Source organism: Streptomyces sp. NPDC054757, from assembly GCF_053612185.1.
Genome location: NZ_JBSHBW010000010.1, coordinates 113,723 through 217,444, shown reverse-complemented (window position 1 = coordinate 217,444; position 103,722 = coordinate 113,723). Strand labels below are relative to the sequence as shown.

General features: G+C 70.1%; 74 protein-coding genes and 1 pseudogene (1 of these 75 running past the window's edge). 41 read left to right on the top strand and 34 right to left on the bottom strand.

Translation table 11 applies throughout. The features are described from left to right. Window positions 1-117: 117 nt before the first annotated feature. Genes ACWGKJ_RS15430 through ACWGKJ_RS15420 form a run of 3 tightly spaced genes read right to left on the bottom strand, consistent with a single transcriptional unit; the run spans window position 118 to window position 8,856 of the window. Window positions 118-495 carry a hypothetical protein gene (locus tag ACWGKJ_RS15430; protein ID WP_385023907.1) on the bottom strand — a complete coding sequence of 126 codons (378 nt, stop codon included), beginning with the start codon at window positions 493-495 and terminating at the stop codon, window positions 118-120. Window positions 496-518: 23 nt separating this feature from the next. Then, complete coding sequence (locus ACWGKJ_RS15425; RefSeq protein WP_385023905.1) at window positions 519-8,537, bottom strand: polymorphic toxin-type HINT domain-containing protein; 8,019 nt, start codon at window positions 8,535-8,537, stop codon at window positions 519-521. Between the two features lie 16 nt (window positions 8,538-8,553). Further along, window positions 8,554-8,856, bottom strand: a complete 303-nt coding sequence (locus ACWGKJ_RS15420; protein WP_385023903.1) for a hypothetical protein — start codon at window positions 8,854-8,856, stop codon at window positions 8,554-8,556. Between the two features lie 756 nt (window positions 8,857-9,612). Here ACWGKJ_RS15420 and ACWGKJ_RS15415 point away from each other — a divergent pair. After that, window positions 9,613-13,917, top strand: a complete 4,305-nt coding sequence (locus ACWGKJ_RS15415) for a LamG-like jellyroll fold domain-containing protein (protein WP_385023901.1) — start codon at window positions 9,613-9,615, stop codon at window positions 13,915-13,917. Between the two features lie 622 nt (window positions 13,918-14,539). Here ACWGKJ_RS15415 and ACWGKJ_RS15410 read toward each other — a convergent pair. Further along, window positions 14,540-16,069, bottom strand: a complete 1,530-nt coding sequence (locus tag ACWGKJ_RS15410) for a helix-turn-helix domain-containing protein (protein ID WP_385023899.1) — start codon at window positions 16,067-16,069, stop codon at window positions 14,540-14,542. A gap of 541 nt (window positions 16,070-16,610) precedes the next feature. On the opposite strand from ACWGKJ_RS15410, the gene acnA reads away from it, so the two are divergent. Continuing rightward, the gene (gene acnA / locus ACWGKJ_RS15405) at window positions 16,611-19,325 is read left to right on the top strand and encodes an aconitate hydratase AcnA (RefSeq protein WP_385023897.1); all 2,715 of its coding nucleotides are present in this window, start codon (window positions 16,611-16,613) and stop codon (window positions 19,323-19,325) included. A 90-nt stretch (window positions 19,326-19,415) separates the two neighbouring features. On the opposite strand, the gene xylA is transcribed toward acnA, so the two are convergent. Together xylA and ACWGKJ_RS15395 are read right to left on the bottom strand one after the other, a co-directional pair. Further along, complete coding sequence (xylA, locus tag ACWGKJ_RS15400) at window positions 19,416-20,585, bottom strand: xylose isomerase (RefSeq protein ID WP_385023895.1); 1,170 nt, start codon at window positions 20,583-20,585, stop codon at window positions 19,416-19,418. 275 nt (window positions 20,586-20,860) lie between these two features. Continuing rightward, on the bottom strand, window positions 20,861-24,685 hold the full coding sequence (locus tag ACWGKJ_RS15395; protein ID WP_385023893.1) for a GH92 family glycosyl hydrolase: 3,825 nt from the start codon (window positions 24,683-24,685) through the stop codon (window positions 20,861-20,863). Window positions 24,686-25,157: 472 nt separating this feature from the next. Here ACWGKJ_RS15395 and ngcE point away from each other — a divergent pair, with 472 nt between their 5' ends. The 10 genes from ngcE (at window position 25,158) to ACWGKJ_RS15345 (ending at window position 38,342) form a co-directional block, all read left to right on the top strand. Continuing rightward, window positions 25,158-26,603, top strand: a complete 1,446-nt coding sequence (gene ngcE, locus ACWGKJ_RS15390) for an N-acetylglucosamine/diacetylchitobiose ABC transporter substrate-binding protein (RefSeq protein ID WP_385023891.1) — start codon at window positions 25,158-25,160, stop codon at window positions 26,601-26,603. Window positions 26,604-26,651: 48 nt separating this feature from the next. After that, entirely contained in the window at window positions 26,652-27,575 is a 924-nt protein-coding gene (locus ACWGKJ_RS15385) for a carbohydrate ABC transporter permease (RefSeq protein WP_385023889.1), read from the top strand. Window position 27,576: 1 nt separating this feature from the next. Then, on the top strand, window positions 27,577-28,497 hold the full coding sequence (locus ACWGKJ_RS15380) for a carbohydrate ABC transporter permease (protein WP_385023887.1): 921 nt from the start codon (window positions 27,577-27,579) through the stop codon (window positions 28,495-28,497). A gap of 251 nt (window positions 28,498-28,748) precedes the next feature. Continuing rightward, window positions 28,749-29,948, top strand: coding sequence for an ROK family transcriptional regulator (locus ACWGKJ_RS15375; protein WP_385023885.1), 1,200 nt, complete (start codon window positions 28,749-28,751; stop codon window positions 29,946-29,948). Window positions 29,949-30,080: 132 nt separating this feature from the next. Beyond that, on the top strand, window positions 30,081-31,187 hold the full coding sequence (locus ACWGKJ_RS15370; protein WP_385023909.1) for an ABC transporter substrate-binding protein: 1,107 nt from the start codon (window positions 30,081-30,083) through the stop codon (window positions 31,185-31,187). A 174-nt stretch (window positions 31,188-31,361) separates the two neighbouring features. After that, the gene (locus ACWGKJ_RS15365) at window positions 31,362-32,150 is read left to right on the top strand and encodes an ATP-binding cassette domain-containing protein (protein WP_385023883.1); all 789 of its coding nucleotides are present in this window, start codon (window positions 31,362-31,364) and stop codon (window positions 32,148-32,150) included. Continuing rightward, window positions 32,147-33,442 carry a sugar ABC transporter permease gene (locus ACWGKJ_RS15360; RefSeq protein WP_385023881.1) on the top strand — a complete coding sequence of 432 codons (1,296 nt, stop codon included), beginning with the start codon at window positions 32,147-32,149 and terminating at the stop codon, window positions 33,440-33,442. Before ACWGKJ_RS15365 ends, ACWGKJ_RS15360 begins: the two co-directional genes overlap by 4 nt. A 179-nt stretch (window positions 33,443-33,621) precedes the next feature. After that, window positions 33,622-35,544: a 1-deoxy-D-xylulose-5-phosphate synthase gene (gene dxs / locus ACWGKJ_RS15355; protein ID WP_385023879.1), complete on the top strand. Its 1,923-nt coding sequence runs from the start codon at window positions 33,622-33,624 to the stop codon at window positions 35,542-35,544. Window positions 35,545-35,707: 163 nt separating this feature from the next. Further along, on the top strand, window positions 35,708-37,183 hold the full coding sequence (locus tag ACWGKJ_RS15350) for an amino acid permease (RefSeq protein ID WP_385023877.1): 1,476 nt from the start codon (window positions 35,708-35,710) through the stop codon (window positions 37,181-37,183). Window positions 37,184-37,295: 112 nt separating this feature from the next. After that, entirely contained in the window at window positions 37,296-38,342 is a 1,047-nt protein-coding gene (locus ACWGKJ_RS15345) for a hypothetical protein (RefSeq protein ID WP_385023876.1), read from the top strand. 76 nt (window positions 38,343-38,418) lie between these two features. Here the strand turns inward: ACWGKJ_RS15345 and ACWGKJ_RS15340 are convergent, their stop codons facing one another. Further along, window positions 38,419-39,480 carry an LCP family protein gene (locus tag ACWGKJ_RS15340; protein ID WP_385023874.1) on the bottom strand — a complete coding sequence of 354 codons (1,062 nt, stop codon included), beginning with the start codon at window positions 39,478-39,480 and terminating at the stop codon, window positions 38,419-38,421. 251 nt (window positions 39,481-39,731) lie between these two features. Here ACWGKJ_RS15340 and ACWGKJ_RS15335 point away from each other — a divergent pair, with 251 nt between their 5' ends. The 5 genes from ACWGKJ_RS15335 (at window position 39,732) to ACWGKJ_RS15315 (ending at window position 47,076) form a co-directional block, all read left to right on the top strand. Beyond that, window positions 39,732-41,303, top strand: coding sequence for a hypothetical protein (locus tag ACWGKJ_RS15335; protein WP_385023872.1), 1,572 nt, complete (start codon window positions 39,732-39,734; stop codon window positions 41,301-41,303). A 267-nt stretch (window positions 41,304-41,570) separates the two neighbouring features. Next, the gene (locus ACWGKJ_RS15330; RefSeq protein ID WP_385023870.1) at window positions 41,571-43,724 is read left to right on the top strand and encodes a hypothetical protein; all 2,154 of its coding nucleotides are present in this window, start codon (window positions 41,571-41,573) and stop codon (window positions 43,722-43,724) included. Between the two features lie 53 nt (window positions 43,725-43,777). Then, window positions 43,778-44,596 carry a rhamnogalacturonan acetylesterase gene (locus tag ACWGKJ_RS15325; protein ID WP_385023868.1) on the top strand — a complete coding sequence of 273 codons (819 nt, stop codon included), beginning with the start codon at window positions 43,778-43,780 and terminating at the stop codon, window positions 44,594-44,596. Then, entirely contained in the window at window positions 44,593-45,417 is an 825-nt protein-coding gene (locus ACWGKJ_RS15320; protein ID WP_385023866.1) for an Ig-like domain-containing protein, read from the top strand. The genes ACWGKJ_RS15325 and ACWGKJ_RS15320 overlap by 4 nt, the downstream gene beginning before the upstream one ends. Before the next feature lie 54 nt (window positions 45,418-45,471). After that, window positions 45,472-47,076 (top strand): glycosyltransferase family 2 protein, encoded by a 1,605-nt coding sequence (locus tag ACWGKJ_RS15315; RefSeq protein WP_453315746.1) that lies wholly within the window; start codon window positions 45,472-45,474, stop codon window positions 47,074-47,076. Between the two features lie 45 nt (window positions 47,077-47,121). On the opposite strand, the gene ACWGKJ_RS15310 is transcribed toward ACWGKJ_RS15315, so the two are convergent. The 6 genes from ACWGKJ_RS15310 to ACWGKJ_RS15285 form a co-directional block, all read right to left on the bottom strand. Next, complete coding sequence (locus ACWGKJ_RS15310; protein ID WP_385023862.1) at window positions 47,122-48,159, bottom strand: phage baseplate protein; 1,038 nt, start codon at window positions 48,157-48,159, stop codon at window positions 47,122-47,124. Between the two features lie 186 nt (window positions 48,160-48,345). Further along, the gene (locus tag ACWGKJ_RS15305; RefSeq protein WP_385023860.1) at window positions 48,346-50,478 is read right to left on the bottom strand and encodes a 3-hydroxyacyl-CoA dehydrogenase NAD-binding domain-containing protein; all 2,133 of its coding nucleotides are present in this window, start codon (window positions 50,476-50,478) and stop codon (window positions 48,346-48,348) included. Next, window positions 50,475-51,704 carry a thiolase family protein gene (locus ACWGKJ_RS15300; RefSeq protein ID WP_385023858.1) on the bottom strand — a complete coding sequence of 410 codons (1,230 nt, stop codon included), beginning with the start codon at window positions 51,702-51,704 and terminating at the stop codon, window positions 50,475-50,477. The genes ACWGKJ_RS15305 and ACWGKJ_RS15300 overlap by 4 nt, the downstream gene beginning before the upstream one ends. A 219-nt stretch (window positions 51,705-51,923) precedes the next feature. After that, the gene (locus ACWGKJ_RS15295) at window positions 51,924-52,496 is read right to left on the bottom strand and encodes a TetR/AcrR family transcriptional regulator (RefSeq protein ID WP_385023856.1); all 573 of its coding nucleotides are present in this window, start codon (window positions 52,494-52,496) and stop codon (window positions 51,924-51,926) included. A 64-nt stretch (window positions 52,497-52,560) separates the two neighbouring features. Continuing rightward, a complete protein-coding gene (locus tag ACWGKJ_RS15290; RefSeq protein ID WP_385023854.1) occupies window positions 52,561-53,952 on the bottom strand; it encodes an amidase in 1,392 nt (463 codons plus the stop codon). Then, the gene (locus ACWGKJ_RS15285; protein ID WP_385023852.1) at window positions 53,939-54,148 is read right to left on the bottom strand and encodes a hypothetical protein; all 210 of its coding nucleotides are present in this window, start codon (window positions 54,146-54,148) and stop codon (window positions 53,939-53,941) included. Before ACWGKJ_RS15285 ends, ACWGKJ_RS15290 begins: the two co-directional genes overlap by 14 nt. 235 nt (window positions 54,149-54,383) lie before the next feature. Here ACWGKJ_RS15285 and ACWGKJ_RS15280 point away from each other — a divergent pair, with 235 nt between their 5' ends. After that, the gene (locus ACWGKJ_RS15280; RefSeq protein ID WP_385023850.1) at window positions 54,384-55,292 is read left to right on the top strand and encodes an MBL fold metallo-hydrolase; all 909 of its coding nucleotides are present in this window, start codon (window positions 54,384-54,386) and stop codon (window positions 55,290-55,292) included. A 319-nt stretch (window positions 55,293-55,611) separates the two neighbouring features. On the opposite strand, the gene ACWGKJ_RS15275 is transcribed toward ACWGKJ_RS15280, so the two are convergent. The 3 genes from ACWGKJ_RS15275 to ACWGKJ_RS15265 form a co-directional block, all read right to left on the bottom strand. Next, window positions 55,612-56,895, bottom strand: coding sequence for an HRDC domain-containing protein (locus ACWGKJ_RS15275; RefSeq protein ID WP_385023848.1), 1,284 nt, complete (start codon window positions 56,893-56,895; stop codon window positions 55,612-55,614). 118 nt (window positions 56,896-57,013) lie between these two features. Further along, window positions 57,014-57,670 (bottom strand): response regulator transcription factor, encoded by a 657-nt coding sequence (locus ACWGKJ_RS15270; RefSeq protein ID WP_164259399.1) that lies wholly within the window; start codon window positions 57,668-57,670, stop codon window positions 57,014-57,016. 633 nt (window positions 57,671-58,303) lie between these two features. After that, window positions 58,304-58,963: a DUF3000 domain-containing protein gene (locus ACWGKJ_RS15265; protein WP_385023846.1), complete on the bottom strand. Its 660-nt coding sequence runs from the start codon at window positions 58,961-58,963 to the stop codon at window positions 58,304-58,306. Window positions 58,964-59,055: 92 nt separating this feature from the next. Here ACWGKJ_RS15265 and hemE point away from each other — a divergent pair, with 92 nt between their 5' ends. Then, window positions 59,056-60,120, top strand: coding sequence for a uroporphyrinogen decarboxylase (gene hemE, locus ACWGKJ_RS15260; RefSeq protein WP_385023844.1), 1,065 nt, complete (start codon window positions 59,056-59,058; stop codon window positions 60,118-60,120). 82 nt (window positions 60,121-60,202) lie between these two features. Here hemE and ACWGKJ_RS15255 read toward each other — a convergent pair whose 3' ends face one another. Then, on the bottom strand, window positions 60,203-61,600 hold the full coding sequence (locus tag ACWGKJ_RS15255; RefSeq protein WP_385023842.1) for an FAD-dependent oxidoreductase: 1,398 nt from the start codon (window positions 61,598-61,600) through the stop codon (window positions 60,203-60,205). 133 nt (window positions 61,601-61,733) lie between these two features. Between ACWGKJ_RS15255 and hemG the strand changes: the two genes are divergently transcribed. Together hemG and hemQ are read left to right on the top strand one after the other, a co-directional pair. Beyond that, complete coding sequence (gene hemG / locus ACWGKJ_RS15250) at window positions 61,734-63,155, top strand: protoporphyrinogen oxidase (protein WP_385023840.1); 1,422 nt, start codon at window positions 61,734-61,736, stop codon at window positions 63,153-63,155. Window positions 63,156-63,159: 4 nt separating this feature from the next. Then, entirely contained in the window at window positions 63,160-63,897 is a 738-nt protein-coding gene (hemQ, locus tag ACWGKJ_RS15245) for a hydrogen peroxide-dependent heme synthase (RefSeq protein ID WP_385023838.1), read from the top strand. A 30-nt stretch (window positions 63,898-63,927) separates the two neighbouring features. Here the strand turns inward: hemQ and ACWGKJ_RS15240 are convergent, their stop codons facing one another. From ACWGKJ_RS15240 to ACWGKJ_RS15225, 4 genes and pseudogenes are all read right to left on the bottom strand, one after another. Further along, window positions 63,928-65,583, bottom strand: a complete 1,656-nt coding sequence (locus ACWGKJ_RS15240; RefSeq protein WP_453315745.1) for an alpha/beta hydrolase — start codon at window positions 65,581-65,583, stop codon at window positions 63,928-63,930. A gap of 147 nt (window positions 65,584-65,730) precedes the next feature. Then, the gene (locus ACWGKJ_RS15235) at window positions 65,731-67,326 is read right to left on the bottom strand and encodes a multinuclear nonheme iron-dependent oxidase (RefSeq protein ID WP_385016777.1); all 1,596 of its coding nucleotides are present in this window, start codon (window positions 67,324-67,326) and stop codon (window positions 65,731-65,733) included. A gap of 92 nt (window positions 67,327-67,418) precedes the next feature. Further along, window positions 67,419-67,652, bottom strand: a pseudogene (locus ACWGKJ_RS15230) (hypothetical protein); the annotation flags it as partial. A gap of 72 nt (window positions 67,653-67,724) precedes the next feature. Continuing rightward, window positions 67,725-68,456, bottom strand: a complete 732-nt coding sequence (locus ACWGKJ_RS15225) for a peptidyl-tRNA hydrolase (protein ID WP_385016779.1) — start codon at window positions 68,454-68,456, stop codon at window positions 67,725-67,727. Between the two features lie 169 nt (window positions 68,457-68,625). Between ACWGKJ_RS15225 and ACWGKJ_RS15220 the strand changes: the two genes are divergently transcribed. Together ACWGKJ_RS15220 and ACWGKJ_RS15215 are read left to right on the top strand one after the other, a co-directional pair. Beyond that, complete coding sequence (locus tag ACWGKJ_RS15220) at window positions 68,626-69,303, top strand: AIM24 family protein (protein WP_385016782.1); 678 nt, start codon at window positions 68,626-68,628, stop codon at window positions 69,301-69,303. An 87-nt stretch (window positions 69,304-69,390) separates the two neighbouring features. Next, window positions 69,391-69,576, top strand: coding sequence for a hypothetical protein (locus ACWGKJ_RS15215; protein WP_385016785.1), 186 nt, complete (start codon window positions 69,391-69,393; stop codon window positions 69,574-69,576). A gap of 51 nt (window positions 69,577-69,627) precedes the next feature. Here ACWGKJ_RS15215 and ACWGKJ_RS15210 read toward each other — a convergent pair whose 3' ends face one another. Together ACWGKJ_RS15210 and zapE are read right to left on the bottom strand one after the other, a co-directional pair. Then, window positions 69,628-70,053: an OsmC family protein gene (locus ACWGKJ_RS15210; protein ID WP_385016788.1), complete on the bottom strand. Its 426-nt coding sequence runs from the start codon at window positions 70,051-70,053 to the stop codon at window positions 69,628-69,630. 31 nt (window positions 70,054-70,084) lie between these two features. Further along, window positions 70,085-71,182, bottom strand: coding sequence for a cell division protein ZapE (zapE, locus tag ACWGKJ_RS15205; RefSeq protein WP_385016791.1), 1,098 nt, complete (start codon window positions 71,180-71,182; stop codon window positions 70,085-70,087). 8 nt (window positions 71,183-71,190) lie between these two features. On the opposite strand from zapE, the gene ACWGKJ_RS15200 reads away from it, so the two are divergent. The 6 genes from ACWGKJ_RS15200 (at window position 71,191) to ACWGKJ_RS15175 (ending at window position 76,988) form a co-directional block, all read left to right on the top strand. Further along, a complete protein-coding gene (locus ACWGKJ_RS15200) occupies window positions 71,191-71,988 on the top strand; it encodes a pyrimidine reductase family protein (protein WP_385016794.1) in 798 nt (265 codons plus the stop codon). Window positions 71,989-72,093: 105 nt separating this feature from the next. Continuing rightward, the gene (locus tag ACWGKJ_RS15195; RefSeq protein WP_385016797.1) at window positions 72,094-72,564 is read left to right on the top strand and encodes an indole-3-glycerol phosphate synthase; all 471 of its coding nucleotides are present in this window, start codon (window positions 72,094-72,096) and stop codon (window positions 72,562-72,564) included. A gap of 47 nt (window positions 72,565-72,611) precedes the next feature. Next, a complete protein-coding gene (murC, locus tag ACWGKJ_RS15190; RefSeq protein ID WP_385016800.1) occupies window positions 72,612-74,006 on the top strand; it encodes a UDP-N-acetylmuramate--L-alanine ligase in 1,395 nt (464 codons plus the stop codon). A gap of 9 nt (window positions 74,007-74,015) precedes the next feature. Further along, a complete protein-coding gene (gene msrB / locus ACWGKJ_RS15185) occupies window positions 74,016-74,423 on the top strand; it encodes a peptide-methionine (R)-S-oxide reductase MsrB (protein ID WP_385016803.1) in 408 nt (135 codons plus the stop codon). 391 nt (window positions 74,424-74,814) lie between these two features. Further along, window positions 74,815-75,486, top strand: a complete 672-nt coding sequence (locus ACWGKJ_RS15180) for a 4'-phosphopantetheinyl transferase family protein (RefSeq protein WP_385017081.1) — start codon at window positions 74,815-74,817, stop codon at window positions 75,484-75,486. A 302-nt stretch (window positions 75,487-75,788) separates the two neighbouring features. Next, window positions 75,789-76,988 (top strand): Gfo/Idh/MocA family protein, encoded by a 1,200-nt coding sequence (locus ACWGKJ_RS15175; protein WP_385016806.1) that lies wholly within the window; start codon window positions 75,789-75,791, stop codon window positions 76,986-76,988. Here the strand turns inward: ACWGKJ_RS15175 and ACWGKJ_RS15170 are convergent. Next, a complete protein-coding gene (locus tag ACWGKJ_RS15170; RefSeq protein WP_385016809.1) occupies window positions 76,975-77,760 on the bottom strand; it encodes a DeoR/GlpR family DNA-binding transcription regulator in 786 nt (261 codons plus the stop codon). The genes ACWGKJ_RS15175 and ACWGKJ_RS15170 overlap by 14 nt on opposite strands. Before the next feature lie 124 nt (window positions 77,761-77,884). Here ACWGKJ_RS15170 and ACWGKJ_RS15165 point away from each other — a divergent pair, with 124 nt between their 5' ends. Then, window positions 77,885-78,769 carry an SIS domain-containing protein gene (locus tag ACWGKJ_RS15165; protein WP_385016812.1) on the top strand — a complete coding sequence of 295 codons (885 nt, stop codon included), beginning with the start codon at window positions 77,885-77,887 and terminating at the stop codon, window positions 78,767-78,769. Window positions 78,770-78,772: 3 nt separating this feature from the next. Next, window positions 78,773-79,630: a class II fructose-bisphosphate aldolase gene (locus ACWGKJ_RS15160; protein WP_385016814.1), complete on the top strand. Its 858-nt coding sequence runs from the start codon at window positions 78,773-78,775 to the stop codon at window positions 79,628-79,630. Between the two features lie 163 nt (window positions 79,631-79,793). Here ACWGKJ_RS15160 and ACWGKJ_RS15155 read toward each other — a convergent pair whose 3' ends face one another. Both ACWGKJ_RS15155 and ACWGKJ_RS15150 read right to left on the bottom strand, forming a co-directional pair. Continuing rightward, a complete protein-coding gene (locus ACWGKJ_RS15155) occupies window positions 79,794-81,293 on the bottom strand; it encodes a hypothetical protein (protein WP_385016817.1) in 1,500 nt (499 codons plus the stop codon). Window positions 81,294-81,327: 34 nt separating this feature from the next. Beyond that, window positions 81,328-81,717, bottom strand: a complete 390-nt coding sequence (locus ACWGKJ_RS15150; protein WP_385016820.1) for a VOC family protein — start codon at window positions 81,715-81,717, stop codon at window positions 81,328-81,330. A gap of 74 nt (window positions 81,718-81,791) precedes the next feature. Here ACWGKJ_RS15150 and ACWGKJ_RS15145 point away from each other — a divergent pair, with 74 nt between their 5' ends. Both ACWGKJ_RS15145 and ACWGKJ_RS15140 read left to right on the top strand, forming a co-directional pair. Next, window positions 81,792-82,466 carry a nucleoside/nucleotide kinase family protein gene (locus ACWGKJ_RS15145; RefSeq protein WP_385016823.1) on the top strand — a complete coding sequence of 225 codons (675 nt, stop codon included), beginning with the start codon at window positions 81,792-81,794 and terminating at the stop codon, window positions 82,464-82,466. 221 nt (window positions 82,467-82,687) lie between these two features. Next, complete coding sequence (locus tag ACWGKJ_RS15140; RefSeq protein ID WP_385016826.1) at window positions 82,688-83,812, top strand: M24 family metallopeptidase; 1,125 nt, start codon at window positions 82,688-82,690, stop codon at window positions 83,810-83,812. A 135-nt stretch (window positions 83,813-83,947) separates the two neighbouring features. On the opposite strand, the gene treZ is transcribed toward ACWGKJ_RS15140, so the two are convergent. After that, complete coding sequence (gene treZ, locus ACWGKJ_RS15135) at window positions 83,948-85,693, bottom strand: malto-oligosyltrehalose trehalohydrolase (protein ID WP_385016829.1); 1,746 nt, start codon at window positions 85,691-85,693, stop codon at window positions 83,948-83,950. 174 nt (window positions 85,694-85,867) lie between these two features. Here treZ and ACWGKJ_RS15130 point away from each other — a divergent pair, with 174 nt between their 5' ends. Both ACWGKJ_RS15130 and ACWGKJ_RS15125 read left to right on the top strand, forming a co-directional pair. Further along, entirely contained in the window at window positions 85,868-87,247 is a 1,380-nt protein-coding gene (locus tag ACWGKJ_RS15130; protein ID WP_385016832.1) for a GH1 family beta-glucosidase, read from the top strand. After that, window positions 87,244-88,359: an alpha-L-fucosidase gene (locus ACWGKJ_RS15125; protein ID WP_385016835.1), complete on the top strand. Its 1,116-nt coding sequence runs from the start codon at window positions 87,244-87,246 to the stop codon at window positions 88,357-88,359. The genes ACWGKJ_RS15130 and ACWGKJ_RS15125 overlap by 4 nt, the downstream gene beginning before the upstream one ends. Here the strand turns inward: ACWGKJ_RS15125 and ACWGKJ_RS15120 are convergent. Further along, a complete protein-coding gene (locus ACWGKJ_RS15120; protein WP_385016837.1) occupies window positions 88,340-89,302 on the bottom strand; it encodes a GNAT family N-acetyltransferase in 963 nt (320 codons plus the stop codon). The genes ACWGKJ_RS15125 and ACWGKJ_RS15120 overlap by 20 nt on opposite strands. A 169-nt stretch (window positions 89,303-89,471) precedes the next feature. Here ACWGKJ_RS15120 and ACWGKJ_RS15115 point away from each other — a divergent pair, with 169 nt between their 5' ends. Further along, window positions 89,472-89,999 (top strand): FHA domain-containing protein, encoded by a 528-nt coding sequence (locus ACWGKJ_RS15115; protein ID WP_385016840.1) that lies wholly within the window; start codon window positions 89,472-89,474, stop codon window positions 89,997-89,999. A gap of 39 nt (window positions 90,000-90,038) precedes the next feature. On the opposite strand, the gene treY is transcribed toward ACWGKJ_RS15115, so the two are convergent. Beyond that, window positions 90,039-92,378 carry a malto-oligosyltrehalose synthase gene (gene treY, locus ACWGKJ_RS15110; protein ID WP_385016843.1) on the bottom strand — a complete coding sequence of 780 codons (2,340 nt, stop codon included), beginning with the start codon at window positions 92,376-92,378 and terminating at the stop codon, window positions 90,039-90,041. A 48-nt stretch (window positions 92,379-92,426) separates the two neighbouring features. Next, the gene (glgX, locus tag ACWGKJ_RS15105; protein ID WP_385016846.1) at window positions 92,427-94,691 is read right to left on the bottom strand and encodes a glycogen debranching protein GlgX; all 2,265 of its coding nucleotides are present in this window, start codon (window positions 94,689-94,691) and stop codon (window positions 92,427-92,429) included. 218 nt (window positions 94,692-94,909) lie between these two features. On the opposite strand from glgX, the gene ACWGKJ_RS15100 reads away from it, so the two are divergent. Next, on the top strand, window positions 94,910-96,142 hold the full coding sequence (locus ACWGKJ_RS15100; protein WP_385016849.1) for an SAV2148 family HEPN domain-containing protein: 1,233 nt from the start codon (window positions 94,910-94,912) through the stop codon (window positions 96,140-96,142). Between the two features lie 147 nt (window positions 96,143-96,289). Then, a complete protein-coding gene (locus ACWGKJ_RS15095; RefSeq protein ID WP_385016852.1) occupies window positions 96,290-97,003 on the top strand; it encodes a 3'-5' exonuclease in 714 nt (237 codons plus the stop codon). Window positions 97,004-97,166: 163 nt separating this feature from the next. On the opposite strand, the gene ACWGKJ_RS15090 is transcribed toward ACWGKJ_RS15095, so the two are convergent. Continuing rightward, the gene (locus ACWGKJ_RS15090) at window positions 97,167-98,018 is read right to left on the bottom strand and encodes a phosphotransferase enzyme family protein (protein WP_385016854.1); all 852 of its coding nucleotides are present in this window, start codon (window positions 98,016-98,018) and stop codon (window positions 97,167-97,169) included. Window positions 98,019-98,153: 135 nt separating this feature from the next. On the opposite strand from ACWGKJ_RS15090, the gene mgt reads away from it, so the two are divergent. Together mgt and ACWGKJ_RS15080 are read left to right on the top strand one after the other, a co-directional pair. Continuing rightward, window positions 98,154-99,374 carry a macrolide-inactivating glycosyltransferase gene (gene mgt / locus ACWGKJ_RS15085; RefSeq protein ID WP_385016856.1) on the top strand — a complete coding sequence of 407 codons (1,221 nt, stop codon included), beginning with the start codon at window positions 98,154-98,156 and terminating at the stop codon, window positions 99,372-99,374. 86 nt (window positions 99,375-99,460) lie between these two features. Beyond that, window positions 99,461-100,009: a DUF1697 domain-containing protein gene (locus tag ACWGKJ_RS15080; protein ID WP_385016858.1), complete on the top strand. Its 549-nt coding sequence runs from the start codon at window positions 99,461-99,463 to the stop codon at window positions 100,007-100,009. A 24-nt stretch (window positions 100,010-100,033) separates the two neighbouring features. Here the strand turns inward: ACWGKJ_RS15080 and ACWGKJ_RS15075 are convergent, their stop codons facing one another. The 3 genes from ACWGKJ_RS15075 to ACWGKJ_RS15065 all read right to left on the bottom strand — a co-directional run bounded on the left by ACWGKJ_RS15075 (window position 100,034) and on the right by ACWGKJ_RS15065 (window position 102,700). After that, a complete protein-coding gene (locus ACWGKJ_RS15075) occupies window positions 100,034-100,858 on the bottom strand; it encodes an ABC transporter ATP-binding protein (RefSeq protein WP_385016861.1) in 825 nt (274 codons plus the stop codon). Between the two features lie 557 nt (window positions 100,859-101,415). After that, entirely contained in the window at window positions 101,416-102,030 is a 615-nt protein-coding gene (locus ACWGKJ_RS15070) for a class F sortase (RefSeq protein ID WP_385016863.1), read from the bottom strand. A 46-nt stretch (window positions 102,031-102,076) separates the two neighbouring features. Then, on the bottom strand, window positions 102,077-102,700 hold the full coding sequence (locus ACWGKJ_RS15065) for a hypothetical protein (RefSeq protein ID WP_385016866.1): 624 nt from the start codon (window positions 102,698-102,700) through the stop codon (window positions 102,077-102,079). Window positions 102,701-102,945: 245 nt separating this feature from the next. Between ACWGKJ_RS15065 and ACWGKJ_RS15060 the strand changes: the two genes are divergently transcribed. After that, window positions 102,946-103,722, top strand: partial view of a ketopantoate reductase family protein gene (locus ACWGKJ_RS15060; RefSeq protein ID WP_385016867.1) — the 5' portion only. The gene runs 249 nt beyond the window's last position; the window shows 777 of its 1,026 coding nt (coding positions 1-777); the start codon lies at window positions 102,946-102,948; its stop codon lies beyond the right edge, outside the window.

The window sequence follows — 103,722 nt, the reverse complement described above, 5'->3', positions numbered from 1 at the left end:
CAAGGGCCCAGACGAGAATTTCCTCGTCTGGGCCCTTGGGTCGTTTGATCGAGAGTTATTGTGGTCCCATTTCTGGAAAACGCCGGAAGCTCACATCAACTCGATGTTAGCCATGAGTCAATCCGGAATCGATTCCGCAATATCGAACGCAGAGCTTCCATCTTCGATGACCAGGTGGAACGAATAGGAGTCGTCACACATTGCAAATTCCACCGATTGCGGCATTAGGCCCCGAAACCAGGCCGCAACACTTGCCGCTCCACGAAGTTCACCGTCGATGTAGAAGCATGTTCCCTCCTTGTTGAGCCACGCCTCCACCTCACCATCGCCGATACGGCAAGTCCACCGAAGACCTCTCCCGTCGAGCCCGGCATCCGAAGGAGTGGGCTCTTGAATCTCTGCGTTCGGCCAGTCACGCAGAAGGGCTCGGGTCAGCTCTCCTTGCTCGACGTGCCACTCGGCATCCTCGTCACCTGCGAAGACAAGGTACGTCACACCGCCACCTCACCCCTTCTGCCTCACGGAACCACTGAGACTGTACCGGGCACACCATACTTGCTCATCATTCCTTCGAAGTACGGCACCGCAGAACTCGAGTTGGTTATGATCCGGAGATTCGTGTATGGATTACCACTATCGTCAATGACAGCCGCGTAGCGCCGCATCTCATTGCCGATATCGGCATCAATAAAACCTTGCACCCTAGCATTCTTGATGCCCGGAGGGATGAATGGACTTGATTTTCCGCTAACGAATTTGGCATCGAGAATGGAGTCGCCTTCAACTCCATCCGCCCAAATCCTCTCACCTCCGCCATGCAGGCGCACTTCAATCATTCCTGTGGTGGACATCTGGTAATCGCGACTTGCACCCTTGCCGACAGCAACCCTTAGATCGCTACCACCACAAGTGTTATGCACGAGTACCGGTGTCGTCCCCGCCACGACATAGTACGTGTGGAGTTGAGCGATCGTGAGGTTGTAGGTGCGGGCGTGCTTGCTGAACTGATGCTTTGCCTGCACGGCTACGGTTGAGCCGTCCCTGGCCAGCAGGGTCATGCCTGGCTTGAGGGTTCCGGCCTGTATCCAGTGGTGTGCGGAGGGGCTCCAGAAGGGGTGTGTGGAGGTGGCGGTCAGTTTTGCCTTGCCGTGCTTGGTCTTGATGGTCAGTTCGTCGAAGTGCTTGTAGCCCTCGGTAATGATGAGTGCGGTGACTTTGCGCTTCGCGGACTTCCCGGTTTCGGGGTCTGTGGCCTGGACCTTGTCCCCGACTTTGATCTTTTCGATATTTTCCTTCGAGCCGTCCGCCATCAGGACCTTGGTGCCGGCCAGGAAGCACTGGGGAGGTGCATCGGTTCCCGATGCACCTGTGGCAGGCCCGTCTGATGCGGCGGCTTCGCTGGTTGCTGCCTTGGCGTGTTCCTGGCTGTCGGCGGGCCTGGATGCGGCAGGCGCCTTCCCATCGGACTTTGCCGCGCCGGCTGCCGCTTCCTTGCCTGCACCGGCTGCACCGCCGGCATCTGCGGTCTCGCCATGCGGTCTGTCATCGCGGCCGACTTCGCCGATCGGATCGTCCTCCGCGCCTGATCCGCAGTCGCCGAACAGTGATCCGCAGACCGTTGTGAAGGCCGAGGCACCGCCTGCGGCACATGCCGGACTGGCGAGGCCGCCGGACTCCACGGCGCATCCGCCCACCGCGATCACCACGACGGAAACAACAGCGGCCGTTGCTATCGACTCCGTAGTGTCCTTGAACAAACGCTTTGCGTAACCCCAACCGTGCGAGTTCGAGGGCGGTGTGTAGTGCGGGCTACCTACACAGGCGTCGTAGACCTGAGTGCAGGGAGGCTCCCATCCGTTCCCTTCCGGCCCGCCGGTTGCTCCTACGCCGCTACCTGCGGGGGTGTACATCTGCAGCAGACCGCTGGGGTCGGAGCTGGTGGTGGGGTTGTCTCCGGAGTAGGTGTAGCCGCCCATTTGGTTGGGGTCGCCGGCTTCGAAGACGGGGTCGGGGCTGAGGAAGCGGCCAGTGGTGGCGTCGTAGTTGCGTGCGCCGAGAAGGTTGAGGCCTGTGGTGGTGTCGGTGGGCTGGCCCAGGAAGCCCCGGTTTTCGTCTGCGGAGACCCAACTGGTGGGCTGCGTGCCGCGTGCATTGCCGTACGGGTCGAAGGCCCGGCGGGTGACGGCCGAGGTGGAGGCGTTGACAGCAGTGGTGGCGGTGCCCTGAGCGTTGGCGATCTGGTAGGTCACGCTACCGGTGGAGGTGCGGGTGATGGTGGTGCTGTCCGGGCCGGTGTAGTTGCGCAGGCCGGTCCAGGTTTTGGCGGTGACGTTCAGGGTGATCTGTTCGGTACCGCCGAAGAGATACAGGACGCGGGTTTTGTCCGCGCTGCCGACTGCACTGGTCTGCTCGAGGAGCTGGCCGTTGGCGTCGTAGAGGTACTTGCTGGTGTTGGTGGTGGCGCCGGTGGGGGTGGTGACGGTGGCTGTGCGGCCTTCGGCGTCATAGGTGACGCTCTGGATCTGGCCTGCGGGTATAGCTCCGGTGGTGGCGTTGTTCCACTTCTGGCCGGCACTGCCGCAGGTCGCGAGGGTGAGCTGGGTGCGGACGTTGGCGCTGGCGCCCGGGTCGGTCAGGCACATCGCCGTGTTGGCGCTGCTGACCAGGGTTCCACCGGTGGTGACCTTCCACTTCTGGGTGGCATCCGCGCCGCAGGTGTCGAGGACGACATGGGTGCCGGCGGCCGTGGCGTTGCCTGTGGTGTCCAGGCAGGCGCCCTTCACCTTGACGGTGCCGTCAGTGCCGATGGTCCAGTTCTGCCCGATGGTGGCATTGCAGGCGTAGGTGCGGACCACGGTGCCGGGTGTGACAGCGCCTCCGGCGTCGTCCATGCAGAGTGTGCCGCCGCCGGTGAGGGCGAAGCCGGTGCGCAACGGACCGGAACTGACGTTTTTGCGGGTGATGGTGTCGCCGGCGTTGGCGTTGTTGTGGGACGGGTCGGTGTAGGTGGGGGTCTGCGTTGTGGTGCCGGTGGCGGGGTTGCTGGTAGTGGTGGCCCCGGCCTGGTTGGGCAGGGTGGCCGCGGTGGTGCTGTCGGTGCCGGTGTAGGCGACGGTCTGTGTGGTGTCGTTGAGCGCGTTGCCGGTGGTGTCGTGGTTCACCATGCCGGTGCGGTCGCCGAGCTGGTCGTAGGTGTAGCTCTGCCAGTAGGCGGCAGGACCGCCGACCGTGCTGGTCGTGACCGGGGTTGCTCCATTGGTCTGGACACGGCTGGTGGTGCAGCCGCCGACGGATCCGACCGGGGAGCTGGTGGGGCTGGTGATGCCTGCTGTGTCCGTCCATGCCTCGGTCAGGCGTTGGAAGGAGTCGTAGGCGAAGCACTGGGTGTCGTGGGTGGTGTTGTCCTGCAGGTCGTCGATCGCTGTGATGTCGCCGGCGCGGTTGTAGCGGTAGTTGACGACGTCCACTGCGTTGCTCTGGGTCTGCATCATGCTGCTGGTCTGGGTGACCGAGCCGGTGGTGTCGTCGTACTGGGCGAAGGTGGCTGTCTCCTTGCCGACTGACCCGTAGTTGGCCTGTTTGATCCGGCCGAACGGGTCGTGGACGGCAATGTCCAGGTAGGCGGGGGTGTTGGCGGCGTTGATATAGCCGCCGAAGCTGTCGAGATTGCCTTGCTGGGTGTACCCGTAGTCCACGTCCTCGGCCGGCAGGTTGCCGTCGGCTTGGTAGTGGGTGGTGGACAGCTTCCCTGTGTTGGGCGTGTATGCGGCCGTGTTCGTGTAGGTGACGTTGCCGCTGCTGGGCGCGGTGTTCTGTCCGGCGGCGGCGAATCCGTCAGCAGCCGGGACCGTAACGGTCGAACCGGTGGGCTGGTATGCGGTGTTGTAGCCGGTGACGGCCTGGGTGTATGCCTTGCCGGAGCTTCCGCTGCCGCCGACGTAGCGGGTGGAGGAGGTGGGGTATCCCTTGGCTGGAGTGTCGTAAGTCCATGCACCCAGTTGCGTGCTGGCATCGGGAGAGGACGACCAGGCGCCCGCGTATTCAGCGGTCTTTCGGTTGTCCCAGTCGTACGCATACGACAGCTTTTGCCCGCGCGGGTCGGTGCTCTGCAGCAGGTTGCCCGCCACGTCGTACTTGTCGAAGGTGGTGGTACCGGTGTTCGGGTCGCTCTGCGTGGTCTTCTGGCCCAGCAAGTTGTAGCTGTAGGACCAGGCGTTTCCCGCGTTGTCCTTGATCGTGGAGACGCCGCCGGCGGGGGTGTAGGTGTAGCTGGTGGTGGCGTCCGCTGCGGGTACGGCTCCTGACTTGCCCTTCTGCCACAAGATCGTGGTCGCGTTGGCAGCCACGATGACGAGGGTGGAAGTGGTACGGAGCCGCAGGGTGGATCCGACGGTGGGGGCGATGTTCGTGGACATGAGCACCGCACCTGCGGTGCTGTAGATGACCAGGTTTCCGTCGGTGCCGAACTTGGCATAGGCGCCCGGGTTCCCGCTGGTTGCGCTGGACCAGATCGTCGCCCCCGTTGCCAGGGCGCTGAACACCAGGTTCCCGTCGCCCTGCATGGTCAGCCGCACGCTGCTGGAGGTGAGCGAGGTACCGGAGGGGATCACCTGGCCACCGGTCAGGATCACAGTGGAGCCGGTGTTCTTCACGACGCTGCGGGTCTTCTGTCCGAGCGCGTTGGTGAAGGTGGCGGTGGAGCGGCCCCCTGCCGGAGCGGTGGTGTCGGTTTCATCGGCGCCGGGGTAGCTGGTGGTGGTGGACCACTGTTTGACGGCCTGGTGCCACAGAGTGCTCGCCAGGGAGCGGCCCTGGCCGTCGTAGGAGGTGGTGGTCTCCGACGGGATCTCGTTCTCGTTGGCCGCGAACAGGGCGGTCGAGGGGTCGCCGGTCGGTTCGGAGTACGGGGCGTAGGAGGCGCTCGGCCAGCCGTGCGAGTCGTAGAACGTGTCGGAGATGATGCGCCCGGCAGCGACGTCGCCGTTCGCGGTCGACTGGGTCTGTCGTGGTTGCAGCATCCCGTCGTAAATGGAGATATCGGTGGAGTAACTGCCGTCTTCACGGAGGGTCTTGGTGGTGACCGAGGTCGGTGCTCCGGGCTGGGTGATGGTGCCGCCCGGGGCCGCGACCGCACCGGGGTTGATGGAGTAGGCGAAGGTCTTGTCGGCGCTCTGGCCTCCCGCCTTGTCACGGCCGGGAAGCCAGACCGCGGTGCGGCGTCCGAGCGCGTCGTACGTCATGTCGGTCTTGCGGCCGTTCGCGTCGACGTTCTCCAGGGGCAGCCCGCGCAGCGGATCTACGGTGGAAGTGACCTTCCAGTTCTTGGTGTTCAGGGAGGCGGTGGAGGTGGCGTTCGTGTTACTGCGGCCGGCACTCCATGCAGGAGTGAAGTCGGTGTGGGTGTTCTGCCCGGCTGCATTCGCGGCGTCGGTGATCCGTCCCGCCCCGTCGTACTTCATGGCAGCGGTGGTCTGCCAGTTCTCCGTGGTGCCGGTGTAGCCGGAGGCGATCTGTGTCTGTGTCACCTGACCTGAGGCGGACGTCTGCCCGAAGGCGCCCAGGTTGGTCAATACGCCGTCACCTGTGTAGCTGCCCTTGTAATAGATCTTCTTGTCGGAGAGCAGAGTGGTGGGCGTGACGGCAGTTCCGCAGGCTCCGCTGACCACGGTGACCTGGTCCGGGTAGTCGAGCATCACCGTGTTGGCGGGGGGCGCGGCGTATGCGGTGGTGGCGCATGTCTCCTGGGACGGTGTGCTGACATCTCCGTGGGCATCGACGGTCGCGACGCGTCCCTGAGCGTCATAGTTGGTGTCGGTGCGGGAGTGTCGCCAGGTGCCGTTGGCGAGGAGTTCGTACGAGTGCGCCTGGGTGCTCCTGGGCCGGTGGGCTGTCAGATCAGGGAGCGTGGAGAGCGGTTGTTTGGTCTCGCCCGGGTTGTCGTCCTGTGTCCAGGCGGACCAAGGATGCTGGACGGCGGTCTCCGTGGCGGTGAAGGCAAAGGGACCATTGACGTTGACGGCGTTTACGGTGCCGCCGGCGGCCGTGTAGTTGTCGGCCTCCAGGACGAGGCCGGCCAGTTGATTGGCGTCGGTGACGCTCTCGACGGTGTTGCCGCCGACCTTGGCGTCCACGCTGACCGAACGGCGGGTGGACTTGTCGGCCTGGTAGTCGCCGTCCATGCCCTGCAGATACGTGGTGGTCTGCCGGGTGACCGGCTCAGGTGCCTTACCAGTCTCAACGGTGACGGTGCGAAAGCCACGGAACTGGTCCCAGGTGCGGTACTCGTCGTCCGTCTGGACCGAGTCGTCTCGGTGCCAGGCGGCACCCGTATAGCTGTAGGTGGACAGCTGGCTTTCCGAGCCGGCGGGGATCTTCGAGGTGTTGGGGTTGTACTGGGAGGCGATCGTCAGGTCGGAGACATTGACCGTGTGCACGGTGGTTTTGTTGAACCAGTCCGCGATCGGCTTCGAGGCTCCGGGAACGGTCCAGTACACCGGGTAGCAGGAGTTGGTGTTGGAGTCGGCTGCCTTGATGGACAGCGTTTTGCCTGCGCACGGGTTGAGGTTGTAGTCGACGGCGATACCTTCGCCGGTTTCCGTCTGGACCGTGGAGATGCGCGGACGGTAGAGCGGGGGCGCGGACGGTGAGACGTCGTTGACCCGGTTGTCGATCTCGGTTCCGGTGAAGGAGACCTGGTTCAGGGTGAGGTCGCTGTTGCCGTTGTTGTAGGTGCCCTTGCCGGTGTGAGTGATCGACTGCAGCCACATCACGGCCTGCAGGGATCCGGCGTCCTTCGGGTCGACTGTGGTACCTGTGACCGGATCGACCGAGCCGCCCGCGTCGGAGTAGGTCTGCCCGAGCTTGTAGCTGTCCACCGGCAGCAACTTGTCCGTGCCCGAGTCTTTGACGTGGACCTTGGTGGTGATGGTGTCCAGGCGAGTAGTGGACCAGAAGCTCGGCCCTGCATCGAAGCAGACGTTCTCCGGGATGGAGGTCGACCCGGCGGGCAGGTGGGTGCTGTCGCTCGCGTCGCAGTTCTGGTCGTAGGGAACATCGGGCCAGTGGGGGGCCGTGGAGTCCTTGAGGTTGCCGGCGGAGCAGTCGGTGAAGGAGGACGTGGCCTTGCAGCGCTGGGAAGAAGTGAAATCCACCTCTCCGGCTGGGGTGTGCCCCGCCTTCTCGTCATCCAGGGTGTAGCCGTAGGCGATGGAGGCAAGGGTGCCGCCACGGGTGTAGGAGCTCAGCGTGCCGTCGTCACCGGTCGCCGCCTGGCCTGCGCCGAGGTCGTAGTAGTTGGTCTCGGTCGTGTAGTCGTAGCGCTGAACGAAGCCGGTCGGGGTGACGGCGAAGTCGAGGTTCCAGCGCCAGCCCTCGGGCTTGTCGCACTGCGATGCCTTGCCCTTTGCGGAGGTGTAGCAGGGGTCGCTGGACTGCGGGTGGAGCACCGGCACACTCCACGCGGAGTGGGTGGAGGCGTCCGTCGGCGAGGAGGACTGTGCCAGGCCCGATGTTCCGGGGCCGGTCGGAGCGTGGTCGGCGCCGAAGTAGGCGGCTGCGCCGTCGGTGGTCAGGACGCGGTAGTAGACGCCGTCGTGCAGGCCGTTGGCCGCGCCGGACAGCTCCTGAACCAGGGTTCCGTCATCGCCCTGGAGCTTCCACTCCTGGATCTCGCCCGGGACGCCGGAGCTCGTTGTGGGTACCAGGACACCGGAGTGGGATCCGAAGGAAATGGTGGCGTTGTCACCGCCCCAGCACTCGTCCCCCGACCCCTTGGCGATCTTGTTGCCACTGCTGTCCAGCAGGCTTCCGCAGGGGCGGTAGCTGCGCTCGATGGAGCCGGGCTGGTAACTCCAGCCGTCTCCCAGCCATCCCGACTGGGAGTTGCGGGCCGAGGTCTCACCGTCCACGGACTGCGAGTCGTAGGACAAGCCCACCGTAGGAGCGTTGCCGCCTATCGCCGCTGGCACCGCGATCGGGTAGGAGTAAGTGAAGGAGCCGGTGCCTGACGCCTGCCAGGTCCCCGAGGGGTTCAGGGAGGTCGCACCGTAGTTGCCCTGCGAGCCGGAGCTGCCCGAGGTCACGGCGAGGGCGGTGGTCGCAGTGTCGGCCGACATGGCCGATGCCGACAGGCCGCGACTGGTCGCGTCAGCTTTCGGTGAGCCGACGGGGATGGTCGCTGTCAGCTGGCCCGCCCCGGCCCGGTTGGTGAACCCGAGCGGGGTCCGCGTCTGGCACTCCGCCAGCTGCGGGGTCGTCAACGCGCAAGCGGGAACCCGCATCAGCTGGAGGCGGGATCCGAAGCCACCGCCATACGCCTTCGCCAGCTGGTTGTAGTCGATGACCACCCGGATCCGGTCGCTGTCTGTCATCGCACCGGCCCGGGTGAAGCCCAGCAGCATGCCATTCGCACCGGCCCTCAGCGCCTTGGCGTGCGAGGCAACCTGGATCCGCACCCCGGACGCCCGTGACGGGTGCCGGGCTGCCGGTGCGGATGACACCCACACCGGCAGAGTGCCCGCTTTCACGGGCTTCGTCACCGGGGTAAGGGCCTTCTCAGACGCGGAGTTCGACGCGGCAGGCGACGGCGCGGCTGTCGGCGAAGGCGATCCCTGCCCACCGGTCGCGCTCTGCAATGCCCTTGCTGAGAGTGGGCGGGCGGACGGGTCCGCAGACGTAGCAGGGGTCGAGGCGCTGGTCGTCGGACTGGGCGCCGGACCCGAAGAGCTGGGCGAGTTCCGGGCGCCGGGCGTACCAGAAGGGGTGGGAGTGCTGGTTGCACTGGGAGTGTTCGAGGAGAGCTTGGTTGCCGGTATGCCCTGGGTGAGGGAGACCGTGGACGCACCCGCCTTGGGCCATGTCGGCCGGACCACCTGGTAGTTGCCCAGCGCCTTGTATCCGCGCGGGTGGACCGAGGTCTTCCGGTTCAGCGAGTGGCTGCTCACTGCTGGGGTGGCGGCCAGGGCCTTGGGGCTCCACACGTCGCCCTTGAAGTGATAGTGCCCCGCATTACCGCCGCGGCTGCTGTCACCCCCCATGGGGAAGAGCCCGAAGCCGAGCCCCTGGGCGACAGCCATGGGGGCCAGGAGCGCCAGCACAACGACGGCAACCGTCCAACGACTCAGCCGTCCACCCAGGATGCGGTGTCGCACACTCGCGAACCAGCGCCGTCTGCCGCTCACTCAAACCCCCACGATCAGCGGCCCTGATGGGCCATCACACACGCGGCCACACAGGGTGTGTGATCGAAGGGGAGGCTATTGATGATCGACGACTTGCTCAATAGCCTGTGCTGACGCTGTGACCAGAAGGTGTGCAAACGGTCAGCAAAATGTGTTCGGTTTGTGTAAAGGCCAACGCCGCTGCCACGAGGCAAATCCGGACACCGCGCACACATCCGTCCCGTCCGCCAGGACAGCAGGAGTGGCGCACATCACATCAAGCGCCGCCCGTAGACAGAAGGAAGTTTGCCCTGTGTTGCAGCTATTCGTTCATAAGCGTCCTGGAGGCGCGAAGTTGAGACGGCGCCTGGCGCCACTGCCCGTTCTCGCAGTTCTCCTGCTCGCTCTTCCCAGCGTTCCGGCCGCGGCAGATGACTCCGCCTCGACTGATCCAATGCTGACCGCACAGGCTCAAGCCGTCGCGGCCGGGCAGGACACGCCCGTCGACTCGATGACCAGCCAGATATCCAGCACCGTCGCCAGCCCCGACGGCTCCTTCACCACCACGACCAACCTGATGCCGGTCCGGGTCAAGCATGACGACGTCTGGACGCCGGTAGACGCCACACTCTCCGCCAACACCGACGGCACCTACTCACCGAAGGCCACCCCCAACGACGTTTCCCTGTCCGGCGGCGGCAGTGGTCCGCTGGTCACACTGACCCATGCGGACGGCCACAGCATGGCGTTGACCATGCCCTTCACATTGCCCGCCCCGACCGTGACCGGCGACACCGCCCTGTACACCTCCGTACTCCCGGGCACCGACCTGTCCGTCTCGGTTACCGACCAAGGCGGCTTCAGCGATGTTCTGATCGTCCACGACGCCGCCGCGGCGGCCAACCCGCAGATCAAGAAGCTCACACTGGCTGCCTCCACTCAGGGCCTCACCCTGAACTCCAGCGACTCCGGAGGCATGGAAGCCACCACCTCGGACGGCGCCCTTGACTACAGCAGCCCCCAGCCACTGATGTGGGACTCCAGCACCAGCACGTCGTTCGCCCAATCCTCGACAGCCACAAAGTTTTTGAGGGCGAATACCACTTCCGATGAGCTCGCAGAGTCCGGCGACGATACGGTCTCCTCGACGGCCGGCCCCGGCCCCGGCGCCCAAGTAGCCCCTGTGCCGATGACCACCTCGCCCAGCGCCCTCACGCTGACCCCCGACACCTCGGCACTGACCGGACCGGACGTCCATTACCCCGTATTCCTCGACCCGTACACGAACCCGCACAGCAACACTTCCGGGCACTACGACGAGGTGTACTCCAGCTCCACCTGTTCCAACAGCCCGCAGTACGACAAGGGACAGCCCGGCGGCGAAGGGGTGGGTTACCAGCGCTGGGGCGGCGCCTGCGGCAACGGCATCGAGCGTTCCTACTACGCGATCCCCACCGGCGGCCTGGATCCGTCCATGGTGGTCTCCAAGGCGCTCGTCACGGTCTCATCCACCTACGCGGCGAGCTGGGACTGCTCGCAGAACCAACCGATCACCCTGCACACCACTGGATCGATCAGCAAGAGCACCGACTGGGACAGCAAACCCGGCACCGTCGACGGCTCCTACGCACCAGTCAGCACCAAGATCGCCAGCGCCGCGAATTCCGGCAGCAGTTGCAGCAATCACACGGCCAGCTTCACCGTCACCTCCCAGGCACAGAAGATCGCCGACAACCACAGCACAGCCGACGACTACTGGACCGTCGCGCTGTTCGGCAACGAATCGAGCTCCAGCAGCGACTATCTGCGTATGTCCAGCGTTCTCACCCTGACCACCACCTTCGACATCCCGCCAAGCATTCCGACCAGCCCCCACACCACCCCAACCGCCGCCGGCGCCGACGCCACCTGCGCGACCAATGGCGACGGCTGGATCGGAGCCACCACCTACAGCGACGCCGGCAGCAACATCCAGCTCCACTCCACGGTCAAAACCAACATGACCGGTGAACTCGTCAAAGCGCTTTACCATGTCTGGGACCGCAATGACCTCGATGCCTCAGGCAATGCTGCCGACAAGTCCACCCCCGACAGCGGCTACGTCTCCTCCGGCACAGACGCCGACGTGAAGATCGGGTTCACCCTCGAAGACGGACACGAGTACGGCTGGGATGTCTACGCCCAGGACAACGCTGCAGCACACCTGACCTCTCCCACCAGCGACCACTGCTGGTTCAAGACCGACCTCACCCCGCCCAACACACCCGATTTGGCGCCCAACCAGTCCTTCCCCTCCGTCGGCAGCGGCTCAGCCGACCCGGTGGTCTACGCTGGCCCTGGCAAGACCACCGACTTCACCGTGACCGCCGCCGACGTCACTCCGGCCGACACCTGCAGCCCGGGCGTGTGCCTCGCCAGCGGCGTCGACCACTTCCTGTGGCAGCTCGACAGCCAGCCCACCGCCCTCACGGGCACCAAGGCCGCTGTCACCAGCACCGACACCAAGGGTGTCGCAACCGGCAAAATCACCATCCCGGTCACCCACTGGGGCGTCCATACCCTGTACGTCGCCGCCGTCGACCAGGCGGGCAACCTGTCCCAGACACCCTCCAGTTACTCCTTCAACGCCCCCTGGAACCCCAGCACGAAAATCGGCCCCGGGGACATCACCGGCGACGGCATACCTGACCTGCTCGCCACCAGCAGCACTGGCGACCTCAACCTCGTGCCGGGTAACGCCGACCCCGCTCAGGCCGTCGCCCCCGTCCAGACCGGGCCCCTCACCGGAACCCCACCGCCGATCAACGGACCGGTGACCGTAGCCACCAAGGACGACTCCCCCGACCGCACCGGCTGGAACAACTACCTCATCGCCCACCGCGGCAACCTCCACGGAGGCGACGTCGACGACCTGCTCGCCTACAACAAGCAGACCAACAAGCTCTACACCGTCAAGAACGACCTCGACGCAACCGACGACACCTCGCTCCCCCTCGTCAAGTACTCCACCTACCCCGGCTACATCGGCAAACGTTTCACCGATGTGACCAAGGACGCCTGCGAGACCTCCACCGTCGTCGCCGACGACGCCCGCTGCCGTGCCGCCGGCTACAACAGCACCACATGGGACATCACCCAGCTCATCGCGCCAGGCGACGTATATGACAACAACAACGCCTACCCCGCGGTCGTCACCGTCGAGAACAAGAAGCTGTGGATCTACCAATTCGACGGCGGCCAGCACCTCAAGCACCCCATCCTTCTCGGCGACGGTGACTGGTCCAACCTGACTCTCATCGCCCCCGGGACCGTCGGCGGTATCCTCACGACCGACGTCCAGGGCAATGGGACTGTCACCGGCGGCCGTTCCACCCTGTGGGCCCGCGACAACACCTCGGGAAGCCTCTACAGCTTTCCCCTCAACATCGACCAGAGCAGCCTCGTGCCGCAGCTACTGCATGCCCCCGTCCACACCGCCCTCACCTCGGCCGTGGTCCCCTCCGGCGGTGGCAGCATCTGCCTCGACGACAACCACGCCCTCACCGACAACGGCAACGCCGTTCGCATTTACACCTGCAACGGCACCCCCGCTCAGACCTGGACCCACACCAGCGACGGCGCTCTCCGCGTCGTCGGTAAGTGCCTCGATGTGCCCCAAGGCGCCACCGCCAGCGGAACTCTGCTCCGGCTCTACACCTGCAACGGCACCGCCGCACAGGAGTGGACTGCAGGCGCAACCGGCAGCCTGGTCAACCCCAACTCCGGCCTCTGCCTGGACGACCCCAAGGCCGGCACCGCCAACGGAACCCAGGTACGCATCTACACCTGCAACGGCACCGCCGCTCAGAACTGGACCAGCACTGCCGCACCCGGCTGGGACGCCAACCCGCCCACCGCGCTCTCTCCTGTTCTTGCCCCCGCCCTCTACCCCGGTGTCTCCTCGACCGGAGACGTAAACAGCGTCTCCGGCAACCCGGACGGCAACCCGGACCTCTATGCCGTTGACACCAGCGGACAACTGACGGAGTACACCGGCACAGCTCCCAGCGGTGGCTCTGCATCCTTCGCCGATCCCGTCTCACTGGGGACTGCGTCCGACGCGTCCACCCACTGGTGGAACCTCGACGATGGCACCGGGGCCAGAGCCGCAGACAAGAACGGCGCCCTCGACGTCACAGCGACCGGGGCATACACCTGGGCCGGCGACGCTAGCCGCGGCAAGGTCCTCAGCCTCACCGGCACTACCGGCTACGCTGCAGCCACCGGCCCGGCCGTGGACACCTCCGACAGCTACTCCGTCTCCGCCTGGGTCAAACTCAACTCCCTCACCACCAACAGCACCTTCGTCTCCCAGGCCGGGGGAGACAACAACGCGGCAGGACTCCAGCTGTACTACTCCTCCGGCGACCAGGTCTGGGGCTTTGGACACCGCAGCGACGACACCACCACCGGCACTTGGCGAGCCGTCTACGGCAGCAAAGCCACCACCGGCCGATGGACCCACCTGGTCGGCGTCTACGACGCCACCGCGCAGGAACTTCGCCTCTACGTCAATGGCAAGCTCACAGGCGTCCGCGACTGGACCTACACCCCCTGGAACGCCACCGGCCCCCTCCAGATCGGCCGCACCGTCTCCAACGGCACCTACCTCGAATACGCCGACGGATCCATCAGCGACGTACGCATCTACAACACCGCCCTGCCCGCGGCCGACGCCGCAGCCACAGGCGACAACCCCAAACTCGGCCAACTGAGCTGACTGGCGCGGCCGAAAGAGTGGGCTTGCTCCAGGCTGCTGCCGGAGCAAGCCCACACCCAACGCCGGAACAACGTGGCCGGCCGCTTCGGCACCCGGTGGTGACCGGCGCAGCAGCAGAACCGCGGCTGGGCGGTTTAGCCTGGATCCACCGGCTTGATGTCTGTGGACAGCTTTCCCGGGAACGAGGAAGTGCCTTGTTACTTGTTACTTGCGATGATGGGAGTTCTTGAGGCTTCCAGTGCGCACGATCACGAGGGCACTGAGATGCAGTCGACGCCGTTCAAGTAGAAATCAAACGGAACACATAATCCTCCACGAGATCGCACATGAGTGGATGGATCACGGTACCTCTCTGACGGCCGTCGAAATCGAGCGTTACGTTCCTGAGCGCATCCGGCAAGAAGTGCTTCGTCGTTACCCGTCAGCCCTGATCCAAGCGCGCGTCGACTTCGACAGCCATGAGGAGAAGCAGGCTGAGCTTTCAGCGTCATTGATCAAGCGCCTGACACGTCGCCAGTCTGTTACGGGAGACGACATAATTAGCCTGTTGGAGTATTCGCAGGTCAGGCAACATGTCGCGGTGTCGCGCCCCTTGTCTCCAAGGGGCGCGACACCCCGCCCGTCAGATGTCCCGGAAGATCTCGATCTGCGCGCCCACCGAGTTGAGCCGCTCGGCCAGTTCCTCGTAGCCGCGGTTGATCACGTACACGTTGCGCAGCACCGACGTGCCCTCGGCCGCCATCATCGCCAGCAGCACCACCACTGCGGGTCGCAGCGCCGGCGGGCACATCATCTCGGCCGCGCGCCACCGGGTCGGCCCCTCCACCAGGACCCGGTGCGGGTCGAGGAGTTGCAGCCTGCCGCCCAGCCGGTTGAGGTCCGTCAGATAGATCGCGCGGTTGTCGTAGACCCAGTCGTGGATCAGGGTCTGGCCCTGTGCGACCGCCGCGATGGCCGCGAAGAACGGGACGTTGTCGATGTTGAGCCCGGGGAAGGGCATCGGGTGGATCTTGTCGATCGGCGCTTCGAGCTTGGAGGGCCGCACGGTCAGGTCCACCAGCCGGGTGCGCCCGTTGTCGGCCGCGTACTCGGCGCCGCGGTCGTGGTCGAGACCCATCTCCTCCAGGACCGCGAGTTCGATCTCCATGAACTCGACGGGGACCCGGCGGATCGTCAGCTCCGACTCCGTCACCACGGCGGCGGCGAGCAGACTCATCGCCTCGACCGGGTCCTCGGAGGGGGAGTAGTCGACATCCACATCGATGTCCGGCACCCCGTGCACGGTGAGCGTCGTCGTGCCGACGCCGTCGACGCGTACGCCCAGCGCCTCCAGGAAGAAGCACAGGTCCTGGACCATGTAGTTGGAGGACGCGTTGCGGATGACGGTCACACCGTCGCTGCGCGCCGCCGCGAGCAGCGCGTTCTCGGTCACCGTGTCGCCCCGCTCGGTCAGCACGATCGGGCGGTCGGGGGTGGCGCCCCGCTCCACCTGTGCGTGGTAGAGCCCCTCGGTGGCGGTGATCTCCAGCCCGAAGCGGCGCAGCGCGATCATATGGGGCTCGATGGTGCGGGTGCCCAGGTCGCAGCCGCCCGCGTACGGCAGCTTGAAGCTGTCCAGGCGGTGGAGCAGCGGGCCGAGGAACATGATGATCGACCGGGTGCGCCGCGCGGCCGACGCGTCGATGGCGGCCATGTCCACATCGGAGCCCGGGGCGATCTCCAGGTCCTTGCCGTCGTTGATCCAACGGGTGCGTACACCGATGGAGTTGAGCACCTCAAGGAGGCGGTACACCTCCTCGATGCGCGCGACTCTGCGCAGCACCGTCCGCCCCTTGTTGAGCAACGAGCCGCAGAGCAGCGCCACACAGGCGTTCTTGCTCGTCTTGACGTCGATCGCGCCGGAGAGCCGGCGTCCGCCGACCACCCGCAGATGCATCGGACCGGCGTAGCCCAGCGAGACGATCTCGCTGTCGAGTGCCTCGCCGATACGGGCGATCATCTCAAGGCTGATGTTCTGGTTTCCGCGTTCGATGCGGTTCACGGCGCTCTGGCTTGTGGCGAGCGCATCGGCCAGCTGAGTCTGTGTCCAGCCCCGGTGCTGACGGGCGTCACGGATGAGCTTGCCGATGCGTACGAGGTAGTCATCTGCCATGCGCCAGACGCTATCTCACATATGAGATGCCGACTCTTCCGGGTGGGCCATTGGAGTGATGGCGAGATGGCGGGCGGGATGGCGGTGGGGGTTCCGGGTGAGGTGGCGCGGGCCGCGGACCGGTCACGATCCGGCCCCGCTCCGCCCCCGCTCCGGTTGTGGTCCGCCCCTGCGGTGACCCTCGCCGCAAGCGGCCGCGCGGGTGTTCCTGCCGCGCCGGGCGGGGTAGGCGGCTGGGGCGGACGCGCCAGGCCCCCGAGGAGCCCGCCGCCGTCCCGCGCGAAGGGCAGGCGCCGAAGCCGCCCCTGCCGCGCGGTGGGCGGTGACGGGCAGCCCCGCATGACCTCCGCGCGGACGTGTACTAGAGTTATCTCGACATCGAGATATCTGCCGAGGCGCATCGCGGCCGTCACTCGGTAAGGGTTACCTAACTAATCCTCACTGTAGCGGATGGCCGGGCAGCCGAAGGCGGCACCACGCGGCGCCGGCCGCAGATGAGGCGCGGCGCGGCAGAACGCGCACTTTGATGAAGGAGACTGTCGTGTCGGCGAACAGCTTCGACGCCCGCAGCACGCTGCGCGTGGGCGACGAGTCGTACGAGATCTTCAAGCTGGACAAGGTCGAGGGCTCCGCGCGCCTCCCTTACAGCCTGAAGGTGCTGCTGGAGAACCTGCTGCGTACCGAGGACGGCGCGAACATCACCGCCGACCACATCCGGGCGCTGGGCGGCTGGGACTCGCAGGCCCAGCCGAGCCGGGAGATCCAGTTCACGCCGGCCCGCGTGATCATGCAGGACTTCACCGGTGTGCCCTGCGTGGTCGACCTCGCCACCATGCGTGAGGCCGTGAAGGAGCTCGGCGGGGACGCCGACAAGATCAACCCGCTGGCCCCGGCCGAGCTGGTCATCGACCACTCCGTCATCGCCGACAAGTTCGGCACGACGGACTCCTTCACGCAGAACGTCGAGCTGGAGTACGGCCGCAACAAGGAGCGCTACCAGTTCCTGCGCTGGGGCCAGACCGCCTTCGACGAGTTCAAGGTCGTCCCGCCGGGCACCGGCATCGTCCACCAGGTGAACATCGAGCACCTGGCCCGCACCGTCATGGTCCGCAACGGCCAGGCGTACCCCGACACCCTCGTCGGCACCGACTCGCACACCACCATGGTCAACGGCCTGGGCGTGCTGGGCTGGGGCGTCGGCGGTATCGAGGCCGAGGCCGCCATGCTCGGCCAGCCGGTCTCGATGCTCATCCCGCGCGTCGTCGGCTTCAAGCTGACCGGCGAGCTGAACCCGGGCACCACCGCCACCGACCTGGTCCTCACGATCACCGAGATGCTGCGCAAGCACGGCGTCGTCGGCAAGTTCGTCGAGTTCTACGGTGAGGGCGTCGCCGCCACCTCGCTCGCGAACCGCGCCACCATCGGCAACATGTCGCCCGAGTTCGGCTCCACCGCCGCGATCTTCCCGATCGACGCCGAGACGCTGAACTACCTGCGGCTGACCGGCCGTGACGAGAAGCAGGTCGCGCTCGTCGAGGCGTACTCCAAGGAGCAGGGCCTCTGGCTCGACCCGGCCGCCGAGCCCGACTTCTCCGAGAAGCTGGAGCTCGACCTCGCCACGGTCGTCCCCTCCATCGCCGGCCCGAAGCGCCCCCAGGACCGCATCGTCCTCGCCAACGCCAAGGCGCAGTTCGCCCAGGACGTCCGCAACTACGTCTCCGAGGACGAGGAGTCCGGCAAGGAGTCCTTCCCGGCATCCGACGCTCCGGCCACCCACAACGGTGTGCCGAGCCGCCCGACCACGGTCACGGCCCCCGACGGTTCGACGTACGAGATCGACCACGGCGCCGTCACCGTCGCCGCGATCACCTCCTGCACCAACACCTCGAACCCGTACGTGATGGTCGCCGCCGCGCTCGTCGCGAAGAAGGCCGTCGAGAAGGGCCTGACCCGCAAGCCGTGGGTCAAGACCACCCTCGCCCCGGGCTCCAAGGTCGTCACCGACTACTTCGACAAGGCCGGGCTCACCCCGTACCTCGACAAGGTCGGCTTCAACCTCGTCGGCTACGGCTGCACCACCTGCATCGGCAACTCGGGCCCGCTGCCCGATGAGGTCTCCAAGGCCGTCAACGACCACGACCTGGCCGTGACGTCGGTGCTCTCCGGCAACCGCAACTTCGAGGGGCGCATCAACCCCGACGTCAAGATGAACTACCTGGCGTCCCCGCCGCTCGTCGTCGCGTACGCCATCGCGGGCTCCATGAAGGTGGACATCACCAAGGACTCGCTCGGCACCGACCAGGACGGCAACGAGGTCCACCTCAAGGACATCTGGCCCACCGAGGCCGAGGTCAACGACGTCGTGGCGAACACCATCGGCGAGGACATGTTCAACAAGTCCTACCAGGACGTCTTCGCGGGTGACGCCCAGTGGCAGGCGCTGTCCATCCCGACCGGCAACACCTTCGAGTGGGACGCCGAGTCCACCTACGTCCGCAAGCCCCCTTACTTCGAGGGCATGACGATGGATCCCGCCCCGGTCGAGGACATCACCGGCGCCCGGGTCCTCGCCAAGCTGGGCGACTCGGTCACCACCGACCACATCTCCCCGGCCAGCGCCATCAAGGCCGACACCCCGGCCGGCAAGTACCTCACGGAGCACGGCGTCGAGCGCCGCGACTTCAACTCCTACGGCTCGCGCCGTGGTAACCACGAGGTCATGATCCGCGGCACCTTCGCCAACATCCGCCTGCGCAACCAGATCGCGCCGGGCACCGAGGGCGGCTACACCCGCGACTTCACCCAGCCGGACGGGCCGGTGTCGTTCATCTACGACGCCTCCCAGAACTACCAGGCCGCCGGCATCCCGCTGACCGTCCTGGCCGGCAAGGAGTACGGCTCCGGCTCGTCCCGCGACTGGGCGGCCAAGGGCACCGCGCTGCTCGGCGTCCGCACCGTCATCGCCGAGTCGTACGAGCGCATCCACCGCTCGAACCTCATCGGCATGGGCGTCCTGCCGCTCCAGTTCCCGGAGGGCCAGACCGCCGAGTCGCTCGGCCTGAACGGCCAGGAGACCTTCTCCTTCACCGGGGTGACCGAGCTGAACAACGGCACCACGCCCCGTACGGTCAAGGTCACCACCGACACCGGTGTGGAGTTCGACGCGGTCGTCCGTATCGACACCCCCGGTGAGGCGGACTACTACCGCAACGGCGGCATCATGCAGTACGTGCTGCGCAACCTGATCCGCAAGTAGTACGGACGGGCCGCGAGGCCCCGGGTCCACCGAAGGGCCGTACCCCCGCTCCACACCGCGGGGGTACGGCCCTTCTCCGTGCGTCCGGGTTCAGCGGAGGCCGAGCAGATGCTCCATGGCCAGCTGGTCCAGCGCCTCGAAGGCCATGGAGCGCCCGGCGGCCGCCCCCGCGTCGAACTCCTCGTACGCGGAACGGTCCGCCAGCAGCCCCTTGACGCCGTCCGGGGCGGTGGGCAGGGCCAGTTCGTCCAGGCGTGAGGCGGCCAGCGCCTCCCGGACGGCCGGGTCGGCGCGGAAGGCGAGTGCGCGCTCCTTGAGGATCAGATAGTTGCGCATGCAGTTCTTCGCGGACTCCCAGACGCCGTCGAAGCCGTCGGTACGCACCGGCTTGAAGTCGAAGTGGCGCGGACCGTCGTACCCGGCGCTCTCCAACAGGTCGACCAGCCAGAACGCCTGGCGGACGTCACCGGCCCCGAAGCGCAGGTCCTGGTCGTACTTGATGCCGGACTGGCCGTTGAGGTCGATATGGAAGAGCTTGCCCGCCCAGAGCGCCTGGGCGATGGAGTGGGCGGCGTTCAGCCCGGCCATCTGCTCATGGCCCACCTCCGGGTTCACCCCGTACAGCTCCGGGCGCTCCAGCCGGCCGATGAACGCGAGGGCGTGGCCGACGGTGGGCAGCAGGATGTCGCCGCGCGGCTCGTTCGGCTTGGGCTCGATGGCGAAGCGCAGCTCGTACCCCTGCTCCACGACATAGTCGCCGAGCAGGTCGAACGCCTCCTTCATCCGGTCCAGTGCCACCCGGACGTCCTTCGCGGCCCCGGACTCCGCGCCCTCGCGGCCGCCCCAGGCCACATAGGTCCGCGCGCCCACCTCCACCGCGAGGTCGATATTGCGGATGACCTTGCGCAGCGCGAAGCGCCGCACGTCGCGGTCGTTGGAGGTGAAGCCGCCGTCCTTGAAGACGGGGTGCGTGAACAGGTTCGTCGTCGCCATCGGGACCCGCATACCGGTGCGGTCCAGTGCCGCCCTGAAGCGCGCGACCTGTGCCGCGCGCTCGCTCTCCGACGAGCCGAAGGGGATCAGGTCGTCGTCGTGGAACGTCACGCCGTGCGCGCCCAGCTCCGCCAGGCGTTCCACGGACTCGACCGGGTCCAGGGCGGGGCGGGTCGGGTCGCCGAAGGGGTCGTTGCCCTTCCAGCCGACGGTCCACAGCCCGAAGGTGAACCGGTCGGCCGGGGTGGGGGTGAAGCGGTCCGGCATGATCAGCCTCTCTGCCGACGAGGGAGTGAGCGCCCGGCCGCCGTCCAGAGCTGCCAGGTCATTTTGTTTGCTGACAGTACTAATACGCCATGACTCTGGATGTTTCCAGGGTTTCTCCTTGACCGGCCGGAGCTGACCGGGTTGGAGCGCGGCCGACCTGACGTCTGCGGGCTGCACCGGTTCTGATTTGTTGTGTACGTGACCGAAAGGAGAGGCGGGCCCGGAAGTCCCGGACCCGCCCCTCGGTTCACTCCGTCCGGTCGTTCACCGGCTCGTCAGGAGAGCAGTTCCACCTCCGCCAGGGTCGCGGTGCCCGTGCTCACCAGGCGGTACTTCTTGTAGGTGCCCGGGTGGGCCACCGAGAAGACCCGCGTCTGCTTGTCGTAGGAGAACGACTCGTGCGAGCGCTTGTCCAGCGTGGTCCACTTCGTACCGTCGTCGGAGCCCTCCAGCTTCCACCCGGTCGGGGCCTTGGCCCGGTCCGAAGAGGTGAGGGTGTACTGGACGGTCCGCGTCGCCGACTTCACCGGCAGGTCGGCCGAGGTGAACGAGGCGTCCGTCTTCGACGTGTTGTCGAAGAGCGCACCGGAACCGGTGGTCGCGTCCTCGCGCGGCGACGGCACCTTGTCGTCCTTGGTGATGGAGACCGGGGCCGCCTTCTTGCCGGTGCCCCACTTGGACGGCTGCGGGCCCATGGCGAAGTCCAGGGTGCCGCCGTGCTGCAGGACGTCGTTCGGCAGCGCGGTGGAGTTCCACGCCTTGCCGTTCACCTTGAGGCCCTGGACGTAGATGTTCTTGGCGCTGTTCTGCGGCGCCTTGATCACCAGGTCCCTGCCGTTCTCCAGGTGGACGGTGGCCTTGGTGAACTGCGGTGAGCCGATGGCGAATTCGCCGCTGCCCATCACCAGCGGATAGAAGCCGAGCGAGGAGAAGACGTACCAGGCCGACTGTTCGCCGTTGTCCTCGTCGCCGAGGTAGCCCTGCCCGATGTCACTGCCCACGTACAGGCGGCTGAGCACGTCGCGGATTTTCTCCTGCGCCTTCCAGGGCTGCCCGGCCGCGTCGTACATATAGGTGACGTGGTGGGCGGGCTGGTTGCTGTGCCCGTACTGCCCCATCCGCACATCCCGTGCCTCGATCATCTCGTGGATGACGCCACCGTACGAGCCGGTGGTCTCGGGGCCCGCGGTCTGCGGAGTCGCGAAGTAGGTGTCCAGCTTCTTCGCCAGACCCGCCTGGCCGCCGTAGAGGTTGGCCAGACCGCGCGAGTCCTGCGGAGCGGTGAAGGCGTACCCCCAGCCGTCGGTCTCCGTGTAGTCGTAGCCCCAGACCTTCGGGTCGTACTTGTCGGCCGGCAGCCGCCAGCCGCCGTCCGGGGTCCTGCCCTGGAAGAAGCCGACCTCCGGGTCGAAGAGCTTCACATAGTTCTGCGCCCGGTTGAGGAAGTACTCGGACTCCTCCTTGTAGTGCGCCTCGTGGGTCTTCTTGTAGAGCGCCTTGCCCATCTGGGCGATGCCGTAGTCGTTGATGTAGCCCTCCATCGACCACGACATGCCCTCGCCGGTCGCGGTGGAGGCGTAACCGGTGAAGGGCGAGGTGTCCATGCCCTTGCGGCCGACGCCCGAACTCGTCGGGACGACCGTGGCGTTCTTCACGGCCGCCGCGTACGCCGCCTTCGCGTCGAACTTCACGCCCTTGACATAGGCGTCCGCGAACGCCACGTCCGAACTGGTGCCGGTCATCAGATCGGCGTAGCCGGGGGAGGACCAGCGGGCCGTCCAGCCGCCGTCCTTGTACTGCTGGACGAAGCCGTCGACCATCTTCCCCGCCTTCTTCGGGGTGAAGAAGGAGTACGCGGGCCAGGTCGTGCGGTAGGTGTCCCAGAAGCCGTTGTTGACGTACACCGAACCCTTCACGATCTTGGCGCCGGTGTGCGTCGGGGTGTTGTCACCGGCCTTGGCCGAGAAGGGACTCGCGTACTCGGTCTTCGAACCGACCTTCTCCGAGCCCGAGTTCGGGTACAGATACAACCGGTACATGGAGGAGTAGAGCGAGGTCAGCTGGTCGTGGGTGGCGCCCTGCACCTCGATCTTGCCGAGGATCCTGTCCCACTGGGAGCGGGCCTTCGCCTCCGTCCCCGCGAAGGTCGACGACGCCGGGAGCTCCTGGGCGAGGTTGGACTTCGCCTGGGCCACGCCGATCAGAGAGGTGGCGATGCGCAGGGTCACCGTGTGCTTCCTGCCCGGCTTGAAGCGCATATAGCCGGTGACGTTGTCGCCGCCCCCGCCGGTGAGCTTGGAGCTCGCCGTGACCGGGGTGTCGACGGTGCCGTACACGAACATCCGGGTGGCGCCGGTCGAGAGGCCGCTCTTGACGTCCGAGTAGCCGCTGAAGGTGCCGGTCTTCGGGTCGAGCGTGAGGCCGCCGTCGTTGGAGATGTTGTCGAAGATCATGCTGGCGTTGTCACCGGGGTAGGTGAACCGCATCATCGCCGCGTGGTCGGTCGGCGTCATCTCGGCCTTGAGGCCGTTCTCGAAGGTGACCCCGTAGTAGTCGGGCTTCGCGACCTCGTTCTCGTGCTTGAAGGGGAGGGCGCGCTTGGTCCGGGTGGCGTCCGGGGTTCCGGATGCCACCGACGGCATCAGCTGGAAGGTCTGCCGGTCGCCCATCCACGGGCTCGGCTCATGGCTGGCGCTGAAGGCCTGGAGGGTGGGCAGATTGTCGGCGTTGTTGCCGTTCGCATAGTTGTAGAGCCAGGTGCTGGAGCCCGCGTCGGTGACCGGCGTCCAGAAGTTGAAGCCATTGGGGACCGCGGTCGCCGGGAAGTTGTTGCCGCGCGAGAAGGAGCCGCTCGAATTGGTGCCCCGGGTGGTGAGGGCGTAGTCCGAGAGGTGCGCGGACGGCTTCTCGGCCTTCTTGGCCGCCAGCGAGATGTCGTCGATCCAGCCCCGGAACGTCGCCGGGCCCTTGGGGGAGTCGTACGCCACCAGGATCCGGTCGACGGTCTTGCCCGCGGCGACCGTCCCGATGTCCGACGCGACGGAATTCCACTGGTTGACGTAGAGCCGCTTGGCGGCCCCCTGCCCCTGCGGCGTCAGCAGCCCGCCGTTGGAGTCGGTGGCCTTCAGGTCGCTCAGATAGGTGCCGTCCGTGAAGGCGAGGTCGACCGCCACATTGGTGGACGGATAGTTCAGATCGGTCTTGCCCATTTCGGGGAAGACCTTGTAGGACAGCTCGGTGTTCCGGCTGATCCGGGTGTTGACGTCGAAGACCTTGTTGTACGAGTACGCGCGGCCCGTGCCCTTCTGGGTGCCCTCGTACCGCAGCGACCTGGTACCGGTGAAGCCGGCGCCCGTCTTGGCGGTCGGCGACGACGTGGGTCCGCTGTCCACCCGGGTGACCATGTCGGACGGCGGGGGCGTGCTCGTGTCGCCGTTGGAGAACTGCACGTCGGCGAGTTGCGTCGCGTCGGTGGCGCCGTTGTTGGCGGTGATGTCCAGGCGGTAGTGCGCGTACGCGGTGTCCGCGCCCGCGATGTCGTACGACTTCGTCTGGAAGCGCTTGTCGAAGTCCTGGCCCTTCTCGGTGCTGAGGGTCTTCCAGTCCTTGCCGTCGGTGGAGCCCTGGAGGGTCCAGTCCTTCGGGTCGCGCTCGGCGTGGTCGTTGGCGGACGTCATCGCGTACGTCTTGAGCTTGACCGCCTCGTCCAGATCGAACTCCACCCAGGCCGTGGGGTGGAAGGCGAGCCACTTGGTGTCCGGATTGATATCGATGAGGCTGCCCTTGCCCTCACCGCTTCCGGCGTTCTCGTCGCTGGCGCGCACCGTGACGACATGGTCCGTGACATTGCCGGGTATTCCCGCATTGATGGTGCCATCGATACCGGAGGAGCGTTTATGGCCGTCCGGGCCCACTTCCACGGTATTGCGCCAGTCCGGCTGCGGCTGGTCCGTCTCGAACGAAGAGCTGAACCCCTTGTCCGCCGCCTTGGGTTGGGCGGATTGGGCGACGGCCGCGCCCTGCCCCGTAACGACAAGCACAAAAGCGGCCGCCACCAGGGCGGCTGCCGGCCCGGCCCTGTGCCGAGGTCTGGTCTGCATGAGGGTCTTTCCTCTCACCTAAGCGCTTTGGACAACGTTGTCACGCTGATACGCAAGGTCCAGTAGGAAGGTAAGTGACATCCGAGTCAAGGGGGTTGACGCCGCACGGGCGGAAGAATTGAACGCGCTCTCACGACAGAGCCCTGCCCGGTGGGCGGAGTGCACCAGATGTCTGTGAGGTCTCAACTCGGGAAAGACTGACGTTCAAACCTGCATTCGATCTTGCCCAGTTGAAGGGAAGTGGACTATACCTGTCGACGTCCGCCACGCCGTGTCATCGGCGGCGGGCCAGGGGGGCGGGGATTCGGGGCGGGGCCTTCACGGCACCTCGGCCGTATTCCCAGCTTTCCCTCCTGTATCCAGTGCAACCCCAGCGTCAACTGAACGCGGTGGCGGGGCCCTTCGCCTGAGGCGAATTCTCAACGGGCGACCGGTACACCGCCTGAGTCCTGTAGAAGGCGAGGACTTGAGCATGGGATCCACCTCCGCCCGCACCAATGAGGGCCTCGGCCGTCGTGACCTGATCAAGCGGTCTGCCGCGCTCGGCCTGATCAGCGTCCCGACGATGAGTTTCCTCTCCGCTTGCGCGAGCAGTGACAGCAGCAGCGACAAGCAGGTCAAGAAGGGCAAGACCTCCGCGAGCAACCCGCTGGGTGTGAACGCGACCGCCCCGCTCGACATGGTCGTCTTCGACGGAGGCTTCGGCACCGACTACGCCAGGGCCGCCAACGCGCTGTACTCGAAGGCGTACCCCAAGTCGAAGGTGAACTTCTCGGCCACGCAGAAGATCCAGTCGGAGCTGCAGCCGCGCTTCAACGGCGGCACGCCGCCCGACCTGATCGACAACTCGGGCGCCGAGCAGATGGACATGGGTGTCCTGATCGGGAAGAAGCAGCTGACCGATCTGACGCCGCTGCTGGACGCGCCGTCCGTCGACGACCCGAGCAAGAAGGTCAGGGACACCCTCCGCGCGGGCATCGTGGAGATGGGTCAGTTCGACGGCGAGCCCTGCTACATCATGAACTACGCGTACACCGTCTACGGCGTGTGGTACTCGCAGACCGCCCTGGACAATCTCGACGTCGAGTACCCCAAGACCTGGGACGACATGCTCGCCGTCTGTGCCAAGGCGAAGAAGAAGGGCATCGCGGGCTGGACGTACGCGGGCAAGTACCCGTACTACATCCCCTTCTCGCTCTTCCCCTTCATCGGCAAGATCGGCGGCCGTGAGGTTCTCGACAACATCGACAACCTGGCCCCGAATGCCTGGAAGCACCCTGCGGTCAAGGCCGCCTTCGATGCCTACTACGAGCTCTTCAAGAAGGGCTACATCCTCAAGGGCACGCCCGGCATCGACCACATCCAGTCCCAGACGGCCTGGACCGAGGGCAAGGCTCTCTTCATCCCCAACGGCTCCTGGGTGGAGAACGAGGCGGCGAAGACCACGCCCAAGAACTTCCAGATGAAGGTCGGCGCACCGTCCAGTCTCGACTCGTCGGACAAGCTGCCGTACGGCACCATCTGGGCCTGCGGCGGTGAACCCTTCATCGTGCCGAAGAACGCCCACAACCCCTGGGCGGGCATGGAGCAGCTGCGCATCATGCTCAGCGAGGCCTCCTCCAAGAGCTTCACCACCAAGGTGAGGTCGCTGTCCGCCTTCAATGGCGGCACCGACGGTCTCAAGCTGTCGACGGCCCTCCAGTCGGGACTCGACGCGCTGAAGGCCGCAGGGGACAACGTCCTCAACCCGCGCCTGCAGGACTGGTACGTCAAGCTCCAGAAGGAGCAGATCGGCGTCTCCGTCCTCGGCGAGATGATGGCAGGCCGCATGACCCCGGCCGAGGCTGTCAAGAAGTGTCAGCAGTACACGGACGCGGCGGCCAAGGACACGTCGATCAAGCACTACAAGCACCAGTGAGCACGCGTCACCAGCGGCGGCACCCGCCGGAAGATCGGGGTCGGAACCATGCAACAAGGTAAGTACCGGTTCATTGTGGGGTTCTTGATACTCCCACTGGCGTTGTACGCAGTCTTCGTCATATGGCCGTTCATTCAGTCGATCTATTACTCGTTCACCGACTGGACCGGCCTGAGCCCGGACTTCAAGATGGTCGGCTTCGACAACTACAGCCGGATGCTCCATGACTCCACCTTCTGGAAGTCACTGGAACACAGCGTTCTGTTCGTGCTGTTGCTGCCGCTGGTGACGCTCGCCCTCGCGCTGTTCTTCGCCTTCATGCTGAATGTGGGCGGGCGGCGCCGCAAGGGCGCCGCCGTCGCGGGCGTACGCGGATCCGGCTTCTACAAGATCGCGTACTTCTTCCCGCAGGTGCTGTCGATCGCGATCGTCGCCCTGCTCTTCAGGTTCATCTACAACCCCGACGGGGGCATCCTCAACGGCGCCCTGAGCGCGGTCCACCTGGACAGCATCCAGCCGAACTGGCTCGGCGACCCGAAGCTGGCGCTCTGGTGCATCTTCGCGGTCCTGGTCTGGTCCCAGGTCGGCTTCTTCGTGGTGCTCTTCTCGGCCGGTATGGCCTCCATCCCGAAGGACTTCTACGAGGCGGCGCTGCTGGACGGCGCGAGCCGGGTCACGACGTTCTTCCGGATCACGCTGCCGCTGCTCTGGGACACCGTGCAGTCGGGCTGGGTGTACATGGGCATCCTGTCCCTCGGGGCCGAGGCGTTCGCCGCGGTGAACATCATGAGCGTGGGCCCCGGCGGCCCCGCCCAATCGACCACCGTGCTGCCGCTGTTCGTCTACCAGACGGCGTTCCGCGACGGAGCGGCCGGATACGCGACAACGATCGGCGTCGCCCTCCTCGTACTCACCATGGTCTTCGCCGCCATCGTGATGCGACTGGGCCGGCGCGAGCGGCTGGAGTTCTGAGATGAAGACCACTGAAACCCCTCCGGCCTCGCTCACCAAGGAGCAAGGGCCCACGCAGCCCGCCGCCGAGGCGCCCGTCGCGCCCCCGGAGAAGAAGAGCGGCAGCACCCTCAACGTCTTCTCGCACGGCGTCCTCATCATCTGGGCGGTCCTGGTCGTCGTACCGCTGCTGTGGGCGGTGATGTCCTCGTTCAAGAACGACCACGACATCCTCGCCGAGCCGTGGAAGCTGCCCGACCGGCTGCACTTCGAGAACTGGTCGCGTGCCTGGGGCCAGGCGCACATGGGCCAGTACTTCGGGCACACCATCGTGGTCGTCGGCTGTTCGCTCGTCGGCACGCTGCTGCTCGGCTCCATGGCCGCCTATGTGCTGGCGCGCTTCGACTTCCCCGGGAACCGGTTCATCTACTTCCTGTTCGTCGGAGGGATGAGCTTCCCGATCATCCTGGCGCTGGTGCCGTTGTTCTTCGTCATGAACAACATGAGCCTGCTGAACACGACCCAGGGCCTGGTCCTGGTCTACATCGCCTACTCACTGCCGTTCACCGTCTTCTTCCTCACCTCCTTCTTCCGGACGCTGCCGGGAGAAGTGGCCGAGGCGGCGACCCTCGACGGTGCCTCGCACACCAGGACCTTCTTCCAGGTGATGCTGCCGATGGCCAAGCCCGGACTGATCAGCGTGGGCATCTTCAACTTCCTCGGCCAGTGGAACCAGTACCTGCTGCCCACGGTGCTCAACACCGACCCGAAGCACCGGGTGCTGGCCCAGGGCCTGGTCGAACTGGCCACCAGCCAGGGGTACAAGGGCGACTACTCCGGCCTCTTCGCCGGTCTGGTGATGGCGATGCTGCCGGTCCTCGCGGCGTACATCATCTTCCAGCGGCAGGTCGTCGCCGGCCTGACCGCGGGAGCGCTGAAGTAGAACTCCCGCCTCAGTTCCCCCTCTTTTCCCACCCGAACCGCCCGGCGGCATCCGCTGTCGGGCGGTTCGTCCGTTTCGCGCCGGAGGCCGCCCGCTCATCCGTGTCTGCCCTTGCTCAAGGTCTTGACGGGAGAGAGGGCCAAAGGGTCAGCTGAGAGTTCACATGTTGGAGATAGGGCGGGGCTCAGCACACGCGCCCCGCGCGGGGACGGCCGTCGTGCCGTCCGCCAGTGGCAGGAGTGGATGAGTCGATGGAGACTCCGGGGTCGCAGACGTCTCTGCACCGGGCCAACCTTGAGCGGGTCGTACGCGCGGTGCGTATGGCGGGCTCGCTCACCCAGGCGGAGATCGCCCGAAGCACGGGGCTCTCGGCAGCCACCGTCTCCAATATCGTCCGTGAGCTGAAGGAGGGCGGCACGGTCGAGGTCACCCCGACCTCCGCCGGCGGCCGCCGGGCCCGCAGTGTCTCGCTGAGCGGCTCGGCGGGCATCGTGATCGGCGTCGACTTCGGGCACACGCACCTGCGGGTCGCGGTGGGAAACCTCGCCCACCAGGTGCTCGCCGAGGAGTCCGAGCCGCTCGATGTGGACGCCTCGTCCGCCGAGGGCTTCGGCCGGGCCGAGGAGCTGGTCAACCGGCTGATCGAGGCCACCGGGATCGGAGCCGACAAGGTCGTCGGCGTCGGCCTCGGCGTACCGGGGCCGATCGACGTCGAGTCGGGCACCCTCGGCTCCACCTCGATCCTGCCGGGATGGTCCGGCATCAATCCGAGCGACGAGCTGGCGTCCAGGCTCGGAGTGCCGGTGTACGTCGACAACGACGCCAACCTGGGCGCGCTCGGCGAGCTGGTCTGGGGGAGCGGACGCGGGGTCAGGGACCTCGCGTACATCAAGGTCGCCAGCGGTGTGGGGGCCGGTCTGGTCATCGACGGGCAGATCTACCGGGGCCCCGGCGGCACGGCGGGCGAGATCGGGCACATCACGCTCGACGAGTCGGGCCCTGTCTGCCGCTGCGGCAACCGGGGGTGCCTGGAGACCTTCACGGCGGCCCGGTACGTCCTGCCGCTCCTGGAGTCCAGCCATGGCACCGGTCTGACCATCGAGCGGGTCGTCCAGCTCGCCCGCGGCGGCGATCCGGGCTGCCGCCGGGTGATCGCGGACGTCGGCCGGCACATCGGCAGCGGCGTCGCCAACCTCTGCAACCTGCTCAACCCCACCCGGGTGGTGCTCGGCGGGGACCTCGCCGAGGCCGGTGAGCTGGTGCTCGGCCCCATCAGGGAGTCCGTGGGCCGGTACGCGATCCCCAGCGCGGCACGGCAGCTCTCGGTCCTTCCGGGAGCGCTCGGGGGCCGGGCCGAGGTGCTGGGCGCGCTGGCCCTGGTCCTCAGCGAAATGGGCGATTCAAGTCTTTTGGACGCGGCGCTGCCCTCCGGTGCTCCTGTCTTCACTTAGATAACGAATGACACCGTTGCCATCTCGTTAAGGATTTACTCCTTGACGCTGGCCTGGCAGCCGAGTTGACTCCAGGCACCTCGGCCGCAAAGTCGCGGCCTCGTCAGGGAGGTTTCTGAAGTGAACACGCAGATGCGTCGTGCCGCCGTGGCCGTGGCCGTCACCGCGATGGCTGTCTCTCTCGCCGCCTGTGGCAGCGCCAAGGAGTCGGGCGGGAGCAAGGACAAGGGCTCGAACTCCGCCAAGAAGGGCGATGCCCTCAACATCGGTCTGCTCCTGCCGGAGAACCAGACCGCCCGGTACGAGAAGTTCGACAAGCCCCTGATCGAGAAGAAGGTCAAGGAGCTGACGCACGGCAAGGGCAAGATCACCTACGTCAACGCCAAGCAGCAGGCGGACACGCAGAGCCAGCAGATGGACACCATGGTGACCAACCAGGTGGACGCCATCATCGTGGACGCCGTGGACGCCAAGTCCATAGCCGCCTCGGTCAAGAAGGCGAAGGACGCCCACATCCCCGTCGTCGCCTTCGACCGCCTCGCCGAGGGCCCGATCGACTCGTACGTCTCCTTCGACAACCAGACCGTCGGGAAGACCCAGGGCACCGCGCTGCTGAAGGCGCTCGGCTCCAAGGCCAAGTCCGGCAAGATCGTCATGATGAACGGCTCCTCCACGGACCCGAACGCCGCCGACTACAAGAAGGGCGCCCACTCCGTCCTCGACGGCAAGGTGAACATCGGCAAGGAGTACGACACCAAGGAGTGGAAGCCGGAGAACGCCAACTCCAACATGGAGGGCGCGATCACCGCCATCGGCAAGAAGAACGTCATCGGCGTCCTCTCCGCCAACGACGGCATGGCGGGCGGCGTCATCACCGCCCTCAAGTCCGCCGGTGTCAGCCCGATCCCGCCGGTCACCGGACAGGACGCCGAACTCGCCGGTGTGCAGCGCATCGTGGCCGGTTCGCAGTACATGAGCGTCTACAAGCCGTACCTGCGTGAGGGCCCGGTCGCGGCCGAGATGGCCGTGGCGCTCGCCAAGGGCCAGAAGCTCGACTCGATCGTCAAGACCAAGGTCGACAGCTCCAGCGAGAAGAACATCCCCTCGGTGATCTTCCCGGTCTACTCCCTGACCAAGGCCAACATCAAGGACACCGTCATCAAGGACGGGATCTACACGGTCAGCGACATCTGCACCCCGGCCTACAAGGCCGCGTGCGACAAGATCGGCCTGAAGTAACTCCCCTGCCCCGCAAGGGAGTCAGGCATCACTGAAGCCCGTCCGGCGCCCCGCCACCCCAACCGTCCCGCTACCGGGGCGGGGCGCCGGACGGTACACCCCGCTCAAGGGGTGCCCCCAAGCCACCGCGCTCTCCGGCAGCGCGGTATCCCCGCCGGTCAGGCGGCGAAGGAGATGGTTCAAGTGTCCGCTACGCCCGTGCTGGCGTTGCGTGGGGTCTCCAAGCGATTCGGTGCCGTCCAGGCGCTCACCGATGTGGAGCTTGAGGCCTACGGCGGTGAAGTGCTCGCCCTGGTCGGCGACAACGGAGCCGGAAAGTCCACGCTGGTCAAGACGATCGCCGGTGTGCACCCCATCGATGACGGCGTCATCGAGTGGGAAGGCAAGGCAGTACAGATCAACAAGCCGCACGACGCGCAGAACCTGGGCATCGCCACCGTCTACCAGGACCTCTCGCTCTGCGACAACATCGACGTCGTCGGCAACCTCTACCTCGGCCGGGAGCTGCGCAAGGGCGGCATCCTCGACGAGGTCGAGATGGAGCGCCGCTCCCGGGAGCTGCTGACCACGCTCTCGATCCGTATCCCCAGTGTGCGGATCCCGATCGCCTCGCTCTCCGGCGGTCAGCGCCAGACGGTGGCCATCGCGCGTTCCATGCTCGGTGAGCCCCAGCTCGTCATCCTCGACGAGCCGACGGCGGCCCTCGGCGTGGAACAGACCGCACAGGTGCTCGACCTGGTCGAGCGGCTCCGTGAGCGCGGCCACGCGGTCCTGCTCATCAGCCACAACATGGCGGACGTCAAGGCGGTGGCCGACAAGGTCGCGGTCCTCAGGCTCGGCCGCAACAACGGGGTCTTCGACGTGAAGAGCACCTCGCAGGAAGAGATCATCGCGGCCATCACCGGCGCCACGGACAACGCGGTGACCCGTCGTGCGTCGCGCGGTGTGGAGGTTCAGAAGTGAGTATCGACAAGACCCCCGCCGTGGACGTCGCGCCCGACGCGGTGGACGCCCCGGCCCCGGCCGCCGACGCGGTGACCGCCGTCGACCCGCGGCTCGTGGTGCGCGAGCAGGGCTTCGCCGGCTATCTGTCCGAGTTCAAGCGCAAGATACGCGCGGGTGAGCTCGGCTCCATACCCGTGATCGTCGGCCTGATCGTCATCGCGGCGATCTTCCAGAGCGTGAACTCGCGCTTCCTCACCGCGGGCAACCTGACCGACATCTCCGTCACCATGGTCGGTACGGGCATGATCGCGGTCGGTATCGTCTTCGTCCTGCTGCTCGGCGAGATCGACCTCTCGGTCGGCTCGGTCAGCGGTGTGGCGGGCGCCGCCTTCGCGGTGCTCAACGTCACACACGGGATGAACCAGTGGCTGGCCCTGGTGCTCGCCATCCTCACCGGCACGGTCGCCGGAGCGATCCACGGCTTCTTCTTCGCCCGCATCGGCGTCCCCGCGTTCGCCGTGACCCTGGCCGGTCTGCTGTTCTGGAACGGCTTCATGCTCCAGATCCTGGGCGACAACGGAACGATCAACCTGCCGGACGACGGCCCCATCGCCAACATGACCGGCTACTACTTCTCCGACGTGGCGGTGGCCTACGGCTTCGCGCTGCTCGGCGTGGTCGTCTTCTTCCTCACCTCGTTCCTCGACTCCCGGCGCCGTGAGGCCGCGGGCGTGCCCTCCCGGCCGCTCAGCGAGATCCTGATGCGTACCGCGGTGCTCGCGGTCGTGGGCTTCGCCGTCGCCTTCATCTACAACCAGTACAAGGGACTGCCGCTCGCCGTCCTGATCTTCCTGGTGGTGCTGGTCGGCACGGACTTCCTGCTGCGCCGCACCACGTACGGCCGCAAGGTCTTCGCACTCGGCGGCAGCGTCGAGGCGTCCCGGCGCGCCGGTATCAACGTCACGCTGGTCCGGATCTCCGTCTTCGCCATCGCCGGTACGTTCGCCGCCGTCGGCGGGCTCTTCCTGGCCTCCAAGATCGCCACGGCCAACCAGGGCGCCGGCAGCGGTGACCTGCTGATGAACGCCATCGCGGCGGCCGTCATCGGCGGCACCAGCCTCTTCGGCGGACGCGGCCGCACCTGGAACGCGCTGCTCGGTGTCCTCGTGATCGTCGCGATCCAGTACGGCCTGTCGCTGCAGGGCATCGCGTCGCCCATCCAGTACATGATCACCGGTGGTGTCCTGCTCGCCACGGTCGTCATCGACGCCGTGACCCGCAAGACCCAGAAGTCCGCGGGCCGCGCCTGACCGCACCGGAGCGCACATCGGACGCCCGGCCGGGGAGACCCGCGCCGGGCTCCCGTGCGTCCCGGTACGCCGAAAGGGTGACGTACAACGCACCGCCCGATGACGAGTGCCCCGGATGGAACATTAGACTCGACAGACCCGGCAAGGCTCGATCACAGTTCGAACGCAAGGAGGCACGGGTGCCGCTTCTGACCCGCATCAGGGGACCGCGCGATCTGGACAGGCTGGGCCCGGAGCAGCTGGAACAGCTGGCCGGGGAGATCCGGACCTTCCTGGTCGACGCCGTGTCCAAGACCGGTGGCCACCTCGGCCCGAATCTGGGTGTCGTCGAGCTGACCATCGCCCTGCACCGCGTCTTCGACTCGCCGAAGGACCGGGTGCTCTTCGACACCGGTCACCAGAGCTATGTGCACAAGCTGCTCACCGGCCGCCAGGACTTCGGGATGCTGCGCACCAAGGGCGGCCTCTCCGGCTACCCCTCGCGCGCCGAGTCCGACCACGACGTCATCGAGAACTCCCACGCCTCGACGGTGCTGGGCTGGGCCGACGGCCTCGCCAAGGCCAACCAGGTGCTCAAGAAGGACGACCACGTCGTCGCCGTGATCGGTGACGGCGCGCTCACCGGCGGCATGGCCTGGGAGGCGCTGAACAACATCGCCGACGCCAAGGACCGCCCGCTCGTGATCGTCGTGAACGACAACGAGCGCTCCTACGCGCCCACCATCGGCGGTATGGCCAACCACCTCGCCACGCTCCGCACCACCGACGGCTACGAGCGCTTCCTGGCCCGCGGCAAGGACCTGCTGGGCCGCACCCCGGTCGTCGGCAAGCCGCTCTACGAGACGCTGCACGGCGCGAAGAAGGGCCTCAAGGACTTCATCGCCCCGCAGGGCATGTTCGAGGACCTCGGCCTGAAGTACGTCGGCCCGATCGACGGCCATGACATCGAGGCCCTGGAGTCCGCGCTGGAGCGCGCCAAGGGCTTCGGCGGACCCGTCATCGTGCACTGCCTCACCGAGAAGGGCCGCGGATACCAGCCCGCCGAGCAGGACGAGGCCGACCACTTCCACGGCATCGGCCCCATCCACCCGGACACCGGTCTGCCGGTCAAGGCGTCGGCGGCCAGCTGGACCTCGGTCTTCGGCGACGAGATGGTCAAGCTCGGCCGGGAGCGCGAGGACATCGTCGCCATCACCGCGGCCATGCTCCAGCCGGTCGGCCTGACCAAGTTCGCGAAGGAGTTCCCGGGCCGGGTCTACGACGTCGGGATCGCCGAACAGCACGCCGCGGTCTCCGCCGCAGGACTCGCGACGGGCGGGCTGCACCCCGTCTTCGCGGTCTACGCGACCTTCCTCAACCGGGCCTTCGACCAGCTCCTGATGGATGTGGCCCTGCACAAGTGCGGTGTCACCTTCGTACTGGACCGGGCCGGGGTCACCGGCGACGACGGCGCCTCGCACAACGGCATGTGGGACATGTCCATCCTCCAGTGCGTCCCGACGCTGCGTATCGCCGCCCCGCGCGACGCCGAGCAGGTGCGTGCCCAGCTGCGCGAGGCCGTCCGGGTCGAGGACGCGCCGACCGTGGTGCGCTACTCCAAGGGCGTCGTCGGCCCGGCCGTCCCCGCCGTCGGCAGGGTCGGCGGGATGGACGTACTGCGCGAGGCCGGCACCACCACGCCGGATGTCCTGCTCGTCTCCGTCGGCGCGCTCGCCCCGATGTGCCTGGAGGTCGCCGAACTGCTCAACAAGCAGGGCATTTCCACCACCGTGGTCGACCCGCGCTGGGTCAAGCCCGTCGACGAGGCGCTCGCCCCGCTCGCCGAGCAGCACCGGGTGGTCGTCACCGTCGAGGACAACAGCCGGGCCGGGGGCGTCGGTTCGGCGGTCGCCCAGGCGCTCCGCGACGCCGGGGTCGACGTACCGCTGCGGGACTTCGGTATCCCGCCGCGCTTCCTCGACCACGCCTCGCGCAAGCAGGTCATGGCCGAGATCGGGCTGACGGCCCCGGACATCGCACGCCAGGTCACCGGCCTCGTCGCGAAGATCGACGGCCGGTACGAGACCCCGTCGGCCACGTCCGCCGAGCCGGCACGCGACTGACCCGCACCACGCCCGCGCGCGGCCGCGCGGCACCGGACGAGCCGGTGGGCCTACCTGTACGGGTGGTCCCACCGGCTCGTTCGTGTGAAAGGTCCCCCACAAGGGGTACATCGCACTCACGCGCTCCCATCATGGCGAGGACTACCAGCGTGGAGGTACACCCGTGAGCACCAGTCTCTTCCGGACGAAATCCGTGGAGCAGTCGATCCAGGACACGGAGGAACCGGAGCACGCGCTCAAGAAATCGCTGTCCGCACTGGATCTGACGGTCTTCGGTATCGGCGTCGTCATCGGCACCGGGATCTTCGTCCTGACCGGTCTGATCGCCAAGCAGACCGCCGGCCCCTCGGTGGCCCTGGCCTTCGTGGTGGCCGGTGTGGTCTGCGCCCTCGCGGCGCTCTGCTACGCGGAGTTCGCGTCGACGGTGCCCGTCGCCGGATCCGCGTACACCTTCTCGTATGCGTCCCTCGGTGAGCTGCCGGCCTGGATCATCGGCTGGGACCTGGTACTCGAACTCGCCCTGGGCTGCGCGGTGGTGGCCGTCGGCTGGTCCGGATATGTGCGTTCACTGATGGACACAGCGGGCATCGGAATGCCGCAGGCCCTCTCGGGCACGCAGAACGGGAAGTTCGGCTTCGACCTGCTGGCCGCCCTCCTGGTCCTGGTACTGACCGGGATCCTGGTGCTCGGCATGAAGCTGTCCTCGCGCGTGACGACGGTCATCGTGGCCGTGAAGGTCACCGTCGTCCTGCTGGTGATCATTGTCGGCGCGTTCTTCATCACCGGATCGAACTACCACCCCTTCATCCCGCCCGCCGTGAAGGGCACCGCCGGCGGCAGCCTCAAGGACCCGCTCGTCCAGCTCTTCGGGTTCGCGCCCGGCTCCTTCGGTGTGATGGGTATCTTCACCGCCGCCGCGGTCGTCTTCTTCGCCTTCATCGGCTTCGACATCGTCGCCACGGCGGCCGAGGAGACCCGTAACCCGCAGCGTGACGTGCCGCGCGGCATCCTCGGCTCGCTCGCGGTCTGCACCGTGCTGTACGTGGCGGTCTCGATCGTCGTCACCGGTATGCAGAAGTACACGAAGCTCTCCACGGACGCCCCGCTCGCCGACGCGTTCAAGTCGGTCGGACACCCCTTCTGGGCGGGCGTGATCAGCTTCGGCGCCGCCGTCGGCCTGACCTCCGTCTGTATGATCCTGCTGCTCGGCCAGAGCCGGGTCTTCTTCGCCATGAGCCGTGACGGCCTGCTGCCCAAGGTCTTCTCGCGCGTCCACCCCAAGTTCGGTACGCCCTACCGCTCGACGATCCTGCTCGGTGTGATCGTGGCGGTGGTGGCCGGCTTCACCTCGATCAGCGAACTCTCCGAACTGGTCAACATCGGGACGCTGTTCGCGTTCGTCCTGGTGGCCGTCGGAGTCATCATCCTGCGCAAGCAGCGCCCGGACCTGCCGCGCTCCTTCCGGACCCCGCTCGTCCCGCTGGTCCCCGTCGTCTCTGCGCTCGCCTCGCTCTGGCTGATGCTGAACCTGCCGGCCGAGACCTGGATCAGGTTCGGTATCTGGATGGTCATCGGGGGCGTCGTGTACGTCTGGTACGGGCGCCGCCACAGCCGGATGTCCGAGCGGGCCGGGAAGTAGCGCGACCCGGTGCCCGGGCCCTGTCCTGCTCGGGCACCCACGGCTCTCACCAGCCCGAATGTTATTCTCGGCGGTACCGTTCGACCGGTTGAGGGAAAGCTGGCAGCCAGCCATGTCGTCGCGTTCCGCACAGGCCACAGGTCCGGCCACGAGCTGCTGGCTGCTGCGGGGCAAGGACGGCGCACTCAGTGCGTACGCCCCGGCCGACGGCGGTCTGCTCCGCTGGACCGAGCAGCGGCCCGGCGGCCCCGACTGGACCGGCCCGCACTTCATCGAGGTCACCGGCCTCACCCACGCCACACTGGCCCAGGGCCCCGACACCTATGTCCATCTGGTCGCCCGGCGCACCACCGCCCGGGGTGTCGAGCTGGCGCAGGCGACGCAGTACCAGACCGGCCGGCCGTTCGGCCCCTGGCACTCCCTGGGCAACCCGCACAAGGAGGAGGACCGCGCACGCGCGGTCGGGGCTCCGGCGGCCGCGGTCGCCGAGGACGGCCGTCTCCATGTCTTCGTGCGCAACGCGGGCGGCGGGTTCAGCCTGCGAAGACAGGGGAAGTCCGGCAAGTGGGAGGGGTGGAAGGACCTGAAGGGCAGCCGTCTGCCGGACGCGATGCCCGCCGCGGTCGCCGTCGGCGGCCGGGTCGAGCTGCTGGCCGCGGGGGAGCGGCAGCTGTCGCGCTGGTGCCAGGACGAGCCGGGCGGCGACCTCACCGAGGCGGAGCCGTTCGACGCGAGGGCCGCCGCCGGATCCGTCACCGGTCTGTGCACGGCGGACGGCCGTGCCACGTACTACGGCTGCGCCCCGGGCGGGGCCGGGATCAGCGCGTACCGCACGGGCGCCGGCGCCCTGTCACTGGGCGGCGCACCGGACGGCGGACCGGTCGCGGTGCTGCGTACCCCCATAGAGGGCTTCGACTGCACGGTCCTCGCCCACCGCGCCAGGAACGGCCGTCCGGCCATCGCCGCCTGCCCCACCGAGGGCGAGGCGGACGGGCTGTGGTGGACGGAGACCGGCGAGCCGTCCCTGGGCGCGCCCTCGCTCGCGGTGGACGGGGAGGGCCGGGTGGTGCTCGCCGCCATCGCCGAGGACGGCACGCTGCGGGTGGCACGCCAGAAAGCGGAACCGGGGCTCGCGCTTGCGGCCTGGACCCGGGCCTGAGCGGCAGGCCCGGAGCCGGGCCTGCCGAACCGGGCCGGGCCCGGCCCGGACTTCCCCGAGCCGGGCCATGGGCCGGTCAACCGCCGTGCGCCGGGGACTTCTTCGCCGACTCGGGGACCTGCGAGTCCGTGCGGATCGCCTTCCACAACTGCGTGGCCTGCGGCTCCGCCGCCACCACACGGTTGGGGTCGGCCTTGTCGTACGCCACCGGGAGCATGATCGTCTCCATGGTGTCCGGGTTGACGCCCTTCATGCTGCGGGCGAACTCCGCCAGCTTGGTGAGCGAGGCCAGATCCGAGTCGGTGGTCAGCGACTTGGTGGCGGAGTTGGCGATCTTGTACGTCTTGGTGGGGCTGCTCAGCATGTCCTGCTTCTGCACCTCGCTCAGGAGGTCGAGGAGGAACTGCTGCTGGAGCCCGATGCGGCCCAGGTCGCTGCCGTCCCCTATGCCGTGCCTGGTCCGTACGAACTCCAGCGACTGGGTGCCGTTCAGCTTCTGCGGCCCCGCCTTGAGGTCGAGCCCGCTGGCCCCGTCGTGGATGTCCTGCGGGACATCGACGGTCACCCCGCCTATCGCGTCCACGAGCCCCTTGAACCCGGCGAAGTCGATCTCCATGTAGTGATCGATCCGGACGTGGGACATCTGCTCCACGGTCTTCACCACACAGGCCGGACCGACCTGCGAGTACACCGAGTTGAACATGACGCGCTGCGCGCCCGGCATCGAGGAGCCGTCGGACTTGGCGCACTCCGGACGGGTCACCAGGGTGTCCCGGGGGATGCTGATCGCGGTCGCCCTGGTGCGGCCCTGGGGCACATGGATGACCAGCGCGGTGTCGGAGCGGGCGCCGCTGACATCGCCGCCGGCTATCTTCCCGTTCTCCCCGGCACGTGAGTCGGACCCCAGGACCAGCAGGTTCTGTCCGGCGGTGGGCAGCTTCTCAGGACGGTCCTTGCCGAGCGACCTGTTGATGTCGACGCCCTTGATGTTGCCGTTCAGATTGCTGTACAGCCACCATGCGGTTCCGCCCGCGGCGAGCAGCAGCACCAGGAGTACGAGCAGAACGATGCGGAGCCCGCGACGGCGCTGCCGCGGGGCCTTGCGCGAGCGGGGCGGGGTGGTGGTGGCCTGAGTCATGCCGTAGGTGTCCTCTGATCCCGTTGATCGGCGGTTGGGGCGTGGGTGACGACCGACCGCGCCTGGCATGGGGGGACTGGCGGTCGGTCGGCTGCGACAGCGCGAAAACGAAGGGGGGCGTCGTTGCCGCCGGTTTCGATTGGCACCAGAGCATATAGGCAAGTGTGTGCGTCTTGTGTGCGTCTATCGTGCTGGTGTGCGTCAGGGGGAGGGAACCGCGGACTCCACGGCGCGAAAGGAGCGACAGCGCGATGGTGGCATCAACCGGGCCCCGTGCCGAGGAGTACGGGCGTCGTGACCCGCGGGCCGTGGCGTCCCCCGCCGGGCCCCGGCAGGAGGCGGGCGCCGCCCTGCTCGTCGCGGCCACACCCGCCGACGCGGCCGTTCTGCTGGCGGGGACGGGCGGTCCCGCCGAGGTCACCGTGGTCTGTCTGGAGAGCGGCGGGCCGCAGGAACGGCAGGCGTTCGAGCGGGCCGTCTCCGATGCCGTACGGCTGGGCCGGCGGGTCCGTGGCGAGCTCCGGGTCCTCGCCCGGCGCGACGACGCGGCGCAGGAGGTGCTGGCCGAACTCCACGCCGTACGGCCGTCGCTGGTCATCACCACCGGACCCGACGCCCCGTCCGGCGCTCCCGCCGGGGACCGCGGCGCCGAGCAGCGCCGCACCACCGCCGCGAGCGCCGCTCTGCGGGCGGCCGACGCCTACCAGCGCGAGAGCGGGCAGCCGCTCCTCGTCGACTGCCGGGACCCGGCGCTGCCCGACGCGTCCGGCACCGCGCTCCGCCCTCGGTACGCACCGCCAGCCACCTGGCTGATCAGGGGCAACGACGGCCGTCTCTCCGCCTATCTGCCCACGGCGGGGGCGGTGCTGCGCTGGACCGAGGACCGCCGCGGTGGCTGGTCGGACCCCGAACGGCTGGACGCACCGGGCCTGTTGCCCGGACTGACGGTGGTGCAGGGGCCGGACGGCTATGTGCGGCTCATCGGCCTGCGGCGCACCGAGGGCTCCGGCGGCGCGGCCACCGTGGACGTCGTGTGCGCGACGCAGTACCAGACGGGGCGCCCGGCCGGGCCGTGGCACTCGCTGGGCAATCCGCACCGGGCCGAACCGGAGCGGGGCCGTCATATCGGTTTCCCGGTGGCCGCGTTCGACGACGACGGGACGCTCCATGTCTTCATCCGCAACGACGAGCACACGGTGAACACCCGGCACGAGAAGCCCAACGGCTCCTGGTCCGCCTGGCGTCATCTGCGCGGCACGAAGACCGCGGACGAACTGGTCGCCCTCCGGGTCCCGGACGGCAGGGTGGAGCTCTACGCCCGGCTGCGGGACGTCCCCGGAACGGCGCGCTGGAGCCGGACCGGCCGCGACGGAGGCTGGGCCGAGGACACCACCCCCAACGTGCACGCCGCCCCGGACACCCTGGCGCCCGCCCCGGAGAGCGGCGCCCTGCGCTACCGCTACGCGGGGACGGGCGAACTCTGCCAGTGGCAGTGGAACACCCCGGGCCCGGTGACGCTGCTCAGCACCACCGCGACGGGCCGGGTCGGCGGCGCGGCCGGTGTCGGGATCGGCGGCTGGGCCTGCACCGTGCTGGTCTCCACCGACGCGTACGGCTACTGCCTGGTCGGGTTCCACATCGACGGACGGCCGGATTCCGGTGTGTGGTGGTCCGGTACGGAGCAGTGGTGTCCGGTGCCGCCCGCCCTCGTCCGGGACGGACAGGACCGGCTGACGATCGCTACGCTGGGTCCGGGCAACCGGCTCGTCGTCACGCGCCGGATGCCCGGCGGGCAGGGACTGGACCTCGGTCCCTGGACGTAGTTCTGCTCTGACCTGGGGTTCTGGGAGGCGGGCGCTGTGCGGCCGTCCGGCGGCGGCCTGCCCGCGCGTCACGAGACAGCGCTCTGTTCGAGGCCGGTCTCCGGGTACTATCCTGACTCCAGGTAAAGCTCAGGTGAACGTTTTGGGTGGGTCTTCCGAAGGTTTGCCGTCACTGTGGTGCCGCTTCCGCGTCCGTTCGTCGCGTACGCATGCCCTGGGGGGAGATGCGGGTCAGGGTGTGCGTTCGACGATGAGAAGAGGACGAGATTGATAGCCGCACTGATCCGCCATGCCGAAATAGCCAAGGGCAAGAACGTCCTTGTGCTGTTCCTGCTGCTGGCGAGCTACCTCGGCATGCTGGTCACGGGCGTTTTCGGCCTTCTCTGGGCCTTCGCCGCGGCCCTGGCCGTCAGTTACGCGGCCGACTTCTACCTGCACCGCGTCGAGCCCGATCTGATCCGCTTCCTCGGCAAGCTCAAGTGGGGACTCAGCATCCGTGTCCTGACACGGGAACTCGGCGTACTGGTGCTGCTGCGGGACACCGCGGGGGACGACCGTGACATCTTCACGGTGGTCTTCCTCGGCTTCGCCGCCGTGCACTCCCTGCGCCTGCTGTACACCTTCCTCTGCATGTTCATCAAGCGGCGCCGCGCGCTTCCGGTACGCGTGCGCAACCTGGACCTCAGCACCCTGAACATGCCCGAGCCGCCGCCGCCGATCGCCTTCAAGTCCTACGAGCGCAAACTGCTCCACCTGGACAGCGCGGTCATCGTCGGCGCCGTCGCCTCCCGCGCCACGCACGTGGTCGGGTTCTGTGTGCTCGGCGGGGCGCTCGCGGTGACCGTCGCCGTACTCGGCATGCTGATCCTGCTGCCCACCATCAGGCAGTGCCGCCGGGTGCCCAGCCACGAGCGCACCTTCCGCATCCTGAACAAGCAGGTCGCCAAGTACCGCCCCGAGGTTGTCCTCTACTTCACCTACGCGGCCGGCGCCCGGGACTCCGCCTACCAGGTCAACATGTGGCTGGAGACGCTCTCCCGGCTCGGCAGGCGCCCGTTGATCGTGCTCCGCGAGGTCACCACGCTGCGCTTCCTCGCGTACACCTCGCTGCCGGTGGTCTGCCTCCCCAAGGCCGACGACCTCAGCCTCCTCGAACTGCCCGAGGTCCGGGTGATCCTCTACCCGGCGAACGCGGGCAAGAACGTCCATATGCTGCGGGTCGCCGAGGCCAAGCACGTCTTCATCGGGCACGGCGACAGCGACAAGCTCGCCAGCAGCAACCGCGTGAGCAAGGTCTACGACGAGATATGGACGGCCGGCCAGGGCGGCGAGGAGCGTTACCAGCGGCTGCGCGGCACCATCCCCGGCTCCGCCCTCGTCCCGGTGGGCCGCCCGCAGCTCAGCGCGGTCGAGACGGTCTCGCCCCGCCCGCCCGGCCGGATGACCACCGTGCTGTACGCGCCCACCTGGGAGGGGTGGACCGCCGACCCGTTCCACACCTCGCTCATCCTGATGGGCGAGAAGCTCATCCGGATGCTGCTCAACCAGCAGGAGCCGGTGCGGATCCTCTACAAGCCGCACCCGCTGACGGGCAAGCGCTCGGCCGATGCGACCCGGGTGCACCGGCGCATCGTGGCGCTCCTGGAGGCCGACAACGCCCGGCGCGAGCGCACCAGGGAAGGCCGCGGCTCCCGCGCGTCGCAGGCCGACGGCGAGAAGCAGCTGGCCGCTCTGGAGAACCGGATGGCCCGGCTGAAGGCATGGACGGTGGTGGGGGTCTACGGCCTCTGGCACAAGGACAGGGCCATGCTCGCCCGGCCGCCGAAGGAGACCTGGGAGGAGCTTCAGACCCAGTGGCACGAGACCTTCTGGGCGGCGGGCGGCAGTGAGCGCCACCAGGTGGTCACCGGACAGCTGCCCTCGCTCTACAGCTGCTACAACGAGGCGGACATGCTGATCAGCGACATCTCCAGCGTCGTCTCCGACTTCGTGGCGAGCGAGAAGCCGTACGCCGTCTCCAACCCGTCCGACTCGGACCCCGAGCTCTTCAAGCAGCTGAACCCGGCGGCGTCCGCCGCGTACATACTCGGCCCGTCCTGCGAGGAGCTGGCCGTCTGTGTGGAGGCCGCGCGCTCCGGCGGCCGGGACCGGCTGGCCGGGCACCGGGAGCACCTCAAGCGCTATCTGCTCGGCGACGGGGACTCCATGGTCCGCTTCAACGACGCGGTGAACCGGCTGTTCGCGAAGGGCATCGGGGAATTCCCCGCCGGGGACACCGCCGAACCGATCCTCGCCAACCCGTTCACCCGGGGGACCGGCGCGGTGCCCCAGCAGCCGGTGGACTCCACGGTCCCCATCCCGCAGATCGGCTGGATCGGGCAGCAGCTCGGACCGCAGGAATCGATGGAACAGTACTTCTGACCCGTGGGTTTCCGACCTGTGAGCGATGACACGATCTGATGGAGGGTACGGCGATGTACGGGCAGGAGATGCCCCGCAGGCGGATGTTCGTCACGGGCGATTCCACGGTGGTGACGCGCTCCGTCGACTACCTTCCGATGGCCGGCTGGGGGCAGACGCTCCCGCTGTTCCTCACCCCGGCCGCGGTGGAAGTGGTCAACTGCGCACGGGCGAAGGCGAGTTCCAAGAGCTTCTACGACCGGGGCCGCTTCCAGTGGATCCTCGGACAGGCCGCCCCGGGCGACTATGTACTCATCAGCTTCGGCCAGGTCGACTGGGAGCCGGAGGCGGGCCTGCACACCGAGCCCTTCGAGGCGTACCAGCAGTACCTGCGGCAGATGGTGCACCTCACCAGGGAGGCGCAGGCCCACCCCGTGCTCGTCCTCACCCACGAGCGCCGCAAGTTCGACGCGTACGGCAACCTCCGGCGCTTCCTGCGGACCTATCCGATGGCCATGCGGGAGGTCGCACAGGAGCTGTCCGCCCCGCTCGTCGATCTCTACGCGCAGAGTCTGGCCTGGTGGGAGGAGATCGGCGGGGAGGCGGCGAGAGAGGTCTTCGCCCATCTGCGGCCGCACGAGAACCCCCGCGCCAATCTCAAGGGCGCGGACGACACCCATCTGCGCCCCGAGGCCGCGGTGGAGTGCGCGCGCTTCATCGCCCGTGCCCTGCGGGACCAGGGACTCGTCCCCCCGTCCTGGGTGCACAGCCTCGACCGGTCCGACTTCACCACCGACGAGATGGGCTGGCTGGACACCGCGACATTCAACCGGCTGACCAAGGAACGAGTGGCGCAGGTGCCCGCCGAGGCACGGATCGGAGCGGGACGGTGACCTTCCTCCTCGGCGTGGTCCGCATCCAGGAACCGGGCTTCCCCGACAGCGCGACACAGGCGGCCGTGCACTGCGAGGCGCACCCGCTGACCTCCGTCGCACCCGGACAGACCGTCCGGATCGCCCTGACGGTCCAGGCGGGACCGGGTGTCGCACACGCCTACGGCTATCTCGCCGAGGACTCCTTCGCCGGGGCCGCCGACGTGGTGGCGGCCCACGGCGCCGAGTACTCCTCGCTGCTGCGCCACTACCGGGTCCGCGCCGACGGCGGCGGAACCGGGACAGCCGTCCTGACCCTGCAGATCCGCCAGGGCACCGCCGAACACGCGCTGCGCCCCGCGGTCGCCGCCGCCATCCCCGGCCGGGACCCCCGCAAGGTGCTGCGCACCGAACCACTGGCCGACCAGGGAGTACGGATCAGGGGCTTCTCCGCCCCGGGCCGCGCCCTGAACGTCGCCGGGCCCGGGTACGAGCCCGCGCTGGTCGACGTACGGGACGGACTTCCGCAGGGCACGGTCGTGGTCGGCCACACCCAGCCGCGCTCCGGCCATGTGACCGTCACCCAGGAGGGCCTGCTGGCCTTCCAGGCGGCCCCCGGGGCGGCGGGCTACGACCACTTCCAGTACGCCGTGCAGGCGCCGTCGGGGGAGCGGGCCGAGGGCCGGGTGGTCATCCACATCGGTGATCTCTCCGAGACCCCGGGGCTGTTGACCCCGCCCGCCCTCAACGGGGCGGGCACCACCGCGCACGCGCCCTGGAACCAGCCGAAGATCCACGGCTCGCTGCCCTGGCCCCACGAGGGCGCACCGCTCCCCGGCTGACCCGCGGACCGCCCGCACCGCCCCCGTACGCAATGAAGTCTGGTGATCAGCGTCGTGAACCCCGTCTCTCTCCACCCCAAGGAACAGCCCGACGTCAGCGTGGTCGTCGACGTGGCCGATGCCGCGGGCCAGATCGGCGGCTGTCTGGAATCGCTGCTGGCCCAGGGCGACGACGGATTCCTGGTGGAGGTACTGGTCCTCGACCGCGGCTCCCGGGACGGCACCCGCGAGGTGCTCCAGCAGTGGGCGGCCCGCCACCCGGCGCTGAAGTGCTCGTCCGCGCCCACCCCTTCGGACACCCCGGCCCAGGCACGCAACGCGGGCATCGAGCAGTCGGCCGGACGCCATCTCCTCTTCCTCAGCGGTACCGACCGGCTGGCCCCCGGCGCGCTCAGGAGCATGGTGCGGGCGGCCGACGAGAACGACGCCGATGTCGTCCTGGGCAAGGTGGCGGGCCTGGACGGCCAGAAGGTCGGCACATCCATGTTCACCCGGAGCGCGGCCGACGCCGACCTCGCCACCTCGCGGGTCTACTGGTCGCTGAGCGCCGACAAGCTCTTCCGCCGCTCGCTGGTCGACCGGTGCGGGCTGCGCTTCCCCGAGGACTGGTCACTCGGCGACGACCAGGCGTTCACCGCGCTCGCCTATCTGTACGCGGACCGGATCTCCGTCGTCGCCGACCAGGTCTGTGTCGAGCAGGCCCGCCGGGTCCCCGGCGTGAACACCTCCCGGTTCAGCGGCTCACTCGCCGACCGGATGGCGCTCACCCGCCGGATGGTCGCCCTCGTCACCGAGCGGGTCCAGCCGGGCCCGCTCCGGGACCAGCTGCTCGCCCGCCACTTCGAGCTGGAACTCGGCAAGGCCACCGGCGCCACCTATCTGGCCTGCGAGGACCAGGAGTTGCGCCGGTCCGCGCTCAGCGAGTGCCGCGGACTGCTCGACCTCCACGCGGGCCCCGACGTCTTCCGCAGACTGCCCCGGCCGCTCTCGGTGCGCCTGGAGCTGATCCGCCGGGGCCTGTTCGCGGAGGCCGAGCGGATGATCGCGTTCGAGCAGGGCAAGGAGAAGGCCGCGCTGTTCGTCGAGCACGGGCGGGCCTACCGCCGGTACCCCTTCTTCCGGGATCCCGAAGCCGGCCTGCCCGACGCGTACTTCGAGATCACCCAGACCCTGCGGGCCAAACACCGGCTGACCGGACTGAGCTGGTCGGGCACCGTGCTCAAGGTGCAGGGCCACTGCTACATCGAGCAGTTGTCCACCCGCGACCCGGCCGTCCGCGTGGTGCTGCGCGAGCGCGCGAGCGGCGCCGAGTACCGCTTCCGCGTCTACACCACACCCACCCCCAAGCTCGACGCTGCGACCCGCGCCGACCGGGCACAGGCCGGGTTCGAGGCACGGCTCGACCTGTCGGCCGCCGACGGCTACCAGCCCGTCGCACCCGGCCTGTGGGACCTGTTCCTCCACGTCTCCTACCAGGGCGTCGGCAAGGAGGTACGGCTCGGCGGGGTCCGCGCGGACACGGTCACCGACCGCACCAGGCAGGGGGTCGTGGTCGGCGGGGCCGACGCCTCGGGCCTGGAGACGGTCTGCCACCTCTACGCGACGAAGGCCGGCAACCTCACCGCCGAGGTCTCCGCGAGGCGCCCGCTCCCGCAGTGACGGCCCCGCCGTACCGGCTGCCCCGGTGACGGTGCCGTACGGTCCTCACACCCGGCCGCACGTGTGGATCGCCAGCATCCTGGCCCGCGAGCCGCCGGTCGCGAAGCCCACACAGAGCTCAGGGCCGCCTTCCCGCCGCCTGACGGCGAGCCCTTCCGGCTCCCGGTAGGCGAGACCGGCCCCGGCGGTGATCCGGCGCGGGGCCGGGGGCCGGCCGCCGCGCAGATCGACCGCGGTGACCCGGGTATTGCCGCCGGAGATCTGCGGGTTGGCGCCGGATGACGGTGTGTACGCGTTGCCCGCGAGCTGGTACACCCGGTCACCGTAGAGCACGCAGCCCTGGAAGGTCTCGGCCGTGCTCCGTCCCCGCTGGGGCGCGGTGTGCAGCGGTTCGTAGCGGCCCGCGAGGAAGGCGTCCATGCCGTACACCGCGTACCACTGCTGCCGCACGCCGCCCGCCGCCACCGTCCAGTAGCTCACCATCACCCGGCGCGTGGCGTTGTCGACGCTGGGCTGGTTGGCCAGGGAGCCGGGGACCGGACGGTGGTGCCGCAGACCGGGGTGGCCGCTGTCGAGGACCGCGGCGTGCCGGAAGGCGAACCGGCTGATGGCGAGGCCGTACCCGGTATCGGGATGGGCCTGCGACTCCGTCCAGAGGAAGACGCCGGATGCGGACGGCTCGACGCCGAGCGAGACACCGTGGCCGAAGCCGCGCAGGAACATATGGCCGAGGGTCCGCCCGCCAGCGGAGAGCCGCGTCACACAGAGGTCGCCGCGCCTGTTCCGCTCCGCGCTCGTCAGCCGGCGCGGCTCACCGGGCAGCCGCACCCCGCCCTGGACCAGCTGGACGGCGTAGATGTCGCCCCTGCTGTCGTCGAAGGCGAACGACTGGGGGACCGTGGTCTGGTGGAGCGCGGTGGGGGCCAGGATCTGCGAGCGGCCGGCCGGCTCGGAGGCGCCGTCCCGGCCGTCCGTCCGCTGCTCCGTGAACCACAGGCCGCCGGCCACACCGCCGGCCGCTGCCGCCGCCGATACGCCCGCCCACAGCGCGGTCCTGCGCGAGTACTTCCGGTGTCTTTCCACGAACCGTTCCGCTCCCCGGCATCCGCCGTCCGGCAGACAGCCGGCCTGTCACTCCCACGAACCCGGGGAAAAGACCATTTTGTCATACCACCACGGCCGGACCTCAACGGCGTGTGCCCGCCCCGGAATCACCGGGACGGGCACACACACGCAGACACCAGGGCTCCCGGCGCGCGGGCTCCCGGGTCAGGCCGGAACGCTCGCCACGCCCTTCGCCAGGAACGGCTTGCCGTTCACCCGCTGCGACACACCCTCACGGTCCAGGTACGGCGTGATGCCGCCCAGGTGGAAGGGCCAGCCGGCGCCGGTGATCAGGCAGAGGTCGATGTCCTGCGCCTCGGCGACGACACCCTCCTCCAGCATCAGACCGATCTCCTGCGCCACCGCGTCCAGCACCCGGTCCCGGGTCTGCTCCTCGGAGAGCACCGAAGTGCCCTGCTTGAGGAGTGCGACGACCTCCGGGTCCAGCTCGGGCTTGCCCGACTCGTGGACGTAGAAGCCGCGCTTGCCCGCCTTGACGACGGCGGCCAGGTTCTCCGAGACGGTGAAGCGCTCGGGGAAGGCGCGGTGCAGGGTCTCCGAGACATGCAGACCGATGGCCGGGCCGACCAGCTCCAGCAGCACCAGCGGGGACATCGGCAGACCGAGCGGCTCCACGGCCTTCTCGGCCACCTCGACCGGGGTGCCCTCGTCGATGACGTTCTGGATCTCGCCCATGAAGCGGGTGAGGATGCGGTTGACGACGAACGCCGGGGCGTCCTTCACCAGCACCGCGGTCTTCTTCAGCTTCCGCGCCACACCGAACGCCGTGGCCAGCGAGGCGTCGTCGGTCTGCTCACCGCGCACGATCTCCAGCAGCGGCAGGATCGCGACCGGGTTGAAGAAGTGGAAGCCGACGACCCGCTCGGGGTGCTTCAGCTTCGACGCCATCTCCGAGACCGAGAGCGAGGAGGTGTTGGTGGCCAGGATCGCGTGCGCCGGGGCGACCGCCTCGACCTCGGCGAACACCTGCTGCTTGACGCCGATCTCCTCGAAGACCGCCTCGATGACGAAGTCGGCGTCCGCGAAGCCCTCGGCCTTGTCGAGCACACCGCTCACCAGGGCCTTGAGACGGTTGGCCTTGTCCTGGTTGATACGGGACTTCAGCAGCAGCTTGTCGATCTCGGCGTGCACATAGCCCACGCCCTTGTCGACGCGCTCCTGGTCGATGTCGGTGAGCACCACCGGCACTTCGAGGCGGCGCAGGAAGAGCAGCGCCAGCTGCGAGGCCATCAGACCGGCGCCGACGACACCGACCTTGGTGACCGGGCGGGCCAGGTTCTTGTCCGGGGCGCCGGCCGGGCGCTTGGCACGCTTCTGGACCAGGTTGAACGCGTAGATACCGCTGCGCAGTTCACCGCCCATGATCAGGTCGGCGAGGGCCACGTTCTCCGAGTCGAAGCCCTGCTCCAGGTCACCGTCCTTGGCGGCGGCGATGATGTCCAGCGCCCGGTAGGCGGCCGGGGCCGCGCCGTGCACCTTGGAGTCCGCGATGGCCCGGCCGCGTGCGACCGCGGCGTCCCAGGCTTCGCCGCGGTCGATCTCCGGGCGTACGACCTCGATCTCACCGCGCAGGACCGCCGAGGTCCAGATCAGCGACTGCTCCAGGAAGTCGGCGCCCTCGAAGATCGCGTCGGCGATCCCCAGCTCGTGGACCTGCGCGCCCTTCAACTGCCGGTTCTGGTTCAGCGAGTTCTCGATGATGACCGAGACCGCGCGGTCCGCGCCGATCAGGTTGGGGAGCAGCGCGCAGCCGCCCCAGCCGGGCACCAGGCCGAGGAAGACCTCGGGCAGCGAGAAGGCGGGCAGCGACTTGGTCACCGTGCGGTAGGCGCAGTGCAGTCCGACCTCCACGCCACCGCCCATCGCCGCGCCGTTGTAGTACGCGAAGGTGGGAACGGCCAGTGTGGAGAGCCGCTTGAAGACGTCGTGGCCGCCCTTGCCGATGGCGAGCGCGTCCGAGTGGGTCTTCAGCAGCTCGACGCCCTTGAGGTCGGCGCCGACCGCGAAGATGAACGGCTTGCCGGTGATGCCGACACCGGTGATCGTGCCCTCGGCCGCCTCCTTCTCGACCTGGTCGATGGCGGCGTCGAGGTTGGCCAGCGACTGCGGGCCGAAGGTGGTCGGCTTGGTGTGGTCCAGGCCGTTGTCGAGCGTGATCAGCGCGAACCTGCCCGCGCCGCCCGGCAGATCGAGGTGGCGCACCTGTGCCTGGGTGACGACCTCGTCGGGGAACAGCTCGGCCGCGCCCTTCAGGAGATCGGAGGTGGTGGTGCTCACTTGGTGCCTCCGGCTGTGGTGTCGAAGTGGGGGTTCTCCCAGATGACCGATGCGCCCATGCCGAAGCCGACGCACATGGTGGTCAGTCCGTAGCGGACCTGCGGGTGCTCCTCGAACTGCCGCGCCAGCTGCGTCATCAGACGCACTCCGGAGGAGGCGAGGGGGTGGCCGAAGGCGATGGCGCCGCCGTACTGGTTGACGCGCGCGTCGTCGTCGGCGATGCCGTAGTGCTCCAGGAACGCGAGCACCTGCACGGCAAAGGCCTCATTGATCTCGAAGAGACCGATGTCGTCGATGGAGAGACCCGCCTTGGCGAGGGCCTTCTCGGTCGACGGGATCGGGCCGTACCCCATGACCTCGGGCTCTACACCCGCGTACGCGTACGACACCAGGCGCATCCTGACCGGCAGCCCGAGCTCGCGCGCGGTCTCCTCGGACGCGATCAGCGAGGCGGTGGCACCGTCGTTGAGCCCTGCGGCGTTGCCCGCGGTGACCCGGCCGTGCGCCCGGAACGGCGTCTTGAGCCCGGCGAGCGACTCCAGGCTGGTGCCGGGTCGCATCGGCTCGTCGGCGGTGGCGAGGCCCCAGCCGGTCTCGCCGGCCTCGGCGTTGGTGTTGCGGACCGATACCGGCACCAGGTCCTGCTGGATCTTGCCGTTGGCGTACGCCTTGGCGGCCTTCTCCTGCGAACGCACCGCGTACTCGTCGGCGCGCTGCTTGGTGATCGTGGGGTAGCGGTCGTGCAGGTTCTCCGCCGTCATCCCCATGAAGAGGGCGGACTCGTCGACCAGCTTCTCGGAGACGAACCGGGGGTTCGGGTCGACGCCCTCGCCCATCGGGTGGCGTCCCATGTGCTCGACACCGCCCGCGAGGACGATGTCGTACGCGCCGAAGGCGATCGAGCCGGCGGTCGCCGTCACGGCCGTCATCGCGCCCGCGCACATACGGTCGACGGAGAAGCCGGGCACCGACTGCGGCAGCCCGGCCAGGATGCCCGCGGTGCGCCCGAGGGTCAGGCCCTGGTCGCCGATCTGTGTGGTCGCCGCGATGGCCACCTCGTCGATCTTGGCGGGGTCGAGATCCGGGTTGCGGCGCAGCAGCTCCCGGATCGCCTTCACGACGAGATCGTCGGCGCGGGTCTCGTGGTAGATGCCCTTCGGGCCCGCCTTGCCGAACGGGGTGCGGACGCCGTCGACGAAGACGACGTCCCGGATGGTACGAGGCACGAGAGCTCTCCTCCAGGGTGCGGGATGGCACTGCTGCTGCGGGCACGCCGGGGCGCGCTGCGCAAGGCCATGCTACCCACGGGTAACCATGCTGCCCAGTCCTTGGCCCGGGAGCGTCGAAGGTCACACACCGGTGGGCCCGGACGTGGAGCGGCGGTATCGGCGCGGGCGGGGCCGTTCGTCACCCCCGCGGCCCGGGACCGCTTCCGCCGCGTGCGGTCAGCGGGGCGCGGCGCCCCCGTCGAGAACCCCTGCCATGAGCCGGCGCGCGTAAGCCGCGTCGAGGCCGTCCGGGCGGAAGAGGATGCGGTACATCAGCGGGGCGACGACGCGGTCGATGACCGTCTCGACATCGGGTGCGTCTTCGTCCCGGTCGGCCGCGCGGCTGAGGATGATGCCGATCTGCTCGGCCGCGTAGGCCGAGCACTGGCCGGAGTTGCTGCCGTCCGGATCGCCGAGCAGCGCGTCGCGGATGTAGGCGCGACCCGCGGGGGAGGCCATCTCGTCGCGGAACTGCTCGGCCCAGACCGTCAGATCGGACGCCAGGTCACCGTGCTCCCCCGGAGCGGTGTCGGGGCGCAGACGTTCCACCGCGACGTCCGAGAGGAGTTCCTGGAGGTCGCCCCAGCGGCGGTAGATCGTCGATGGGGTGACTCCCGCACGCTGGGCGACCAGCGGCACCGTCAGGGCGTCCCTGCCCTTCTCGGACTCCAGTTCACGTACCGCGGCGTGCACCGATGCCTGGACCCGGGCGCTGCGCCCGCCGGGACGCACCATCTGTCTGCGGCTCATGGCGCCACCTTAAAGCAAACCGATTGCGTCTGGAGCGGTGCGGCCGGGCCGGCCCGTGCCCGTCTCAGAGCACCGGAGCGGGCACGCGGGCGGGCGCCGTCCGTTCGTAGGAGTGACCCACCCGCAGGAGCGCCGCCTCCCCGAAGGGCCTGCCGAGCAGTTGCATGCCGATCGGCAGGCCCGCCGCGTCGTGGCCGGCCGGTACGGAGAGCGCGGGCACACCGGTGATGTTGGCCGGGGCGGAGAGGCGTACATAGGCGTCGGACACGTTCTCCACCGTGCCGTCGGACCAGGTGATCGTCGACTGGCCGGCCGGTACCGCGGTCGCCGGGACGGACGGGGCGGCGATCACATCCACCTCGTCCAGCATGCGCTCCCACTCCTGCCGCATCAGCGTCCGAGCCCGCTGGGCACGCAAGTAGTCCCCTACGGGCATCAGTTCGCCGGCTTCGAGGAGGGCGCGGACGTCCGCCCCGTACAGTTCCGGGACCGCGCGCAGGGTCTGTTCGTGATAGGCGCTGGCCTCCGGGACCATCAGGCCCCAGTGTGTCGCCCGGACATAGCGCGTCATCGGGATCTCGACCTCGACGAGCTGAGCGCCGAGGCCCTCCAGCCGGCCGATGGCGCGGCGGACCACGGCCTCCACCTCCGGGTCGACGTGGTCGAAGTAGAAGTTGCGCGGCACCCCGACACGCAGCCCCGCGAGGTCCGTTGCGGGAGGTGGTCCGTAGTCCAGGCCGGGCAGCGCCAGACTGGCGGGGTCGCGTGGGTCGTGCCCGGCCAGGGCGCACATCACCAGGGCCGCGTCCTCGACGGTGCGGGTGAGGGGGCCGACGTGGTCCAGCGACCAGGACAGCGAGGTCACACCGTGGCGGGGCACGAGGCCGTAGGTCGGCTTGAGGCCGACGACCCCGTTGAGCGCGGCGGGTACCCGGATCGAGCCGCCGGTGTCGGTGCCCAGGGCGAAGGTCGCGGTTCCCGCCGCGACCGCGACGGCCGACCCGCCGCTGGAGCCGCCGGCGACCCGTCCCCGGTCCCGGGCGTTGTGGGTCTGCGGTGTGGTCAGCCCGTAGGCGAACTCATGGGTGTGGGTCTTGCCGACGAGGACCGCGCCCGCCGCCGTCAGGCGCGAGGCGACCGTGCTGTCGGCGGTCGCGCGATGGCCGGCCCGGACCCGGGAGCTGGCCGTGGTCGCCGTGCCGGCGACATCGATGAGGTCCTTCAGCCCCATCGGGATTCCGTGCAGCGGCCCCCGGAAACGGCCGGCCGCGGCCTCGCGCTCGGCGTCGAGCGCCGCCAGCCGCGCCCGTTCCGCCGTGACCGTGACATAGGCCCCGAGCGCCGGGTCCACCCGCTCGATGCGGTCGAGCACCGAATCCACCAGCTCGACGGGTGACACCCGGCGCTCCCGTATCGCGTCCGCGCCCGCCGCGAGGGACAGTTCAGACAGCTCCATCGTGCTGCTCCTCTCCCGCGCGGTAGGCGAAGGCGGGCGGGGTGTCACCGAAGTCCAGTTCCCGCAGGACGGAGACGACGGAGTGGATGTGATCGGCGACCGCCGCGACCCCGGCATGGCGGGCGTCCTCCAACGGCAGTCCGGCGCGGGCGGCGAGGCGGGCCGCTTCCGTCGGTGCGAGTGCGTCTGCGGACATGGGTGTTCTCTCCCTGAACAGGCTGGAAGCGGTGGGGCTGGTTCGGTGACCACACCATAAAAGCTAAAGTTTTGCTTTAGCTGACTGTAGGGTCTACGGTGCGTTAAAGCAAATATTTCGCGTTACGGGGAGGGTGTCCTCTGTCCCTCCCGTCCGGCGCTTTGCGGGCAACCCGCGGACAACGCCTCCGGCGGCCCGCCCGACGGCATCCGGCGAACGAAAGGAACCACCCGCCATGCACACTTCACCGGCCGACGAGTCCACCGTTCCCGCGCCCGCCCCCTCCTGGCCGGTGGGTGAGGTCACGGTCCACCGCATCGACGAGGTCCCCCTGCCGCCCGCGACCGGATCCTGGCTGCTGCCCGCCGCCACCGCTGACGTGGTCTCACCACAGCGTTGGCTGCGCCCCGACTTCGCGGACCACGACGGCATCCTGCACATCGACAGCCACAGCTTCGCGTTCGAGGCGGGCGGTCTGCGCATCCTCGTCGACACCGGCATCGGCAACGGCAAGACGCGTGCGAACCCGGCATGGCACCGTCTCCGGACCGGCTACCCCGAGCGCCTCACCGCCGCGGGATTTCCCCCCGACTCCGTCGACCTGGTCGTCCTCACCCACCTGCACACCGACCACGTCGGCTGGAACACCCAGGAGGTGAACGGCCGTTGGGTCCCCACCTTCCCCCACGCCCGCTATGTCACCTCTCGGACCGAGCGGCAGTTCTGGGCCGGTTACGACATGGACGAGTCACGTCGGCAGATGTTCGAGGACTCCGTCATCCCCGTGGAGGAGGCAGGACTGCTCGACCTCGTCGACGTCCCCGCCGAGATCGCCCCCGGGGTGCGCCTGCTGCCCACCCCTGGCCACACCCCCGGCCATATCGCCGTCGAGCTGACCAGTCGCGGCGAGACGGCGCTGATCACCGGCGACTGCGTCCACCACCCCGTCCAGTTCGCCCACCCCGCCATCGGCAGCTGCGTCGACATCGACCCTCAACAGTCCGAGGCCACCCGCCGCGAACTGCTGGGCTCACTCGCCGGTACCGGCACCCTCGTCCTGGGCACCCACTTCCCGCCACCCACCGCGGGCCGCGTGATCACCCACGGGGACGCCTATCGCCTCTCACCCGTCCCCCCGGCCTGACCGGTCCGCTTCTCCCCGCCGGTCATGGCTCCCGTGGTGTGCCGTGCCGTCCGTACAGCAGCGCGGCACCGCGCCCCGGAGGCCGGACGGACCCGCCCTGGAATTCGGCCAGAAATAGCGGTTGTCCAGCGGTTGTCCTGCCGTCTTCGCGCCGGAGAGATCGGGTGGTCCGCTCCACTTGTCCGGACTTGACCAGGTGAAGCCCTGGAGACGCGTGTCCTGGGATCGGGGTCGAATCCGTCGGTGGCCGGTCCCTGGACGGCCGGATGGCCGTCGGGGATGTCCGGGTCTGCGGCGGGGCCGTCGCAGACCCGGGTTGTCAGCTCCGGGCCGGCGGGTCCTGGACCGCGGCGGTCAGCAGCGGAGCGACCTGCTCGATCTGCCAGCGACGGGCACCCAGCCCGGCCAGCACGGCCGAGACCGACTCCACTGTCCGCTCCCGCGGCGGCTCCCAGCACACCCGGCGCACGGTGTCCGGGGTCATCAGATTCTCCTGTGGCATGTTCAGCTCATCGGCGAGTGCCGAAACGGCCGCGCGCGCAGCGGAGAGCCGGGCGGCGGCGGCCGGGTCCTTGTCCGCCCAGGCGCGGGGCGGCGGCGGGCCTGCCACCTGCTGGCCCGGCTGCGGGAGCGCGGTGTCGGGGAGCGCCTTCGCCCGGTCGACAGCGGCCTGCCACTGCTCCAGCTGGCGCTTGCCCATGCGGTGGCCGAAACCCGGCAGTGCGGTGAGCTCCTGGAGATTCGCCGGGAGACCGAGCGCCGCCTCGACGATGGCGCCGTCACCGAGGACCTTCCCGGGGGAGACGTCGCGCCGCTGCGCCACCGCGTCGCGGGTGTTCCACAGCTCCCGCACCACCGCCATCTGACGGCGCCTGCGCACCTTGTGCATCCCGGACGTACGGCGCCAGGGGTCCTTGCGCGGCGGGGCGGGCGGCGCCGAAGCGATGGCCTCGAACTCCTCCAGCGCCCAGCCCAGCTTCCCCTGTCCCTCCAGCTCCTCCTCCAGCGCGTCCCGGAGGTCGACCAGCAGCTCCACGTCGAGCGCGGCGTAGCGCAGCCAGGGCTCGGGGAGCGGGCGGGTCGACCAGTCGACCGCCGAGTGGCCCTTCTCCAGCGTGAAGCCCAGCACGCTCTCGACCATGGCGCCGAGGCCGACCCGCGGGAATCCGGCCAGCCGCCCGGCCAGCTCGGTGTCGAAGATCCGGCTGGGAATCATGCCTATTTCCCGCAGGCAGGGGAGGTCCTGAGTGGCGGCGTGCAGCACCCACTCGGCGTCGGCGATGGCCGCGCCGAGTGCGGAGAGGTCGGGGCAGCCCACCGGATCGACGAGGGCGCTGCCCGCGCCCTCACGGCGCAGCTGCACCAGGTACGCGCGCTGGCCGTACCGGTAGCCGGACGCGCGCTCGGCGTCGACGGCGACAGGCCCTGTCCCCGCGGCGAACGCGGCCACGACAGCGGCCAGTGCTTCATCGGTGGCAACCACCGGCGGAATGCCCTCGCGGGGCTCCAGCAAGGGGATCGGCGCCTGTTCGACGTCGGCCGGGGGAGCGCCCCCAGTGGTTCGCAGTGCTGTCTCTGCTGCGGTCTCTTGAGCGTCGGTCACCCGTCAAGGGTATCGGTGAACGCACAGCACCCGCCGACGTTGCGCTGCGTCGACGGGTGCTGAGGGGGCTGAAACCAGTCAGTGGCGTGCGGTGGTCCGCCCTGTCGGATCGATCACGTCAGTGGATGATTCCGGTACGGAGCGCCACCGCGACCATCCCGGCCCGGTCGCCCGTGCCGAGCTTGCGTGCGATGCGGGCGAGGTGGCTCTTGACGGTCAGGGCCGAGAGGCCCATGGAGACGCCGATGGCCTTGTTGGACTGACCTTCGGCGACCAGCCGCAGCACTTCGACCTCACGGCCGGAGAGCTCGCGGTAGCCACCCGGGTGGCTCGGGGTACCCGGGGGGCGGCGCTGCATCCGGGCGGCGCCGATGGGTGCGGCGCCGGGCCGGGTCGGGTGGCCGATGTTGTTGCGGGTGCCGGTGACGACATAGCCCTTGACGCCGCCCGCGAGGGCGTTGCGCACGGCGCCGATGTCGTCGGCGGCGGAGAGTGCCAGACCGTTGGGCCAGCCTGCGGCCCGGGTCTCGGACAGCAGGGTCAGCCCGGAACCGTCGGGCAGGTGGACGTCGGCCACGCAGATGTCACGTGGTTTGCCGACGCGGGGACGGGCCTCCGCGATGGACGACGCCTCGATGACGTCACGTACTCCGAGGGCCCACAGATGGCGGGTGACGGTGGAGCGGACGCGTGGGTCGGCCACGACGACCATGGCCGTCGGCTTGTTCGGGCGGTAGGCGACCAGGCTTGCGGGCTGCTCTAGGAGAACGGACACCAGGCCTCCTGGGGGGAAGGTGCGGAACGAGTGCCGGCCGGGGGAAGAGCCGGGGCGAACCGTGCTTGAAGGGTCACAGACTTCTTCGGCAGCAAACCCGCCCGCCTTTAGAGAATGATCACGATTTAGTGAGTAACAATTCGGGCAAATCGGATGCCTGACCGATCATTCGAAAGATGCCCGTGTCCCACGAAGACGCTGTTCATGCCGTTGCCGCGCCGCCCGGCGCGTCGGGCGGCGCCCCGGCCGGGGCTCGGGTAGTGCGCGGTAGCCGACGGGGCGTCAGCACACGGGGATGTCGGCACGGCGCGATCGAAGGGCGTGCGGGTCGTGGGCACGGCGCGATCGACGGGCGCGGGCTCGGCAGGCGTGCGGGTCGTGGGCATATGGCCGGTGGGCACGTAGCCGGTCGGCTCGCGCAGCGCGGGGGTGTGGCCGGGCGGGCGGTGGATGCGCGGCGGGTGCGACTCGGCAGTCGGGATGGCAGGGACCGAGGCGGTGCGGTGGGTGCGGTGGGTTCGGTGGGCGCGCGTCGGCAGAGGGGGCCACGGCGGTCCGGCGGGTGCGGTGGCAGGGGCGTGACGGTCCGGTGGGTGCGGTGGCAGGGGCGTGACGGTCCGGTGGGGGCGCGGCTCAGTGGGTGCGTGGTCCGCGGCGCTGCGGCAGCGAGACCACCCCGGCGTCCGGCGGTCCGACCGGCGGCAGCCCGGCGATCTGGCAGAGCAGATCGCACCAGGCGGCCAGGTGTGCCCCGGTGTCCGGCACCCCGCCCAGCCCCTCACGCGGGGTCCAGGAGGCCCGGATCTCGATCTGGGTCGCCGGCTTGCGCTCCGCGAGGCCGCCGAAATAGTGCGAACCGGCCCGTGTGACGGTGCCGCTGGCCTCCCCGTACGACAGTCCGCGCCCCTGCAGCGCGCCCGTCAGCCACGACCAGCAGACCTCGGGCAGCAGCGGGTCGGCGGCCATCTCGGGTTCCAGCTCGGCGCGGACCAGTGTCACCAGCCGGAAGGACCCCTGCCAGGCGTCGTGCCCGGCCGGGTCGTGCAGCAGGACGAGCCTGCCGTCGGCCAGGTCGTTGTCGTCCTCGACGACCGCGGCCTCCAGCGCGTAGGCGTACGGTGCGAGCTTGCGCGGCGGCTTGGTCGGGTCGATCTCCATCTCCGGCCGCAGGCGCGCCGACTGCAAGGCGTCGACCGCCTGCCTGAACTCGGGCGGGACGGGCGGGACGGAGTCCGTCTCCGTGCCGTTCGCACCGTCAGCGCCATCTGAAAATCGTTCCTGAGCCGCAGCCATGCGGGGAAGACTAGGCGGAACGACGCAGTTGCGTGCGGAGGGACACCCGGGCCGGGGAAACGGCTTCCCCCGCACATGCGAAACTTCTCCGCGTGAGTGTCAACGACCGCCCTCTGGGCGCCCAGAACCCGACAGCCGACTCCGCCTTCCTCAAGGCCTGCAGGCGTGAGCCGGTGCCGCACACCCCTGTCTGGTTCATGCGGCAGGCCGGCCGCTCACTCCCCGAGTACCTGAAGGTGCGCGAGGGGATCGCGATGCTCGACTCGTGCACGCGGCCCGACCTGATCACGGAGATCACTCTCCAGCCGGTCCGCCGCCACAAGGTGGACGCCGCGATCTACTTCAGCGACATCGTCGTACCGCTCAAGGCCATCGGGATCGACCTCGACATCAAGCCCGGGGTCGGCCCGGTGATCGCCCGGCCGGTCCGCACCCGCGCCGACCTCGCGCAACTGCGTGACCTTGAGCCTGCCGACGTCTGGTACGTCACCGAGGCGATGGGCATGCTCACCGCCGAGCTGGGGAACACCCCGCTCATCGGGTTCGCCGGTGCGCCCTTCACGCTCGCGAGCTACCTCGTGGAGGGCGGCCCGTCCCGCAACCACGAGCACACCAAGGCCATGATGTACGGCGAACCGGAGCTCTGGGCCGAGCTGCTCGACCGGCTCGCCGGGATCACCGCCGCCTTCCTCCGGATCCAGATCGAGGCGGGTGCGAGCGCCGTCCAGCTCTTCGACTCCTGGGTGGGCGCGCTCGCTCCGGCCGACTACCGGCGCTCGGTGATGCCCGCTTCGGCGAAGGTCTTCGACGCGGTGGCGCCGTACGGGGTGCCGCGCATCCACTTCGGTGTCGGCACCGGTGAGCTGCTCGGGCTGATGGGGGAGGCCGGCGCGGATGTCGTCGGCGTCGACTGGCGGGTGCCGATGGACGAGGCGGCCCGGCGGGTCGGCCCCGGCAAGGCGCTCCAGGGCAACCTCGACCCGGCCGTCCTCTTCTCCACCCCGGAGGCCGTCGCGGCCAAGGCCGACGAGGTGCTGGCCGCGGCGGCCGGTCTTGAGGGCCATGTCTTCAACCTCGGCCACGGCGTCCTTCCGACGACCGATCCCGACGCGCTGACCCGGCTGGTGGAGTACGTCCACACCCACACGGCCCGCTGAACGCCCAGCTCCGTTCCCGGTGTGCCGGACGGCCCCGACCGTTCGGCACACCCAGGGCCGTGAGCCCTGGCGTCCCTCCTGCTTACGCGGTTCCGCCCTGCTGCATCCCCGCCCGGCGCACCTCGGTGACCGCCTTCCGCGCGGCGACCAGCACCGGGTCCCAGACCGGTGAGAACGGCGGCGCGTACCCCAGGTCCAGCGTGACCATCTGCTCCACCGTCATCCCCGCGGTGAGTGCGACGGCCGCGATGTCCACCCGCTTCGCCGCGCCCTCCCGCCCCACGATCTGGGTGCCGAGCAGCCGCCCGGTCCGCAGCTCGGCGAGCATCTTCACCGTCATCACGGCCGCGCCCGGGTAGTAACCGGCGCTGTGGGTCGACTCGATGGTCGCCGTGACGTACCGCAGCCCGGCCGCGTCCGCGTCCTTCTCCCGCAGTCCGGTCCTGCCGATCTCCAGGTCGCAGACCTTGCTCACCGCCGTACCGACGACACCGGGAAACGTGCCGTACCCGCCGCCCACGTTCGATCCGATGATCTGGCCGTGCTTGTTCGCGTGGGTGCCGAGGGCGATGTGCCGGGTGCGGCCCGAGACCAGGTCGAGCACCTCGACGCAGTCGCCGCCCGCCCAGATGTTCCGGTGCCCGCGCACCCGCATCGACAGATCGGTCAGCAGCCCGCCGTACTCGCCCAGCGGCAGCCCCGCGGCGGCGGCGAGGCCGGTCTGGGGTTCCACGCCGATCCCCAGGACCACGATGTCCGCCGGGTATTCGGCGTCGTCGGTGGCGACCGCGCGGGCCCGTCCCCGCTCGTCCGTGCGGATGGCGGTGACCTCGGCGCCGGTCACCGTGGAGATGCCCATGCCGTCCATCGCGTCATGGACCAGCTTCCCCATGTCCGGGTCGAGCGTGGACATCGGCTGGGCGGCACGGGTCAGGACCGTCACCTCGTACCCGCGGTGCAGCAGCGCCTCCGCCATCTCGACGCCGATGTATCCGGCCCCCACGATGACCGCGCGGCTGCCGGACGCCGCCCGCAGCGACTCGATCAGGGCCTGGCCGTCGCCCAGCGTCTGCACACCGTGCACACCCGGCGCGTCGATACCGGGCAGCGGGGGACGCACCGGACGCGCTCCTGTGGCGATGACGAGCTTGTCGTACGCCGTCCAGCCGGCCGCCCCCGATTCCAGGTCGCGGGCGTGCACCCGCTGCCCCCCGACGTCGATCTCCGTCACCTCGGTCCGCATCCGCAGATCGATCGAACGGGCGCGGTGCTCAGCGGGGGTGCGGGCGACGAGATCGTCCCGCTCGCCGACCTCACCGCCGACCCAGTAGGGGATGCCGCACGCGGAGAACGAGGTGAACGGAGAGCGCTCGAAGGCGATGATCTCCAGCTCATCGGGGCCCCTGAGCCTGCGGGCCTGGGATGCGGCTGCCATCCCTGCCGCGTCCCCGCCGATGACCACTAGTCGTTCCACTGCCATTGCCTCTACCTCCGGGCCTGTCACCGCTTCGTCCACCGCTCTTCGTACCGGACTTCCTGCCCTCTCTCCGGTCGGTGAGCCGGTTCCGGACCGTCATGTCGGACCCCCGGAACCGATTTGAGAGGGTGGGGGCATGAATGCGGACACGCGTACGCCCCATGTCGTCGTCGTCGGAGGCGGGATCTCGGGTCTCGCGGCAGCCCACCGGCTGGTCGGCACCGGGGCCCGGGTCACGGTCCTGGAGGGGGCGGGCCGGGTCGGCGGGAAGCTCCACACCGGCGAGATCGAGGGCGTACGGGTCGACCTCGGCGCCGAGTCGATGCTCGCCCGGCGCCCGGAGGCGGTGGCCCTCGCGCGTGAGGCAGGACTGGGCGACGCGCTCCAGCCGCCGGCCACCAGCGGCGCCGCCCTCTGGAACAGGGGCGCGCTGACCCCGATGCCCACCGGCCATGTGATGGGCGTACCGGCCGGCCCGGACGGGCTCGGCGGTGTGCTCTCCGACGAGGGGCTGCGCCGTATCGGCCGGGACGCCGAGCTGCCGCCCGCCGACATCGGCGAGGACATCGCACTGGGCGAGTACGTGGCCGCCCGGATGGGCCGCGAGGTCGTCGACCGGCTGGTCGAGCCGCTGCTCGGCGGGGTCTACGCGGGCGACGTCTACCGCACCTCGATGCGCGCCGCCGTCCCCGCGCTCTACGAGGCCGCACGCGGCAACCCCACGCTCGGCGCCGCGGTGCGCTCGCTCCAGCAGCGCACCGCTCCCGCGTCCGGCCCGGTCTTCATGGGCATCGACGGCGGCATCGGCACGCTTCCGGTCGCCGTGGCCGACGCGGTACGCGCCGGGGGCGGCGAAGTCCTGCTGCACCGGCCCGCGCTGGAGCTGCGGCGCACCCCGGACGGCTGGCTGATCCGCACCGGCGGACAGGACGGCGGCCGCACCCTCGACGCGGACGCCGTGGTGCTCGCCGTACCCGCCTGGGCGGCCTCCGCGCTGCTGGCCGGTGAGGCGCCCGCCGCCTCCGCCGAGCTGGCCGCCGTCGAGTACGCCTCGATGTCGCTGGTCACCCTGGCCTTCCGCCGTACGGAGCTGCGGCTCCCCGAATCGACGGGCTTCCTCGTACCGCCCGTGGACGGCCACGCCATCAAGGCGTCCACCTTCTCCAGCCGTAAGTGGGCCTGGTCGGACGCCGACCCGGATCTCGTCGTGCTGCGGACCTCGCTGGGCCGCTACGGCGACGAGGAGCATCTGCACCGCGAGGACGCCGACCTGGTGGACCTCTCGTTGCACGACCTGGGCGAGGCCGTCGGACTCACGGCGAAACCGGTCGCCACCGAGGTGACCCGGTGGATCGGCGGGCTGCCCCAGTACCCGGTCGGCCATCTCGCCCGGGTGGCCCGGGTGCGGGCGGCGGTCGGCGCCCTGCCGGGGCTGCGGATCTGCGGCGCCGCCTACGACGGGGTGGGCATCCCGGCCTGTGTGGCGAGCGCCGGGCGGGCTGCGAAGGAGATCACAGCAACCCTGGCGTCGGGCACCACCGGCGGCGCGGGAGAATAGCGGCATGACTGATGCACCGGAGACCGTGACGTCCCCCAAGGCCCCGAACGCGGGCAAGAAGGCGAAGGACCTCAACGAGGTCGTGCGCTACACGCTGTGGTCCGTCTTCAAGCTGCGCGACGTGCTCCCCGGCGACACCGACCGCACCGCGGTGGCCGGTGAGGTCCAGGAACTGTTCGACCAGCTCGCCGCCAAGGACATCACCGTCCGCGGCACGTACGACGTCTCCGGGCTGCGCGCCGACGCGGACCTGATGATCTGGTGGCACGCTGAGACCGCGGACGAGCTCCAGACCGCGTACAACCTCTTCCGCCGCACCCGCCTCGGCCGCGCGGTCGAGCCGGTCTGGTCGAACATGGCGCTGCACCGCCCCGCCGAGTTCAACAAGTCGCACATCCCGGCGTTCCTCGCCGACGAGACCCCCCGCGACTACATCTCGGTGTACCCCTTCGTACGGTCCTACGACTGGTACCTGCTGGCCGACGAGGACCGCCGCCGGATGCTCGCCGAGCACGGCAGGATGGCCCGCGGCTACCCGGACGTACGGGCCAACACCGTGGCCTCCTTCTCGCTCGGCGACTACGAGTGGCTGCTCGCCTTCGAGGCCGACGAGCTGTACCGCATCGTGGACCTGATGCGTCATCTGCGGGGCTCCGAGACTCGGATGCACGTACGCGAAGAGGTCCCCTTCTTCACCGGCCGGCGCAAGTCGGTCGCCGACCTGGTGGCCGGGCTCGCCTGAGGCAAGCCCGGTCGTCCATGACCCGGAAGATCAGAGAACGGGCCGCGGCCGCGGCAGCGTCCGTTTCTCCAGCGACACCGGGTCCGGCAGCGGGTGCGGCGCGCATGAAGCGCGCCGCACCGGCGTCCGCCCCGTCAGCAGATAGTCGTCCAGGTACCTGTTGACACAGGTGTTGGGGCCGCCGCCGATGCCATGCGTACCCGCGCCCCGTTCCGTGATCAGGACCGACCCGCGCAGCCGCCGCTGGAGCTCCAGCGCCCCCGGGTAGGGGGTGGCCGCGTCCCGCTCCGCCGCCAGGATCAGCGTCGGCGGCAGCGCGCCGTCCGAGCTGCGCACATCGAGCGGCTGCTGCCGGGGTGCGGGCCAGTAGGCGCACGGCAGATTCATCCAGACGTTGTCCCAGGTCTCGAAGGGCGCCCGGCGCGCCAGCGCGGTGTTGTCGGCGTCCCAGACCCGCCAGTCGGCAGGCCACTGCGCGTCGTTGCACTCGACGGCCGTGTAGACAGCCGTGCCGTTCTCGTCCGCCTTCGCCGTCGCCGGGTCCGGCGCGGCCAGCTTGATCAGCGGCTTCGGATCGCCCCGCAGATACCGCGCGAGCGCCCTGGCGGTGGCCGGCCAGACGTCGTCGTAGTAACCGGCCTGGAGAAAGGCGCTCTGCAGCTGTGCGGGGCCGACACCGCCGGCCGGGTGTTCCGCGAGCCGGGCGCGCGCCGTCTCGTAACCGGCCAGCACATCGGACGCGTCGGTTCCCAGGTGGTACGCCTTGTCGTGGAGCGCGACCCAGGTGCGGAAGTCCGTCCAGCGGCGCTCGAAGGCGAGTGACTGGTCGAGGTTGTCGCGGTACCAGATCTTGGCGGGGTCGGGGTCGACCGCGGAGTCGAAGACCATCCGGCGTACGTGCGAGGGGAAGAGCGTCGCGTAGACCGCACCGAAGTACGTGCCGTAGGAGGCGCCCATGAAGGTCAGCTTCCGCTCGCCCAGCGCGGCCCGCAGCACATCCAGGTCACGGGCGTTGTTCAGCGAGTTGTACTGCCGCAGCGCCGGACCCGCCCGGTCCGCGCAGCCCTCGGCGTACGCCTTGGCCTCGGCGATCTTCTTCTGCTTGAACGCCTCCGACGGATGGATCGGGGCCGTGGTCGGAGGCTTCGCGTACCGGGCCGGGTCCTCGCAGGAGAGCGGCGCCGAGCGCCCGACCCCGCGTGGGGCGTACCCCACCAGGTCGTACGCGGCGGCCAGCGGCTTCCACGCGGGGACCGCGGTGGCCATCGGGAAGAACATGCTGGACGCGCCGGGGCCGCCCGGGTTGTAGATCAGGGCGCCCTGGCGGTCGGCGGGTTTGCCGGTGGCGTGCGCCCTGCTGACGGTCAGTGAGATTTGTTCGCCGTCAGGCCGGGCGTAGTCGAGCGGGACCCGGATGCTGCCGCACCGCACGGACGCGGGCAGCCCCTCGCTCTTCGGGCAGGCGCCGAAGGCGATCCCCGCGGCGGCGGCCCTGGTGGCGGCGGCCAGGGTGCCCGCGGCTTCGGCTGTGCCGGCGGCGGGGGCTGTGGCGGTGCCCGCTGCGTTGACGCCCTCCATGTGCGGGCCTGCCGAGGTGTCCGCGCTGCCGGGCGGGGCCGCGGCCAGGGCGGTGAGGCCCGAGAGCACCAGAACACCGGCTGTTCCGTACAGCGCGACTGCCTTCATCGGGTCCCCTTCGTACGGCTGCTGAATAAAAGGGATAATTCGTCCGGTAGTCGGCGTTGTAAAGGACCGCTCGGCGGTGTCGGTGTCATTGCCCCCCAGCTGACGCCGGCCGACCCCCGCCGGGCCCGCCGACCGGTGGCGCCGGGGTCACCGGTATGCGCGGCTCAGCCGGGCGCGGGCCGCGCGGGCGAGCCTGGCGGCCCTGGTCGGCCGGCGCGGAGCCGACCGGTCCTGCCACCAGAGGGTGAGCCGGCGCCGGGCCTCGGCGTCGGCGGGTTGTCCGCTGCGGAGCAGCTGCTCCGCGAAGTCGAGGGCGTCGCGCCGGTAACCGCCGCTCATCGGGCGGGACTTGGCGTACGCCAGGAAGGCGGGCCGGTACCCGGCGCCGAGGAGGGCGGGCAGTTCGGGGGCGACCTGTTTCACGACGTCGGCGCGCTTGGCGGCCAGCGCCCGGCTCTGCACCCCCAGCCGGCGGGTGTCGAACCCCTCGGGTGCCGGGGTGCCCGCCACCAGGGCGGAGAGCAGCGCGGTCTCCGCGAGGGCGAGCCGCTGCCGGGCGGCGTCGGTGGAAGCGGGGGCGCCGACACGAGCGGGAGCAGGAGCGGGGGCGCTGTTGGCGGTGCTGGCTGGGGTGGAGGCTGCCGCCGGTACCGGCTCCGCTTCCGGTACCGGCTCCGCTTCCGGTACCGGCTCCGCTTCCGGCACCGGCTCCGCCTTCGGCGCCTGGGCCGACCGGGCCTCCGCGGGCGTCGTTCCGGACCCGGTGCGCGTGGTGCTCGTGGTGTCCGCAGTGCTCGCGATGCCGGTGGTGCTCGCGATCCGCGTGGTGTCCGTGCTGCTCGTGTTGCCCGCCGTGCTCCGGAGCGGCACGGTCTCCGGTACGGCGTCCGACGCGGTCTCTCGCGGGGCCCGTGCGTTGCCCCCGGCGGCGAGGGTCGCCCGTATCGCGGACAGTTCGGCGCCCAGTTCCGCCGCCGGAGGGAAGTCGTCGTCCCGCTCCAGCAGGACACCGGGCGGGTCCACCCGGTCCCGCAGCTGGGCCAGTACGCCGAGGACCGGTGCGGTCACCGGGTGGGCGTGGGTGTCGTGCCAGACGCCGTTCTTCTCCACCCCGCCCGCGACATGGACGTACGCGATGGCCTCCACCGGGAGCTCGTCCAGGGCGGCCGCGGGGTCCTCGCCGCGGTTCACGTGGTTGGTGTGGAGGTTGGCCACGTCGATCAGCAGCCGAACGCCGGTGCGCTCCACCAGTTCCGCCAGGAACTGCCCCTCCGTCAGCTCCTCGTCGGGCCAGGAGATCAACGCGGCGATGTTCTCCAGGGCGAGCGGGACCGGCAACGCGTCCTGGGCCATCCGGACGTTCTCGCAGAGCACATGCAGTGCGTCCCAGGTGCGCGGAACCGGCAGCAGATGGCCCGCTTCCAGACCGGGCGACGCGGTGAGCGGGCCGCCCGCCCTGACGAACGCGATGTGCTCCGTGACCAGCGGTGCCTCCAGCAGAAGCGCCCGCTCGGCCAGCGCCGCGAGCCGGTCGGCTGCCGGGCGCTCGGCCCCGCCGATCCCCAGCGACACCCCGTGCGGAACGACCGTCACACCGCGCTCGCGCAGCCGCAGCAGGGAGTCCGGGACATGGCTGGGGCAGAGGTTCTCCGCGACCACCTCGACCCAGTCGATGCCCGGCAGCTCCTCCACCGCCGCGGCGATCTCCGGCCGCCACCCGATACCGGTTCCCAGCTTCTCCATGGTGTCCCCCTCCGCTGCCGCTGCCGCGGCGCGTGCAGGGGTGATGACCCCGCGGGGCCACGGTGAATCCACCGGGTGGGACGTTCAGAGCTTCATTTGAGGTTCCAGGGGCGACAGACAGCACTTCGACGGGGGATCCAGGGAGCCCGGTCCGCCATCAGTACGGTGGCCAACTCGTCCAGGCTGTCCGCGTACCAGTCGAAGGCGTCGGTCTTCCGCGGAGAGTCCCCGCCGGGCCGCTGGACGTAGGCGGTCCGCATGCCCACCGCCTGGGCCCCGCGCAGATCCCAGGCGTGGGCCGCGACCATCAGGACGCGGTCCGGTGGTGCTCGAACTCCGTTCTCCGACAGGCGCGTTGAAGCCGGAAACCCGAACTCTGCCGCGCTCGGCGAACGCCGCTACTGAGCCGGGCGCAGTCCACGCTGGAGGGGGCAGAAGCGGCTGCCCCCTTCGACCGCGACGGTCTCCCCGGGCGCGATCTCGGTGAACCCCGCGTCATGCACGACAGGGAGTCCGCTCGCGGTCAGTCCGGCCCAGTGTCCGGGGGTCGCCGTCCGCACCGACAGCGGGAATCCGGCCGCCCGCCATGCTTCCCGCTCGGCGTCCGTGAGCTCCCACCAGGCGAGCTGGGCACCATGGCCGGTCTGCGCCATCGACTTGCCGGCCGACATGTCGACTTCCGGGTTGAGCCAGATGACAGGCGCGGCCGGGCCGGGCTCGGGGAGCGGCCCGGGATCGTCCAGGTCGGTCCCGCTGACCTGGAGCTTCGCCAGCTCCTTCGGCCAGCCGTCCAGCGGGACCGGCGGGAAGACCCGCACCTCGGCCGTGGACCCGGTGACCGTGATGCCGGGCAGCGCCGACGCCCTGCGCCACTCGGCGCCCCGCGCCCGCCGTACGACCTTGCGGATCCGGGCGTCCTGCCAGTCCGCCATCGCCCGCGCCCACTCGCCGTCGCCCACCGACCGCTCGTCCGACAGCATCACCAGCACCGCACGCGCCGACGTCTCCAGGGCGTCCGTCCGCGCCGGGGGGTCGGTCTTCTCGATGTGGACCACCAGCGGAAGGACGAACTGCGGGGCTTCGTCGCGTGCCGTCGGCTCCGCGCGGAAAGGGCTGTCGTTGCTGCTCACCCGCCCCAGTCTGCCAGCCACTCCGTGACGGACTCGCCGCGGATTCCCCGTCGGGCCGGCCCTCCCGCCATCCCCCCGGTGCTCCCCTCGGATTCCCCGGGGCCCCGGATTCCCGGTGGGATACGGCGGATTCTTGGCGGAAGGGAATCTTCCGGGTGAAGATGCCTCCATGAAGAGCGATCTGTTCCAGACCGAGAACATGGCCCAGCAGGCGACCGCCCCCGGCATGACCCTGCAGAACGCCAAGTCGATCAAGTACACCGTCAACGGTGACATGCTGGCGCGGCAGGGCGCGATGATCGCTTTCCGGGGGAATCTCCAGTTCGAGCGCAAGGGCCAGGGCATAGGCGGGATGCTCAAGCGGGCCGTCACGGGTGAGGGTCTGCCGCTGATGTCCGTCACCGGACAGGGCGAGGCATGGTTCGCGCACGAAGCGGCGAACTGCTTCATCGTCGACGTCGAGCAGGGCGACGCACTCACCATCAACGGCCGCAACGTACTGTGCTTCGACTCCACCCTCTCGTACGAGATCAAGACGGTGAAGGGCTCGGGCATCGCCGGGGGCGGCCTCTTCAACAGCCTCTTCACCGGGTACGGCAAACTTGGGCTGATCTGTGAGGGCAACCCCATCGTCATCCCGGTCAGCCCGCAGCAGCCGGTCTACGTCGACACCGACGCGGTCGTCGGCTGGTCCGCCCATCTGCAGACCTCGCTGCACCGCTCGCAGTCGATCGGCTCCATGATCCGCGGCGGCTCGGGCGAGGCCGTCCAGCTGATGCTGCAGGGCGAGGGATTCGTGATCGTACGGCCGAGCGAGGCCAGGCCCGAGAAGCCGCAGCAGCACTGAGACTCGAAGCGGTGGGCCGCAGCAGCACCGAACCGCAGCAGTACGGGGCCGGGCCGGGTGGCGCCGGGGCTGAGTAGGCTCGTACGCATGGACGAGTCCTACTGCGAGACGCCGGCCGCCGCCCCCGCTTCCGAAGCGGTACCGGGCGGTCCGCCGTACGCCGAGTGCGTGCTGTGCCGCAAGCCGACCGAGTACCCGGAGTCGACGCGCGGTGCCACGCTCTGCCCGGTCTGCGAGTGGCAGGAGGCGGGCCGGACGGCCTGCTCCGGCTGAGAGCGGACGCAGAGGCCGGCCGGGGTGGCCCGGCCGGCGCGGCGCGTCGGCTCAGCTCAGCGTGGCGGTGAGCGTGATCTTCGTACCCGTGAGGGCCTGGCTGACCGGGCAGTTGGCCTTCGCGTCCTCGGCCGCCGCGGTGAAGCCGTCCGCGTCGAGGCCGGGGACGTCGCCCTCCACGGTGAGGTGGATACCGGTGATGCCCTCGCCCGGCTGGAAGGTGACCTCGGCCTTTGTGGTCAGCCTGGCGGGCGGATTGCCCGCGCCGGTCAGGCCGTTGGAGAGGGCCATCGAGAAGCAGCTGGAGTGGGCGGCCGCGATGAGCTCCTCCGGGCTGGTCCTGCCGTTCGCCGTCTCGGCGCGGGAGGCCCAGGTGACCGGGTAGTCGCCGATGCCCGATGTGTCGAAGGTGACGGTGCCCGAGCCCTTGAAGAGCTCGCCCTCCCAGACCGTATGAGCGACACGCGTGGTGGCCATGGTGCATCCCTTCTGGTGGCGGAGCTCCAACCTACTTGGCCACCAGAGGCTTCGCGTCGCGCGCCAGCGCCGTCAGCCGGGAGATCGCCCGGAAGTACTTCTTCCGGTATCCGCCGTTCAGCATCTCGTCGCTGAAGAGCCGGTCGAAGGGGAGACCCGATGCGAGGACCGGCACCTCGCGGTCGTAGAGCCGGTCGGCGAGCACGACCAGACGCAGCGCCGTCGACTGGTCGTCCACCGGCCGCACCCCGGTGAGGCAGACCGCCGTGAGGCCCTCGGTCAGCGCGCCGTAGCGGCTCGGGTGGATCCGGGCGACATGGTCGAGAAGGGCGGGGAAGGGGTCGAGCGAGGCGCCGCGGGTCGCGTACGCCGCCTTGGTGACCTGCTCGTCGTCGTACGGCGCCGGGGCCTCGGGCAGACCCCGGTGGCGGTAGTCCTCACCGTCGATCCGCAGCGGCCTGAAGTGGGCCGAGAGCCCCTGGATCTCGCGCAGGAAGTCGGCCGCCGCGAACCGGCCCTCGCCGAGCTTGCCGGGCAGCGTGTTGGAGGTGGCGGCGAGCGCGACGCCCGCCTCGACCAGCCTGCTGAGCAGCGAGGAGACCAGGACGGTGTCGCCGGGGTCGTCCAGCTCGAACTCGTCGATGCAGAGCAGCCGATGGCCGCTCAGCGTCTGCACGGTCTGCTGAAAGCCCAGCGCGCCGACCAGATTGGTCAGTTCCACGAAGGTGCCGAACGCCTTGCGCTCGGCGGGGGCGGGCGTCGCGTGCCAGAGGGAGGCGAGCAGATGGGTCTTGCCGACGCCGTAACCACCGTCGAGATAGACCCCGCTCGGCCCCGTGGGCGCGGCGGCCCTGCGGCCGCCGAACCAGCGCTTGCGGCCGGGGCCGCCCGCCGTCGCCCCGCCCAGCCCGGCGGCGAAGTCGCTGAGCACGGTCACCGCCTCGCGCTGGCTCGGCTGGTTCGGGTCCGGTACGTACGTATCGAAGCGGACCGAGTCGAAACGCGGCGGCGGCACCATCTCCGCGACCAGGCGGTCGGCGGGGACGCGCGGCTCGCGGGCGCACAGGGACTGGGGGACCACTTCAGCTATGGGCGACGACACAACCCCAGGGTAAGCGCCGTGCCACACTGCCTGACATGCGACGCCTGCTCCCTGTGACCGACCAGACAGCTGCCGCTCCCGGAACGGAGCGCCCCGGCGGGACCGCTCAGGAGTGGAGTCTGGACGACCTCGCCGAGGCCTACGCGTACCCCGCGGACACCGGGCCCGGCCGGGCGTGGCTGCGCGCCAACATGGTCTCCTCGCTCGACGGCGCCGCCCAGCACGAAGGGCGCTCGCAGCCGATCTCGACCGAGACGGACATGCGGATCTTCGGCACGCTGCGCGCGCTCGCCGATGTGGTGGTGGTCGGTGCGGAGACCGTACGTCTGGAGGGGTACCGCCCGGCGAAGGCGCGGGCCGCGTTCGCCGGACGGCGTGCCGCGGCCGGCCAGGGCCCGGCGCCCGCCATCGCGGTGGTCAGCGCGAGCCTGGAGCTGGACTTCTCGCTGCCGCTGTTCACCGCTCCGCCCGTGCCGACCCTGGTCGTCACCGGCGCGGGCGCTCCGCCGGACCGGATGGAGGCGGCCCGGCGGGCGGGTGCGCGGGTCGTGATCGCGGGGGACGCCCAGGGGGTGGACCCGCGCCGGGCCGTAGGGGAGCTGGCCGCGCTCGGTTTCCGGCGGCTGCTGACCGAGGGCGGGCCGCGGATGCTCGGCCAGTTCGTGGCGGCCGGGGTGCTGGACGAGCTGTGCCTCACGCTCTCGCCGGTGCTCACATCGGGTGATGCCCAGCGCATCGTCGGCGGTCCGGGGCTCGCGGTGCCCGAGCGGTTCGCCCTGGCCGGGCTGCTGGAGGAGGCCGGGTTCCTTTTCGCCCGATACCTTCGGATCTGACAATCTGCGGAATCTCCCGTTCCGCTTTCCGTTCTGTGGGCAGACTTAACCTCGCAGACCCCGTGCGGGCACGGGGAAGGATGGTTTCAGCAGAAGGGTCCTCAGTTGTTCACGAGCGTATTGATGATCGAGAAGCCTCTGACGTCCGAGGACGTGGAGTTCGTGACGACGCTGCACGGCGATGAGTCCGTCTCCTTCATCGTTCTCATGCAGCCCCGCGGCGATCAGGCGGACTTCCTGCTCCGGGCGATCGACGACGTGGCCCTGGGCGAACTGGACGAGGTGGGCCGGGAGAACGAGGTGCCCGAGGGGCAGGAGGCGAGGATCCCCGCAGAGTCCGCGCTCCTGCGGTCGCTGGAGTCGCTGCGGGCCACCGGCTGCGAGGCGGCCGGCCGGGTGGTCGAGGAGCATCCGCTCGACGTGCTGCAGACCGTGGTCGGGGAGCAGTCGGCCGATGAGGTGATCGTGCTGACCGCACCGCACTACGTGGAGGAGTTCTTCCACCGGGACTGGGCGTCGCGGGCCCGTCACAAGGTCGGCGTACCGGTGCTCAAACTCTTCGCGCACAGCGAATAGGCTGGGACCTTCCAGCACGCAGACGCACAGCTTGGGGAGACACCCGTATGGCACCCGGCAGCCCGGCCGCCCTGGCCCGACCGCACTTCATCGGCATCGGCGGCGCCGGGATGTCGGGCATCGCGAAGATCCTCGCCCAGCGCGGCGCCCGGGTGGCGGGCAGCGACGCCCGCGACTCCCCGGCCGCCGAAGCGCTCCGCGCGCTGGGTGTGACGGTGCACGTCGGGCACGCGGCGGAGAATCTGGCGTCCGACGCGACCTGCGTCGTCGTCTCCAGCGCCATCCGCGAGGACAACCCGGAGCTGGTCCGTGCGGCGGAGCTGTCCATCCCGGTGGTGCACCGCTCCGACGCGCTCGCCTCGCTGATGCGGGGCCTGCGCTCCATCGCGGTGGCCGGCACGCACGGCAAGACCACGACCACCTCGATGCTCGCGGTGGCGCTGACCGAACTCGCCCTCGACCCGGCGTACGCGATCGGCGGGGACCTCGCAGGGCCGGGCACCAACGCCCGGCACGGCGCGGGCGACATCTTCGTCGCGGAGGCCGACGAGAGCGACCGCAGCTTCCAGAAGTACGACCCCGAGGTCGCCGTCGTCCTCAACGTCGAGCTGGACCACCACGCCAACTACGCCTCGATGGACGAGATCTACGACTCCTTCGAGACCTTCGTGGGCAAGGTCGTCCCGGGCGGCACCCTGGTGATCAACGCCGACCAGCCGGGTGCGGTCGAGCTGACCTCCCGGATCCGTGACCTCTCCACACTGAAGGTCGTCACCTACGGCGCGTCGGAGACGGCCGACGTCCGGGTCCACAAGGTCACCCCCCGCGGTCTGACCAGTGAGGTCACCGTCCTGCTCAACGGGAAGCTCCTGACCTTCACGGTCTCCGTACCGGGCAGCCACTACGCCCACAACGCGGTCGCCGCGCTGGCCGCCGGTGTCGCCCTCGGTATCCCGGCGCACAATCTGGCGTCCGCGCTCGGCAAGTACACCGGGGTCAAGCGCCGCCTCCAGCTGAAGGGCGAGGCGGCGGGCGTCCAGGTCGTCGACTCGTACGCCCACCACCCCACCGAGATGACCGCCGACCTCGAAGCCATGCGCGGCGCGGTCGGTGACTCACGGATTCTGGTGGTCTTCCAGCCCCACCTCTTCTCCCGCACCCAGGAGCTGGGCATCGAGATGGGACAGGCGCTGCGTCTCGCGGACGCCTCGCTGGTGCTGGACATCTACCCGGCCCGCGAGGACCCGATCCCCGGCATCACCAGCGAGCTGATCATCGACGCCGCCCGCGCGGCGGGCGCCGACGTCACGGCCGTCCACGACAAGGAGCAGGTCCCCGGGACCGTGGCGGGAATGGCGAAGCCCGGTGATCTCGTTCTCACCATGGGAGCGGGCGATGTCACCGACCTCGGCCCGCGGATTCTGGACCACCTGTCGAGCTGAGGGAGCGCCATGCCGTACGACATCGAGAAGCCGGACGAGCAGTGGCGGGCGGAGCTGTCCGAAGCGGAGTACGCCGTGCTGCGCAAGGCCGGCACTGAGCCCGCCTTCGTCGGTGAGTACACGGACACGAAGACGACCGGCGTCTACTCCTGCCGGGCCTGCGGGGCCGAACTCTTCCGCTCGGACACCAAATTCGAGTCGCACTGCGGCTGGCCGTCCTTCTACGACCCGAAAGACACGGACGCGGTCGAACTGATCGAGGACCGTTCGCACGGGATGCGCCGGATCGAGGTGCGCTGCGCGAAGTGCGGCTCGCATCTGGGCCATGTCTTCGAGGGTGAGGGCTATCCGACCCCGACCGATCAGCGGTACTGCATCAACTCCATCTCGCTGCGGCTGACGCCGGACGCGGGCTGAGTGTGCAGGGCAGGGCCCCCCGGCCCGGTGCCGCGGGGCCCCGCCCGTGTCTCTTCCGCGCGGGGCCCCGCCCGTGTCTCTTCCGCGCGGGGCCCCGCCCGTGTCTCTTCCGCGCGGGGCCCCGCCCGTGCCCGTTCCGCTCGGTGCCGCGCGTGCCCGTTCCGCCCTTGCCGTGCGTGTTCCCTCCGCCGGCGGAAGACACCCGAGGTGGCCACATGGGCGCCCCGAGCCGCAGAATCACCGGTATGAGTCCGCATCTTCTTCCGGTACTTCCCCACCGAGGAGACCGCCAACTGTCCGTGCTCCCCGGCAGGTTGAGGATCTGACCATGCGTGCGACACAGCCGGGGGAGATCCCCGGGCCCGGTCTGCGGACCGGCAGCTTCGGGCCGATGGCCCCGGGGGCGGGGGAGCCGGAGAGCGGTCCTGTGGTGCTGGTCGAGTCCTACGGGGATCCGGCCGGTACGGCTCCGCTGTTCCCCGGTGAGGAGCAGGTGGTGGCGCGCGCCGTGCCCTCCCGCAGGGCCGAGTTCGCGACGGCGCGGGCCTGTGCCCGTGCGGCGCTGGCGCAGCTCGGGGTGGCACCCGCCGCCATCCTGCGCGGTGTACGGGGTGAGCCGCTGTGGCCCGCCGGGACCGTCGGCGCCCTGACGCACTGCGCCGGCTACCGGGCCGCCGCCGTGGCGCGCGCGTCCGACGTCGTGTCGCTGGGGCTGGACGCCGAACCCCACCTCCCGATGCCGGGCGGGGGCGAGCTGCGGCTGGTCACCGTGGACGAGGAGCGGCGGTATCTGCCCGAGCTGGCCGCCAGGCACCCGGAGATCTGCTGGGACCGGCTGCTCTTCAGCGCCAAGGAGAGCGTGTACAAGGCGTGGTACCCGCTCACCGGCCGCTGGCTCGGCTTCGACGAGGCCGTGATCACCCCGGACCCGGCTGCGGGCACCTTCACCGCACGGCTGCTGGTGCCGGGGCCCGAGGTCGCGGGGGAGCGGCTCACCGGGTTCGAGGGGACCTGGACGGTCCGGCACGGACTGATCCGTACGGCTGTCACTGTCGGCCACTGACTCCCGTACCCGGGTGTGCCGCCGGCCGGTACCGGGCGTCCTCCGTCCCGCTGCTGCCGTCCGGGCGCGGCCGAAGTGACCCCGCCGGGCAGGTCAGAGGTCACCTCGTGCTCGAATGGTGCGTGAAGCGTGCTCGTAACTGCGCTAAGCGAGGTTTTTCCAATCAGCTCTTGTCATTTATGGCGAGGGCGGTGCAGGATCAGGGCATCTTGGCAGGCCGGACCACCAGATTCCGCTGAGCTGACCAGCAGGCGACGGGCCGTACCACCACCGCATCCGCACAACTGAGTTCAAGGAGCACCATGCAAGACCTCCGTATCGGCGTGGTCGGCCTCGGGCTGCGGGCCAATCTGGCCGATGCCGCCCACCGTCCCGGCGCCGGGTCCGTCGTGGCCGCCGTCGCCGACACCGATGCCGCGGTGCGGGCCACCGTGGCGGACCGGTTCGCCGGGGCCACCGCGGTGGACGACTACCGCAAGCTGCTCGACGGCGACACCGTGGACGCCGTCGTCGTGGCCACCCCCGACGACACCCACGAAGCCGTCGCCTGCGACATCCTGCGCGCGGGCATCCCGGTCTACGTGGAGAAGCCGCTCGGCATCACCGTCGAGCAGTGCGACACCATCCTGCGCACCGCCTACGAGACCGGCACCCGGCTGTACGTCGGCCACAACATGCGGCACATGGGTGTGGTGCGGCTGATGCGCGACATCATCGCGCGCGGCGACATCGGCGAGCCGAAGACCGTGTGGGTACGGCACTTCGTCTCGTACGGCGGCGACTACTACTTCAAGGACTGGCACGCCGACCGCACCCGCACCACCGGGCTGCTGCTCCAGAAGGCCGCGCACGACATCGACGTGGTGCACTGGCTGGCGAACGGCTACACCTCGCGGGTCAACGCCATGGGCGACCTGATGATGTACGGGGACCTGCCGCGCCGCGAGCCGGGCACCCCCCGGCCCGACGGCTGGCTGCGGGAGTTCGACTGGCCGCCGGCCACCCGCAAGGACCTCCACCACGTGGTGGACGTCGAGGATGTGTCCGTCATGAACATGCGGCTGGACAACGGCGTGATCGCCGCGTACCAGCAGTGCCACTTCACCCCGGACTACTTCCGCAACTACACGGTCATCGGGACCGAGGGCCGGCTGGAGAACTTCGGCGACCGGCCGGGCGACGAGGTCAAGGTCTGGAACACCGGGCCGACCGGCTACCGGGCGGACGCCGACGCGGTCTACCGGGTGCCGGAGTCGAAGGGCTCCCATGGCGGTTCGGACGAGCGGATCATCGGCGAGTTCTGCCGCTTCGTCAGGGACGGCGGGGTGACCGACACTTCACCGGTCGCCGCCCGGATGAGTGTGGCCGCCGGAGTGATGGCCACGCAGTCGGTGCGCTCCGGCGGCACACCGTACGACGTGCCGCCGCTGGACCCGGAGCTGATCGCCTACTTCGAGTCGGGCCAGCAGCGGGACGGGGTCACGGGGATCACACCGCGATGACCTCGACACCGGCATCGGTGAAGAGACCTGTCATCTCCTCGCCGATGCCGGTGTCCGTGACCAGGGTGTCGACCTGGTCGGTGGTGCAGATCCTGGCGAAGGCGCGGGTGCCGAGCTTGCTGGAGTCGGCCGCGACGACCACCCGCTCGGCGCGCTCGCACAGCAGCCGGTTGATGCCCGCCTCGTCCTCGTGGTGGGCGGCGGCGCCGTGAACGGCGTCGAAGCCGTTCACCCCCAGCACGGCGGTGTCCATGGTGATCTGGCCGAGTACCCCGTCGGCGAGCGGGCCCGTCAGCTCGTACGACTGGGGGCGGGCCACTCCGCCGGTCACCACGATCTTGAACTGGGGCCTGATCGCAAGCTCGTTGGCGATGTTCAGCGCGTTGGTCACGACCGTGAGCGCCGGGGTGCCGGACGCCAGGTCGGGCCGGACGGCGAGCGCGCGGGCCACCTCGGTCGTGGTGGTGCCGCCGGTCAGGCCGACCGCCTCGCCCGCGGTGATCAGCTCGGCGACGGCCTGCGCGATGCGCTGCTTCTCGGAGGCGCGCCGGGCCGTCTTGTAGCGGAGCGGGAGTTCGTAGCTGACACCGTGGACGACGGCGCCGCCGCGGGTGCGCACCAGCATCTGCTGCTGGGCGAGCTGGTCGAAATCACGCCTGATGGTGGCGGCCGAGACGTCGAGCGCGAGGGCCGCCGCTTCGACATCGAGGCGGCCCTGCTCGACGAGCAGTTCCAGGAGTGCCTTCCAACGCGCGTCGCGGGACTGGGACATCTCTCGCACTCTCCTCTTCGGTGGAACGCTGTGACCTTAACCCAGAAACCGTTACTTGCTTGATTGTGATTGAAACAACGAAGTATCTTGCAGAAACAATCATTACCTTGAGGGGTGGATCAGCATGAGCCATGTCCAGAACGAGCTGGCCAGTCAGCCCGAGTGCTGGGAGCGCGCCGCGGAGCTGGCCGGGAGCCAGAAGGCGGCGCTGCCGGCCGCCGGGGAGCGCGTCGCGATCGTCGGCTGCGGCACCTCGTGGTTCATGGCGCAGGCCGTGGCCGCGCTGCGGGAGGGAGCCGGGCAGGGCGAGACCGACGCGTTCGCGGCCTCCGAGTTCCCCTTCAGCCGCAGCTACGACCGGGTGATCGCACTCAGCCGCTCGGGCACCACGACCGAGGTGCTCGAACTCCTCGCCAGGGTACGCGGAAAGGCCCGCACCACCGCCATCACGGGTGACCCGAAGACCCCGGTCATGGAGGCCGCGGACGACATCGTCGTCCTCGACTTCGCCGACGAGCAGTCCGTCGTCCAGACCCGGTTCGCCACCACCGCGCTCACCCTGCTCCGCGCCCACCTCGGTCTGCACACGGACTCCGTGGTGGCCGACGCGCGGACCGCGCTCGCCGAGCCGCTGCCCGAAGGTCTGGTCGACTGCTCGCAGTTCACCTTCCTCGGCCGGGGCTGGAGCAACGGCCTGGCCCAGGAGGCGGCGCTGAAGATGCGGGAGGCCTCGCTCTCCTGGACCGAGGCTTACCCGGCCATGGAGTACCGCCACGGCCCCATCAGCATCACCACAGAGGGCACCGCCACCTGGATGTTCGGCGAGACCCCGGAGGGCCTGGAGGAGCAGGTCCGGGCCACCGGCGGGATGTGGGTGGCCGGCGGCCTCGACCCGCTCGCCGAGCTGGTACGGGCGCAGCGCCTGGCCGTCGCCATCGCGGCCGCGCGCGGCCTCGACCCGGACTCGCCGCGCCACCTCACCCGCTCCGTCATCCTTGCCGAGGGCTGAGCGATGCCCCTTGCCGAGAGTGGCGCGCTGGTCGCCGACGCCGCCGCGCGGCGCGGCGCGGTGGCCGCGTTCAACATCATCACGCTGGAGCACGCGGAGGCCGTGATCTCGGGGGCCGAGGCCGCCGGGGCCCCGGTCATCCTCCAGATCAGCGAGAACGCGGTGAAGTACCGGCAGGGCCAGGTGCTTCCGCTCGCCCGCGCCGCCGCCGCACTGGCCGGGGCCGCGTCCGTACCGGTCGCGCTCCACCTCGACCATGTGAAGAGCGACGCCCTGCTGCGGCAGGCCGCCGACGCCGGGTTCAGCTCGGTGATGTACGACGCCGCGCATCAGCCGTACGCGGAGAACCTCGCCGCGACCCGGGACGCGGCCGACTGGGCACATGCCCGCGGGCTGTGGATCGAGGCCGAGCTGGGCGAGGTCGGCGGCAAGGACGGGGCGGCGCCGCTGGACGCGCACGCTCCGGGGGCGCGGACCCGCCCGGACGAGGCCGCCGCCTTCGTGGCCGATTCCGGCGTGGACGCGCTCGCTGTCGCGATCGGCAGCTCGCACGCGATGACCTCGCGCACCGCGGTCCTCGACCACGAACTGCTCGGGCGGCTGCGGGACGCCGTCGGAGTGCCGCTGGTCCTGCACGGCTCATCGGGGGTGCCGGACGCCGAACTGGCGGCGGCCGTCGCAGGCGGTATCGCCAAGGTCAATATCGGTACGGCGCTGAACATCGCCATGACCACAGCGATCCGCGAGGTGCTGACCGCCCAGCCCGAGGCGGTCGACTCGCGGAAGTACCTCAAGGCCGGGCGGCAGGCGATGGCGGACGCCGTCACCGGCCTGGTCAAGCTGGTCGGTTCCGCCGCCTGACGGGCCCGCCCCCGCGGCCCGGGGGCGCCATGGTTACGTTCTGGCGCAGCCGGCGGGGGCGGACAGCGGGCGGCGGGGCGGGTGGCAGGTGACAGGGCGCGGGGTGTGCCCACCGCCTGCGGCCTGGCGCCCGCCACCCGGTCGGACAGCAGGACTTCTCGGCCTACCTGAGCCGGGCCACGGCCCACTTCGTCTCCTGGGCGAGCATGCCGAGGCTGCGCTGGGCGGATCTGCCCATTCCGGTGTGCAGTTCCCCGGCGACGGCCAGCGACTCCCGGGCGATGGACGCGAGTCCGGCTCCGGCGGCCGCGAGAGCGAGTTCGAAGTGCTCGGCGGCGACCATCCGGCCCAGGCCCAGCTGCCGCCACCGCTGCCCCGCGCCGTCCGCGTCGAGGAGCTCCGGGACCGGCCGCAGGGTCCGCCAGGCCGCGGGCAGGTCCCCGGTGCGCCGCTGGAGCCCGGCGAGCCTGCGGCTCGCCAACGCCCGGTCACGCACCCCGGTCACCCGGGCCGCGTACCCGGTCTGGGCGCGCGCCGCCTGGCTCAGGTCGCCGAGCGTCTCCAGTTCGACGCTCAGCACCCGCAGCAGATCCGCCCGTTCCCCGGTGCCGGCTTCTTCGGCCGCGTCCAGGATGCGCAGCAGCGCCACCCGGGCGTGCTCGGTGCGGCCCTGCTTTCCGGCCAGCCGTATCCACGTCAGCTCCGGCTCCCGTGCGGGATCGTCGCCCGGCCCCGGACCGCCGAGCCCGCGCGCCCACTCCGCCAGCTCCCCGGAACGCTCGGGTATCTCCGGCAGCCCCCGGCGCCCGGTCCGCTGCGCGGCGCGGGCCGCCCGCAGCAGGGGCAGGTCATCGGCGCTGCCGTGCAGGGCCACCAGCACCGCGGCGAGACGCAGTTCCTCGCCCGTCTCCGTATCACCCGCGTCGGCGGTCTCGGCCGCCAACAGACGCCGCAGCAGGGGAAGATCGCGGTCCTGCCGGTCGAACTGCGCCGCACGCAGCACCGTGGCGCGCCGCGCCCCGTCGCCCGCCACCTCGGCCCACCGGACCGTCTCCTCCCGCAGTCGCGCCAGATCCTCCAGACCGGGGCGCAGCACCGTCTCGCGCAGCGGCGGGCGCGGATGCGGACCGAGCCGCGCACGGGCCCGGCCGCCCGCCGCTTCGAGCAGCACATGGTCCGGTTCGGTACGGAGCAGGGCCGTGTGCAGCCGGGCGAACAGTTCGGCGGGGGAGCGGTCGGGGAGCCCCAGGGCCTCGCGCAGCGCGGACCGCCGGGCGTCGAGACCGGGCAGCGGCCCCCGTACCGCACCGCCGGGCGAGGCCGCCGCGGCGGAGAGCCGCGCACCGGCTTCCGCGGGGGACAGCTCCAGCAGGCCGTGCCATCCGGGCAGACCGATCGCCAGCTCCAGCGCCTCGTCCGCGCTCCCGGCGACGAGCCCGGCCGGGCCACCGGCCGATGCGTACAGCACGGGGCCCGCGCCGCACACGAAGAACGTGCCACCCCTGCCATCCCCGGCCACCGCCGCCAGCGGCGCTCCCGACGCCAGCCGGACCGACCCGCCGTACGCGGCCCCCGCCACGTCGAAACCGAAGGGGCGGGCCGCCACTTCAGCCAGCTCCGGCCGGTCCCCGAGGAGGGCGATGGCACGTCCGTAAACCGTCATACGGGAAACGTAACAGCCATGTCCGACATGACTCTCACGCCGGTTGCAGGAGGTCCCAGCGGTTCCCGTAGAGGTCCTCGAAGACGGCGACCGCACCGTACGGCTCCTGGCGCGGCTCCTCCAGGAAGCGGACGCCCGCCGCCCGCATCCGGGCGTGATCGCGTACGAAGTCCTCGGTGTGCAGGAAGAAACCGACCCGGCCGCCCGTCTGGGCGCCGACGCTCGCGCGCTGTGCCTCGTCCTTGGCGCGGGCCAGCAGCAGACCGGTGCCGGGCTGTCCGCCGGGCGGTGTGACCACCACCCAGCGGCTGCCGTCGCCGCGGTCGGTGTCCTCGGAGAGGACGAAGCCGAGCGCGCCGGTGTAGAAGCCGATGGCCTCGTCGTAGTCGTGGACGACCAGGGTGATCAGTGCGATGTGTGCCATGGCGGAGAGGCTAACCGGAGGCTGGTTATACGTACCACTCGCGCCCGGTGGACCGCCTGGGCACAATGACCGCCATGACGGAGCAGCACCTCATCGACCGTGCCCGGCTGCTCGCCGGGACCGGGCACCGGCGGGTTCTCGGCATCGCGGGCCCGCCGGGCGCGGGGAAGTCCACCCTCGCCGCGCACCTCGCGGAGGCGCTCGGCCCGCTCGCCGTGGTGGTCCCGATGGACGGCTTCCACCTGGCCGGGGCCGAACTGCGCCGCCTCGGCCTGGCCGACCGCAAGGGCGCCCCGGACACCTTCGACGAGGCCGGGTACGTGGCCCTGCTCGCCCGGCTCCGTGCGCCCGGCGGCGACACCGTGTACGCGCCCGCCTTCGACCGCGCGCTGGAGGAACCCGTCGCGGGGGCCGTGGCGGTCGTACCCGGGGTCCCGCTCGTGATCACCGAGGGGAACTATCTGCTGCACTGGCCGCGCGCGAGGGCGCTGCTCGACGAGGCGTGGTACGTCGGCCCGGAGCTGCCCGACGGACCCGGGGGCCCCGACGGCCCGGACCGCCCGCACTCCGCGGAGCGCCCGGGAAACCCCGCGGACGCGGCACGCGTCCGCAGGCTCATCGAGCGTCATGTCCGGTACGGCAGGAGCCGCGCGGAGGCCGAGCGCTGGGTGCACCGGTCCGACGAGGCCAACGCCCGGCTGATCGAGCGGACCAGGACCAGGGCCGACCTGATCGTGCCGTACCCGTGAGCACCATTTCCCGGGCAGGCCCGACCGCCCCGTACCGCTGAGCGGCGCGTCCCGGGCCGGCCTGACGCTCCCGTACCTCTGAGCACCCGGTCCTGGGCAGGCCCGACCGCGCCGTACCCCTGAACGCCGCGCCCGGACCGTCACTTCCGCCGGCGTCGCGTTGAGGACCGCCACCTCCCCGGGCGTCGCGTCCCGGGCCGTCGCCCGGCAGGATGGGGGCCATGTCCACCGAACCCGTACCGTTCACCGCCGACGACTACCGCGCCCGTATGGCCCGTACCGCCCGGAGCGCGGCGGACGCGGGGCTCGCCGGAGTACTCGTCGCGCCCGGCCCCGACCTCGTCCACCTCACCGGATACCGGCCCACCGCCGCCACCGAGCGGATGACCCTCCTGGTCATCACGGAGGACCGGGACCCGGTCCTCGTCGTACCGGCACTGGAGGCCGGTGATGCCGAGCGCGCCGTCGGTGCCCCCGCGCTCACCCTGCTGGACTGGACGGACGGGAAGGATCCGTACGGCCTCACCGCCGGACTCCTCAGGCCGGACGGCCGGTTCGCGGTCAGTGACAACGGCTGGGCGATGCATCTGCTCGGGCTGCAGCGCGCCCTGCCCGACAGCTCGTACCGGTCGCTGACGGAGGCCCTGCCGATGCTGCGCGCCGTGAAGGACGCGGCCGAACTGGCCCGCATCGAAGCCGCGGGCGCCGCCGCCGACGCGGCCTACAAGGAGATCCTCAAGGTCCGCTTCTCCGGCCGCAGCGAGACCGAGGTCGCCGCCGATCTGGCCGCGCTGCTGCGGCGGTTCGGGCACGAGCAGGTGGACTTCACGGTCGTCGGCTCCGGCCCCAACGGCGCCAACCCGCACCACGAGGCGGGCGAACGCGTCATCGGGACCGGCGACATGGTCGTCCTGGACTTCGGCGGGCTCAAGGACGGATACGGCTCCGACACCTCCCGCACCGTCCATGTCGGCGCCCCGGGCGCCGAGGAGCAGCGGGTGCACGACATCGTCCGCGAGGCGCAGGACGCGGGCTGCCGTGCGGTGCGCCCCGGCGTTGCCTGCCAGGAGATCGACCGGGCGGCGCGCGCGGTCATCACCCAGGCCGGGTACGGCGAGCGGTTCATCCACCGCACCGGCCACGGCATCGGTGTGACCACCCACGAGCCCCCGTACATGATCGAGGGCGAGGAGCAGCCGCTGGTGCCCGGGATGTGCTTCTCGGTCGAGCCGGGCATCTACCTCCCCGGCCGCTTCGGCGTCCGGATCGAGGACATCGTCACGGTCACCGAGGACGGCGGCCGGCGGCTCAACACCACCCGGCGTGAGCTGGCGGTCGTCGAGTAGCCACCCCCCCCGGCGGGCGCCACCCGGCGCACTCCACCACCCCCGGCGGGCCCCACCGCCCCGCCCCGGCACCGAGCCCGCCGGGGGCCGTCACACGTCCGTCGCACCCTCACACATCCGCCAGGTGTCAGGCCCTCACACATCCGTCAGTACGACACACGACTCCGGCGGCAGCAGCAACAGCCCGTCCCCGCCCGGCGTACGGACCGGCTCCCAGCAGGCCAGGATCCGGCTGCCGCGCCCGTTCAGCGGGATCCGTGCCGTCCCGGCGCCGAGGTTGACCGCGATTCGCAGGTCGCCCCGGCGGAGCGCCAGCCAGCGCGCGTCCTCGTCGTACGCCACCTTCACCGCGGCCAGGTCCGGGTCCAGCAGATCGGGGCAGGTGCGGCGGAGCGCGATCAGCTCGCGGTACCAGGCGAGCAGCCGCGAGTGGTGGCCGCCGTCCAGCTCGCCCCAGTCGAGACAGGACCGCTCCCGGGTGGTGGGTGATTGCGGGTCGGGGATGTCCCCCTCGGCCCAGCCGTGCTCGGCGAACTCCCGCCGCCTGCCGTTCCGTACGGCCTCCGCCAGATCCGGATCGGTGTGGTCGGTGAAGAACTGCCACGGGGTGCCCGCCCCCCACTCCTCGCCCATGAACAGCATCGGCACCGAGGGCGCGGTGAGCACCAGGGTCGCCGCGCACGCCAGCAGACCGGGCGACAGACTCGCCGAAAGCCGGTCGCCGAGCGCCCGGTTCCCGATCTGGTCATGGGTCTGCGCGAACCCGACGAAGCGCTGCGCGGGCGTCGACACGCGGTGCACGGGGCGGCCGTGGGTCCGGCCGCGGAACGTCGAGTACGTACCGTCGTGGAAGAAGACCCGGGTGAGGGTCTTGGCCAGGGCGGCCAGCGGCTCAGCGGCGAAATCCGCGTAGTACCCCTGGGACTCGCCGGTCAGCGCGGTGTGCAGGGCGTGGTGGAAGTCGTCGTTCCACTGGGCGTGCACACCGAGACCGCCCGCCCCGCGCGGGGTCGTCGTCCGCGGGTCGCAGAGGTCGGACTCGGCGATCAGGAAGAGCGGCCGCCCGAGACCGGCCGAGAGTGCGTCGGTGGCCGCCGACAGCTCCTCCAGGAAGGTCAGGGCCCGCCCGTCCACGAGCGCGTGCACCGCGTCGAGCCGTAGCCCGTCGATCCGGTAGTCGCGCAGCCAGGCCAGCGCGCTCCCCAGCAGATACGCCCTGACCTCGTCGGATCCGGGCGCGTCCAGGTTCACGGCCGACCCCCAGGGGGTCTGGTGGGTGTCGGTGAAGTACGGGCCGTAGGAGGGCAGATGGTTGCCGGAGGGGCCGAAGTGGTTGTGGACCACGTCCAGTACGACCCCGAGCCCCCGCTCATGGGCCGCGTCGACGAAGCGCTTCAGCCCGTCCGGGCCGCCGTACGGTTCGTGCACCGCCCACAGCGAGACCCCCTCGTACCCCCAGCCGTGCCGGCCCGGGAAGGGACAGACCGGCATCAGCTCGACATGGGTGACGCCCAGCGCGGCCAGATGGTCCAGCCGGGCGGCCGCCGCGTCGAAGGTGCCCTCCGGGGTGTACGTGCCGATGTGCAACTCGTAGAGGACGGCGCCCGGCAGCGCACGGCCCGGCCACTCCTGGCGCCACGGGAACGCGTCGTGGACGACGACGGCGCTCAGACTGTCGGGTCCCGCGGGCTGCCGGCGCGAGCGCGGGTCGGGCAGCACCGGCCCGCCGTCGAGCCGGAAGCCGTAGTGATCGCCCTCCGACGCCTCCGCGGTGACGGCCCACCAGCCCTCCCGCAGCGGATCACGCTCCATGGCCAGCTCCCGCCCGGCCAGCTCCAGCGTGACTTCGCGCTTCTCCGGTGCCCACACGTCGAACAGCACTGCATCCCCTAGGTCGTGTCGTCGGAACGGTCGTGTCGTCGGAACGGTCGTGTCGTCGGGACGGTCGTCCGGCCGGGACGGGGTGTGGTCGGGACCGCCATCGGCCGGCAGGCTCTCATCTTGACAAGATCAGGGGCTGGAGCGAGCGCACTCGGGCCATTAGGGTCGCGATCCATGAGGATTCCGCCACTGCCCGCCTTCCCGCCCGGTTTCCTGTGGGGCGCGTCAGCATCCGCCTTCCAGACCGAGGGAGCGGCGGGCGCCGACGGCAAGGGCCCGTCCGGCTGGGACGTCTTCGCGGCCCGGCCCGGCCGGGTCAAGGACGGCACCGACGGCTCACGCGGCACCGGCTTCTACGACCGCTACCGCGAGGACGTGGAGCTGCTCGCCGGGCTCGGCGCCGGGGCCTTCCGCTTCTCGGTCAGCTGGCCGCGCGTCGTGCCGGACGGCTCGGGACCGCTCAACCCGGCGGGGCTCGACTTCTACGACCGGCTCGTCGACGAGCTGTGCTCCCGGGGCATCAGACCCGCGCCGACGCTCTACCACTGGGACACCCCGCTCGCCCTCGAACAGAACGGCGGCTGGCTCAACCGCGACACCGCCCACCGCTTCGCCGAGTACGCGGCCGTCGTCGCCGAGCGCCTCGCCGACCGGGTCCCGATGTGGATCACCATCAACGAACCGGCCGAGGTGACGCTCCTCGGCTACGCGCTGGGCGAGCACGCCCCCGGTAAGAAACTGCTCTTCGACGCGCTGCCCGCCGCCCACCACCAGCTGCTCGCACACGGTCTCGCCGTCGGGGCGCTGCGCGCGGCGGGAGCGTCCCACATCGGCATCGCCGTCTCGCACACCCCGGTCTGGACGGCGGGCGAGAGCGAGGAGGACCGCTTCGGGGCCGGGCTCTACGACACGCTCTCCAACTGGCTCTTCGCCGACCCGCTGCTCACCGGCGCCTACCCGGACGAGAACTTCGCGGCCCTGATGCCGGGACCGGTCGCCGAGGACCTGGAGACCATCTCGGCCCCGCTCGACTGGTACGGGGTCAACTACTACAACCCCACCCTCGTCGGCGCACCCGCCCCGCAGGCCCTCGACACCTTCGCCGGGTTCGGCATACCGCCCGAACTGCCTTTCGGTATCAGGGAGATCGAGGGATACGACCGCACCGACTTCGGCTGGCCGGTGGTCCCCGACGGACTGCGCTCCATGCTGATCCAGCTGGAGAGCCGCTACGGCGACCGGCTGCCGCCGCTCTACATCACCGAGAACGGCTGCAGCTACGACGGAGTGCACGACGCCCGCAGGATCGACTTCCTCGACGGCCATCTGCGCGCCCTGCACGCCGCCATGGCCGAGGGGGTCGACGTCCGCGGCTACTTCACCTGGTCGCTCACCGACAACTTCGAGTGGATCGAGGGGAACGCACAGCGGTTCGGCCTGGTGCACGTGGACTACGAGTCGATGCGCCGCACCCCGAAGGACTCCTACCGGTGGTACGCGGAGGTCATCCGCGGTTCGCAGGCCGGATGCACGGACGGACACCAGTCGCAATGACCAGTACTTCAGCCATGGTCGCTCCGTGGTGGCAACAGGCTCAACTGGGGATCTTCGTGCACTGGACCCCCGCGTCCGTGCCGGGGTGGGCACCGTCGTACGACCCGGCGGGGCGCGCGCACCTCGGCTGGACCTCGTACGGGGAGTGGTACGAGAACTCCCTCCGCTTCCCCGGCAGCCCGGTCTCCGCCCACCACCGGGAGACGTACGGCACCCGCCCGTACACGGCGTTCGGCGGCGACTTCGCGGACGCGCTGAGCGGCTGGGACCCGGCGGACTGGGCACGCCGCTTCCGCGCGGCCGGGGCCCGTTACGCGGTCCTCGTCACCAAGCACCACGACGGCTACTGCCTCTGGCCCTCCGGGGTCCGCAACCCGCACCAGCCCGGCTGGCACACCCCGCGCGACGTCGTCGGCGAGTTCGCCGACGCGGTCAGGGCCGAGGGGCTGCGGTTCGGCGTCTACTACTCGGGCGGCCTCGACTGGACGTTCCAGCCGCGCCCCATCGCGACCGCGGCCGACACGGTGGCCGCCGTCCCGCGCGGCGCCTACCCGGCGTACGCGGACGCCCAGCTGCGGGAGCTGATCAGGCGCTACCACCCGGACATCCTCTGGAACGACATCGCCTGGCCCGCGGGGCGCGCCGGAATCCGGCGCCTGGTCGAGTACTACCGCTTCACCGTCCCGCACGGTGTCGTCAACGACCGGCTCTACCCGTACACCCCGCTGTGGCGCACGCTGCGGCTGCCCGGTCTGCGGGCCGCGTACAACAGCTGGGACCGCCGCACGGTCGCCAGCGACGAGGGCTTCGTCCCCAAGAAGCCCCCGTACTACGACTTCAGGACACCGGAGTACTCCCGCTACACCGGCCCCGACCCCTTCGAGATCACCCGCGGCGTCGACCACAGCTTCGGCTACAACCGGAACTCGGGCGAGAACTCCTTCATCGGCCGCGAGGCGCTCGCCGCGCTGCTCGCGACGGTCCGGTCCGACGGCGGAAATCTGCTGCTCAACGTCGGTCCGCGCGGTGAGGACGCCACCATCCCGCCGGAGCAGCAGCGCCGGCTGGACTGGCTCGGCGAGGCCGCCGGCTTCAGTCCCACACCATGTTGACGGCCCGTTCGAAGTTCGCGTAACCCGCCCGCTCGAAGGCCCGCGCCATCGGGACGTTGCCGACATCCGTCGACGCACGGATCCGCTCCACACCCTCACCGGTGAGAATCCTCGTGCCCTCGGCGAGGATCCCGTCGATGTACCCGTGTCCCCGGTGGGCGGGCAGCACGCCGATGTACGCGATGATCGCGTGGTAGTTGTTGCGTGCGGGAATCACGAAGCCGACCGGCTCCCCGCCCGGCAGCTCGGCGACCCGCCACCAGCCGGCCGGGCTCCGGTAGCCCGTCAGCTCCTCGTCGTACTGCCGCTCGGACACCTCGCGCGGACTCAGCCCGGTCGCCACCGATGCCCGGGTGTGGGCGTCGAGCGAGCCCTCGGCGACCAGGGCCATCAGCGAGACGAGATCCTCCCGGTCGCGCACCGGCCGGAAGACCAGCCGGCCGTCCGGCGCCGGGGCCGCCGCCGCTCCCGGGGTCCACTCCAGCCGCAGCCGCTCGACCAGCAGCCGCGCCCCGGTCCGCTCCACAGCCCGCATCCGGGCCCCGACCACCTCGTGGGCGACCGGATCCGTGCGCCAGTCCGGCGGGATGAACCGGCCGTACTCGGGGCGCTCAGCGCCGGCCGGGAAGAGCCGCGCCATCGCCGTCTCCAGCAGCCGCACCCCGGTATCGACGCGCTCCGGTTCGGGCAGCGTGTCGTCCAGGTCGAAGAAGTCGAGCGTGTACGGGGCGGCGCCGGGCGCGGGGGCCCACCAGGCGGCCCGCGCCAGTACGCGGTCGCCGCGCAGCGCCACCCACATCCACTCGGGACGGCGCAGACCACGCGCCAGGTCGTCGGCCAGCTCGTGGTCGAGTGTGTACGGCAGTGTGCGGAAGAGGGCGAGCTCGTCCGGCCCGCTCAACGGGCGGACCACCAGCTCGTGTTCGTACGGCTTCGCGTGCAAAGAGGCTCCTGGGTAGGGGGGATGTCCGCAGACCGTAACAATCGGCGTCCTGCCTGGTCACATGGTTATCGGAAACCCAGGGGCGCCTGGACACCCGCACCGGATCCGGCCGACAATCAACCCCGTGACGTCCTCCTCAGACTCCCCGGCGCCCGCCCACGAGCCACCTATGGCTGTCCCTGCCCGGCTCTCCGACGCCGAGCGCGACCGGGTGCTCGGAGTGCTCAAGGAGGGCGCGGTCCAGGGGAGGCTGTCCCATGACACCTTCGTGCGCCGCACCGAACTGGCCCTCGCCGCCCGCAGGTCCGACGAACTGACCGCCCTCACCGCGGACCTGGAGAGCGGCCGGGGCTGGTCGCAGCGGCTGCTGGGCGCGGTCGGCCAGGTGTCGGCCTTCCCCGGACGGATGCGCAGGGCCTGGGCCGCCGAACGGCTGCCGAAACTGCGCCTGCCCGCCCCGGGCCCGTACCCGCTGCGGATAGGCCGCGACCCGGTCAACGGCCTGCGCCTGAACCACGAGACGGTGTCGCGCCTGCACGCCGAACTCGGCCTCCAGGCCGGCCTCTGGGTGCTGCGCGACCTGGGCTCGGCCAACGGTACGACGGTCAACGGACACCGGGTCACCGGCGCGGTCGTCGTACGCGACGGCGACGCGGTCGGATTCGGCCGCATCCACTTCCGGCTCTCATCGGAGTGACCGGCCACGCTCCCTCCGGCCGAGGGGCACCGGGCCCACTCACCCCGAGCCCGCCGGCGCGACCCGCTTGAGCAGTGCCACCGGCCGTACCGCGAACAGCTCGCCCAGGGCGACCCGCCCGGTGAACTCCCGCTCGGGCGCCAGCAGATCGAGCCACACCCCGGCGGGCAGCGGCAGCTCCGTGTCCCGCCAGCCACCCGCCTGTTCCAGCCGCAGGGAGAGCCGGGTCACCGCCGTGACCACCTCCCCCGAGCGGCAGAAGGCCAGACAGTGGCCGGCGGCGGGCCCCTCGGGTTCGAGCGGCCGGTACGTCCCGGACTCGCCGAACACCTCCGGGCAGTCCCGGCGCAGCAGCAGCGCCGTGGTGGTCAGCGCCAGCTTCTCGTCCGACGGGTCGACGGGCACCGGGGGTCTGCGGTTGTCCGGATCCACCAGTGCGATGTACGAGCCCTCGGTGCCCTGGTAGACGTCGGGCACCCCGGGCATCGTGAGATGGACCAGGGTGGCGCCGAGTGTGTTGGCCCGTACGTGCGGACCGAGCCCGCGGGCGAATTCGGCGACCGCCGACTGCGCGGGGCCCGCGGGACCCGCAGCGGTGAAGTCGTCGACCGCCTGCTCGTACCCGGCGTCCTGCTCGGTCCAGCTGGTGTGCAGCCCCGCCTCGCGCACCGACTTCAGCAGCGCGGGGCCGAGCCGCTCCTGGTCGGGCAGCCCGAAGCCGAACACGGTCTGCCAGGCCACCCAGGCCAGTTGCGGATCGGGCGCCGGAGTGGTCAGCCGCCCCAGCAGGTCCGCCCAGTGCTCCGGGCACTCGGTGAGGACCGCGATCCGCGCCCGGACATCGGCGCTGCGTTTGGTGTCGTGCGTGGTCAGCACCGTCCCGCCGGCCGGCCAGTCGCGGGCCGTCCGGGCGCAGAACGCGTGGAAGCGCGCCGGGCTCACCGCGGGCGCTCCCGGATCACCGCCCACCTCGCCCGCCGACACCAGCGGCGTGTAGCGGTAGAAGGCGGTGTCCTCGACCGACTTGGCGCGCAGCGCGGACGCGGTCTGCGCGAACCGGGCGCAGAACGCGGCCCGGTCGGGGCCGCCGCCCAGCCTGCCGAGCGCCAGATCCCGTACGACACCGACGACGGCCGACTCCTCCGCCACGGTGAAGGACGCGGCGGCCTGCCGTACCGTCTCCGGATCCAGCGTGGCCTCCGCGATGTCGGGCGTCGGCCCGCCCGCGGTCACATAGGGCCGGTAGACGGGCATCCGGACCAGCAGCTCGCGCAGCGCCGTCCGCAGCGCCCACGGCGCGTGGTCGCGCAGCGCCGGGTCGGCCGCGCAGATCCGCTCCGCCGTGCGGGCCAGATAGGTGGTCTCGGCCGCCAGCTCATGGGTGATGACCTTGTACGCGGCCCGGCGGACCGTCGACTCCCAGTGCCCGCCCCGGTCGCCGGCGGGCCCGGCGTACTCCCGGTAGTGGCGGACCAGCTCGGCGGCGCCCGCCGGATCGGTGAACAGGCCGTCGATCCGGTGCAGGGCGTCGTACCCGGTGGTCCCGGCGACCGCCCAGTCGGCGGGCAGCCGCTCGTCGCCGGTGAGGATCTTCTCCACCACGGTCCAGCGGCCGCCCGTCGCCTCACCGAGCCGCCGCAGATAGGCGCCGGGGTCGGCCAGTCCGTCCGGGTGGTCGACGCGCAGCCCCTCGATCACGCCGTCGTCCATCAGCTCCAGGATCTTGGCATGGGTCGCGTCGAAGACGGCCGGGTCCTCGACGCGTACCCCGATCAGGTCGGAGATGGTGAAGAAGCGGCGGTAGTTGAGCTCGGTACGGGCCAGCCGCCACCAGCCGAGGCGGTACCACTGGGCGTCGAGCAGCTCGGGCAGCGGCAGCCGCGCCGTGCCCTCGCGCAGCGGAAAGGCGTGGTCGTAGTAGCGCAGCACGTCCCCGTCGACCCGCAGCCGCTCCAGCTCGTCGCCGAGCCGGTGGCCGAGGACGGGCAGCAGCACCTTGCCGCCGCCCGACTCCCAGTCGATGTCGAACCAGCGCGCGTACGGCGAGACCGGGCCCTCGCGCAGCACCTCCCAGAGCGGCCGGTTGAACCGCGGGGCCGCCGCCATATGGTTCGGCACGATGTCCACGACGAGACCGAGCCCATGGGTGCGCGCGGTGTGCGCCAGCGCGCGCAGCCCGGCCTCGCCGCCCAGCTCGTCGCGGATCCGGGTGTGGTCCACGACGTCGTAACCGTGGGTGGAGCCGGGCACGGCGTCGAGGACCGGGGACAGATGGAGGTGCGAGACACCGAGGGCGGCCAGCCGGGGCACCGCTGCCTCGGCGGCCGGGAACGGGAACTGCGGCTGGATCTGAAGCCGGTACGTCGCGGTGGGCGTCATGGGAACCTACGTACCCCGTTTCGGCGGTCCCCTGTCACCCCCGGCGTGTCAGGCCGGCCGTTTCAGTACGGTCAGGCTCCGCCCGATCAGCGCGAGCCGGTCGCCCGCGTCCACCTTGGGGCCGGGGCCCGGAGGCACTCCGTCCTCATGGGCGGTGTCCACGACGACCTCCCACTGTCTGCCGTGGTTGACCGGCACCAGAAACTCGATCTCCTCCGCGCCCGCGTTGAACATCAGCAGGAACGAGTCGTCGGCGATGTGCTCACCGCGGGTCCCCGGCTCCGAGATGGCGTTCCCGTTCAGGAAGACCGTCAGCGCCTTGGCGTGCGCCGCCTGCCAGTCGCGCTGGACCATCTCCTCGCCCTCCGGGGTGAACCAGGCGATGTCGGAGAGGTCGTCGTGGGTGCCCTCCACCGGGCGGCCGTGGAAGAAGCGCCGCCGCCGGAAGACGGGATGCTCGCGCCGGAGCGCCACCATCGCCCGGGTGAAGGCCAGCAGGGTGCTGTTCGCGCCCCGGCCGCCGGAGGCGCTCCTTCCGGAGCGGTCCGTGCCGGTGCTCTCCGTGCTGTCAGTGCTGTCCTGGCCCTCCGCGCCCTCCGCGCTCTCCGTGCCGTCCTGGCCGGAGCCGCCTCCTGGGACCTCCTGGTCCGCCGCCGGTCCCCCGGGGCCGGGCCAGTGCACCCAGGCCAGCTCGCTGTCCTGGCAGTACGCGTTGTTGTTGCCGTGCTGGGTGCGGCCGAACTCGTCGCCGTGGCTCAGCATCGGCACCCCCTGCGAGAGCAGCAGTGTGGCCATGAAGTTCCGCATCTGGCGGCCCCTCAGTTCCAGTACACCGGGGTCGTCGGTCTCGCCCTCGGCGCCGCAGTTCCACGACCGGTTGTGGCTCTCGCCGTCCCGGTTGTTCTCGCCGTTCGCCTCGTTGTGCTTGTCGTTGTACGCCACCAGGTCGTGCAGCGTGAACCCGTCGTGGCAGGTGGTGAAGTTGATCGAGGCCAGCGGGCGCCGCCCGTCGTCCTGGTACAGGTCCGACGAGCCGGTCAGCCGCCCGGCGAACTCCGCGAGCGTCCGGGGCTCGCCCCGCCACAGGTCCCGCACGGTGTCGCGGTACTTGCCGTTCCACTCGGTCCACAGCGGCGGGAAGTTCCCCACCTGGTAGCCGCCCTCGCCCACGTCCCACGGTTCGGCGATCAGCTTCACCTGGGAGACCACCGGGTCCTGCTGGACCAGATCGAAGAAGGACGACAGCCGGTCCACCTCGTGGAACTGACGGGCCAGGGTCGCCGCCAGGTCGAAGCGGAAACCGTCGATGTGCATCTCGGTGACCCAGTAGCGCAGCGAGTCCATGATCAGCTGGAGCACGTGCGGAGAGCGCATCAGCAGGCTGTTGCCGGTGCCCGTGGTGTCCATGTAGTAGCGCGGATCGTCCGTCAGACGGTAGTAGGAGGCGTTGTCCAGGCCGCGGAAGGAGAGCGTCGGACCCAGGTGGTTGCCCTCGGCGGTGTGGTTGTAGACCACGTCGAGGATCACCTCGATCCCGGCCTCGTGCAGCGCTCGTACCGCCTGCTTGAATTCGAGCACCTGTTCGCCGCGGTCGCCCCAGGAGGCGTACGCGTTGTGCGGGGCGAAGAACCCGATGGTGTTGTAGCCCCAGTAGTTCGAGAGCCCGCTGTCCGCCAGACGGTGGTCGTTGACGAACTGGTGAATGGGCATCAGCTCCAGCGCGGTGACCCCGAGACCCGTCAGATGTTCGATGACCGCCGGATGCGCCAGCGCCGCGTACGTCCCGCGCATCTCGTCGGGGAGCGCCGGATGGAGCATGGTCAGGCCCTTCACATGGGCCTCGTAGAGCACGGTCTCGTGGTACGGAGTCCGCGGCAGCCGGTCGTCGCCCCAGTCGAAGTAGGGGTTGACCACCACCGATGCCATGGTGTGCGGGGCGGAGTCCAGGTCATTGCGCGAGTTCGGCCGGCCGAAGTGGTAGCCGTACACCGACTCGTCCCACTTGACCTCGCCGCTCACCGCCTTGGCGTACGGATCGAGGAGCAGCTTCGCCGAGTTGCACCGCTGCCCGCTCTCGGGCGCGTACGGGCCGTGCACCCGGAATCCGTACCGCTGGCCCGGCATGATGCCGGGCAGATAGGCATGGCGGACGAAGGCGTCCGTCTCTCTCAGCTCCACCGCCGTCTCTGAGCCGTCGTCGTGCAGCAGGCACAACTCGATTCGGTCGGCGGCCTCCGAAAAGACCGCGAAATTGGTCCCGGCGCCGTCGTACGTGGCGCCGAGCGGGTATGTCTGTCCCGGCCAGACCTGCATGGGCACGACTCTTCCACATCAGGCGCCGACTCACCCGTGTCCGCGCGTCCTCGCCACGAACCACTATGAATCCCCTCACTCGGCCCCGTCCGGTCACGGGGAACGGTCACCACGAATACGGGAGTTGGGAAAGGAGCCTGCGCATCGGGCTGCACCGGATCCCGCGCGCGGAGTACCCTTCCTTGATCGTTGCAGGGGGAGTGAAAGGCGGTACGCGGGTGGGCTCGGGAGGGCTGGAGCTGCCCCCAGGTGACCCGGGTCACGACGGGGGCTCCACAGGTGTCCCACCCGGGGCGGTCTCCCTGGCGCGGCCCATGGAGATCGGGGCGGAACTCGACTGGGACGCCGGCGCCTGGAACGAGGTGCGGACCCGCGCCCAGCGGGCCGGGCGTGCCTACATCTGGCTGAACCTGGTCGAGCAGCGGCTCCGCGCGGTGGTGGCCGCGGTGCTGCGTCCCATCTACGAACCGGTGCACGCCGACGACTGGGTGGTCGCGGCGGCGGGCCCGGCGGGCCAGGAGTGGGTGCAGCGCGCCGTCGCGGTACGGGAGGTCTCGCGCCGCAAGGGCTATCTGCTCGATCCGGCCGACGACAACGTCCTCAGCTTCCTCACCCTGCCTCAGCTGCGGGAACTGATGGTCCAGCACTGGCCGTGCTTCGAGCCGTACTACGACGACCGGCGCGATGTGGAACTGGCCCTGGACGAGCTGGAGGTCACCCGCAACGTGGTCTCCCGCAACCGGGCGCTCTCCGAGGCGGTGCTGGCCCAGGCCGAACGGGCCTCGTCGCGGCTGCTGGACATTCTGGGCGGCGGGTCGGGCGCGCCGTCCGCCGAACGCCTCCCGGTGGACGCGGTCGAGGACCTGGTGGGGGACCGGTACGCGGATGTCATCGGGGTCCACCCGGACCGCGTACGGCTCCAGCGGCAGATCCCCGCCGAGGACCTGTTCGGCGGGGCGCGCAGGCTCGACGCGATCGGGATAGGACTGAACCTCCTGGTCCAGAACTTCTCGGGCCGCCGGCTGGTCCGGCTGGCCGAGTCGGGGTGCCGGGTCCGGCTGCTCTTCCTCAACCCGGCCAGCAGCGCGGTCAAACGGCGCGAGCGGGAGCTGGGGCTGAAGAAGGGTGAGCTGAGCCGCGCGGTGGAGACGAACATCCTGCACATGCGCCGGGTGCGGTCCAGGCTCCGGGACCCCGGTGCCTTCGAGATCCATGTGTTCGACGAGACGCCGCGCTTCATGGCCTGTCTGGTCGACGGCGACGGCGCGGACGGTCTCGCGGTCGTCCAGTCGTATCTGCGCAGGGCGCGTGGGATGGAGGCGCCGGTCCTGGTACTCAGGGGCGGCGGACGCGCGGTGGTCAGGCAGGGGCAGGACGCGGAGCACGGCCTCTTCGAGACGTACCGGGACGAGTTCGAGTCCGTGTGGGGCGATTCGCGGCCGGTGTCCTGATCCGCCGCCCGGCTGCCGTGGGTGCCGCCGCTCCCGACCGTTCCGGTGGACGGGGCTGACCTGGCGGACCGGGTGGCCGGTCCCGCTGTCAGTGGCGCATGCGAGGGTGGTGACCACTTGGGGGACGTACCACGAAGGAGGGCCGCCATGAGCTGGCACCGGGGACCGCTGGTCGGCTTCGACCTGGAGACGACCGGCACCGATGTCGAGACGGACCGCATCGTCACGGCGGCCGTCGTGCGGCTGGGCGCGGACGGGGGCGTCCAGGAGCAGCGCACGTGGCTGATCGACCCGGGTGTGGTGATACCCGCGCAGGCCGCGGCGATTCACGGCATCTCGACGGACCATGCCCGGACCCACGGGGCGCCGGCGGCCTCCGCCGTGGAGGAGATCGCCCGTACCGTTGCCGCGGTGCTGCGTTCGGGGGTGCCGCTGGTGGTGATGAACGCGCGGTACGACCTGTCGCTGCTCGACCGTGAGTGCCGGCGCCATGGGGTGGCATCGGTCAGCGAGCGGCTCGGCGCGGCGCCTTCGCCCGTCATCGACCCGCTGGTGATCGACAAGCACGTCGACAAGTACCGCAAGGGCAAGCGCGCCCTCCACGCGCTGTGCGCCTACTACGGGGTGGAGCTGGACGACGCGCACGACGCGAGCGCGGACGCGGTGGCCGCCGCCCGGGTGGTGCGCCGCATGGGGGAGACGCACCAGCCGGTCGGGGCGATGCCACTAGCGGATCTGCATGGCCTTCAGATACGGGCGGCGGCCGAGCAGTCGGCCTCGCTGCAGGCCTACCTCCGGCGCACGGCCGACCCGGCGGCGGTCGTCGAGCCGGCCTGGCCGGTCATCCCCAGGAGCCGGTGACCCGCTCGCCACCCCTGTTGCCGGGCCGGCTCCGGGGCGCGCGGACGGAACTGAGGCTGCCGCTCGGGCCCTGGAGCGGATCCGGGGAGCCACTCGGGCCCTGGACGGATCCGTGGGGAGCCACTTGGGTCCGCGAGCGGATCCGTGCGGAGCCGCTTGCGACTCAGAACGGATACCAGCGGACCCCGGGGTCGTTCTCGCGCAGTGACGCCACCCTGCGGCGGAACTCTTCGAGGGCGCGGGGGTTGGCCGGGGCGTGCTGGGACACCCAGGCGCAGCTTGCCGTCTCGCGGGCGCCGCGCAGGACCGCGCAGCCCTCCCACTCGCGGACGTCCCAGCCGTAGGCGGTGACGAAGGAGTCGTACGCCTGCGGGGGCAGCCCGTAGCGGTCCCGGGAGAGGGCCATGACCACCAGGTCGTGTTCCCGCAGGTCGGACGAGAACGTCTCCAGGTCGACCAGGACCGGTCCGTCCGGGGTGACATGGACGTTGCGCGGCAGCGCGTCGCCGTGGATCGGACCCGGGGGCAGACGGGGTGTCAGTGCGGCGGCGGCCGATGCGAAGCCGTCACGGCGCTCGCGGAGGTAGTCCGCGTCCGCGGGGTCGATGGCGTCCCCCGCGAGCCGCAGCCACCGTTCGACCCCGCCCAGGAGTTCGCGCGGGGGGAGTGTGAAGGCGGGGGCGGGCAGCGCGTGGACGGAGCGCAGCAGCTCCGCGAGGTCCGCGGGTGCGGCCGGGCGGACCGCCTCCGGGAGCCGGTGCCAGAGTGTGACCGGATGCCCGCCGACCAGCCGGGGCGACGGCTCGGCCGCGCGCACCGCCGGGACATCCGCGTCGGCGAGCCACCCCGCCACGGCCAGTTCGCGCTCCGCCCGCTCCAGCAGCTCCGGGGCCCGGCCCACCTTGACGACGAGTCCGCTGTCCGCGAAGACCGCGTTCTCGCCCAGCGCCAGCAGCTCCGCGTCCTGGGCCAGACCTGCCGTCCGCAGGATGTCCCGCGCCGTTGACTCGTCCATGTGCTGTCTCCCGCTCTCGTTCGGCACGGCCAAGTTTCGCATCCGCGCAGGAGGAGCCCGGCATCCCCGGGGGCGGGCTCCACGGGCCGCCGAAATAAGTTGCACGAGACGTCTCGTCTCGCCTACCGTCGTGGCATGAACTCACCGAAGCGTGCCCATATCGCCATGTTCTCCATCGCCGCCGCCGGGCACGTGAACCCGAGTCTGGAAGTGATCAGGGAACTCGTCGCCCGCGGCCACCGCGTCACCTACGCGATCCCGGCGTCCTTCGCCGAAAAGGTGGCGGAGACCGGTGCCGAGCCCGTCGTCTACACCTCGACCCTGCCCACCGACGACGACCCAGCGGCCTGGGGCACCGAGTTGATCGACAACATCGAGCCGTTCCTCCGCGACGCCATCGCCGTGCTGCCTCAGCTGATCGAGGCCCACGAGGGGCCGGACGGGGTGGGCGTGCCCGATCTGATCCTGCACGACATCACCGCGTACCCGGCGATCGTGCTCTCCCGCCGCTGGGGCGTCCCCGACATCTCGCTCTCCCCGAACCTGGTGGCCTGGGAGGGGGCGGATGAGGAGGTCGGCGAGCCGAGGAGGGCACAGCTGATGGCGACCGAGCGGGGCCGGGCCTACTACGCGCGCTTCCGCGCCTGGCTCGATGAGAACGGGATCGGCCAGGACCCCGACCCGTTCGTCGGACGTCCCCGCCGCAGCATCGTCCTCATCCCGCGCGCGATGCAGCCCTACGGCGACCGGGTGGACGACACCAGATACACCTTCGTCGGTGCCTGCCAGGGCGACCGCAGGGACCAGGGGGAGTGGCAGCGGCCGACGGACGCCGGGAAGGTGCTGCTCGTCTCGCTCGGCTCGACCTTCACCAAGCAGCCGGGCTTCTACCGCGAGTGCATCGCGGCCTTCGGGGACCTGCCCGGCTGGCATGTGGTGCTGCAGATCGGCAAGCACGTCGACGTGTCCGAACTGGGCCAGGTTCCGGCCAACTTCGAGGTGGCGCGCTGGGTCCCGCAGCTCGCCGTGCTCCGGCAGGCCGACGCCTTCCTCACCCATGCCGGAGCGGGCGGCAGCCAGGAGGGGCTGGCCACGGCGACACCGATGGTCGCCGTCCCGCAGGCCGTCGACCAGTTCTCCAACGCGGACATGCTCCAGTCGCTGGGCGTCGCCCGGCATCTCCCGATGGCGGACGTCACCGCGGCGACGCTGCGTGAAGCGGTGCTCGATGTGGCCGGTGATCCGGAGGTCGCCGGGCGGCTGGCGCGTATCGGCGCCGCGATGGCGGAGGAGGGCGGCACCCGCCGTGCGGCCGACCTCATCGAGGCGGAACTGCCCGCGCCGCCCGCCCGGTAGGCGGCCCGGCGGGAACGAAGCCATGACCGGGCGGCCGCCCGCCGGAAGGCGGCCCCCGGGGGAATCGCGCCGTCTATGTTCGTCCCATGACGACCAGATACGCGGTACTGCTGCGCGGCATCAATGTGGGCGGCAACAGGAAGGTCCCCATGGCGGACCTCAGGGAGTTGCTCACCGGGCTCGGCCACGGGGATGTCCGTACGTACCTCAACAGCGGGAACGCCGTCTTCAGCAGCGAGGCGTCAGGCGAGGACGAGTTGGCGGCCGGGGTGGAACGGGCCATCGCGGACCGTTTCGGCTTCACGGTGGACTGTCTCGTCCGCGACCACGCCTATCTGCGGGCCGTGGCCGACGGCTGTCCCTTCCCGGCGGCCGGGCTCCAGGGCAAGCAGCTGCACGCCACCTACTTCTCCGGCCCCGTCGGGCCCGAGCGGTTCACCGGCATCGACCGACAGGCGTACCTGCCGGAGGAGTTCGGGCTCGGCGACCGGGTGCTCTATCTGTACGCCCCGGAGGGTCTCGGCCGCTCCAAGCTCGCGGAGGCCCTGAACAGGCCCGCCGCGAACAAGGGGGTCACCGGTACCTCCCGCAACTGGAACACCGTGCTCAAGCTGGTGGAGATGACCGGCGGCTGAGACGGGCCCGCTGTGATTTCGCCGTCAGTGCCGTGCGGCCCGTTCGGAACGGGCCGCCCAGCGGCCGTCCGTGCGGGTGATCCGCACCGGGTGGTCGAAGCACTTGCTGACCTGGTCGGTGGTGAGCACCTCGTCGGCCGGCCCCGAGCCCAGGCACGCGCCGTCGCGCAGCAGCATCGCGTGCGTCGTGGACGCGGGAAGCTCCTCCAGATGGTGGGTGACCAGGATCGTCGCCAGCTCCGGGTGCTCGGCGCGCAGCTCGTCCAGGCTGGTCAGCAGCTGCTCGCGGGCGGCCAGGTCCAGTCCGGTGGCCGGTTCGTCGAGCAGGACGAGACGGGGGCTCGGCATCAGCGCGCGGGCGATCAGGGTCCGGCCCCGCTCGCCCTGCGACAGGGTCGGCCACCGGGAGTCCGCCTTGTCGCCGCCCATGCCGAGCATGGTCAGCAGCCGGTCGGCCCGCTTGAGCTGCTCATCGGTCGGCGACCAGCGCGGCACGGGCTCGATGGAGTTGGTGAGACCGGTCAGGACGACGTCACGGACCCGAAGCGGTGAGTGCAGCGGATGGCGCGGGTTGATGTGCCCCAGGTGAGAGCGGAGTTCCCGCAGGTCCACCCGGCCGAGCGTCCGGCCGAGGATCTCCACCTTCCCCCGGGTCGGGTGCGTCACGGCGCCCAGCAGCCCGAGCAGGGTCGACTTGCCGGCGCCGTTGGCACCGAGCAGAGCCCAGTGCTCCCCGCTGTGCACGGTCAGGGAGACCGAGTCGAGCAGCAGGTTCCCGTCCCGTACGAAATCGACGTCGTCCGCACGGATCACGACGGTGCTCACAGGTCGTTCAGCTCCTTCATCCATCTCTTGCTCGGTCGGGCGCGGCCCCTCCAGGGGCGAGAACCGGTGGGCCTCGCGGGCCGGCGTGCCGGGGCAGCGGGAACCGGGGCAGAGGGGCGAGGCCGTGCGTCCCGCACACCGCCCGGACATCCGCCGACGCGCGGTCGGGGAGTCGGCAGTGGCTCTGCACCGAGGCGATCCCGGTCAGGGAGGGCGCCTGTTCAGGCCGGCTGGTCGGCGGTAATCGTGTCCGGGCCGACACACCGGATCCTACCCTCCTGCCACGGCGAGCCGACCTGCCCGGCTGCCGGGCCGCCGACGGTCCAGGGGGGCCGATGGCGCCGTGCGGAGCGGGCATGCGGAAGGCCCCCCGGCCATCCGTGAGCGGCTGAGGGGCCCGGACGTCGCAAGGGCGGCCGTCATGTCTTTCCGGTCACGTCTCCCCGGTCGCGCCTCCCGGAGGTACATCCCGACCGCGCCTTCCCGACCGCGCCTCCCGGACGTACATCCCGACCGTGCCTCCCGGACGTACATCCCGACCGCGCCTTCCCGACCGCGCCTTCCCGGCCCCGCCTCCCCGGTCAGGCCCTTCCGGCGTGCGGGGGCCTGACGTTCTCAAGATGGGCGAACACGACCACGTTTGCCCCGTAGCCGCTCTTCTTGTCGAAGGTGCCGCCGCAGGTCAGCAGCCGCAGTTCGGGCCGGCCGGTGTTGCCGTAGACCTTGGCGTCGGGGAAGTCCTTCTTCTTGTACGTCTTCACCGAGTCGACGGTGAAGACCGCCGTGCGGTGGTCGGCGCGTGTGACGTCGACGAGATCACCGGGGTGCAGAGCGTTCAGGTTCAGGAAGATGGCGGCTCCGGTGCGGGTGTCCCGGTGCCCGACGATCACCGATGTGCCGGTCGCCCCGGGGGCCGGACCGCCCTGGTACCAGCCGACCTCGTGGGGTCTGCTCATCGGTGGTGTGTTCAGCCGGCCCTGCCGGTCGAGTTTCAGCCGGATGACCGGCGCTTCGATGACCAGGGAGGGAATGGCCAGCTTCGTCGGCGCCGCGGGCGGCAGGGGCGCGTGTGCCGCGGCAGCGGGCGGACCGGGGTGCGGTGCGGTCGCCGCGCTGGTGACCGGCGGTGCGTCGGGCGAATCGCTGCACGCCCAGACGACACCGGTCACCAGCGAGAACGTCACGCTCGCCGTCATGGAGAGACGGCAGGCGCGGCTTGGTCCCCGGCGGCGGTGGGGCGGGTTACGCCGCACCATGGACGCGACGGCGGGCACGGCGGACGAAGATCAGCCCGGCTGCTCCGAGCGCGCCCGTGACGAGCAGGGGCCCGACGGGGGAGCCGGTGTCGGCCGCGGTGCTCCGGAGGTCGGGAACACCGCCGCCCCCGGCGTGCACGGCGCCGGACGGTGTCCCGTGACTGACCGCGGGGCTCCCGGAGTGGCCTCGGGGGCAGTCGACTCTGAAACTCTTCGACGCGGCGCCCGGCGCGGTGTAGGTGAGCTGGTACTGGCCGTTGGGGAGCGTGAGGTTGGTGGTGGTTCCGCTGCCGTTCAGTACCGGGAGACTGCTGACCAGGGAGGGCAGGTTCGGGTTCGGCGGGGCCGGCTTGATCGTCCACGGGATGGCCGCCAGGTCCGGCCCGAAGTTGGCGGCAGCCAGGTTGAACCTGCAGACCCTGGTCTCGTTCCGGGAGTCGCTCGCGCTCATTCCCGGCTTGTGAATGCGCAGCTCGCCGCTGTCGCCGGGGGCGGCGGCGGCAGACGTGGCTCCGACCAGTGAGACTCCCGCGAGGGCCAGGGCGGCCAGGGCGGCCATGCTCGTGCGGGCGGCGGGGACGAGAGGGGAGGAGGGGCTGGTGGTGGTCACGCGAAGCTCCTTCAAGCCGGGGTGATTGTCATACAAGTAGCTGACACCTGAGTACTTGTCACATCTGGCCGGAAAAGCGAAGGAAGCCACGGAAGTAAGCGCCGAATAAGCCCCATTCGGCGCACGGCCGGGCCACGGTCGCGCCCCTCCCCGCGCTCGGAACCGGGTGAGACGGATGGCTATGCTGCAACGGGGTCGTCAGGTCCGGCGCCCTCCTGGCCTGCGGACATGACAACGGAGCTACGGTGCGCTACATCATCATCGGGGCGGGTGCCGTGGGCGGCACCATCGGCGGACGGCTTGCCGAGAGCGGCAGCGACGTGGTCCTGGTGGCCCGCGGGGCGCACTACGAGGCACTGCGGGACGGCGGACTGCGGATCGCGACCCCGGAAGGTACCCGCACACTCGCCCTGCCGGTCGCGGAAGGGCCCGAGGCGGTGGAACTGCGTCCCGATGACGTCCTGGTCCTGACCGTGAAGACACAGGACAGCGTCGCCGCCCTGGACGCCTGGGGCCCGCGCCCGGTGGCCGGGACCGGTGCGACGGCGGCCGATGTGCTCCCCCTGGTCTGCGCGCAGAACGGCGTGGAGAGCGAACGCCTGGCCCTGCGCCGTTTCCGCCGGGTGTACGGCATGTGCGTCTGGCTGCCCGCCACCTTCCTGGAGCCGGGCTCCGTCGCGGCGGCCGGCTCACCGCTCAGCGGGATACTGCACATCGGCCGCTACCCCTCGGGCGCGGACAGCACCGCAGAGCAGATCTCGGCGGACCTGGAGAAGGCCCCCTTCGAGGCACCGGTCGCCGCGGACGTGATGCGCTGGAAGTACGCCAAACTCCTCTCGAACCTGGTGAATTCACTCCAGGCGGCCTGCGGCCTGTACGGCGCCGACCCCGAGGTCGACGTCGTCATGGAGGAGCTCCAGAGGAAGGCGGAGGCCGAGGGGCGCGCGGTCTACGCGGCAGCCGGGATCGCGGCGGCGAGCGCCGATGAGCAGCAGCGGATCCGCGGGGACAAGATCACCCTG

Coding starts and splice junctions, on each gene's coding strand:
- ACWGKJ_RS15285 (WP_385023852.1), bottom strand. CDS start 54,148: ATGTCCGCAGACGCACTCGCACCGACGGAAGCGGCCCGCCTCGCCGCC.
- ACWGKJ_RS15175 (WP_385016806.1), top strand. CDS start 75,789: ATGCAAGACCTCCGTATCGGCGTGGTCGGCCTCGGGCTGCGGGCCAAT.
- ACWGKJ_RS15140 (WP_385016826.1), top strand. CDS start 82,688: ATGTCCACCGAACCCGTACCGTTCACCGCCGACGACTACCGCGCCCGT.
- ACWGKJ_RS15165 (WP_385016812.1), top strand. CDS start 77,885: ATGAGCCATGTCCAGAACGAGCTGGCCAGTCAGCCCGAGTGCTGGGAG.
- ACWGKJ_RS15415 (WP_385023901.1), top strand. CDS start 9,613: ATGCTGACCGCACAGGCTCAAGCCGTCGCGGCCGGGCAGGACACGCCC.
- ACWGKJ_RS15375 (WP_385023885.1), top strand. CDS start 28,749: ATGGAGACTCCGGGGTCGCAGACGTCTCTGCACCGGGCCAACCTTGAG.
- glgX (WP_385016846.1), bottom strand. CDS start 94,691: ATGCAGGTCTGGCCGGGACAGACATACCCGCTCGGCGCCACGTACGAC.
- ACWGKJ_RS15210 (WP_385016788.1), bottom strand. CDS start 70,053: ATGGCCACCACGCGTGTCGCTCATACGGTCTGGGAGGGCGAGCTCTTC.
- ACWGKJ_RS15160 (WP_385016814.1), top strand. CDS start 78,773: ATGCCCCTTGCCGAGAGTGGCGCGCTGGTCGCCGACGCCGCCGCGCGG.
- ACWGKJ_RS15145 (WP_385016823.1), top strand. CDS start 81,792: ATGACGGAGCAGCACCTCATCGACCGTGCCCGGCTGCTCGCCGGGACC.
- ACWGKJ_RS15080 (WP_385016858.1), top strand. CDS start 99,461: ATGACGACCAGATACGCGGTACTGCTGCGCGGCATCAATGTGGGCGGC.
- ACWGKJ_RS15335 (WP_385023872.1), top strand. CDS start 39,732: ATGGTGGCATCAACCGGGCCCCGTGCCGAGGAGTACGGGCGTCGTGAC.
- ACWGKJ_RS15380 (WP_385023887.1), top strand. CDS start 27,577: ATGAAGACCACTGAAACCCCTCCGGCCTCGCTCACCAAGGAGCAAGGG.
- ACWGKJ_RS15410 (WP_385023899.1), bottom strand. CDS start 16,069: ATGGCAGATGACTACCTCGTACGCATCGGCAAGCTCATCCGTGACGCC.
- ACWGKJ_RS15125 (WP_385016835.1), top strand. CDS start 87,244: ATGACCAGTACTTCAGCCATGGTCGCTCCGTGGTGGCAACAGGCTCAA.
- ACWGKJ_RS15095 (WP_385016852.1), top strand. CDS start 96,290: ATGAGCTGGCACCGGGGACCGCTGGTCGGCTTCGACCTGGAGACGACC.
- ACWGKJ_RS15365 (WP_385023883.1), top strand. CDS start 31,362: ATGGTTCAAGTGTCCGCTACGCCCGTGCTGGCGTTGCGTGGGGTCTCC.
- ACWGKJ_RS15280 (WP_385023850.1), top strand. CDS start 54,384: ATGCACACTTCACCGGCCGACGAGTCCACCGTTCCCGCGCCCGCCCCC.
- ACWGKJ_RS15255 (WP_385023842.1), bottom strand. CDS start 61,600: ATGGCAGTGGAACGACTAGTGGTCATCGGCGGGGACGCGGCAGGGATG.
- ACWGKJ_RS15235 (WP_385016777.1), bottom strand. CDS start 67,326: ATGGAGAAGCTGGGAACCGGTATCGGGTGGCGGCCGGAGATCGCCGCG.
- ACWGKJ_RS15170 (WP_385016809.1), bottom strand. CDS start 77,760: ATGTCCCAGTCCCGCGACGCGCGTTGGAAGGCACTCCTGGAACTGCTC.
- ACWGKJ_RS15070 (WP_385016863.1), bottom strand. CDS start 102,030: ATGACGGCGAGCGTGACGTTCTCGCTGGTGACCGGTGTCGTCTGGGCG.
- ACWGKJ_RS15130 (WP_385016832.1), top strand. CDS start 85,868: ATGAGGATTCCGCCACTGCCCGCCTTCCCGCCCGGTTTCCTGTGGGGC.
- ACWGKJ_RS15325 (WP_385023868.1), top strand. CDS start 43,778: ATGTACGGGCAGGAGATGCCCCGCAGGCGGATGTTCGTCACGGGCGAT.
- ACWGKJ_RS15155 (WP_385016817.1), bottom strand. CDS start 81,293: ATGACGGTTTACGGACGTGCCATCGCCCTCCTCGGGGACCGGCCGGAG.
- ACWGKJ_RS15345 (WP_385023876.1), top strand. CDS start 37,296: ATGTCGTCGCGTTCCGCACAGGCCACAGGTCCGGCCACGAGCTGCTGG.
- ACWGKJ_RS15150 (WP_385016820.1), bottom strand. CDS start 81,717: ATGGCACACATCGCACTGATCACCCTGGTCGTCCACGACTACGACGAG.
- ACWGKJ_RS15115 (WP_385016840.1), top strand. CDS start 89,472: ATGGCTGTCCCTGCCCGGCTCTCCGACGCCGAGCGCGACCGGGTGCTC.
- ACWGKJ_RS15295 (WP_385023856.1), bottom strand. CDS start 52,496: ATGAGCCGCAGACAGATGGTGCGTCCCGGCGGGCGCAGCGCCCGGGTC.
- ACWGKJ_RS15090 (WP_385016854.1), bottom strand. CDS start 98,018: ATGGACGAGTCAACGGCGCGGGACATCCTGCGGACGGCAGGTCTGGCC.
- ngcE (WP_385023891.1), top strand. CDS start 25,158: ATGGGATCCACCTCCGCCCGCACCAATGAGGGCCTCGGCCGTCGTGAC.
- msrB (WP_385016803.1), top strand. CDS start 74,016: ATGCCGTACGACATCGAGAAGCCGGACGAGCAGTGGCGGGCGGAGCTG.
- mgt (WP_385016856.1), top strand. CDS start 98,154: ATGAACTCACCGAAGCGTGCCCATATCGCCATGTTCTCCATCGCCGCC.
- hemG (WP_385023840.1), top strand. CDS start 61,734: ATGAATGCGGACACGCGTACGCCCCATGTCGTCGTCGTCGGAGGCGGG.
- ACWGKJ_RS15075 (WP_385016861.1), bottom strand. CDS start 100,858: ATGGATGAAGGAGCTGAACGACCTGTGAGCACCGTCGTGATCCGTGCG.
- murC (WP_385016800.1), top strand. CDS start 72,612: ATGGCACCCGGCAGCCCGGCCGCCCTGGCCCGACCGCACTTCATCGGC.
- ACWGKJ_RS15215 (WP_385016785.1), top strand. CDS start 69,391: ATGGACGAGTCCTACTGCGAGACGCCGGCCGCCGCCCCCGCTTCCGAA.
- treY (WP_385016843.1), bottom strand. CDS start 92,378: ATGACGCCCACCGCGACGTACCGGCTTCAGATCCAGCCGCAGTTCCCG.
- ACWGKJ_RS15385 (WP_385023889.1), top strand. CDS start 26,652: ATGCAACAAGGTAAGTACCGGTTCATTGTGGGGTTCTTGATACTCCCA.
- ACWGKJ_RS15420 (WP_385023903.1), bottom strand. CDS start 8,856: ATGGCCCAAGGCGGGTGCGTCCACGGTCTCCCTCACCCAGGGCATACC.
- ACWGKJ_RS15290 (WP_385023854.1), bottom strand. CDS start 53,952: ATGGAGCTGTCTGAACTGTCCCTCGCGGCGGGCGCGGACGCGATACGG.
- ACWGKJ_RS15370 (WP_385023909.1), top strand. CDS start 30,081: ATGCGTCGTGCCGCCGTGGCCGTGGCCGTCACCGCGATGGCTGTCTCT.
- ACWGKJ_RS15265 (WP_385023846.1), bottom strand. CDS start 58,963: ATGGCTGCGGCTCAGGAACGATTTTCAGATGGCGCTGACGGTGCGAAC.
- ACWGKJ_RS15220 (WP_385016782.1), top strand. CDS start 68,626: ATGAAGAGCGATCTGTTCCAGACCGAGAACATGGCCCAGCAGGCGACC.
- ACWGKJ_RS15240 (WP_453315745.1), bottom strand. CDS start 65,583: ATGAAGGCAGTCGCGCTGTACGGAACAGCCGGTGTTCTGGTGCTCTCG.
- xylA (WP_385023895.1), bottom strand. CDS start 20,585: ATGCCGGACCGCTTCACCCCCACCCCGGCCGACCGGTTCACCTTCGGG.
- hemQ (WP_385023838.1), top strand. CDS start 63,160: ATGACTGATGCACCGGAGACCGTGACGTCCCCCAAGGCCCCGAACGCG.
- ACWGKJ_RS15180 (WP_385017081.1), top strand. CDS start 74,815: ATGGCCCCGGGGGCGGGGGAGCCGGAGAGCGGTCCTGTGGTGCTGGTC.
- ACWGKJ_RS15340 (WP_385023874.1), bottom strand. CDS start 39,480: ATGACTCAGGCCACCACCACCCCGCCCCGCTCGCGCAAGGCCCCGCGG.
- ACWGKJ_RS15395 (WP_385023893.1), bottom strand. CDS start 24,685: ATGCAGACCAGACCTCGGCACAGGGCCGGGCCGGCAGCCGCCCTGGTG.
- ACWGKJ_RS15200 (WP_385016794.1), top strand. CDS start 71,191: ATGCGACGCCTGCTCCCTGTGACCGACCAGACAGCTGCCGCTCCCGGA.